We start from the raw sequence: 115,343 nt of genomic DNA, 5'->3' as shown, positions 1-115,343 counted from the left end.
TACGACAGGTCCCGCACCGGCGTGGTGCTCGGCATCACCGGCGCCAACCAGCTCACCCAGCCGCTGACCGCCCGCCTCCAGAGCGGTGTGCTCAAGGAGGTCGTACGGAGCTGCGGCCTCTCCCAGCGGGACGCCGAGGAGATCGTCGCCAAGTTCCGCCTCGCGTACGCCCCCTGGGAGGAGAACTCCTTCCCCGGCATGCTCGGCAACGTCGTCGCGGGGCGCGTCGCCAACCGCTTCGACCTCGGCGGCATCAACATGACGGTGGACGCCGCCTGCGCCAGCTCGCTCGGCGCCGTGCGCGCCGCGGCGAGCGAACTCGTCGAGCGCCGCGCCGACACCATGCTGGTGGGCGGCTGCGACGCCGAGAACACCATCTTCATGTACCTGTGCTTCAGCAAGACCCCGGCGCTGTCGAAGTCGGGCACCATCCGCCCCTTCGACAAGGACGCCGACGGCACCCTCATCGGCGAGGGCATCGGCATGCTGGCGCTGCGCCGCCTCGCCGACGCCGAGCGCGACGGCAACCAGATCTATGCGGTGCTGCGCGGCATCGGCACATCGAGCGACGGCCGCTTCAAGTCCATCTACGCCCCCCGCAAGGAGGGCCAGATGGTCGCGCTGCGCCGCGCCTACGAGGACGCCGACTGCTCACCCGCGAGCATCGAGCTGTTCGAGGCGCACGGCACCGGCACCGCCGTCGGCGACGCCACAGAGCTGAGCGCCCTGTCGGCCGTGGTGTCCGAGTCCACCGACGCCACCCGCTACGCCGCACTCGGCAGCGTCAAGTCGCAGATCGGGCACACCAAGGCCGCCGCGGGCGCCGCCAGCATGATCAAGCTGGCTTTGGCCCTGCACCACAAGGTGCTGCCGCCCACCATCAACGTGGACGAGCCCAACCCCGCCATCGACTTCAAGGGCGGCCCGGTGTACGTCAACACCGAGGCCAGGCCCTGGATACGCACCCCCGAGCGGCCCAAGCGGCGCGCGGCGCTCTCCTCCTTCGGCTTCGGCGGCACCAACTTCCACATGGTGCTCGAAGAGCACGGCGACGGCGACGACCTCCAGGTCTCCTTCCCCGTCGCCGAGGTCCACCTCTGGCACGCGCCCGACACCGCCGCCCTCACCGCGGCCCTCGCCTCCGGCGCACCCGCCACCGGCGGCCCCGCCCCCGCGGCCCACGCCCGCCTCGCCCTCGTCGCCCGCACCGAGCGGGAGCTGACGGAGCTTCGGGAACTCGCCCTCGGCGAGCTGCGCGCACGCCCCGACGCCGAGTCCTGGTCCCACCCCAAGGGCGTCCACTTCCGCCGCTCGGCCGCCGCGACCGGCAGGGTCGCCGCGCTCTTCGCGGGCCAGGGCAGCCAGTACGTCAACCCGGGCCGCGGCGCCGTCATGGCACTGCCGCCGCTGCGCGCCGCCTTCGACGCCGCCAACCGCACCTTCGAGGGCGCCGAGCCGCTCTCCCGGGTCGCCTTCCCGCCGCCCGCCTTCGGCCCCGAGGAGGCCGCGGAGCAGGAGGCCGCGCTGCGCGCCACCGCCTACGCACAGCCCGCCATCGGCGCGCTGTCCGCGGGCCAGTACCGCTACCTCACCGAACTCGGCTTCCACGCCGAGGGGTTCCTCGGCCACAGCTTCGGCGAACTCACCGCCCTGTGGGCCGCGGGCGCCCTCACAGACGACGCCTTCCACACCCTGGCCAGGGCCCGCGGCAGGGCGATGGCGCCGCCGCTCGACCCGGGCTTCGACGCGGGCGCCATGGCCGCCCTCACCGCCACCGAGGAGCGGGTCGCCGAACTCCTCGCCGCCCGCACCGACGTGGTGGTCTGCAACCGCAACGCGCCCGACCAGATCGTCGTCGGCGGCCCCACCGCCGAGGTCGACACCCTGGTCGCCGAGGCACAGGCCGCCGGGGTCCGCGCGAGCAGGCTGCCGGTCTCCGCCGCCTTCCACACCCCCTTCGTCGGCCACGCCGTCGAGGCGTTCCGCGCCGATGTCGAGCGCGTCGAGGTCGGCCGCCCGCACGGCACCGTCTTCGCCAACACCAGGGGCGCCAGCTACGGCGACGACACCGCCGCCAACCGCGCCGTACTCGCCGAGCAGCTCATCAACCCCGTCGACTTCTCCACCCGTATCGAGGAGATGTACGCGGCCGGGTACCGGGTGTTCGTCGAGTTCGGACCCAAGAGCGTGCTCACCCAGCTCGTGCGGCGGGTGCTCGGCGACCGCGAGCACACCGTGGTCGCCCTGGACGGCGGCCCGAAGAAGGACGCCGACACCACCCTCAAGCAGGCCGTCGCCGTCCTCGCCGTCCTCGGCCTCCCGCTGGCCACCGCCGACCGCTACGTACGGCCGCGGCCGGAGCAGGCCCCGGCCAAGGGCATGTCGATCCTGCTCAACGGCATCAACTACGTGTCCGCCGACCGCAGGGCCGCCTACCGCGACGCCATCGAGAACGGCTACCGCGTCGCCGTCCCCACCCTGCCGGGCGGCGGCACCGCCGAGCCCCCGCGCCCGCCCCGGGCCCCCGCGCCCGCCGCGCCTGTCGCGCCTGCCGCGCCGAGGGGCATCCCCGCGCCCGCCGCCCCCGCCCAGGCCCCGGCCCCCGCGCCCGCGCTGGCCTTCGCCGCGGCCCCCGTGGCCCCGGCCCCGGGCTCCGGTGGCGGCGCCACCGCCGCCGCGGCGGCCGCGGACACGGCGCACGCCCCGGCGGCCGCCGCGCCCGCGCCGGCCCCCGCACACGCTCCCGCTCCTGCTCCCACCGTCATGGAGACAGCTCACGTGGACAGTGACCGCCTGGCCGATCTCGTGGCCGACCATCTCGCCCTGCACGACGACTACCTGACCAGCCAGCTCCAGAGCGCGGAGCGGCTGACAGGACTCCTGGAGCGCGCCGCGGAGCAGGGCAGGCTCGGCCATGTCCTGCCCGGCATCAACGCCGTCAAGGAACACGGGCTCGACATCGGGCGCAGCCACCTGCGGGCCAACGAGATCCTGCGCGACCTGGCCGGGCTCGAAATGGGCGCAGCGGCCCCCGCCGCACCCCGCCAGGCCCCGGCGCCCGCGCCCGCCCCCATCACCGAGCAGCGCCCCACGCTCCCCGCCCAGGCCGCCCCTGCCCTCGCCCCCGCCCCCCAGGCACTCTCCGGCACCCCCGCGGCCCCGGCCCCCGCGCCCGCCGCCCAGCCGGTCATCACCGCGCCCGCGTCGGCCCCCGCCCCCGCCCCCGCGCCCGTCGCGCAGCCCGCCGTGGCACAGGACACCGTGGGCGTCGAGGCCCTGCTGCTCGAAGTCGTGGGAGAGAAGACCGGCTACCCGGCCGACATGCTTGAGCTGGACATGGACGTCGAGGCCGATCTGGGCATCGACTCGATCAAGCGTGTCGAGATCATGGGTGTGATGCAGGAGCGGTTCGGCGACGGTGTGGTGGCTGCCGGTCCTGAGGCGCTCGCCGAATTGCGTACGTTGCGGGACATCGTCGGGTTCATGGCGGGTCCTGACACGGGCGCGGCAGCAGCCAACTCCCCTGAGCCCGCCGTGGTTCCGGCTCCCGGTGTGGATGCGTCCGGCGTCGAGTCGGCGCTGCTCGAAGTGGTGGGCGAGAAGACCGGTTATCCGGCCGACATGCTTGAGCTGGACATGGACGTCGAGGCGGATTTGGGTATCGACTCGATCAAGCGTGTGGAGATCATGGGTGTGATGCAGGAGCGGTTCGGCGATGGTGTCGCTGCTGCTGGTCCTGAGGCGTTGGCCGAGTTGCGTACGTTGCGCAACATCGTCGACTTCATGTCCGGCGGCACCTCCGCCGGAACCACCGCCCCCTCCGCGCCGGCCGCGACCCCCGGTGTGGATGCGTCCGGCGTCGAGTCGGCGCTGCTCGAAGTGGTGGGCGAGAAGACCGGTTATCCGGCCGACATGCTTGAGCTGGACATGGACGTCGAGGCGGATTTGGGTATCGACTCGATCAAGCGTGTGGAGATCATGGGTGTGATGCAGGAGCGGTTCGGTGACGGTGTTGCCGCTGCTGGTCCTGAGGCGTTGGCCGAGTTGCGTACGTTGCGCAACATCGTCGACTTCATGTCCGGCGGCACCACCGCCGGAACCACCACCCCCTCCGCCCCCTCCTCCGACGCCGCCGCCCCCGCCGGGGCCGGCGCCGAGGCCGCCGACGAGCGGGAAGGCATCGGCCGCGCCCAAGCCGCGCTGGTCGAACTGCCCACCCCCGACCAGCTCGTGGAGGTCTACCCAAAAGGATCGGGGGCGCTGATCGTCGATGACGGTTCCGAGCTGGCCCCCGCCCTCGCCGCGCAGTTGACCGAGTCGGGACGCCCGGTGCACGTGCTGCGCCTGCCCGGGGTGCCCCAGCGCATCGCCGGGGTGAAGGACCACTCCCTCACCGGCTGGGGGGTGACCGAGCTGGCCGAGCGGATGGACGCCGCGTTCGCCGAGCGCATCAGCCTCGTCCTCGACCTCTCCGCCACCCACTACCAGGAGTTCACCGACGGCACCCGCCGTCTCGCGCACACCCTGCTCGTCGCCAAGCACTCCGTCACCGCGCTCACCGCGGCGGCCGAGACGGGCCGCGCCGCCTTCGTCGGCGTCACCCGCCTCGACGGCGCCTTCGGACTCGGCGGCGTCGACGAGGAGCTGACCCCGGCCGCCGGGGTCGCGGGACTCGTCAAGACGCTGGCCGTGGAGGCGCCCACGCTGCTGTGCAGGGCCGTCGACCTGGCCCCCGCGCTCACCGCGGAGGCGGGCGCCGCGCTGGTGCTCGCCGAGGCGCACGACGCCGTCGCCGGGATCACCCAGGCAGGACACGACGGCACCCGCCGCGTCGGCCTCTCGCTCACCGACGAGCCGAGCGGCCCCCCGTCCGCCGACGTCCCCGCCCTCACCCCCGACGACCTGATCGTGGTCACCGGCGGCGGCCGCGGCATCACCGCCGCCTGCGTCACGGAACTCGCCCGCCGCCACCGTCCGGGGCTGCTGCTGCTCGGCCGCACCCCCCTCGACGACGAGCCCGCCTGGGCGCACGGCGTCGAGGAGGGCGCGCTGAAGGCCGCGGCCGCCGCCCATGTGAAGGCGTCAGGCGAGAAGCCCACCCCCAAGCGTGTCGAGCAACTGTCGCGCGCGGTCATCGGCGCCCGGGAGATCCGCGGCACCCTCGCGGACCTGCACGCGGCGGGCAGCACCGCCGAGTACCTGGCCGTCGACATCACGGACCAGGCCGCCACCGCCGCCGCCCTCGCCCCGTACCGGAGCCGGATCACCGGCCTCGTACACGGCGCGGGGGTCCTCGCCGACCAACTCGTCGCCAACAAGAAGGCGTCCGAGATCGAGCGGGTCTTCGCCCCCAAGCTGACCGGCCTCCGGGTGGTGGCGGGCGCCCTCGACCCCGAGCGGCTGCGCCACCTGGTGCTGTTCTCCTCGGTCGCCGGATTCTTCGGCAACCGCGGCCAGTCCGACTACGCCATGGCCAACGAGGTCCTGAACGCCTGGGCCTCCTCCCACAAGCGGCGCCACCCGGCCGCCCGCGTCACCTCGCTCAACTGGGGCGCCTGGGACAGCGGCATGGTCTCCCCGGAGATCAAGGCCGTCTTCAAGGAGCGCGGCATCACCCTGATCCCGGTGGCGACCGGGGCCGGGATGTTCACCGAGCAGTTCGACGCGGGCCGCGCCGCCGACGTGGTGACCGTGCTCGGGCCGACGACCCCGCTGTCCGAGCCCGAACGCCCCGAGGCCACCGGGCCCGTCACCGTCGAGCACGCACTCGGCGCGCTGACCGGGCACCCCGTCCTCACCGACCACGTCATCGGCGGGGTCCCCGTGCTGCCCGCCGCGGTCGCCCTCGGCTGGGCCGTCGGCGCGGTCGAGCGCGGCGCCGACACCGCCGTCGGCCAGGTCCGCGACTTCGACGTGCACAAGGGCGTCGTCTTCGACGGCACCGAGCCCGACAGGCTCGCCCTGACGATGACCCCCGCGGACGGCGGCGCCTTCCAGGTCGCCATCAGGTCCGAGGGGCCCAAGGGCGCCCCGCGCCCCCACTACGGGGCGGTGGCCGTCCCGGGCGCCGCGCCCGCCGCGGCCGACCTGGGCGGGCTGCCCGCGCTCGGCGGCGGCCGGGACGCCGCGGACCTCTACACCGACGGCACCCTCTTCCACGGCCAGGCCCTGCGCGGGCTACGGCGGATACTCGCCGAGGACGAGTCACGGCTCGTGCTCCAGGCCGAGCTGCCCGAACTGCGGCCCGAGGGCGGCGCGTTCGCGGCCACCAGGTTCGCCCCCGGCACCGCCGACCTGCTGCTCCAGGCGGGGCTCGTATGGATGCGGCTGTTCCGGGGCAGCGCCTCGCTGCCGCTCGGGGTGGACCGGGCCGACCTGCACCACCCGCTGCCCGACGGCGCCCCCTTCCTGATCACCGTCGAGCCCGCGCAGGGCGGCACCTCCACCACCGCGTCGCTGACGATCACCGCGTGCACCCCCGAGGGACGGGTGCTGACCAGGTTCGACGGCGCCCGGGTGGTCTCGGCCCCGAAGCTGGCGGACAAGTTCATCAGCGGCTGATCCCGCCCCCGTAACCAGCGAGCGATCGCTTCGGCCCGGACGGCTCCCCGACACGCCGCCGTCCGGGCCCCGGCCGCCCCTCAGAAGGGACCCGACAGCTCTCATGAACAAGTACGCCATCATCGGCCTCTCCTGCCTGTTCCCGGGCGCGCAGACGCCCGCCGAGTTCTGGCAGAACCTCCGCACCGGCGTCGACAGCCGCCGGGAGGGGGGCGAGGAGGTCTTCGGCCCGACGCCGGAAGCCCGCGACCTCGACCCCCAGCACGAGATCTACTGCCGCAGGGGCGGCTTCGTCACCGGTTTCGAGTTCGACCCCGAGGGCTTCCACCTCGACCCCGCCCAACTGTCGGGCCTCGACCGGCTCTTCCACTGGTCGCTGCACGTGGCCAGGGAGGCGCTGCGCGACAGCGGGCACGACGGGCGCGCCGACGTCCTCGCCCGCACCGGACTCATCCTCGGCAACTACTCCTTCCCCACCCCCTCGTCCGCCCGCGTCAGTGTGCCGCTCGTCCAGGAGGCCGTGCTCGAAGGGCTGCGCAGGGCAGGACACCCCCCGCTCGGCGCTCTCGCGAGCGACGGCGAGCGCATCGACCCCGCCCGGCTGCACCCCGAGGACCTGCGGATCAGCGGCTCCCCCGCCACCCTCACCGCCGCCGCCCTCGGCCTCGGCGGCCCCCGCTACGCCCTCGACGCGGCCTGCTCGTCCGCGCTCTACGCCCTCAAGCTGGCCTGCGACCACCTCGCCGCGGGCCAGGCCGACCTGGTGCTCGCGGGCGGGGTGTGCGCGCCCGACCCCACCCTCATCCACCTCTCCTTCGGCGACCTCGGCGCCTACCCGCGCGACGGCTTCAGCCAGCCCTTCGACGGCCGCTCGGGCGGCATCCTCACCGGACAGGGCGCCGGGATGGTCGCCGTGAAGCGGCTCGCGGACGCGCTGCGCGACGGCGACCGCATCCACGCCGTCGTCGACGGCATCGGGCTCACCAACGACGGCAGCGGCCGCCACCTCCTCGTCCCGCAGGCCGCTGGCCAGCTCGGCTCCTACGAACTCGCCTACGAGCAGGCGGGCGTGGACCCCACCGCCATCGACTACCTGGAGTGCCACGCCACCGGCACCCCCGTCGGCGACGCCACCGAGGCCCAGTCGGTGGCCGACTTCTTCGGCGCCGCCGGGCGCGTCCCGCTGATCGGCTCCGTCAAGGGCAACATCGGCCATCTGCTCACCGTGGCCGGGCTCAGCAGCATGCTCAAGGTCATCCTGGCCATGGGCGAGGCCCACATCCCGCCCACCCCCGGCGTCGAGCGGGCCATCAGCTCCAAGGACGGCCGGGTCACCGGCGACACCCTGGTCCGCGCGGGCCGCGACTGGCCCGCGCACGACGGGCCGCGCCGCGCCGCCGTGTCCGCCTTCGGCTTCGGCGGCACCAACGCCCACGTCGTCCTCTCCCAGCCGGTCCCCGGCACCCAGGCGCAGCCCGCCGAGCCGACCCCGCCGCCCGCGCTCGACATCGCCGGGCTCGGCGCGCACTTCGGCGCCCTCGACTCCCTCGACGCCTACGAGCGCGCCGTCCACGCGGGCGACGACGCCCTGGTCCCGCTGCCCGAACGGCGCTGGCGCGGCCTCGACCAGACCAGGGGCGGCTCCCTGGAACACGCCACCGGGGCAGGACCCGACGCCCTGCCGCACGGCGCCTTCGTCGACGGCCTCGGCATCGACCCCATGGACCTCAAGATCCCGCCCGCCGACCTGCGCACGTACAACCTCCAGCACGCGCTGGCCATCAAGGTCGCGGACGAGGCCCTGCACGACGCCGGTTACAGCCGCGCCGTCGCCAAGGGCGAGAGCGCGCCCCCCGGGCGCCGTATCGCCGTCGTCGTCGGCATGGAGATCGAGCCCACCACTCACCTGCGGATCACCCGCTACGGCCTCGGCGCCTTCGTGCGCGAGGAGTTCGCGCGCGCCGGGGTCGAGGTCGACGAGGCGGAGCTTGCCAGGATCACCGCCGTCGGCCGGGACGCGGTGGTGGACCCGATCGTCGCCAACGAGGTGCTGAGCTACATCGGCAACGTGATGGCGAGCCGCATCTCCTCGCTGTGGAACCTCAACGGCCCCTCCTTCACGGTCTCCTCCGACGGCTCAGGCACCGCGGAGGCCCTCCAGGTTGCCAGGCTGCTGCTGCTCGACCCCGGCATCGAGGCCGTCCTCGTCGGCGCCGTCGACCTCACGGGCTCCGCCGAGAACCTGCTGCTGCGCCCCGACGCGGTCGCCGAGGCCGGGCTCACCTTCGCCGAGGGCGCCAGGGGCCGCAGGATCGGCGAGGGCGCGGGCGCCGTCGTCGTCACCAGGCCGGGGGAGGCGAAGGCGCCCGTGTACGCCCGCCTCGACGCCGTGGCGATACGGCACGCCGCGCCGGTCGCGGGCCGTACCCCCGAGGCCGACGCGGACACCTACGCGGCCGCCGCCGAGGAAGCGCTCGCCGCCGCGGGCGTCACCGCCGACGACATCGGCTATGTCGAGGCACACGCGGGTGGCACCGCCACCCAGGACCTCGCCGAGATCGCCGCGCTCGCCCGCGTCTACCCCGCGGGCCCCGACGGCACCCCCTCCGTCGCGCTCGGCAGCGCCAAGGCCCAGATCGGCGACGCGGGCTGCGCCGCCACCATGGCGGGGCTCATCAGGACGGTGCTCTGCCTGCACCACGGCTACGTCCCCGGCACCCGCGGCTGGACCCGCCCCGCCGCCGAACTCACCGACGCCTTCGACGCGTCGGCGCTCTACGTCCCCGGCGACTCCCGCCCCTGGCTGCGCCGCACCGCGGGCTCCCGCAGGCACGCCGCCGTCGGCTTCATCGGCGCCGCCGGCGCCCACGGCCACCTGGTGCTCTCCGCCGAGGCCACCCGGGGCACCGTCGTCCCGCACGACTGGCGGCGCGCGGGCGGCCCCGTCGTCCTGCCGCTGTCCGCCGACACCTTCGACGGGCTCCTCGCCGCCGTCGAGCGGCACCGCGCCCTCCTCGACGAAGGCGCCGACCCGTACGCACTCGCCCGCGAGGCCGCGGGACGGCTGCGCGGGCACACCGTGCGCGCGGTGCTCGTCGGCCGGCACACCTCGGAACTGAGGGCCCAACTCGACCTGGCCGCACGGGACCTGCCCGCCGCACACGCCTCAGGCGGGGAGTGGAGCACCCCCGCGGGCAGCCGCTACACCGCACACCCCATCGGCCCCGACGGCAAGGTGGCCCTGGTCTACCCGGGCGCGTTCAACTCCTACCCCGGCCTCGGCCAGGACCTGTTCCGCGCCTTCCCCGGGCTGCTCGAACGCTTCGAGTCCCAGGCCGAAGCGCCCGAGCGGCACCTGCGCGCCGCCAGCCTCTACCCCCGCGCCAGGGCCGCCCTCCAGCGCCGCGACCTGATGGGCCTCGAAGCCGCGCTCGGCGAGGACGTCCCGTTCATGCTCGCCACCGGCACCAGCTTCGCCATCCTCTACACCGACCTCGTACGCGACGTCCTCGGCGTGCGCGCACACGGCGGATTCGGCTACAGCCTCGGCGAGTCCAGCATGCTCTTCGCCACCGGCGGCTGGCTGCCCGAGGGCCGCGACGACGCCCTCATCAGCGACACCCCCGTCTTCAAGCACCGGCTGTGCGGCCCGCGCCGCACCGTGCGCGAGGCGTGGGGCCTGCCCGACGACGCGCCCGACTCCGCGGTGTGGGCCAGCCATGTGCTGCTCACCGACGCCGAGCGGGTGCGCGCCGCGCTGCCCCGCCACGAGCGGGTCTTCCTCACCCATGTGAACACCCCCGCCGAGCTGGTCATCGCGGGCGACCCCGACCAGTGCAAGGCCCTCATCGCCGAACTGGGCTGCCCCGCGGCCCGCTCGCCCGTCAGCGCCGTCATGCACTGCCCCGTGGTGGACGCCGAGCGGGACGGCCTCGCCGCCCTCAACGACTACCCCACCGGCTCCTTCGGCGACCTCGAACTTTTCAGTGCCTACGACTACCAGGCGCTGCCCGCCCTCGACCGCGCCGAGACCGCCCGCCGTATCGCGCACACCCTGCGCTCCCCGATCGACTTCCCGCGCCTGGTGCGCGGCGCGTACGAGCGCGGCTTCCGGTACTTCGTCGAGGTGGGGCCGAGCGCCACCTGCTCCCGCTGGGTCCGCGAGACCCTGGGCGACGCCGCGCACGTCGCGGCGCCCGTGGACCGCCGCGGGGTGCCCGCCACCAAGGCCGTCGCCCAACTCGCCGCCCATCTCACCGCGCACGGCCTCGACTTGGACCTGAGCGCCCTGGTGGGCCCGGCCGCCGAGCGCGTCGCGGCCCGCCCGGCGCGGCCCGCCAGGTTCCGTGTCGGCGGCGCGGAACCCGCCCCCGCCAGGATCGCGGGGGAACTCGCCGCCGTCGCCGCGGCGGGCGCCCCCGCGCCGCGGCCCGCCGCCGTCGCCGCCACCGGGCCCGCGGGCCCCGGCCGCGCCGCCGCGGTGGCCCCCGCGCCCGCCGTGGCCGCCCACGCGCCCGCCGCCCCCACGCCAGGGCCCGACCCCGCCTCGTCCGTACCGCCGGAGGACTCAGCTCTCATGCCCGCAGACCCGACCCTCGCCGACACCGAGGTCATCGCCTTCGACGGCACCCCCATCGCCCAGCTCGCCTGGGCCCAGCAGCCGCCCGCGCCCGCCCCCAGGGCCGAGGCCCCGGCCGCCCCCGCGGCCCCTGCCGCGCCCCCGGCCCCGGCAGGGCACGAGGGCGAACGGCCCCCGGCCGGTGTCGCGGCCGACCTGGTACGGGAAATGCGCAAGCAGATGGTGGCCACCCACTCGGTGGTGATGGAGACCCAGCACATCCTCCAGTCCGCCGGTCTGCACCGGATGGAACAGCTCCTCGGCATCCCCGGCACCCCCGCCGCTCCCGCCGCCCCTTCCGCTGCTGCCGCTCCCGGGGCCCCCGCCGTCGCCGCGCCCCGGGCACCGGCCGCCCCCGCCCTGCCGTCGGCGCCGCGCCCCGCGCTCCCGTCCGCCGTGGCCCCTTCCGCCGTGGCCCCGTCCGCAGGGGCCCCGCAGCCGCCCGCCGCACCGGCCGTGCCCGCCGCCCCCGTGCCCGCCGCACCCGCGGAAGCCCCCACCGCCGCGGAGCCCCCGCGCGCCGCGAAGGAGGGCGTCATCTGGGACGAGGCCGACCTGCTGGAGTTCGCCGTCGGCTCCGTCGCCAAGGTCTTCGGGCCCGAGTTCGGTGTCATCGACGGCTACGAGAAGCGGGTGCGGCTGCCCGCGCCGCCGTACCACTTCGTCTCCCGGGTCACCGCGATCGAGGGCACCACCGGGGAGTTCAGGCCCGCCACCATCACCACCGAGTACGACGTCCCGCAGGACGCCTGGTACGCCGTCGACGGCGGTGTGCCCCCGGCCGTCACCGTCGAGGCCGGCCAGTGCGACCTGCTGCTCGTCAGCTACCTCGGCATCGACTTCCGCAACAAGGGCGAGCGGGTCTACCGCCTCCTCGACAGCACCCTGGTCTTCCGCGGCAACCTGCCCGAGGCGGGCCAGACCCTGCGCTACGACATCTCCATCGACCGCTTCGTCCACCAGGGCGACACCACCCTCTTCTTCTTCAGCTACAAGTGCTACGCCGACGGCGAGCTGATCCTCGAACTCCACGACGCCTGCGCCGGGTTCTTCAGCAAGCAGGAGCTGGAGACCCCGCTCGGCGTGGTGATGACGGAGAAGGAGAAGGCGGAGCGCGCGGCCCTGCCCCGCGGCTACTTCAAGCCGCTCGCGTACACCGACAAGAACCACCTCACCGCCACCGACCTCGAACTGCTCGCCCAGGGCCGCCCCGGCGACGTCTTCGGCCCAGAACACGCCCAGGACCCGGGCGTCAACCCGGCCATCAGGCTGCCCGACGCCAAGCTGCGCATGGTCGACGAGGTGACCATCGACCGCAAGGGCGGCCCGCGCGGCCTCGGCACCCTCAGCGCCGTCAAGCACCTCACGCCCGACGCCTGGTACTTCACCTGCCACTTCCCCGACGACCACGTCCTCGCGGGCTCCCTGGTCGCCGAGGGCGCCGTGCAGCTCCTCCAGATCTACCTGATGCACCTGGGGATGCACCTGACGCTGCCCGACGCCCGCTTCCAGTGCGTCACCGACACCCCCATCGAGGTGCAGGTGCGCGGCCAGATCACCCAGGCCCACGAGCAGATCCGCTACGAGGTCGAGGTCATGGAGGTCACCCTGCTGCCGCGCGCCACGGTCATCGCGGACGTCCTCATCTACCTCGGCGACAAGCCGGTCATCCGGATGAAGAACCTGGGCCTCCAGGTCCGCGAGAAGGACGGCACCCCCTACCGTCCCGAGACCGGCGGCGTCCCGCGGTTCCTCGGCCGCCGCAACCGCTCGGGCGAGCCCGCCATGATCAACGAGATGCACCTCGCGCACGCCGCCAAGGGCCTCCTCGACGTCGCGATGGGCCCCGAGTTCGAGGTCTACCGGGACAGCCGCGCCCCCTACATCCCCAACGGCGACTTCCAGTTCGTCGACCGGGTCATGTCCCTCAAGGGCACCCGCGGCGACCTCGCGCCCGGCTCCGAGATGGTCACGGAGTACGACTCCCCGGCCGACGCCTGGTACTACGAGCAGAACGCCCACCCGCACATGCCGAACGCGGTCTACATGGAGAGCTCCCTCCAGGCGGCGATCTTCCTCGGCTACTACCTCGGCGCCACCCTGAAGAACACCGACGAGCAGTACTCCATCCGCAACCTCGACGGCCGCGCCACCCTCGTCAAGGACGTCGACCTGCGCGGCAAGACCATCCGCCACCACTCCAAGCTGCTGATGACAAGCGCCGTACAGGGCGCGGTACTCCAGAACTTCAGCTACGAACTGTCCGCGGACGGCGAGGTGTTCTACACCGGCGAGTCGCTGTTCGGCTACTTCAGCGCCGCCGCCCTCGCCAACCAGGTCGGCCTGGACAACGGCAGCTACGTCGCCCCCTGGATCGAGTCCGAGCAGCCCGACCCCTCCCGGGTGCGCCGTATCGAACTGCCCGCAGGGGCACCGGCGTTCACCGACCCGGACGGCGGCCACCTGCACCTGGCCGGCGACAAGTTCGCGCTGGTGGACCGGGTCGACCTGGTGGCCGACGGCGGCCGGCACGGCCGCGGCTATCTGCACGGCTACCGCGCCGTGCGCCCCGACGAGTGGTACTTCGACTGCCACTTCCACCGCGACCCCGTGATGCCGGGCTCGCTCGGCGTCGAGGCGATCCTCCAGGCGCTGCGGCTCTACGTCCTCGACCAGAACCTGGCCGAGGGCTTCGAGCGGCCACGCTTCGCCATGGCGACCGACATCGAGACGGCGTGGAAGTACCGCGGCCAGATCCTCAGGCACGACGGGGAACTCTTCTTCGACGCGCACATCAAGGAGGTACGCCGCGAGGAGGGCCGCCTGCTGGTGATCGCGGACGCGGACCTGTGGAAGCCGGGGCTGCGCATCTACGAACTGACCGACGTGGCCGTAGAGGTCCGCTCTGCCGAGGCGTGAAGGACCGCCCGTACCCGCCGCTCAGCCAAGGAGCTTCGTTTCGCATGGACATTCCCGACACCCCCCTGCGCTGGTACGGGGAGAGGTACCCGAGCACCGAGCCGGGCGAGATCTACCAGGCGCTCGCCGACCTCGCCCGCCCCTGTTTCATCGTCGTCACGCCCGAGCGGGGCATCGGCGCCGTCTCCGGCGGCTTCGCCGCCGCCGAGGGCGACGGGCTCCCGCTGCTCGCCGCCGCCCAGCCGCTGCTGCCCGAGCGGCTCGGCTCCGGCGACTTCCGGGTCGCCCACGGCGTCTCGCACGCCTACATGGCGGGCGCGATGGCCGGCGGCATCGCCTCCGCCGACATGGTGATCGCGCTGGCCCGCGAGGGCTTCCTCGCCTCCTTCGGCGCCGCGGGCCTGGTGCCCGACGTCATCGAGCGGACCCTCACCAGGTTCGCCGCCGAGATCCCCGGGCTGCCGTACGCCGTCAACCTGATCCACAGCCCCAGCGAGGACCGCCTGGAACGGGAGGCCGTCGAGCTGTTCCTGCGGCACGGGGTGCGCTGCGTGGAGGCGTCCGCCTACCTGGACCTCACCCCGCACGTGGTCCGCTACCGGCTCGCCGGGCTGCGCCGCGACCCGGGGGGCGGTGTGGTCGCCGACAACCGGCTGATCGCCAAGGTCTCCCGCGCGGAGACCGCCGAGCGGTTCATGCGGCCCGCCCCCGCCGCGCTGGTCAACGCGCTGCTCGAAGCGGGCCACGTCACCCCCGAGCAGGCCGCGCTCGCCCACCATGTCCCGCTGGCCGACGACATCACCGTGGAGGCCGACTCCGGCGGCCACACCGACCGCCGCCCGCTGCCCGCGCTGCTGCCGACCATCCTGCGGCTGCGCGACACCGTGCAGCGGGAGTTCCGCTACCCGGTGCCGGTACGGGTCGGCGCGGGGGGTGGCCTCGGCACCCCGGTCGCGGTGGCCGCCGCCTTCGCGATGGGCGCCGCCTACGTGGTGACCGGGTCCGTGAACCAGTCCTGCCTGGAGTCCGGCGCCTCCGCACGCTCCAAGGCGATGCTCGCCGAGGCGGGCATCGCGGACTGCGAGATGGCCCCGGCCGCCGACATGTTCGAGATGGGCGTGGAACTCCAGGTGCTCAAGAAGGGCACCCTGTTCCCGATGCGCGCCAAGCGCCTCTACGAGCTGTACCAGACCTATGACGGCCTTGAGTCCATCCCGGCCGCCGACCGCGCCCGGCTCGAACAGCAGCTCTTCCGCCGCTCCCTCGACGATATCTGGCAGGAGTGCGTCACCTACTTCGGCCGCCGCGACCCCGAGCAGATCGAGCGCGCCTCCGGCAACCCCAAGCGGCGGATGGCGCTGGTGTTCCGCTGGTACCTGGGCATGTCCTCGCGCTGGGCGGTCACCGGCGAGGAGGACCGCGCCATGGACTACCAGGTCTGGTGCGGCCCCGCGATGGGCAGCTTCAACGACTGGGTGACCGGCAGCTATCTGAAGACCCCGGGCAACCGCAGGGTCGCCGACGTCGCCCACCACCTGATGCGCGGCGCCGCCTTCCACACCCGCCTCGCCCAACTGCGCACCCTGGGCGTACAGGTCCCCTCCACCGCCGCCGACTACCGCCCCGTACCGCTTGAGTCCCCGGCGCTCGACTCCTCGGCGGGGGCACGATGAGCGCCCTCACCGCCGAGGACCTGGAGCGGCGCCTCGGCGACCCCGCCGACGACACCAACCCGTACGGCTTCGCCGCCGCCGTCGCCCGCGACGAGCGTGACGCGTTCCCCGAGGAGCTGTGCGCGGAGCTGGTGCGGGCCGGGTTCCACCTGAACTACCTGCCCAAGGAGTGGGGCGGCACCCTGGAGTCCTTCGACCGCAGCCTCACCCTGGTGCGCTCGGCCGCCCGCCGTGACGTCAACGTCATGCCCGCCACCATGTTCAGCATCATCGCGGCCACCTGCCTCCAGCTCCACGGCAGCGTCGCCCAGCAGCAGCGGGCCGCGGAGATCCTGCGCGGCGGCGGCGCGGTCGCCTTCGCGCTCACCGAGGCCGACCACGGCAGCGAACTCCTCGGCAACGAACTCCGTTACAACGACGGAGTGTTGAACGGCGAGAAGTGGATGGTCGGGCTCGGCGGGCGGTGCCAGGCGGTCTATGTCGTCGCCCGCACGGGCGAGCGCGGCCCCGGCGCCTTCACCGCCGTCCTGCTGGAGACCGCGGGGGTGCCCGCCGAGCGCCTGGAACGCCTCCCCGCGCCCCGCACCGACGGCATGCGCGGCATCGACCTCGCCACCCTGCGCTTCCACGACACCCCGGTACCCGAGGGCGCCCTGGTCGGCAGGGCGGGCGAAGGGCTCGAAGCCGCCGTCAAGGCGCAGCAGGCGGTACGGCTGATGAGCATGGCGGGCAGCCTCGGCATCGCCGACAGCGCCGTACGCCTCGCGCTCGACTTCGCCGCCCGGCGCCGGGTGGGACGCACCACGCTCGTCGAATCCCCGTACGCCCGCCGCGAGTTGGGTGTCGCCGCGGCCGCGCTGATCGCGGCGGACGCGGCGGCGCTCGGCGCGGCCCGCGGGGTGCACGTGGTGCCCGAGTCGTTCAGCGTGTGGGCGCTCGCCGCCAAGCACGTGGTCGCCGAGGCCGCCGACGACCTCATCCGCCGCTGCGGCACGGTCCTCGCCACCCGCTCGGTGCTGCGCGAGGGCGCCGGGGGAGCGGGCCTCTTCCAGAAGCTGCGCCGCGACAGCGCGGTGGTACGGGTCATCGACGCCAGCACCCTCGCCAACCTGCGCTCGTACGCGGGCCAGTTGCCCACCCTCACCGAGGGCGCCGCCCCCGCCGACCCGGCGGCGCTCGCCACCGTGTTCACCCTGGACGCCGCCCTGCCCGGCTACGACCCCGCCAGGCTCGACATGTTCGCGCGCGGCGCGGAACCGGTGCTCGCCGGGCTCCCCGAGGCCGCGGCCGACGCGGACGCCCTCGGCCCCGCCGCCCCCCTGGCCCGGCGCCTCGCCGACGAGGCGGCCGCGCTCGCCGGCCTCACCAGGGCCGCCAGGGAGCCGGGCGCCGACCCCAACGCCCTGGTCGACGCGGCCGAGCGGTACGCCTGGCTGCACGCGGGCGCCTGCTGCCTGCATCTGTGGCGCGGCAACAGGGACCGCTCCCTCTACGGCACCGAGCCGGGCTCCACCGGCTGGCTCGCCGCCGCCCTCGGCTACCTCCTCGCCCGCGCCGACGGCACCGACCCGCGCCGCCACGGGGAACTCCTCGCGCCCGCCCTCGACGCCGCGCTCGCACTCAGGGACGCCGGGCGGCTGTTCACCGCCCTGCCCGTACGGCTGGCCACCACCCCGATAGGAGCATGAGAGATGTCCACACTGTCGAGGTCCGACGTGGTCGAACTGGCCGCGCGCCTTGAGGAGTTCCTCGGCGACCCGCACGACGCGGACAGCCGTATGCCCTTCGCGCAGGTGCTGGCGCACGACGTCAGCGGCGAGTACCCGTACCAGTTCGTCGCCCTGCTGCGCCGCTGGGGCGTCCTCGACCACTGCCTGCCCGAGGCCCAGGGCGGCCGGGCGGGCAACGTCGAGACCGGTATCGCGCTGATGCGGCTCGTGGCCCGCCGCGATCCTTCGACCGCCGTCGGCCTTGCCCTCAACAGCCTCGGCTTCATGCCGCTGTGGACGCTCGGCACCGATACGCAGAAGCGGGAGCTGATCGCCGACATCAAGCGCGGCAGCACGGTCTCCTGGGGCCTGTCGGAGCGCGTCCACGGCAGCGACCTCGTCGCCAACGAGGTGGCCGCCGAGCGCACCGAGGGCGGCTGGCTGCTCACCGGCGAGAAGTGGCCCATCGGCAACGCCACCGTCGCCGACAAGATGGTCGTGTTCGCCCGCACCGGCAAGCGCCCCGGACCCGCCGCCTACTCCCTCTTCCTGCTCGACAAGTGGCGCGCCGCCGCCGACACCGTCGAGGACCTGCCCTTCGAGGACCTGTACGGCACCCGCGCCCTCGACCTCAGCGGCGTCCGCATGGACCGGGCGTTCGTACCCGACTCGGCGCTGATCGGGCGCGAGGGCCAGGGCCTGGAGATCGCCCTCAAGACCAGCCAGACCGCCCGCGTGGTGCTGATGCACCTGGCGCTCTCCGCCGTCGACACCAGCCTGCGCCTCGCCCTCGACTTCGCCGAGCGCCGGGTGCTCCTGGGCGACGCCATCTCCGACGTCCCCTACACCAGAAGGCAGTTGACCGAGGCGTTCGCCGACCTGATGATCGCCGACGCCATGGTCCTCGGCGGCGCCCGCGCCCTCCAGGCCGCGCCCGAGCAGATCAGCGTCTGGTCGTCGGTCGTCAAGTACCTGGTGCCCACGCTGCTCCAGAAGACCATGTCCCAGCTCACCGTGGTCCTCGGCGCCCGCACCTTCCTGCGCGGCCACCCCCACTACGGCATGCACCAGAAGATGGTCCGCGACATCCTCATCACCGACATCGCCGACGGCAACACGGTGGTGAACCTGCGCAACCTCGGCCACCAGCTCGCCGGGCTCCTCGACCGGGCGGCGGAGGCGGACGACGACGTCCGCGCGGCCGCCGCGGAGCGCGCCGCGACCCTCTTCGGCATGGACCGGGAGCTGCCCGTGTACGAGCCGGTCCGCCAGGAGCTGTTCAGCCGCGGCCTCGACGACGCGGTGCTCGCGGCGCCCGACGGGCTGCGGCGGCTGCGGGCGCTCGCCGACGCGGCGGAGGGCACCGACGCGGAGCGGCTGCGCGCCGCCGCCGACCTCGGCGCACGGCTGATCGGCCGGGCCGCCCCGCTGCGGGAGCGCGCCACGAGCCTCAAGTCGGCGCTCGGCAAGGACTATCCGCAGTCGCCCGAGCTGTTCGAACTGGCCAAGGAGTACTGCCTGGTGCACGCCGCCGCGGCCTGCGTCCTCACCCACGTCCACTCGGGCGACGTGCTCGAAGCGCCGCTGCCCAGCGCCTCCCTGCTGCTGCTCCAGCTCGAACGGCTGCACAGGCAGCTCCACCCGCACGAGCAGCTCACCTCCCAGGAGGTCGTCGACGAGGCGATGACCGCCCTGCGCCGACTCCACCAGGAGAACCGGCTGTTCTCGCACTGGCAGTTCCCGCTCGCCAAGCGCGTCACCGACGAGGCCGCGGCGCGCCGCTGACACCGCGCACGACCGGGAGGAGGCCGCGTGCACCACGCCGATCCAACGTATCTGTGGCTGCTGCCCGAGCGCGCCGTGGACGGTTTCGCCACCGCGCTCGGCGGCACCCGGCTGCTCACCGCAGAGGAGCGCGCCGGCCTCACGCGCCGCCGCACCCCGGGCGCCGCGCGCCGCTATCTCGGGGCGCGGCTGCTGTGCCGCTACGCGCTCACGGCGCGCACCGGGCGCCCGCTCGACGGCTGGCGCTTCACCCGGGGCGTCCACGGCCGCCCCGAGCCCGAACCGGCGGCCGACGGCGTCCGGTTCAACCTCTCGCACTGTGAGGGCCTGATCGTCTGCGTCGTCACCCGGGGCCGCGGCTGCGGGGTCGACGTTGGCCCCACCCCCGCCACCGGGGCCCTGAAGGACCGGCTCGCGGCGTTGCTCGGACCCGCCGAGCGGGCCAGGCTCGACGCGGCGGCGCCGGGCGCGCGGGCGGAGCTGGCCGCCGAGCTGTGGGCGCTGAAGGAGGCGTACCTCAAGGCGCTCGGCACCGGGCTCATGCGCGGCCCCGGCAGCTTCGGCTTCGTGCCGCGCCCCGGCGGGGGGTTCGCGGTGCGGGACCCCGAGCTGCCGGACTCCGGCGCCGCCTGGTGGTTCGACCTGCTGAAGCCCTCACCGCGGCATGTGCTCGCGATCGCGGGCGAGCGGGGCGGGCCCGGCCTGCTGCGCCGCACCGACCTGGCCGACCTCTCCCTCATCGACACCCATGAACCCGACGTCCCGGCCCACCGCCTCGTGGGACACCGACCCTAAGGACCTGACCATGACGCAACTCTCCACGCCCCGTGTCGCCATCGTCGGTGCCGGTGTCTCCGGCCTCTCCGCGGCCTACCACCTGCGCGACCGGGCCCGTATCACCGTCTACGAGCGGGAGGACAGGCTCGGCGGGCACGCCAACACCGTGGAGGTCGAGGACGCGGGACGCACTCTCGGCATCGACACCGCCTTCGTCGTCTTCAACCGCCCCGCCTACACCAACCTGTGCGAGTTCTTCGACGAGTTGGGCGTCGAGGCGGTCGAGCACAAGGGCGCCTTCAACTTCTTCGACCTGGACTCGGGCCTCGAATACGGCACCAGGGAACTCGGCCTGTCGGAGGAGGAGGTGGCGGCGCAGTACTCGGACGAGTTCCTGACCATCTGGCGCGACGCCCGCCGCTTCCACACCGAGGGCCGCAGGGACTTCGTCCGCAAGAAGGCCGACATCCCGCTCGGCGAGTACCTGGACCGCGGCGGCTACAGCCAGGCGTTCCGCACCTCCTACGTCATCCTGCTGTGCTCCGCGGTGTGGTCCATCCCGGCCGAGCTGATCTGGGAGATGCCCGCGAGCACCGCCATCGCCTTCTTCATGGGCCACGACGAGGGCGGCCTCGGCGGCCAGCACGTCGACTGGCGCACCGTCGGCGGCGGCTCCGTCTCGTACGTGCGCAAGGCACTGGCCGCGATCGGCCCCGAGGTCCGCGCGGGCGAGCCGGTCACCGCCGTCCACCAGGACGCCGACGGGGCCACCGTCACCACCGCGAGCGGCACCGAGCGCTACGACTACGTGGTTGTCGGCGCCCACGCGGACGAGGCGCTCGCGCTGCTCGACAACCCCGGGGAGCGCCAGCGCGAGGTGCTGTCCAAGGTGCGCTACAACTCCTCCGAGGTCATCCTGCACACCGACGCCTCCGTGATGCCCGCGGACCGGGAGCGCTGGCAGGCGTGGAACTACGGCAAGGTCGCGGTCGGCGGCGAGGACCGCACCTACGTCGCCTACTACATGAACAAGCTGCACGGATTCACCTCGGAGAAGGACTACTTCGTCACCCTCGACTACCCGCGCGCGGTCGACCCCGGAACGGTCATCGCCACCTTCCCGTACACCCACCCGGTCATCGACGTCCATGTGCGCGAGATGCAGAAGGACATCTACGACGTGAACGTCGGCACCCGGGTGAAGCTGTGCGGCTCCTACTTCCACGCCAAGCGGCACGGTGTGGACCAGATCGGCTCCCACGAGGCCGGCTACTCCTCGGGGATGGACGTGGCACGCCAGCTCGTCAGCGAGCTGTGACAAGGGCCGTCCCCGCGTGCGACGGAGCGCGCCCCGCATCTCGGTGCGGGGCGCGCTTCCCGTATGACGGCACCCGTACGCGGGCGAGTTGACGGAGCGTCAGGAAGCGAGCACCTGACCGCTGAGGAGGTCCGTCAGATAGCCCATGACGGAGCGCGGCGAGGGGTCGGCGGCCCGCTCCGCGAACGCCGCCGCGGGGGCGGGCGCGCCGACAGGACCCGGCGCCGCGGCCGGGTCGGTGAGCACCGGCGAGCAGACGCTGATCTGCTCAAGCCGGGCCGCGAGCAGCGGGGTGTGGCCGCCCGCGACCCCGGCGAGGTCACGGCGGGCGCGCTGGTAGACCCCGATGGCCTCGGCCGGGCGCCCGCAGCGGCACAGGGCCAGCATCAACTGGTCGTGGAAGCGCTCGCGCAGCGGCTGCGCCGCCACCGCTTCCCGCAGCTCGGGCAGCACCCGCTCGTGCAGCCCGGTGCGCAGCGCGCAGTCGAAGGCCAGCTCCATGGCGTCCGCACGGTCCCGTTCGAGGCCCGCGGCCAGGCGCGCGAAGGCAGGGCCGTACGGGGCGCCGCCGAGGACGGGGCCGCGCCACAGCGCGAGCGCCGCGCGCAGTGTGGCGTGCGCGCCCTCGGGGTCGTGTGCCGCGGTGCGGCGGGCGCGGGCCAGGCGCCGTCCGAAGAGCCCGTGGTCGGTCTCACCGGGCCGCACCCGCAGCGCGTAGCCCGACGCACGGGCGACGAGCCGGGGCGTGTCACGGCCCTGCGGCTCCAGCCGCAGCAGGGTCCTGCGCAGGAACGACACATGGGCGTTGAGCGAGTGGAACGCCCGCACCGGCGGCTCGGCCCCCCACATCTCCCGTACCAGGACCTCCCTGGGCACGGGGGAGTTCGGCCGGGTGAGCAGGGTGGCGAGCAGCAGCCGGGGCTTCGGGGCGCCCAGGGGCGCGCACCGGTCGCCGGTCTCCTCGTACAGCTCGGGCGTGCCCAGAATCCGGAACTGCATGCGGTACCTCCCCGTGGGCGGTGGGCGCGCGGCGTGCGCCGCACGGATCTCCGCATACGAGCAGACCACGGGGGAGTGGTGGGTGGCCTGAGTCGCGGCTACTCACCTTCGCAGCGCCCTGCGGTGCCCCGCCCCCGGCGGCGGTGGCGCGGGCGGCGGCGCAGATGAGTGGCGCTCACTCATGATCCGTTCCGTGTCCGGGGCCAGGGTGGGGCCCGGCGGGGTGCTCGTCGGCGCCGTAGCGCGTGATCGACTCGTCCTCCTGGGCGAGTCTGCGCAGCGCCATCAGCGCCGGTTCGAGGAGGAACGTCATGAGCACCGCGCGCTCGGCCTTCTCCAGCGGGTCGGTGAAGCGGTCGATGTGGTCCATGTCGAGCCGGGCGGTCTCGGCCGCGAGTCGCGCGTAGGGGAGGAAGTGGTGCCAGTCGATGTCCATGCCGAGCGAGCGCAGCGTGCCCACGGTCTGGTCGAAGACGCCCCTGGCCGGGTTGTACTCGGAGATCGACCAGCCCATCTCCTTGATGAGCGCGTCGGCCTCGGGCCGCGCGCCGTCGGGGCGCTCGGCGCCGGAGGCGGGGGGCTCCTGCCTGCCGGTCTCGGAGGGCCAGATGCCGAAGACGACCCCGAGCAGGTGGTGGGTGTCGCTGTGCAGGTCCCCGATGGTGTCGAGGACCTGTTTGCAGGCGGCGACCGAGAGCCCGCGCACCCCGGTCAGCGCGCGGATCAGCCGGAGCCGTTTGAGGTGGGACTCGTCGTACTCCGCCTGGGTGGCCGCGGTGGCGCGTCCCGGTGGCAGCAACCCTTCACGCAGGTAGTACTTGATGGTCGCGTTGGGGACACCACTGCGTCGGCTGAGTTCCGAGATTCTCACGCGCGTCCTCGCTCTTCCCCTGGCAATTGGGTAACTGTACTGTCTAATATAGATAGTGCCACTCACCAATCGTGGAGGCGAGACTATCGTGCCCACTCTTCCCTGGGTCAGGCCGAACCCGGCCACCCCCGACACCAGCGCCTACGTCATGGCCTCCAGGCTTGAGGTGCGCTCCCGCAGGGACGTCCCCCGCTTCTTCCGGCAGTCCCTCACGGCGTGGGGCCAGGTCCGCAAGGCGCCGGGGGCGCTCGGGGCCTCCCTGGAGGCCCAGTTGTTCAAGGGCGTGTTCTTCACGCTGTCGGCGTGGGAGAGCCGTGACGCGCTCTACACGTACGCGCGCACGGAGCCGCACAAGAGCATCATGACCGGGCTCAGGTCCACCATGCGGGGCTCCACCTTCACTTTCTGGGAGGTGCCCGTCGACCGGCTCCCGATCTCCTGGGAGGACGCGAAGCGGCGCATCGACGAGAAGGCGCACGCCGACGAGGCCGACGCCTCCCGCGCGACCCACTGAACGCCCGGCCCGAGGCCACCCCCGCCCTCGGGCCGGGTTTCCCGTGCGCTCGCAGGACCGGCTGCACGGGTCATCGCATGCGTGAGGCGCTGCCCGCTGTGTCCGGGCAGCGCCTCACATGTCGCTGCGTTCGCCCACCGTGTCGGCGGGCGGGTCCGGCCGCCCCACGGGAAGGCCGGGCCGCGTCACACGGACGCGCGCTCCACTACTTCCGGCGCCTCTTTTTCGGCCCGTCCTTCTGACTGGTCGCCGGCCCCTGGCCGTTGTCCCTGTGCCCCTGCTGGCGCCGGCGGTCCGACTCCCGCTGCTGCCGGGGGCGGGAGTTGCCCGCCGGGACGGCCAGGTGGCTCCCGCCCTGCTGAGAGCCCAACGTGGCGGCCCACGCGGTCTGTTGTGTCGCCTGCGTCTGCGCCTGCTCCTGGGCATTCGGGGGGGTCGCGGACTGCCTTGTGACGGACGGCGGGACCAGGTGCGGTTGGTAGTGGTAGTTATACGCCAGCCGGTACTGATCGTACATTTCGTTCATCTCGCGGTAGTTCCGCAGCGCCTGCGGATCGTTCTCCGCGAGGTTCACGTTGGCCATCTGGAGCGAGAGGTACGACTCCTCCATTCCCTTGAAGTTTTCGATGTCCCTGAGATCCATGTACTCGTCGTGCCAGAGGGGGTCGGGGGAAGCTGAAGGGGCGTCTGACATGTGCCGATCGGACATCTGGGCTCCTGGGCTGGGTACTTCTGCGGTGTTGCACCGCCACCCGGAGAGGTGCGCGGAACCGGTACGACGGCGCTCGGTCCTGTTGCAACGGGAGGGAACCGTCCGGTGGTTCAGCCCGGCCCTCTGCCCCGCGGGCCGGTCGCGCGATCAGCGACGGACTCGGCCCGTCGCCGCCACGGCGCGAAGGCCCCTGACGCGTCTCTTGGCCCGCGCAGTTGGCGGTGTCAGAATCCGGGGAGGCGTGGTTGGCCTTGTTCGGTATTGGTCATTCCTGGTACCCGGTTCCGGGTTTCCGGGGGTCTGACGCACGTCGACGAGAGGGGTCCGCTGTGCCGGTCCAACGTAGGTCGCTACTGATCGCGGGGGCGGCCGGGGCAGCCGCCCTGCCAGCGCTGCCCGCCGCCGCGAGTGCCGACACCGCGGGCGCCGACGTGCCCGGGGCGCGGCCCGGCACGGAAGGGGCCGCCGTGCCCAGGACCCTCGACCTCGGCGACGACTGGCGCTTCGCGCTGGTCAACCCGGGCGACATCACCGACCCGGGCGGCAACTACGCGGACGCGGCAGAGCCCGGCTACGACGACTCGCGCTGGCGCCGCGTCCATGTCCCGCACGACTGGAGCATCGAGCAGACGCCCACCACCGCGCACGGCACCGCGGGCGGCACCGGCTATCTGCCCGGCGGCCTCGGCTGGTACCGAAGATCGGTCACGCTGCCCGCCGCCGCGGCGGGCCGCCGGGTGTCGGTCGAGTTCGACGGTGTCTACATGGACAGCAACGTCTACTGCAACGGCAGGCTCGTCGGCAACCACCCCTACGGCTACACCGGGTTCGCGTACGACATCACCGACCTGGTGCACACCGACGGCCGCACGCCCGACGTCATCGCGGTGGAGGTGCGGCACAAACTGCCCAGCAGCCGCTGGTACTCGGGCAGCGGCATCTACCGCCGCGCCCGGCTCGTCCTCACCGACCCCGTCCATGTCGCCCGCCACGGCGTGTACGTGACCACCCCCGGTCTCGCCGAGGAACTGAAGTCGGGGCACGGCACCGTGGCCGTCCGCGTCGACGTCCTCAACGAGGGCCGGAAGAGCGTCACCGCCACCGTGGCGCACACCGTCAGGGACCGCCACGGCCGCCCGGTCGCGCGCAGGTCGGGCGAGGTCACGGTGCCCGCGGCGCGGGAGCCCGCCAGGGTCGACATGGAACTCCGGTTGGCGAAACCCGAGTTGTGGTCGCCATCCACCCCGGGGCACCGCTACACCCTGGAGACCGAGGTCCGGGTGGACGGCAGGGCGGTGGACACCGTCACCACGCCCTTCGGCCTGCGCCACATCACCCTCGACCCGGACCGCGGCCTGTTCGTCAACGGCGAGCACGCCAAGATCCAGGGCGTCAACCTCCACCACGACCAGGGCGCACTCGGCGCCGCGATCCACCGCGACGCGGTGCTGCGGCAGATGACCCTGATGAAATCCATGGGCGTCAACGCCCTGCGGACCTCGCACAACCCGCCGTCCCCCGAGATGATCCGGGTCTGCGAGGAACTGGGCGTCGTGATGATGGTGGAGGCGTTCGACTGCTGGCGCTCCGGCAAGAACACCTACGACTACGGGCGCTTCTTCGACGAGCACAGCGCCGCCGACATCGCCGAGATGGTCGCCGCGGCCCGCAACTCCCCGGCCGTCGTCATGTGGTCGATCGGCAACGAGATCCCCGACTCCACCAGCGCCGCGGGCCTCAAGATGGCCGAGGGCCTGATCGCGGCGGTGCGCGCGCAGGACCCGGGCCGCCCGGTCGTCATCGGCTCCGACAAGTACCGGGGCCTGCCCGAGCCCGGCTCGCCAGCCGACCTGATGCTCGCCCGGCTCGACGGGCTCGGCGTCAACTACAACAGCGCCGCCTCGGTGGACGCCCTCCACGAGCGCTACCCGCACCTCTTCCTCTTCGAGTCCGAGTCCTCCTCGGCCACCTCGACCCGGGGCACCTACCAGGAGCCCGAACACCTCAACACCGGCGAGAACCAGACCCCCGGCAGGCGCGCCACCTCCTCGTACGACAACAACCTCGCCTCCTGGACGATGAGTTGCGAGTACGGCCTGAAGAAGGACCGGGACCGCCCGTTCTTCGCGGGCCAGTTCCTCTGGTCGGGCACCGACTACATCGGCGAGCCCACCCCGTACGACGTCTTCCCGGTGAAGGCGTCCTTCTTCGGCGCGGTGGACACCGCGGGCTTCCCCAAGGACGTCTACCACCTCTTCCGCAGCCAGTGGACCGCGGAGCCGATGGTCCACCTGGTCCCCATGGACTGGACGGACCACGCCCACGGCGAGAAGGTCCAGGTGTGGGCGTACTCCAACGTGGCCACGGTCGAACTCTTCCTGAACGGCCGCTCGCTCGGGGTGCGGGGCTTCGACGCCAAGAAGACCGCGGACGGCCGCCGCTACCTGGAGACCACCGAGGCGACGGGCGACGACAAGACCGTCACCGACGGCCCCCACCCCGGCAGCTACACCAGCCCCAACGGCAGCGCGGGCAAGCTCCATCTGACCTGGGACGTGCCCTTCGCCCCCGGTGAGCTGAAGGCCGTGGCCCGCAGCGGCGGCAGGACGGTGGCCACCGACACCGTGCGCACCGCGGGCCGTCCGCACGCCCTCAGGCTCACCCCGGACCGCGGCACCGCCCCCGCCGACGGCGACAGCCTGGTCTACGTCACCGCCGAGGTCGTCGACGCCCGCGGAGTCGTGGTGCCGGGCGCCTGCCACCTGCTCACGTTCGACGTGGCGGGCGGCGCACTCGCCGGGCTCGACAACGGCCAGGAGGAGAACGCCGAGCGCTACCAGGCCACCACGAGGACCGCCTTCCACGGCATGGCACTCGCCGTCGTGCGCACCGGCACCCGCCCAGGGCGGCTCACCGTCACCGCGCGCGCCGCGGGGCTGCGCACCGCCACCGCCTCCGTCACCACCACCCGCGCGAGCGGGCCCGTGGTCACCACGCCCCCGGTGCGGCCCGCCCCGGGGCCCGCGCCCGAGGCGCCCGGGTACCCGCTGGCCGACGCCAGTTACTCGGGCTCGGGGGACTCGCTCCCCGCGGCGATGCTGGACGGGGAGCAGGGCACCGGCTGGTCCAACGCCTTCGAGAAGAGCGCCACCGCGCTGCTGCCCGCCTTCGACGGCGCCCGCGCCGCCGACTGGGTCTCCGTCACCTGGGAGGAGGCCAGGAGCGTCGACACCGTCACCGTCCACTTCACCGTGGACGACACCCACTCCCTGCCCGCCGCGCTCGACGTCTCCCACTGGGACGGCGACCGCTGGTCCCCGGTGCGGCATCCCACGCTCACCTGGGCGAAGGACAGCGACGCCGCCACCGTCGTCACCTTCTCCCGCGTCCACACCACGGCGCTGCGCCTCGACCTCACCAGCGCCGCGCCCGGCACCCGCGCGGGCGCCCAGCGCATCTCCCTCCTGGAGGCCGGGGAGGGCTGACGCGGCGGGCTTCCGGAATTCAACTTCCGCACCTTGGTCTGTACATACCACTTCAGCAACGCTTCGTGAGGGTGTTTTGCGGTGCGGTTGTTGTGTCGGTGCTGGTCACAGACCTGCAAGCGGTTGCTGTCGTGGGTAGGGGTGATCGCTCGAAGTCTTGACAGCCCCTCTTGGTGTTGGTGACATCTGTTGAGTCACATTCGTTTGTGTTCGTTTCGCACCCCCGCGGGAGGGGTCATGAAGCTTTTTTCGACTGATGGTCGGCGATCCTCATCTGACGGAGCGTCACCTGACATGTCGTCACTGTCGCGACGGAATCTGCTTCGTGGCGCCGCACTCGGCGCCGGGGTGCTGGCGACCACGCCCCTGCTGAGCGCCTGCGGGGACGGCGGCGGCAGCTCGGGCGGCGGCGGCAAGACGGTCACCTTCGGCTCCAACGCGGCGGTGCCGCAGCCCAAGGGCGCGTACGAGAAGCTGTTCACGGAGGCCAAGAAGGCCACCGGGATCACCGTCAAGCCCAACTGGGTGGACCACAACACCTTCCAGCAGAACATCTCCAGCTACCTCCAGGGCAACCCGGACGACGTGTTCAACTGGTTCGCCGGCGAGCGGATGCAGTTCTTCGCGGGACAGGGCCTGGCCAGCGACGTCGACGACGTGTGGAAGACGATCGGCGGCAACTACACCGCCGCCATGAAGACGCAGAGCAAGTCGGAGGACGGGCACTACTACCTGGTGCCGTTCGACTACTACCCCTGGGCCGTCTTCTACAGCAAGAGCGTCTTCAAGTCGAAGGGCTACACCGCGCCGACCAGTTGGGACGACTTCATAGCCCTGGCGAAGAAGATGAAGGGTGACGGACTCACCCCCATCGCCTTCGCCAACAAGGACGGCTGGCCCGCCATGGGCACGTTCGACTACCTCAACATGCGCATCAACGGCTTCGACTTCCACATCGACCTGATGCGCAAGGGCGACAAGTGGAACACCCCCCAGGTGAAGGCGGTGTTCGACCAGTGGCGGCAGCTCATCCCCTACTACTCGGCGGGCTTCGCGGGGCTCACCTGGCAGGAGGGCGCGCAGCAACTCCTCAACCAGAAGGCCGGGATGATGGTCCTCGGCCTCGACCAGATCGGCACCATCTTCACCGGTGACAAGGCCGCCGACCTCGGGCTCTTCGCGTTCCCGGAGATCGACTCCAAGAACGGCCAGGACGCGGTCGAGGCCCCGGTGGACGGCTTCATGGTCTCCAAGTCCCCAAAGAACAAGGACGGGGCGGTGAAGCTGCTGAAGTACCTCGGCACCGCCAAGGCGCAGCAGCTCTGGCTCGGCACCAACCCGGCGGACGTCGCGACCGCCAAGGGCGTCGACACCGCCAAGTACACCCAGCCGCAGAACGACGCGGTCAAGCTGATCACCGGCGCGAAGAGCCTGTCGCAGTTCATGGACCGCGACACCAGGCCCGACTTCGCCGACCCGGTGATGATCCCCGCCATCCAGAAGTTCCTCGGCAACCCGGGGGACGTCTCCTCGATCCTGTCCAACGTGGACAAGCAGGCCAAGACCATCTGGGCGAGCGGTAGCTGACACCCCCTCAGGACGCGGCTCCCCGCCAACGGGCGGGGCGCCGCGTCCGGTCCGGTGAGGTGTCGGCCGTACGAGACGGCGAGGAACGCATGACTGTTGTGGAAGGTGCGGCGGCGGCGCGGGCCACGCCACCCAGGGGCCGGCGGCGCAAGCTGCGACAACTCACGGTCCGCGACCGGGTCAGCCTCGCCCTGATGGCGGGCATACCCACCCTGATCACCGTGGCGTTCGTCTGGGTGCCCGCGCTGGCCTCCATCGTCCTGTCCTTCTCCAGTTGGACGGGGTTCGGTGACTTCTCGACCATCCAGTGGGTGGGCACCGAGAACTACCGGAACATCTTCTCGATCTATCCGCCCTTCGACCCGGCCATCCAGCACAACCTGATCTGGCTCGCGGTCTTCTTCTGCCTGCCGCTGCCGTTCGGGCTCTTCCTCGCGGTCCAGCTCGACAAGCAGATCCGGTTCTCGCGGGTGTACCAGAGCGTCATCTTCCTTCCCGTGGTGCTCTCCCTCGCGCTGATCGGCTTCATGACGGAGCTGATCTTCTCCCCGACCCAGGGCCTCATCAACAACCTGACGGGCCACGCGGAACACCACGTCGTCGACTGGATGGGCGACCCCCACCTGAACATCTGGGCCGTGCTGGTGATGGCCTGCTGGCGGCAGGCCGGGTATGTGATGGTGCTCTACCTCGCGGGGCTCAAGAGCGTCGACCCCTCGCAGAAGGAGGCCGCCGCGCTCGACGGCGCGGGCGGCTTCCAGGTCTTCCGGCACGTGGTGTGGCCCGCGCTGCGGCCCATCAACATCGTGGTCCTCGTGATCACCGTGATCGAGTCGCTGCGCGCGTTCGACATCGTCTACGTCATCAACAAGGGCACCAACGGCCTCGAACTGCTGTCCGTCCTCGTCACCGGCAACATCGTCGGCGAGGCGAGCAGGATCGGCTTCGGCTCCGCGCTGGCCAGCATCCTGCTGGTGATCTCGCTGGTGTTCATCGTGCCCTATCTGATCAGCATGTTCCGGAGGGACGAGCGCGAATGACCACGCTGACGACCGAGCGCACCGGGCAGCCCGCGGTCGTGCCCCCGGCGCCGCGCTCCCGGCCGCCGCGCACCGGCCGCATGTTCCTGCACGCCTTCCTGGTCATCACCTCCCTCCTCTGGCTCGCGCCGCTGCTGTACGCGTTCTACACCGCGCTGCGGCCGTACGAGGACACCCAGCGCGACGGCTATGTCTCGGTGGGAGGGCACTACAACTTCCACAACTTCACCGCCGCCTGGAGCCAGGCCGAACTCCCGCACTATTTCTGGAACTCGCTCGTCATCACGGTGCCCGCGCTGGTGGTCACCCTGCTGCTGTCGAGCATGGTGGCGTTCGTGGTGGCCCGCTTCAACTTCCGCCTCAACATCGCGCTGCTCATACTCTTCACCGCGGGCAATCTGCTGCCCCAACAGGCCATCATCACCCCGCTGTTCAAGATGTACCAGCTCATCGAGCTCCCGGAGTGGATGGCGGCGTCGGGCAAGCTCGACGACTCCTTCTTCGGGCTGATCCTGATCCATGTGGCGTTCCAGACCGGGTTCTGCGCGTTCGTCCTCTCCAACTACATGCGGACCATCCCGCGCGAGCTGGGCGAGGCGGCCCTCGTCGACGGGGCCTCGGCCTGGCGGCAGTACTGGCAGGTCGTGCTGCCGCTGTGCCGCCCGGTGCTCGCGGCGCTCGCCACCCTGGAGTTCACCTGGATCTACAACGACTTCTTCTGGGCCACGGTCCTCATGCAGACCGGCAGCAACCGCCCCATCACGGCCGCGCTGAACAACCTCACGGGCCAGTTCTTCGTGAACAACAACCTGATCGCGGCGGGCGCGCTGATCGTGGCGGTGCCCACCCTCGTGGTGTTCTTCGTCCTCCAGAAGCAGTTCATCTCGGGGCTCACCCTGGGGGCGAACAAGGGCTGAGCGCCGCCCCGCGGCGGGCGGTGAAGACCGGGGCCGAGGCCACCAGCGCCAGCGCGAGGGCGGCGGCGATCGCGTAGGCGAGCCGGAACCTGTCGCCCGAGCCGAGCGCCCCGCTCGCCGCCGAACCCACGATGAGGCCCACGTAGTTGAAGACGTTCAGCCGGGCGAGCACCGCCTCGGTGGCGCCCGGCTGAAGCCGCCCGCCCGCGGCGAGGCAGAGCGGGATCAGCACGGACAGGCCGAGCCCCGCCACCCCCGCGGCCGGGACGGCGTACGGCCAGCTCGGCGCCCCCGCCAGCAGCGCCACCGCGGCCGCGGTCAGCGGCGCCGCCCCCCGCACCACCGCCGCGGGCCCCGCGCGCCGCACCAGCCGGTCGGCCAGCGTCCTGCCGGCCACCGTGCCCGCCTGGTACGTCGCGTACGCCAGTGGGGCGGCGGAGAGGGAGGCGCCGAGGGACTGGCGGAGGTAGACGGTGCACCACGAGGAGATCGTGGAGTCCACCACGTACACCGCCATGAGGACCATGCCGAGCCGCACAAGACGTGCCCACACCCCGGCCCGCAGCCGGTCGGGGCCGCCCGCGCCGCGCCCGGCCGCGTCGGGCAGCCGGTGCGCGCGCAGGGCCGGAGCGAACGCGGCCACCACCACCGCCTGCGCGGTCAGCACGGACCCGGCCGACCAGCCGAGCCGGTTGGTGCCCGCCGTCACCAGCGCGGCCACGATGCCGCCCGCGCTCCAGGCCGCGTAGAACGACGCGAAGACGCTGCGCCCGTACGCCCGCTCCACCGAGGCGCCCCGGGTGTTCACACAGACGTCCATGCTGCCCACCGTGAGCCCGAAGAGCAGATAGGCGACGATCGCGACCGCGGTGCCCGGCGCCCGGCCGAGCAGCACGAGCGCCGCCGCCGACAGCAGGAGCGAGAAGCGCATCGCGACGACGGGCCCGAGCGCCCGCACCGCGGCCTGCCCCACGAAGCTGCCCGCGCCCGCCATCAGCGCCACCGCCACGATCATCACCGTGACCAGCGACTCCCCGATGCCGAGGTGCTGTTTGACGACCGGGATGGTGGTGAAGACGGCCGCGATGGCCGTGCCCTGCCCGGCGAACGCCGCGGTCGCCACCCGCCGCGCCGCCACCACATGCCGCGCGGGCCGCGGCCCCGCGAGCCCTCTGTCCCCCTTCGGCTCCGTCACGCCACCGCCCCCTCGCCTCGACACGCGCCCGGCGCAAGCGTCGGCGCTCCAGGGAATGGCTTCCCCGACCGGGAGCGGCTATCCGGGGTCCGTGGGACGGGTGGGGAGGGCGTGCCGCCACCGTGTCGTCATGGGGAGAGGCGGGCGGCGGCCCACCGGCCTCCCTCCCCCCTCGGGCGGGGGCCCCGCTCAGCCCTCCTCGAACACCACCACCTCGTGGTCGAGGACCTCGTCGAGCACCACGCCCGTGCCCCCGGCCACGGGTCCGACCGGCACGGGCCGCCCCGCGCACAGCAGGCGGGCGCGGTCCGGGGTGAAGCCCGGGACATGGACGGCGAGGCCCAGCGGGCCGACCCCGTACAGCTCCGTGACCGGGGCCCCGTACGCGCCCGGGTTGGTGAGGTTGAGCACGTGCGCCACCAGGCGGCCCGGCTGGCGGTAGAGGCGGCAGTCCAGGAGCCCGGGTCCCGTGACCTCCAGGGGCGCGGGGCCGCGGCAGGCCCAGCGGGCCAGGTTGCCCAGCAGCCTCGCGTGGTCGGGCTGGTGGTCGCGGGCAGTGCAGCGGTCGAGGTCGGCCGCCAGGTACGCCACCCGGCCGCCGGACGGCGCCTCGCGCACCAGCACCGCGGGCAGCCCGCTGTCCGGCTCGCGCATCCACGACGTCTCCGGCGGATAGATCGGGAACGGCTCGACGAACGTGGCGAGCACGGTGGTGTCCGCCGCCGCCTCCACGACCTCCAACCGCCCCGCGAAGCCCAGCAGATCGGTCTCGTCGAAGCCCGCGAGACCCGGGTGCCTCGTGGTGCCGTCCGCGGGCGGCTCGTGGCCGGTCAGCGGCCCGTACACCGCGCCCCGCCGCTCGGGGTGCAGCCTGAGATAGCTGTGCGAGCCGCCGCGCTCCCAGCTCTCCGGCGCCTCCGACTCGCCGCCGCGGTGGGCGCCGGTGGCGTGCGCCCCGAACACGTCGGCGAGCTGGAAGTCGTCGAGCCGCTCTCCCCACTCGTCGTGGAGGCTGGTCCTGCCGGTGGCGATGACGCTGCCGCCGTCGGCCACGAACCGGCGCACCTGCTCGCACTGTCCGGCCGACATGCCGCCGACGTCCGGCAGCATCAGCACGCCGAGGCGGCCCGACTGCGCCGCGATGTCGTCGGCGTGCACGGGCAGATAGCCGAGCCGCGCCGCGCGCAGCGCCCTGGTGGCCCCGGTGTACGGCGACTCGGTGCGCACCCGGGCCTCGTCGCGCCCGAAGAACACGGTGCTGCGCTGCGACCACACCACCCCGACCGCGGCCACGGGCTCCCGGTCCACGAGGTAGCGCTCGTTCTCCTCGTGCCAGGCGAACAGCGGCTCCGCGGTGCGGTATTGGCGGCGGTCGTCGTGGTAGGCGCCGATGTGGTGCCACCACGGCTGGATGCCGCCCGCGAAACCGGCGGCGGCCCACAGCCGCACCTCGGGCACCGGTTTGGAGCCCACCCGGAACGTGGGCCTCGCGTGCCCGTACAGGGCGGTGCTCTCCGGCACCAGCTTGTCCCACCCGGCCTGCTCGTGGATGAGCTGCCCGGCGTCCGCGTTCGCCGAGAACGTCTCGCCGTACGGGCGCGCCTGCGAGTCCAGCATCACGATCTCGCTGCGCCGGTAGATCTCCCTGGCGTCCCTGAACCGCTCGGCCTGGTCGGCGATGCGGCCCGCGTTCATGCCGAGCCAGAGGCAGTCGTCGCCGCCGGCCTCCCGGGTGACCTTGTTGTTGAGGTCCCACACCGCGAGCCTGGTGCGGTAGCCCCACTCGACCCACTCGCGGTAGCCGCGGTCCTCCCAGTCGGCGGTGTCGGGCAGCGCCCGCCCGGTGGCGGCGCGGAAGCCCTCCGCGCAGTGCGCGCAGTAGCAGATGTGCGCCCGGTCGAGGCCGCTCCAACTGTTGTCGGTGATGCCCTCGGGGGCGCTGCGCTCGATGATCTCGCGCAGCACGCCCGGCAGGTACTCGTGGTAGTACGGCCCGTTGACGCAGGTGGTGAAGCGCCCGCCCGAGCGGTACGGGGCGCCGTCGCGGTCCACCGCGAACCAGTCGGGGTGTGCGGCGTGGAAGCGCGCGTCGGTGCGGTTGGAGTCCATCCTGGCCAGCACCGCGAGCCCGTCCTCGTGCGCGGCGGCGGCGATCTCCCCGTAGAGGTCGCGCTCCCCGAGCCGCTCGGCCCGGTGCTGGAGCGGGAACGCGCTCGGGTAGTACGCGACGATGCCGCCCGCGTTGACGATGACACCGCCGATCCTGGTGCGCCGCCAGTGCTGGCGCCACCACGCGGAGTCGTAGCGCTCGGGGTCGGTCTCGGTGAGGTTGGTCTGGCCCCAGCGGCGCACCCGCCGGTACCACGGTGTCCCGTTCGCCTCCGTCACGCGCGTGCCGTCCCTTCCGCCGCCACCCGGCGCAGCGCGTCGCGCGCGCCCGCGAGGTGGTCGAGCCACATCTCGGAGTACTTGCGGCTGAGCACCACGCCCTGGGCGCCGCCCTCCAGCGCGGCGAGCACACCGTCGCGCACGCCCTCGCGGGTGGTGCGGGCGAGTTCGCCGGGGTCGAGTCCCGAGCCGCGCAGCCCCGTGCTGTTGCCGGGGTTGAGGTCGGTGGGCGGCTCCTTGCCCGGACCCACCGGGATGTCGATGTCGATGCCCGGGTAGATGGCGGACCTGCCCGCCACCCCCGCCACCGCCCGCGCGGTCTCGCGGCGCACGTACTCGGCGGAGAACCCGGTGGCGGCGATCTCGTCGAGCGGCGCCTCGTCGACCCCGAGCAGCCGGGTGACCAGCGGGTAGACGTCGGCGTCCGGGGCGTCCGCGAACAGGGCGCGGCCGATGTTGGCGATCCAGTTCCTGAAGCGCGGCCCGGCGCAGTTGTGGTACGTGACCACCTTGATGAAGTCGGAGAACTCGCTGAGCACCGCGTAGTCCTGGCCCGCCCGGTAGAAGGGGCTGAACGACAGGTTGTGGTAGATGTGCCAGCCCACCTGGAGTTCGGCGCGGCACGCCTTCGCGACGCCGTAGATGTCGCGGTAGAGCTGGTGCTGGGAGTCGGTCCAGAGCTGTTGCCAGGCGAGCAGCTCCGGATAGCGCAGCAGCAGCCGCCAGAACGTCACGAAGGCGCCGTCCGCCGGTATCTGACCCTCCGCCAACTGCCGGTTCCAGGCGAGTGCTTCGCGGTAGCCCTGCCGGGCGCGGGCGGCGTCGATGCCGCGGTCGGCGGCGATCCCGGCGCAGTGGCGGCAGAAGCAGGTGACGCTGTCGGGTGTGACGGGCGCCTCCATCAGCAGGTTGAGCGGTCCCGGGCGCTCCGAGCACCAGGCGAGGCCGTCCAGCTCGTAACTCTGCGCGTAGTCCTCGACGATGGACAGGTGCCAGGCCCGGTAGTCGGGGTTGTTGAAGCAGGGCCTGGGCGCGGGGCGCCCCCAGACGTCGACTTCGAGGCAGGTGGCGGGGAAGCCGGGGTAGCGGCGCAGCTCGGCGGCGTACCCGCTCTCCTCCATCCACGCGAACGCGCGCATCCCGCGTGCCTTCGCGGCGGGCAGGACCGCCTCGAACATGTCCCAGCCCGGGTGTTCGGGGGCGGCGCCCGCGGGTCCGAGCGCGCCCTTGCGGTAGTACTCGGGGTGCACGGTGGCGTAGTTGCCGCCGACCCAGGCGCGGTCGTACTCGCGCACCCCGTGGTCGGGCAGCGGGTGGCCGGGCAGTTGGCGGCCGCCGGTGCCGCGGGTCCAGGTCGGTGAGGCGAGGAAGAGCGCGTTCACACCGCCGCGCTCCGCGAGGCTGTCGAGCAGCGGTTCCACGCCCTCGTCCTGGAAGGAGACGGCGCCGATCTGGAGGGCGACGAGCGGGTCGGCGGCGGTGCGGTGGGCGGGTGGCCGGGGCGGCGGGTCCACCGGTCCGGGGGTTTCGGACGTCTCGGCGGGGGTCTCGGGAGTCTCGGGTGGTGTGGCCATGGGCGCTACCTCCGATGAGGGTCTGGCATGTCCCGCGGTACCAAGCCTTGTCCTGTCAGGGCCCTGTCAGTACGGTAGCCAAGTTCCCTCATGCTGAATAGGTTTCAAGGTTGTGAAAAATATGAGAACGTCACAACCCCATTCGCGCACTCTCTCCTCCAACGCCCGTCGCCATCTGACCGGTTGGCTCTTCATCGGGCCTGTGGTCCTCGGCGTCCTCGCGTTCCAGTTCGCACCCGTCGTGATCTCCGGATTCGCGTCGATGACCGACTGGAACGGCATGACGGCACCGCACTTCACCGGGCTCTCGAACTACGTCACGCTCTTCACGCAAGACCCGCTGTTCTACGTGACGTTGAGGAACACGATCGTGTTCACGGTCGGCAGCATCGTGCTCACCATCGCCCTGGGACTCGCCCTGGCCCTGCTGGCGAACCAGCCGGTGCGCGGCATCGGCATCTTCAGAGCGGCGTTCTTCACGCCCGTGGTCACCAACGTGGTGGCCGTCGGCTTCGTCTGGTTCTGGCTCTACCGGCCCGACGACGGCCTCTTCGACGGGCTGCTCTCCCTCGTCGGCATCGAGGGGCCCGCCTGGCTCGCCGACTCGCACTGGGCGCTGCTCGCGGTCATCCTGGTCGCGGTGTGGCAGGGCGTCGGCTATCCGATGGTGATCCTGCTCTCCGGGCTCCAGGCCATCCCGCCGAGCCTCTACGAGGCGGCCACCGTCGACGGCGCCTCGCCCTGGACCCGCTTCTGGCGGATCACCCTGCCGCTGCTCACCCCGCAGCTCTTCTTCCTCATGATCATGCAGTTCATCACGTCGTTCCAGGTCTTCGGGATCATCTACGTGATGACACATGGCGGGCCCGGCGACGCCACCAGCGTCTATATCTTCCAGGTCTACCAAGTCGCCTTCTCGCAGGGGAAGTTCGGCTACGCCTCGGCGATGGGCTGGGTGCTCTTCCTCATCGTCGGCCTCGTGACGTGGCTCCAGATGAAGCTGGAGCGGCGCTGGGTCTTCTACGGATAGGAGGTCGCCCATGACGGTCGACGTCGCCGCGTCCGCACCGGGACGCGGGCAACCGTCAGGACCGGCACACCCCCGGGCGCGCGAGCCCCGCGGACCCGGGGCGCGCAAGGGCGGGCGGGGCAGCAGGGCCCTGCTCTACACCGTGCTCGTGCTGCTCGCGCTGGCCTTCGTCGTGCCCCTGATCTGGATGATCTCCTCGTCGCTCAAGCCGGAGAACGAGATCATGCGGGTGCCGCCCAACCCGGTGCCCACCCACCCCCAGTGGGACACCTACGCCAAGGCGGGCCGCACGGTGTGGCCGTTCTTCGTCAACAGCATCAAGCTGGCCGCGATCAACGTGGTCCTGCTGCTGCTCTTCGCCTCGATGGCCGCCTACGGCTTCGCCCGGCTCAGGTTCGCGGGCAAGCGGCTCGCGTTCGCCGCGCTGCTGGCCACCGCGATGATCCCCAGCATGGTCTACCTGGTGCCGCAGTACATCCTCTACCGGCAGATCGGCTGGGTGGACACCCAGTACCCGCTGTGGATACCCCGCGTGCTGACCCCGGTGTTCGGCACCTTCCTGCTGCGGCAGGCGTTCCTCCAGGTGCCGGGGGAGCTGGAGGACGCGGCGCTGATCGACGGCGCGAACCGCTTCACCATCTACTGGCGGATCATGCTGCCGCAGGTGAAACCCGCGCTCGCGGCGGTGGGCGTGCTGACGTTCATGGAGTCGTGGAACGACCTCTTCGGACCGCTGATCTTCGTCAACTCGCCCAGTATCCAGACCCTTCCCGTCGCCCTCGCGATGTTCCAGGGCGAGTACTTCAGCCAGACCAACCTGATGATGGCGGCGGCGACCATCTCCGTCGTACCACCGCTCGTGCTCTTCCTCATGGCCCAGCGCTACTTCGTGCGCGGGGTGACCATGAGCGGCCTCAAGGGCTGAGCCGCGCCGCCCGCCGGGCCGCCGGAACACACCCAGTCGGAACGAGGAGGTACCGACGCCATGCCCCTGCCCCACCCACGGGACGTCAGCAGAAGGACCCTGTTGCGCTCGGCCGCCGCGGGCGCGGGACTCGCCGCCACCGCCGGGTGCATGACCCCGTCGGAGAGCGACGCCGTCACCCTGCTCGACTGGGAGACCGTGCCTGGCACCCCGCTCGGCGACGCCCTGGAGGCGTTCGAGCGCAAGACCGGCATCCACGTCGACGTGCAGCCCACCCCCACCTCCGACTACGACACCAAGCTGCGCACCGTGATGTCATCCGGCGTGCCCCCGGACGTCGTGCGGATGAACGACGACTTCGTGCGCGGCTACTCCGCGGGCGGCCAACTGCTCGACCTGAACCCGTACATCAAGCAGGACGGGCTCAGGCAGGAGGACTACTTCGAGCGCGCCTGGCGCTTCCCCGTGCAGCCGAACGGCGAGCACACCGCGCTGTGCGTCGGCACCCAGCCCTGCGTCATCTTCTACAACGTGGACGCCTTCAAGGAGGCGGGCGTCCCGCTGCCGCCCACCACCTGGACCGACAAGGGCTGGACATGGGACGACTTCCTCGCCACCGCGAAGAAGCTGACCGTGCCGGGCAAGCGCTGGGGCGTCCTCATGTACGACGACACCAGCGCCGAGACCACCTGCACCGTCAACAACGGCGACCCCACCGGCATCTACTCGGCCGACGGCAAGCGCTTCACCCTCGCGAGCCCGCAGGGCGTCGACGGCATCCAGTGGCTCGCCGACCTCACCAACAAGCACCACGTACAAGTCCCCTGGTCGCGTCTCCAGCCCGACAGCACCACCAACTTCGACGACTCGCTCTTCGTCCAGGGCAAGGTGGCGATGGTCTCGCGGGCGTACGGCATCGCCCCGTACTACTCGCAGAACGTCAAGGACTTCACCTGGGACATCGCCCCGATCCCCGGCAACCGGGGCCAGACCACCATCTCCACCATGATCGTGTGGGCGCTGCCCAAGCAGGGCCGCAACCATCACCAGGCGTGGCAACTGCTGAAGTTCCTCAGCGAGGGCCAGGGCGCCGAGATCCTGGCCCGCCAGCACAACTACGTACCCGCCAACCGCGAGGTCGCCAGGGGGCTGAAGAGCAACGGCCGCCCGCCCGCCCACCTCGGCCTGCTCTCCGAGGCCATCGAGCACGCCACCAACGAGAACGTGAGCCCCAACGTGGACCGGGCGCGCACCATCTACCGGCCCCAGCTCCAGCAGGTCTGGCTCGGCCAGAAGACCGCCGCCGAGGTGCTCGGCTCGGTCGAAAGCCGGGTCAACAAGGCACTCTCCGGCAAGTTCTGACCGCTCGCCCGCCAGCCCGACCGAGGGGAGAACCATGAAGATCACCAGGGTGGAGTCGATCGTCCTGCTCGACCAGTACCACCTGGTCAGGGTGTACACCGACGAGGGCGTCGACGGCGTGGGCGAGGTCAGCCCGATGAACGCGGCCGTCACCCACGCCATCGTCGAGAGCGCGCTCGCGCCGCTGCTCGTCGGCGAGAACCCCGCCGACATCGAGCGCCTGTGGCAGCGCATGTACTCCTGGCCCTACAAACTCGGCCCGATGGGCGCCCAGTTGGAGGCCATCGCCGGGGTCGACATCGCGCTGTGGGACATCGCGGGCAAGGTGGCGGGCCAGCCGCTGTATGAACTCCTCGGCGGCACCTACCGCAAGGCGCCCGAGGTGTACGCGAGTTCCATGAAGCGCGGGATGACGCCCGCCGAGGAGGCGGCACGCGCGGTGTCCTTCCAGGAGCAGGGCTACCGCGCGTACAAGATCCACTCGGCGACGCCCTGGATGGCCGACGACGGCTTCGACCAGACCCTCGACACCGTGCGGGAGATGCGGGCCGCGGTCGGCGACGACTTCGACATCCTCGTCGACGTCAACAACGCCTACTATCCGCACACCGCCGTGAAGACGGCCCGCGCCCTGGAGCAGTACGGCGTCTTCCACTTCGAGGAGCCGCTGCCGCCGCACGACCACGACGGCTACGCGGCGCTCGCCGACGCCGTCGACATCCCCATCGCCGGGGGTGAACAGGAGTACACCCGCTGGCAGTTCCGCGACCTCATCCTCCACGCCCGGCTCGACATCCTCCAGCCCGACGTCATCAAGTGCGGCGGCATCACCGAGTTCCGCAGGATCGCCGCGCTCGCCTCCACCTTCAACAAGCCGATCACCGTCCACAACACCCAGCCCACCATCGGCACCCTCGCCCATCTGCACCTGTGGATCTCCACGCCGAGCTGTGTGTACCCGCAGGAGTACAACATCGAGCCGAACCCGCTGCGCGACGAGACGCCCTTGTGGCGGCAGCCGGTGCTGCCCGAGGGCGGCCGGATGCGCGCGCCCGACGCACCGGGACTCGGCGTCGAGCTGGACGAGGACGTGCTGGCCCGGCTCCGCTCCACCTGACCGGCAGCACCGTGCCCCGGCGCGGTCCGGAGCCGGGACCGGCTTGGAGGTGCCCTCCGGTGGGCGGGAGGGGCGTGCCGGAGAGGACAATGACGTGTATGACGAGTGAATCCACGTTTCAGCCGGTCAAGTCGGCCGACCGGGCACTGGCCGTACTGGAACGCCTCGCCGCCACCCGCAGCCGGCGCACGCTGAGCGAGCTGAGCCGCGAACTGAACATCCCCATCAGCAGCCTGCACTCGATCCTGCGCACCCTGCAACGGCGTATGTGGGTCGAGGCCGACGAGACCGGGACCCGGTTCGGCATCGGTGTGCAGGCGCTGACGGTGGGCTCCGCGTATGTGCAGACCGACGACGTGGTGGCCCGCGCGCAGCCCGTGCTCGACTGGCTCAACGAGCAGACGGGCGAGACCGTCCACTACGGGCGCCTCGAAGGCTCCCACATCGTCTACCTGGCCAAACGGGAGTCGCACTACCAGCTCCGCATCTACTCGGCGGTCGGGCGCCGCATCCCCGCGCACGCGACGGCGCTCGGCAAGGCGATCCTCGCCGAGTACGGCGACGACGAGGTACGGGGGCTGCTGACCTGGCCGCTGCCCACCCTCACCAGCAAGACCCGCTCCGACGCCGCCGCGCTGCTGCGCGACCTGGCCACGGCGCGGCGGCTCGGCTACGCCACCGAGAAGGAGGAGAGCGACACCGGGCTCGGCTGCCTCGCGGTGGCCGTCCCCGACTGGCGCCGGGTCCGCGACGCGATCTCCCTCGCGGTGCCCACCGCCCGCCTCGGCCGCGAGCGCCGCGCGGAGCTGGCGGAGCTGCTGCTGACGGCGCGCAACACGCTGCGGGAGCGGATGACGGGACAGGCGCGGGAGGACGGGGGGTTCCTGCGGATTCTGGAGTAGGGCGGGAGGTTCCCGCGGTTGTCCGGGCGCGGCGGAGGAGCGGGGGCACCGTGGTGATGCCCGGGACCGGCAGTTTAGGAACGGTCGTTCTTGACTGATCGTTCCTCAACTGTCTATGGTGCTGTCCATGGGCAGACCGAGAGCGTTCGACGAGGACAAGGCGGTGCGCGCCGCCGTGGGCCTGTTCGGCGGACGGGCGTATGACGGTGTGTCCGTCGACGACCTCGTCGGCCACCTCGGCGTCCATCGCAACAGCCTGTACAAGACGTTCGGCAGCAAGCGCGGCCTCTACCTGGTCGCCCTGCGCCGTCACCTCGCCGACGACGTACGCCCGCTGCTCGACGACCTGGCAGGCGCGCCGGACGTCGCGGCCGTGCTGCGCCTTGTCACCTCGGCCGACCTCGGCCTGCTCCTCCTCGCGGCGGTGGAACGCGCGCCCGTCGACGCGGAGGTCGCCTCCGAGGTGCAGGCCGCCCTGGCCGCCGTCGACCAGGCCATTGTCGACGCGCTCGGCGTCCCCGCCGACCTCGCCGCCGCCCTCACCGCCGCGGCGCTCGGCATCCTCCTGCGCGGCAACCCCGACAACGCCGCCACCGCACTGACCCGGCACCTCGGCCCGCTCACCTGAAAAGGGAACCCGACATGGCACTGATACGTATCGACGGCGACGACCTCGTCGTCGTGATCGAGGGGCTCGACAAGCTCTGGGCCTTCAAGGGCAGTCTGACCATCCCCCTGGCCAACGTCCGCGGCGCGACCGCCGACCCCGGTATCGCCACCGAACCCAAGGGCATCCGCGCGCCGGGCTCCCGCGTGGCCGGTGTGATCACCGCGGGCACGTTCCACCAGGACGGCGAAAAGGTCTTCTGGGACGTCAGGGACCCGTCGAAGGCCGTCGTGGTCGAACTCGCCGACGAGCGGTACGCACGCCTGGTCCTCCAGGTCGACGACCCCCGCGCGGCGGTCGCCCTGGTCGAGAACGCCCTCGTCTGAGAGGAGGTGGTCCCATGTTTCGCCACTTGGCAGCGGCTCTGACGGCACTGACCATCGTCACCGCCGCCCCGGCCGGGGCGGCGTCGGGTCCCGTGCCCGCCACCGACCGCGAGGTCGTCTTCACGGCCGACGGTACGACCGTGTACGGCACCCTGCACATTCCCGTGCACCGCACCGGGCAACGGCTGCGGGCGGCACTGCTGCTGCCCGGCAGCGGACCCACCGACCGCGACGGCAACCAACCGCCCGGGTCCGTCCCCGACACCCTGGCCCAGGTGGCCGACGCGCTCGGCGGCGACGGGGTCGCCACGCTGCGGTTCGACAAGTACGGCACAGGACGCACCGGTCTCGGCGCCTACCAGGACCACCCGGAAGAACTCGACTACCCGGCGTTCGTCCGCCAGGCACGGGCCGCCTACGAGACGTTGCGCGATCAGCCGGAGACCGACCCGCACACGCTGCTGGTCGTCGGACACAGCGAGGGCGCGATGACGGCGCTGCTCCTGGGCGGCACCGTCCGCCCGCGCCCGGCCGGCCTCGCGCTCCTGCAACCGCAGGCGATCCGCCTGCTGGACCTGATCGCGCTCCAACTCAAGGCCCAGACCGCCGAGGCGGCCAGGGACGGCCACCTCACACCGGAGCAGCAACGCGCCATCGACGCCGCCGTCGACGCCGCAGTCACCTCCCTGCGCGCACACCGACCGGTCGACACCACCGGCCTGCCCACCGCGCTCGCCCAGCTCTTCGACGGGCTCCAGGGCTCCAACGCCCGGTTCGTGGAAAGCGACGACGCCGTCTACCCACCGGACGCCGCCGCCGCGCTCCGTCCTGGCACCAAGGTGCTGCTGACATGCGGCACGAACGACACCCAGGTCTCCTGTGCCACGACGAACGCCCTGACGAACGCGCTGCGTCACGCGCACACCGGGCGACCGGGCCGAGTGACGCTGCCGGGAGTGGACCACCTCCTGCACGACACCGGCCACCAGGACACCCTCGCGCCACCCGTGCTCGACACCCTGCGCGGGCTCACACGGCACTGACGCCGACCGCGGACACCCCCGCCCTCCGGCGCCCCGACCGCACGGGCCCGCCCGGCGCTCACACCCACCGGGAGGACGCCGGGCTCCCACCCACCGTCTGCCGCCGGTCCTTCACACCCACCGGTACACCAACTCGGGCCGCCCCACCTGCCCGTACTGCGGGCTTCTGGCCGCGCGGCCGACGGCGGCCAGATGCTCCAGATAGCGGCGGGCGGTGATCCTGGAGATACCGACCGACCGCGCGGCGGACGCCGCCGTCACCCCCTCGGGAGCCTCCCGCAGCACCCGCGTGACCTGTTCGAGGGTGGGCGCGCTCAGCCCCTTCGGCAGGGCGGCGGGCGCGGGGGAGCGCAGGGCGGCGAGCGCCCGGTCCACCTCGTCCTGGCCGCTGGCCTCGCCGCTGGCGGCGCGGTACCCGGCGTACCGTTCGAGGCGGTCGCGCAGGGTGCCGAAGCTGAAGGGCTTCAGCACGTACTGGACCACCCCGAGCGACACCCCCTCGCGCACCATCGCCAGATCGCGCGCCGAGGTGACCGCGATGACGTCGGTGTCGTGGCCCGCCGCGCGCAGCGCCCTGGTGAGCTGGAGGCCGTGCCCGTCCGGCAGGTTCAGATCGAGCAGCACCAGGTCGACGGGGGTGCGCTCCAGCTCCCGCAGGGCCGCGGCGGCGGTGTGCACCGTCGCCACCGCGGTGAAGCCGGGCACCCGGCCCACGTAGAGGGTGTGCGCGTCGGCCGCGATGGGGTCGTCCTCGACGACCAGCACCCGCAGCGCCCCTTCGCGCCGACCGCCGCCCGCACGCTCCCGGCGCCCCCCGCCACGCTCACGCCCCTCGGTCATCGGGCCCTCTCCTCCAGAGCGGAGCCGCCTTCCACACTGTCCCCCGTGGAGCGGCCCGGTGTCGTGATCGGCAGGGTGACGGTGAACCTGGCCCCGCCCTCCTGCGGCCTGTCGAGGCCGAGGGTGCCGCCGCCCCTGGTCACGGCCTGCCGTACCAGCGCGAGCCCGAGGCCGCGGCCCCGGGGCCCGGCCGGCTTGGTCGACCAGCCGCGCCTGAACACCGCGTCCGCGTGTGCGGGATCGACGCCGGGGCCCGTGTCCCGCACGGACAGGGTCACCGCGCCCGCACCGGTGCGCGCGGTGACGGTGACACGCGCGCCCGGGGTGCCACGGGCGGCGTCGATGGCGTTGTCGATCAGATTGCCGAGCACCGTCACCAGGTCCCTGGCCGACAGCGCCTGCGGCAGCACACCGTCGTCGAGCCGGGTGTCGTCGGAGACGACCAGCTCCACCCCGTGCTCCTTCGCCTGCGCCGCCTTGCCCAGCAGCAGCGCGGCGAGCACCGGTTCGCGCACCGCGCCCACCACCCGGTCGGTCAGCGTCTGCGCCAGTTCCAGCTCCGCGGTCGCGAACTCCACGGCCTCGTCCGCGCGGTCAAGCTCGATCAGCGAGACCACGGTGTGCAGCCGGTTGGCCGCCTCGTGAGCCTGGGAGCGCAGCGCCTGGGTGAAGTCGCGCTCGGAGTTCAGCTCGCCGGTGATCGCCTCTATCTCGGTGTGGTCGCGCAGGGTGACGACGGTGCCGCGGCGTGCGCCGCTGGCGACCGGGGAGGTGTTCACCACCAGCACCCGCTCCGCGGTCAGGTGCAGCTCGTCCACGCGCGGCTCGTCCGCGAGCAGCGCCCCGGTGAGCGAGGTCGGCAGCCCGAGGTCGGCGACCGGGCGGCCCACCGCGTCGGCGCCGAGGCCCAGCAGATCGCGGGCGCCGTCGTTGATCAGCGCGATCCTGCGCAGCTCGTCCAGCATCAGCAGGCCCTCCCGTACCGCGTGCAGCGCCGCCTGGTGGTAGGCGTGCATCCGGCCGAGGTCGGCGGCGTTCATCCCGTGGGTGTGGCGGCGCAGCCGGGCGTTGACGACGTATGTGCCGACGCCGCCGAGGGCCAGCGCGCCGAGCGCCACGCCCGCCACCGCCACGAGCTGCCCGCGGGCCCGCGCGCTGATCCGCTCGATGGTGATGCCCGCGCTCACCAGACCGACCACCCGCCGCCCGGGGCCGTACACCGGGGTGACGACGCGCACCGAGGGGCCGAGGGTGCCGGTGTAGGTCTCCGCGAAGGTGCGGCCCGCCACCGCGGGCGCGATGTGCCCGAGGAAGCGCCGGCCGATCTGCCGCTCGTCGGGGTGGGTCCAGCGGATGCCCGTCGGGCTCATGATCGTCACGAAGTCGACGCCGGTACGGCGCTGGACGTCGGTCGCGTACGGCTGGAGCGCGCGGGGCGGGTCGGCGCCGCCGATGGCGGTGCGGACCTCGGGGGCGGCGGCGACGGCGGTCGCGGCGGCCGTCGCCTGGCGGCGGGCCGCGCCCTCCGCCTGGTCGTGGTCGCTCAGGTACGTGAACAGGGCGCAGCCCGCCACCACGACGGTCACCACCGCGGCCTGCATCGCGAAGAGCTGTCCCGCAAGACTGCGGGGACGGAGCGGGCGCATGTCGGCCAGTGTGCCCGACCGGGCCGCCGCGAACTCAATGAACGTAAACGTGACACGTCTCACTGGCTGGGAGATGGTCACCGGGATCGATCCGCCGCCGGGACGTGAGCCGCACGTACCGCGCGTCACCGGAGTTCCGGTACGCCGCCGTCGTCACCAGGAGGAGCCGTGGCCGACCCCGAGACCGCCGCGAGGACCGCGCGGCGCGACCGCACCCACTATCTGTACATCGCCGTCGTCGTCGCGGTGCTGCTCGCCATCGCCGTCGGCTTCGCCGCCCCGGACTTCGCCACCGAGCTGAAGCCACTCGGGACCGGCTTCGTCAGCCTCATCACCATGATGATCTCGCCGATCATCTTCTGCACGATCGTGCTGGGCGTCGGCTCGGTGCGCAAGGCGGCCAGTATCGGCAAGGTCGGCGGGCTCGCGCTCGGCTACTTCATCGTGATGTCCGCGGTGGCGCTCGCGATCGGCCTCGTCGTCGGCAACCTGCTGCACCCCGGCGACGGCATGCACCTGACGGACGCGGTGCGCGACGTCGGCCACACCGCCGCCAAGGACGCCGACGAGGGCCCGGTCGACTTCGCGCTCGGCATCATCCCGAAGACCCTGGTGTCCGCGTTCACCGAGGGCGAGGTGCTCCAGACGCTGCTGGTGGCGCTGCTCGTCGGCTTCGCGCTCCAGGCCATGGGCAAGACGGGGCAGCCGGTGCTGCGCGGCGTGGAGCACATCCAGCGGCTGGTGTTCCGGGTGCTCGGCATGGTCATGTGGGCCGCCCCGATCGGTGCGTTCGGCGCCATGGCCGCGGTCGTCGGCGAGACCGGCGTGGACGCGCTCAAGGCGCTCGGCACGATCATGCTCGGCTTCTACGTGACCTGTCTGCTGTTCGTGATCGTGGTGCTCGGCACCGTGCTGCGGCTGGTCACCGGATACAACCTCTTCCAGCTTCTGCGCTACCTGGGCCGCGAGTTCCTGCTGATCCTCTCCACCTCCTCGTCCGAGTCGGCGCTGCCGCGGCTCATCGCGAAGATGGAGCACCTGGGCGTCAGCCGCCCGGTCGCCGGCATCACCGTGCCCACCGGCTACTCCTTCAACCTCGACGGCACCATGATCTACCTGACGATGGCCTCGCTGTTCATCGCGGACGCGCTCGACCGCCCGATGGGCATCGGCGAGCAGATCGGGCTGCTGCTGTTCATGATGGTGGCGTCCAAGGGCGCGGCGGGCGTGTCGGGTTCGGGCATCGCGGTGCTCGCGAGCGGCCTCCAGTCGCACAAGGCGGCGCTGGTGGACGGGGTCGGCCTCATCGTCGGCGTGGACCGCTTCATGAGCGAGGCCCGCGCCCTCACCAACTTCGCGGGCAACGCGGTGGCCACCCTGCTCATCGGCACCTGGACCGGCGAAGTCGACAGGGAGCGGGCCCGCCGGGTCCTCGCCGGAGAACTCCCCTTCGACGAACGCACGTTGCTGGACTCCGGAGAACAAGAGCCCCCGTCGACGACCACACCCCAGACCCCACCCCCCGAGCCCCCGACCTCCGAAGCGACCACCCCCACCCCCGCAAAAGCCTGACCCACCCCCAAACATCCCCTTCCACCCCCAAACGGCCCCACCCACCCCCGAACCCCCCGTGGGGGTGGGTGGGGCTTTGGGGGTTGTGTGTTGGGGGGGAGCGGTTCCGCTTTCTCCGTACGGTCGCGTCCCTCGCCGCGCGCACGAGCGAGAGTCGGCGTTTGACGGCGGGGTGGGCGCCGCCGAGTCAGCGCAGGACGAGGGCGAGCAGCACGAGCACTCCCACCCCCACAGCAAGCAGCCGCACGGCCTGCCGCCAGTAGTCGCTGCCCCGCAGTTCCCGCGCGGACTCGGACCGCCAGCTCCGAAGCGCGGACCGCAGCAGCGCCGTCACGGTTTCACCCATGGCCGCCTTCGCCTCGTCGAGCGGGCCGGGTACCGGGTCGATCCGGTCGTCCGGTCGGGCCTCCTCGTGCGTCCGAGCACGGTGCCGGGCACGGTCGGCACGGGCCCCGATCGTGTCACCGCGGTCGGGGAAAGTAAGGCGGCAGGCGTCGCATCTGTAGGCGTAGCGCACGAACGGGACGGTAGCGGGTACCGTCGGCGGGCGGGGTCCTTTCCATGGGATTGAGTGCATACGCGATGAGTGTGCGCCCTGCCGCGCCTGCACGGCATGCGCCGTTAGGTGCCGGACAACGGATATCTCCAAGATCGCCCGTATCGAGCCTTGGCCACCACAATTACGGCCTCTGGTGGCACGGCACGTCACCGCACCTCGTGCGGGCATGAACGACCGGGCACCGCGAGCGACGGGTTCGGGCACATCGCGGACGGCGTGGGTATCGTCTGCCTTTCACGGATCAGGGGGAGTGGACCATGGCAAAGGGCTGTCGGGACTGTAAGACGTGTACGAAGGCTGCGATTCCGCGGATGTTTCAGTCGCTTGCGGTGGGGCTGATGTACCTGTGCACGGTGGGGATCGCGTACGTGATCAAGAAGGGGCTGATGCGGCACTGCCCCCAGTGCGCCCACCTCCTGCGCCGCCACGCCCGCCGCCGCGACGGCTCGTTCGTCGACTGAAACCGGCAGCGGTCGGCCTGGCCTGTTGGATACGGGGCCATGTCGCGCGTGGGGGCCTCGATAACCCCTATAGGCCGGAGGGCTTCTGACGTACCGTTGTATCGAGGGCAAATGCCCCTACCGGCGGCGCGTCGCGGGTCTGTGGCGTGGGGAAAACGCCGTCAGGACATGCATGAGGGGATGTGGGCGGCGTGACTCAGCCCTGGGAAGCCGACCCATCTGCCGTGTTCGTCCGTCGCCTGGGCGAGTCGCCACAGGCACTCGGCACCACCTCGGGGAAGGACGGCTGTCCCGACCTCTGGGAGCTGAGCAATGGAGACGTCGCGGTGATCGGACGCGACCTCACCGACGTCCTCCGTGGCCGTCTGCCCGAGGAAGCGTCGGTGCGCGCCGACGAGCGGATAGTAGTGATTCCCGGAGAGACGCTTCGCTCGGCGAAGCCGGACATCGCCGATGCCTGAGTCGCACCCGCCGCGCCTTCCGGCGTCCGTCCTGGGGCAAAAGGCGTATCGAGAGGACTTCGCCGCACGCGACGCCCGGATCACCGATCGTTCCTCGTGGAAGTTGGAGCGCCGCCAGCATTTCCAGGAGCCCGGTGACGCCAGTTGGGAGGCTTTTCGCCGGGGCGACTGGGAGGAGTCCCTACGGCTCATGGGATCTCACCGTTCGGCGCTGCTCAAGGCCGTACAGGAGGAAGAGGGCCGGGGTAATCCGTTCCGCCGGGTACGCGTCGTCGAGGAACCGCTCACGCCCTATATGCAGTGGGAACTCAATGCCCTGCGCGTGCAGGCCGAATGCGGCCGTTCTGTACGGGTGGTGCACGCCGGCCGGCTCGCGGCCCTGGAGAGGGACCAGGTGCTGCCCGAGGTCGTCGTACTGGGCGGGCAGGTCCTCTACGAGGTCCGGTACGCGCACGCCGGGACGCTGGAAGGCGGAATCCGGTACCTGGACCCGGCATTGGCGCAGGAGTGGGAGAACTTCATTCGCGAGTTGCACGCGGAAGGCGAGGACGTGGAGGTGTACGTGGAACGAGCCGTCTCCGGGCTTCCGCCGCCCATGGCGGAAGGGTAGAAGATCAGCTCACCCCAGGAACCGGAGAACACCCCGGGAAGCACCCGCTCCACCATGTCGGGAACGTCCCGGGACGTCGTACAGGCCGGTGCCGTCAGCGGCGGCATCCACTTCCACGATCAGCACGACACCGTCACCCGCCCCAGGCAACTTCCCCGCGTGGCGAGAATATTCATCAACCGCTCCCACGAGCTGCGGCAACTCGACGCCCTCACGGAAGCGCAGGACGCGCAGAACGGCGCGGGGCTGTGTGTCGTCACCGGTACCGCGGGGGCGGGCAAGACCGCGCTTGCCCTGCGCTGGGCACACGGCGTCCAGGAGCGATTCGCCGACGGCACGCTGTACGTGAATCTGCGTGGATACGACCCCGGCCCCCCGATCGCCGCCTACGAAGCTCTGCGGCGCTTCCTGCTCGCGCTGGGTGCCCCCGCCGCCGCCATGCCCGACGACACGGAATCAGCGTCCGCGCTGTACCGCTCACTGCTGGCCGAGCGCCGCGTGCTCATCGTCCTGGACAACGCGGCAGGCGCCGCCCAGGTGCGCCCGTTGCTGCCCGGCGCCTTCGGATGCCTGGTGCTGATCACCAGCCGGGGGCACCTGTCCGGTCTCGTGGTGCGCGACGGCGCACGGCGGCTGTCTCTCGACACCTTCCCGGAGGACGAGGCGGTGGCCCTGCTGCGCGGCCTCATCGACGACTACCGCAGCGGCGATACCCTTGAACAACTGACTGAGCTGGCCCGACTGTGCGCGCGGCTGCCGCTGGCGCTGCGGGTCGCCGCCGAGCGGGCCGTGAGCAGTCCCCATCTGAGTCTTGAGGAGATGATCGAAGACCTGCGTGACGAATCGGCGTTGTGGGACGCGCTCAGCACCGGTGGCGGAGCGGACGACGAGGCGGTGCGCTCGGTTTTCGCCTGGTCATACCGTGCCCTGCCGCCGGACGCCGCGCGTCTGTTCCGGCTGCTCGGCCTCCACCCCGGCCCCGAGATCTCCCTGGAGGCGGCGGCCGCCCTGGCGGCGTCCTCCGCGCGTCGTACGCGGCAGCAGCTCGACCTCCTCGTCGGAGCCCATATGGTGCAGCAGAGCGGCCCCGGACGATACGAGTTCCACGATCTGCTGCGCGCCTATGCCGCCGACGAGGCGCAGACCGACGAGCCCGAGGCGGAGCGCCGGGCCGCGCTGGTCCGGGTGCTTGACTGGTACTTGCACAGCGCGGACGCGGCACAGACCCTGCTCGAACCGGCGGAGGAGCACCTGGCGCTCGACCCGGCGGCGCAGGGTGTCGCTCCGGTGAGCTTCACGGAGTACGACCAGGCCGTCGACTGGGCCGAGCGGGAGCAGCCCAACTTCCCTTCCGCGGTCCGGGCGGCCGCGAACGCGGGCATGGACCGCCATGCCTGGTTGCTCGCCGCCGTTCTCTGGAACGCGAAGTCCCCCTCCTCGACCGTGGGCGAATGGACGCCGCTCGGACGTGTCGGCCTGGAGGCGGCGCGGCGCATCGGCGAACCGGCAGGCGAGGCCCTGCTGCTCGACGATCTGGGCTTCGCGCACACCATGACCAACCAGTTGGACGAGGCAGCCGAATACCACACCGCGTCCTTCTCCGTGCGCAGGGCAACGGACGACAGAAGCGGGATGGCGACATCGCTCAACGCCCTGGGACTCGTCCACCGGCGCAGACGGCGACTCCGCGAGGCCGCGGCCGCCTTCCTCGAAGCCGAGGAGCAGTTCCGGGCGTGCGGGGAGACCCACTGGCAGGTCGTCTCCTCCACCAACCTCGCACTCGTCCGCTTCGACGAAGGGGACCTGGCGGATGCCGCGGCACGCGCCGAGCACGCACTCACCCTCCATCGAACACGCAACGACAAACGCAGCATGGGTAATGCCCTGTGGATTCTGAGCGGAGTCCGTCTCGACCAGGGCGAGACCGATGCCGCGCTGCAAGCCGCCCAGGAGGCCGTGGAGCTGGCCCTCGATCTGCGCAACCAGACCGCTGAAGCCGCCTGGCTGCTCGCTCTGGGAAACGCCCAACTGGCCGCCGGGACACTCCAGGAGGCGCTGGCGTCCTACCATCGGTCCGCTGTTCTGCACCGCAGGCTGGGGGAGCGCAGCCGAGAGGCGCAGGCATGGCGAGGAGCCGGGGAGACGTACCATCGGCTCGGCCGTGACCGGGAAGCCGCGGACTTCCTGAAGCAGGCGGCCGCCACGCATCGCGAACTTGGCGAGGACTGGCAACTGGCATGCACCCTGAGAGCGCACGCGGAAGCCGTGGTCGGGCACGCTCCCCAGGAGGCCCGTCGCTACTGCGGCGAAGCCCAGGAACTGACAAGCCAGTACACAGACGCACGCGCCCTGTCGCTGCGTCGGTACCTGGCTTCCCTGATGCGCGGGGCATAGGCGTACACGGGCGGTCAGTTGTGGGCGTGTGGCTGTGGGTGAGGCAAGCGGGGCTTCGGGCTTCGTGGTGGGATCGGGTGCCTTCACCATCTCAACACGTTGCTCCGGGGGTATCGATGACGCCCCGTCAGCTCGACTGATTGACCAGCTACTTCCGGTATCCCGCCACCCTCGCCCCCGTACAACCTGAACGCATCCCGTGGGAAAAGTGGTGGACGGGTGGGTTGAGGCGACAGGAGGTGGCGTTATGGTTCAGACCAGCCGTGCGTCGATGGGCACCCGGTCGGCGGGCGGTCACCCCCCACACCCGTGCACCGCGCGCCTCCCCGAGGGCCGGTGCGCACCGGCCTGAGGAGCGCTCATGAGCCATGGAAGAAAGCACCCACGCCGCACCGTCAGCCGCCGCACCCTCCTGACCGCGGCGCTCGGGGCGACCGCGGTCGCCGCCGGTGGCGGGGTGGCGGTGGGGGCCGGGCGGGGCGGCGCCGCGCGGGCCGCCGCCGCGCCCGATCTGGGACCGAACGTCTCGGTCTTCGACCCGTCGATGTCCGCGCAGGACATCCAGGCCAGGCTCGACGAGGTCTTCGCCTCCCAGGAGAAGAACCAGTTCGGCACCGAGCGCTTCGCCCTGCTGTTCCAGCCCGGCACCTACCAGGTCGACGCCAACATAGGCTTCTTCACCCAGATCGCGGGCCTCGGACTCAGCCCCGACGACGTCACCATCGAGGGCGCCGTGCACGCCGAGGCCGACTGGTTCGACGGCAACGCCACCCAGAACTTCTGGCGTTGCGCCGAGAACCTGTCGGTCACCCCGGCGGGCGGCTCCGACCGCTGGGCGGTCTCCCAGGCCGCGCCGTACCGCCGTATGCACCTGCGCGGCTCGCTCGCGCTCGACGACGGCGGCTGGTCGAGCGGCGGCTTCATCGCGGACAGCAGGATCGACGACACCGTGCTGCCCGGCGGCCAGCAGCAGTGGATGACCCGTAACTCCGCGCTGGGCGGCTGGGACGGCAACGGCAACTGGAACATGGTGTTCGTCGGCACCGGCAACCCGCCGGGCGGCGACTGGCCCGACGCCGCGTACACCCGCGTCGACCGCACCCCCGTCGTGCGCGAGAAGCCCTTCCTGTACGTGGACGGCGACGGCGCCTGGGCGGTGTTCGTGCCCGCGCTGCGCACCGACACCAGCGGCACCTCATGGGAGGGCGGCGACCCCGAGGGCGACTCGATCCCGCTCGACGACTTCCTCGTCGCACAGCCGGGCGCCACCGCCGCCGACCTCAACGCGGCGCTCGCCGACGGCAGGCACCTGCTGTTCACACCGGGCGTCCACCACCTCGACGACACCCTGAGGATCACCCGCCCCGACACCGTCGTCCTCGGCCTCGGGCTCGCCACCCTCACCCCCGACGACGGTGTCACCGCCCTCACGGCCGACGACGTCGACGGGGTGAAGATCGCGGGCATCCTCGTCGACGCGGGCACCACCGAGTCCGCGGCGCTCGCGGTCATCGGGACCGAGGGCGCCTCGGCCGACCACTCCGCCAACCCCACCTCGCTGCACGACGTGTTCTTCCGCGTCGGCGGCGGCAGCGCCGCGAAGGCGCGGCAGAGCCTGGTCGTCAACAGCCGCCACGTCATCGGCGACCACCTGTGGATCTGGCGCGCCGACCACGACAAGGACGGCGGCGGCCTCACCGGCTGGACCACCAACCCGGCCGCCGAGGGCCTGATCGTCAACGGCGACGACGTGACCATGTACGGCCTGTTCGTGGAGCACTACCAGCAGTACCAGGTGCGCTGGAACGGCGAGCGCGGACGCACCTACTTCTTCCAGAACGAGATGCCCTACGACCCGCCGGACCAGGCCGCCTGGATGAACGGCGACACCCTCGGCTACGCCGCGTACAAGGTGGCGGACGGGGTCGGCAGCCACGAGGCGTGGGGGCTCGGCAGCTACTGCTTCTTCAGCGCCAACCCCGACGTGGTGGCCGAGCGCTCCTTCGAGGTGCCCGACACCGCGGACGTCAGGCTGCACCACCTGGTGATCCTCACCCTCGGCGGCGCGGGCACCATCAACCACGTCGTCAACGACACCGGTGGCCCCGTGAACCCCGACTCGATGAGCGCCCGGGTCACGGACTACCCGGGCTGACCCGGCGGCCCCGCCCGCGCCGCGGCCCGTCCCGCCGGGCGGGGCTACTCCCGCAGGAACGCTACTCCCGCAGGAGCGCCGTGCACACACACGCCCTGTTGCCCTCCGGGTCGGCGAGCACGGTGAACGACGGGGCCCCGGCGTCGTCGACCACCGTGCCGCCTGCCGCGACGGCGGCGGCGATGCGCGCGTCGGCCACCTCGGGGGCGAGCCACACGTCGAGGTGCCAGCGCTGACGCGGGGCGGTGTGCGGGTCCGTGTCCTGGAACCACACCGGGGGCACGCGGTTCGCCGGGTCGAAGACGGTGTCGGTGACCAGGGGGCGCGCCTCGCCCGACAGCAGCGCGGACCAGAAGGGGGCGAGCGCGGGGGCCGCTGCCGCGTCGAGGGCCAGTTCCACCTGGGTCACCTCGCCCGGCACCGCCGCGAGGCCCCGCTCGCGGGCCAACGCGCTGACGGCACGGGCCAGTTCGAGATCGGCGGTGGTGACCCACCGGGCGCCCGTACCCTCGTCGACGGTGCACAGCGCCACGTCGACATGACCGCCGCCGAGCCGGATCTCGTGGACGGTGTGGTGCGCGGCTTCGGCCGCCGCGGTGACCGCCGCCGCGAACGCCGCGGCGGCCGGGGCGTCGGCGGCGCGATAGCGCGCGGCGAGCGGCTGCGCCAGCTTCCGCCAGTCGGCGAGCGTGCCGTCCGCGACCGCCGTGAGGATGTCCTGCGTGCCGATTCTCTCCATCCCCGCATGATGGCACCGCCCACTGACACCACCCCCTGACACCGGCACCCGGCACGGACCTGCGGCACCGACCCCGCCCGCCCCCGCCACCGCCGGGGCGCCGACCTGCGCGGCCCGGCGAGTATCTTGATGTCAAGGATTCTGTGCGGGCGACGAGGAAAGGTGCTGCGGCGGCGATGGTGAGAGGGCGCCCGCGGTGAGGGCGGGCAGGGAACGCAGCGACACCGCAGGCGACCGGGACACCGCCGCTGAACACGCTCAGACCCGCTACGCCTGGCGGGTCCTCTCGGTCACCAGCCTCGGGGTGCTGCTCTCCGGCACCAACACCTCGACGCTCGATGTGGCACTGCCCGTGGTCGCCCGGCACTTCTCCGCGAACGCCACCCAGGCGTCCTGGATCGTGCTGTCGTACATGCTGGTCAACACGGTCCTCATCCTCGTCTTCGGGCGGGTCGCCGACATCGTGGGCAGACGGCGTCTTTACTTCGTGGGGCTCGGCATCCTGACCGGCGCGAGCGTGCTGTGCGGCTTCGCGCCGAACGCCGTCACCCTCGCCGCCTTCCGGGCGCTCCAGGCGGTCGGCGCGGCGGCCATCATCACCAACACCACCGCGCTGCTCACGGACGCCTTCCCCGCCCGGCTGCTGAGCACCGGGCTCAGCTTCAACGTCACCGCCGCTGCGGCGGCCCAGGTCGCGGGCCCGCTGGTGGGCGGGGCGCTGGCGAGCACCCTCGGCTGGCGCGCCGTCTTCTGGTTCAACGTGCCCGTGGGGATCGTCGGCCTGCTGTGGGCCGCGCGCACGCTGCGGCCCGACCGGGGCGGGCGCCGCCGCGAGCCGTTCGACCAGGTCGGCGCGGTGCTCACGTTCACCCTCATCGGGGGCCTCGTCCTGGCGCTCTCCGAGGGCGGCGCGCTCGGCTGGTCGAGCCCCCCTGTGCTGGTCGGCGCCGGGCTCTGCGTGGTGTCGCTGCCGCTGTTCCTGTGGACCCAGCGGCGGCGCCCGTACCCCATGCTCGACCTGACGATGTTCGCCGACCGGGCGCGCTCGATGGCGTACGCGAGCACCCTGCTGATGTCGGTCGCGCGCTTCGCGGTGGTGCTGCTGATCGCGCTCTACCTCCAGGCGGCCACCGGCGCCGACCCCTTCCAGGCCGGGCTGCGGGTGATCCCGGTGGCCGCGGGCATGTCGCTGGCCTCGCCGCTGGCGGGGCGGCTCGCCGCGCGCTATCCGACCCGCTGGGTGTCGAGCGCGGGCATGGCCATCGCGGCGGCCGGGCTCGCCGTCCTCGCCGCGACGCTCTCGCCCACCCTCGGCTACCCCGTCATCGGCGGCTGTCTGCTCGCCGTCGGTGTCGGCTCTGCCGTCTTCCTCACCCCCAACACCAGCTCCATCATGGGCGGTGTCGAGCCCGGGCGGCGCGGGATCGCGAACGGGGTGCGGTCGATGTTGCAGAACACCGGGTACGTGGTCAGCACCGCGCTGTCGCTCGCCATCGTCACCAGCCCGCTGGCACCCCACGAGAAGCGCGCCGCCTACGCCGGCACCCTCTCCCGCCTCTCGGGCGCCGCGCTCGACGCCTTCACCACGGGCTACCGCGTCGCCCTCACGGTGCTGGCCGGCACCTGCCTCCTCGGCATGCTGCTCTCGCTGACCCGTAACGCGGGACGGAGGGTGGGCGTGCGGGGGTGAGCCGGTGGCCGGGAGTGAGCCGGGGGGCTCCGGGCGTGGGTGACCGCGTCGTGGGGTGGGTGGTATCCGCGCCGCGGGATGGCGACCGTGGTGGGTGGCGGTGTGCGTGCGTGGGTGGGTGTCGGCGTCCGCGGTACGGGGCCGTACTCGTGGCGCCGGTCAGTGCTCGTGCGGCCGGGGGCGGGTCTCCTCGAAGGAGCGCTCCCCGTGTACCGCCAACTCCGCGAGTGCGGCGGTGACATCGCCCGCGCGCACCAGGTCGAGGAGCCTGCCGTGGCGTGCCGCGTGCTCCCGCAGGTCCTCGTAGAACCGCTCGCGCGCGATCAGGTTCCGCGACATGCACAGCAGCAACTGCTGCTGGACCGAGGCGTAGATGGCCTCAAGGCGGCTGTGCCTGGCGATCCTGATGAGCCGGGAGTGGAACTCGTAGCCCGCCTGTACCAGGGCGCCGCGGTCGTCCGCCGCCGCGCACGCCTCCATCTTCTCGAACGCGGCCTGCGCCGGGTCGAGCAGCGCGGGGTCGGCGACCGGTATCCCGATCTCGAACGCCATGCGCTCCAGCGCGGACCGCAGCGTCAGGATCTCGAAGACGTCCTGGTCGGTGAGGGTGGCGACGAAGGCGCCGCGGCGCGGCTGCGAGGTCACCAGGCCCTCGTTCTCCAGGAGCCGCAGCGCCTCGCGGAGCGGGGGCCTGCTGATGGCGAGTTCCTCGGTCAGGCGCTCCTCGAAGAGCCGTTCCCCGGGCTGGAGTTCACCGGCGAGGATGCGTCCGCGGATGGACTCCACGGCCAGTGACACCAGGCTCGGGGCGCGCAGCACGCGGCCGTCCCTCCCGGCCCCGTCACTCCCGCCGATCGACGTCATGCCGCCCCTCCCGCCGCTGCCCGGCTGCTCACTTTATCCGCTGTCGAAGCCCTTGCCGCGCCCTCTTGTCTGCTGTAGACAATAGACGCGGTTCACTTGTAGACAATAGACGCAGCGGAGAGACGGTGCCGCGGAGCCGGTCGGAACGCGGCCTCGCCTCTCCGGAGTTCATCCAGATCCATCCAGTTCCATCCAGTGCAAGCCGGAATTCATCCAGCTCAAGGGCGAGGGAGGATGGCGCGTGGCGCGGACAACTGCGGGGCCCGCCGTCGGTCTTGTGGGACTCGGGAACCTGGGCCAGGCCATCGGGCTGCATCTGCTGGCGGCGCGGCGGCGCGTGTGCGTGCTGGACAGGTCCCCGGAGCGCACGGCCGTGCTGACGGAGGCGGGGGCGCGCGAAGCGTCGCCCGGTGAGCTTGCCGAGTGCGGTGTCGTGGCGTTCGCCGTCCCCGACGAGCGTGCGATCCAAGAGGTGTTGGGCGGCGGGCTCCTCGAAGGTCTCGGGCCCGGCCGCACCGTGGTGGTGCACAGCACCGTACTGCCGGAGCGCACAAGGGAGTTGGCGGCGCTCGTCACGGCGCGCGGCGCCTGCTACGTGGACGCGCCGGTCACCGGGGGCGCCGAGCGGGCGCGCCGCGGCAAACTCGCCGCCTTCGTCGGCGCCGAGGCGCCCGCGCTCGCCGCCGTGCGGCCCTACCTCGACACGGTGGCGGCCGAGGTGCACCACCTCGGCCCGGTCGGCGCGGGCGCCGCCGTCAAACTCGCCAACCAGCTCGTCATGTTCGCCGCGCTCGGCGGCGTCCTCGACGGCATCCGCCTCGGCGCCGCGTACGGCGTCGGCGAGGAGGCGCTGCTGGGGGCGCTGTCCACCGGCACCGCCGACACCTGGGTCGGGCGCAACTGGGGCTTCTTCGACCGTGTCGCGTGCGACTACGACGCGGCCGGGGTCCCGGCCGACGACCGGCCCTGGCGCAAGGACCTGCGCGAGATCGTGGCGGCGGCCGGTGCCGCGGGGACCCCGGCACAACTCGCCACGCTCCTCGCGGACACCGTCGCCACACCCCTCGAAGCCCATGCCGCGCAGGGCGCGGAGGCCGCGGAGCCTGTGGGTGCCGCAGAGTCCGAGGGGGCCGAGCAGGGAGAGGCGGGAGGCCGATGAGTGTCACCGGGGGGCTGGTCCCCGCCGTCAGCGGCACACCCGGCGCCACCACCGCCCACCGACGGCGCCGTACGACGCGCTCCCGGGATGGCCGCGCCGCCCTCGGCTTCCTCGCGCCCTGGCTGATCGGCATGGCCTGTCTGACGCTCGGCCCGATGGCGTACTCGCTCTACCTCTCCTTCACCCGCTACGACCTGCTGAGCAGCCCGCACTGGGTCGGAGCGCAGAACTTCACCCAGATGTTCTCCGACCCCCGCTTCCTCAGCGCCGCCCAGGTCACGGCCGTCTACGTCGTGGTGTCCGTGCCCGTGGTGCTCGTGGTGTCGATGCTGGTGGCGCTGCTGCTGAACAGCGGCATCCGTTTCATCACCGCGTACCGCGCGCTGATCTACCTGCCGTCGCTGCTCGGCGCGAGCGTCGCGATCGCCACCCTCTGGCGGCAGATCTTCGGCGCCGACGGACTGCTCAACAACGCCCTGCACTCGGCGGGCGTCGAGCACGGGAGCTGGATCGGCGACCCGCGCACCTCCCTGCTGGTGATCATCACGCTGAACGCCTGGGCGTTCGGCTCCACGATGATCATCTTCCTGGCGGGGCTGCGGCAGGTCCCGCGCGACCAGCACGAGGCGGCGATGGTCGACGGCGCGGGCCGGCTGCGGCGGTTTCGCAGCATCACCCTCCCGCACCTGAGCCCCCTCGTCTTCTTCAGCCTGCTGCTCGACACCGTCCACGCCTTCCAGGCGTTCACCAGCGCCTACGTGGTGAGCGGCGGCGACGGGGGACCGGCCGACTCGACGCTCTTCTACACCCTCTACGTCTACCAACAAGGCTTCACCCAGCTGAACATGGGCTACGCGTCCGCGATGGCGTGGCTGCTCGTCGTGGTGCTCGCCGTGTTCACCGGCCTGCTCTTCCTGACCGCGCGCTTCTGGGTGCACTACGGAGACCGATGATGGCGACGACGACCACCGGGCCCGCGCCCGCCCTCGCCCGCAGGCTGCGCCCCGTGCGCGGCGCGCTCGCCGTGGGGGTCATCCGCCACGCGCTGCTGATACTCGTGCTGTTCGCGCTGCTCTATCCCCTGCTGTGGATGGTCGCGGCGTCGTTCCGCCCCAACTCGGAGATCTTCTCCAGCCTCGGCCTCTTCTCCCGCCACTACACCCTGGGCAACTACGCGGCCGGCTGGTCGGGCGGATCGCTGCGGTTCTCCCGGTACTTCCTCAACTCCGCGGTGATCGCGGTGCTCACGGTGGCCGGGAACCTCCTGGCCTGCTCGCTGACGGCGTACGCCTTCGCCCGGCTCGAATTCCCCCTCAAACGCGTGCTGTTCGCGCTGCTGCTCGGGACCCTGCTGCTGCCGTACCACGTCACGCTCGTACCGCAGTACATCCTCTTCAACAAGCTGCACCTGGTGAACACCATCGCGCCGCTCGTCGCCCCGCACTTCCTCGCCACGGACGCCTTCTTCGTCTTCCTCATGGTGCAGTTCATCCGCGTACTGCCGCGTGAACTCGACGACGCGGCACGGATGGACGGCTGCGGGCACTGGGGCATCTTCCGACGGGTCGTCATACCGCTGTCGCTGCCCGCGATCGGGACCACCGCCCTCTTCAGCTTCATCAACTCCTGGAACGACTTCCTCGGCCCCCTGCTCTACCTCAACAACGCCGACCTGTGGACGGTCCCGCTCGGCCTCAACTCGTTCCTCGACTCCACCGGAGGACAGTCGTCGTACGGCGCGCTCTTCGCGATGGCGACGCTCTCCCTCGCCCCCCTCGTCGGGTTCTTCGTGGCCTTCCAGCGCCTGCTGATCGAGGGCATCGCCACCTCCGGAATGAAGTGAAGGGGGACACACCGCCATGCCGGTACCGAAACGGCTTCTCGTGGCCGCCGCGGTGGGCGCGCTGCTGGCCGGCTGCTCGGCCCCGCCGAGGAGCACCGCCGTGCCCCCGGCCGACGCCCCCGTCGCCGGGACCATCCAGCTCTCCTACTGGGGCTCGTCCTCCCGTGTCGCCAAGACCGACCGGATCGACCGGCTCTTCGAGAAGGCACACCCCAAGGTGTCCATCCAGACCCAGGTGGGCGACTTCAGCACCTACTTCGACAAACTCAACGTCCAGGCGGCGAGTTCCGCACTGCCCTGTGTCACCGGGCTCCAGACCCGCCAGCTCAACGACTACACGGGAAACGGCCTGCTCCAGCCGCTCGACCCGTTCGTCAGGTCCGGCCTCATCGACGTGGACTCCATCCCGCAGAACCTGCTCGACAGCGGGCGAGGACCCGACGGAAAGCTCTATATGGTCCCCTACGGCGCCGCCTGGAACGCCCTTATGATCAACCGCAGTATGGCGAAGAAAGCCGGTATCGCGCCGCTGCCGAAAACGTACACCTGGCGGCAGTTCGTCGGCTGGCTGAAGGAGGCGAAGGCGAAACTGCCCGCCGGAATCGCCCCGACCACATCCCAGGGCGGAAACGAACCGGTCTTCTCCGCCTATGTCATCGCCGGTGGCGAGCGGCTCTTCGACAGGAAAGGCAGGATCGCCTTCTCCAAGAAGACCCTCGCCGACTACTGGAAGCTCTGGGAGGAACTGCGCAAAGGCGGTCTGACGAACTCCGCAGAGGACACCGCCGACGAACCGGCCCAGCCCGAGCAGTTCTACGTCACCACCGGCAAGGTCCTCAGCGAACCCACCGCGGGAAACGCCCTCGTGGCCGCCGACGCCGCCGCCCCCGACGAGCGGCTGACCACCGTCCCCTTCCCCACCGGCCCCGCGGGACTCGGCAACGCCTTCTTCAACAGCGGCTGGGCCATCCCCGCGGGCTGCGACAACAAGGCGACGGCCGCCGCGTACATCGACTTCTTCACCAACGACGACGAGGCCGCCCGCGTCTACGACTCCGACAACGGCGCGGTGGCCAACGCGGACCAGCTCGCGCAGCAGATCGACAAGCCGTCCTCGCCCGTCCTCAAAGAGGAACTGGAAGTCTATGACTACATCCTCGCCAAGAAGGTGCCCCAGCCGTTTATCCCGTCCGGATACAACACGACCTTCGAGCAGGCTTTCACCCGTGGATACGAGAACATCGCATTCGGCAGGAAGAGCATTTCCCAGGCGGTCGACGACTTCTTCGCCGAGGCGAAAATCAATCTCGGCAACCGCTGAGGGCGCCGCGCACGACCAGCAGCGAGGAGGAGACGACCATGCCTGACCCCGCCGGCCGCACACCCCAAAACCACCGCACGACGGCGCTCGCGGGAATCCGGGTCCTCGATCTGACCCAGGTGATGTCGGGCCCGTTCTGCACGATGGTCCTGGCCGACCTGGGCGCCGACGTCATCAAGGTGGAGAACCCCGACCACGGCGACCAGACGAGAAAGTCCTGGGGCAGGTCCGTCGTCGGCGACGACAGCCGCGCCTTCCTCTCGCTCAACAGGAACAAGCGCAGCGTCGTCCTCGACCTGAAGAGCGACACCGGGCGCCGTACCTTCCTCGGCCTCGCCCGCACCGCCGACGTCGTCATCGAGAACTTCAGGCCCGGGGTCGCGAGCCGCCTCGGCGTGGACTACGACGCCGTACGTGCCGCGAACCCCGGCGTCGTCTACGCCAGCATCTCCGGCTTCGGCCAGACCGGCCCCTACGCCGCCTACCCGGGCTACGACCTCATCGCCCAGGCCATGACCGGCGTCATGAGCGTCATGGGCGAGCCGGGGCGCCCGCCCGTGAAGTCCGCGATACCGGTGGCCGACCTGGGCTCCGGGCTGTTCTGCGCGATCGGCGTGCTTGCCGCGCTGCGCGCCAGGGACGCGGACGGCGAGGGCCAGTACCTGGAAACGTCGCTCTTCGACGCCGCGCTGGCGCTGTCGGTGTGGGAGTCGACGGAGTTCTGGTCGACGGGGGAGCCGCCCGCGCCGCTCGGCTCCGCCAACCGCATGTCGGCCCCGTACCAGGCGCTCGCCACCCGCGACGGCCACCTCACCGTCGGCGCCAACAACGAACGGCTCTGGCAGCGGCTGTGCACGGTGCTCGACACCCCGCACCTGTTCACCGACCCCCGGTTCGCCGACAACGACCACCGGATGCTCAACCAGGCAGTGCTCGCCGAGGAGTTGGAGCGCACCCTCAGGACCCGCGACACCGACGACTGGGTCGCCGCGCTCCTCGGCGCCGGGGTGCCCGCGGGGCCCATCCGCGACTACCGGCAGGTACTCACCGAGGACGAGCACGTACGCGCCCGCGCCATGGTCACCGCCTTCCACCATCCCGTCGAGGGCGAGACCCCCGTACTCGGATCGCCCCTCAAGCTCTCCGGCACCCCCGTACGCCCACCGGCCCCGGCCCCGCTGCTCGGCCAGCACACCGCCGAGGTGCTGGAGGAGCTGGAGGACCGGCGGGAAGAGGAGCGGCGGTGAGCCCCGAAACCCGGGGCGACGGGGTCGACTTCGCTGTCGACGACGGCATCGCCCGGGTACGGCTGCGCAACCCGGGCCGCCGCAACGCCCTCACCTGGGCCATGTACGACCGGCTCAGGGACATCGCCGCCGAGGTCGGCGGGCGCGACGACGTGCGCGCGGTCACGCTGCGCGGCGACCCGGCCGACGGGTTCGCGGCGGGCACCGATATCGCCCAGTTCACGGACTTCGCGGACGGCCGCGACGGCGTCGCCTACGAGCGGCGCGTGGGCGCCGTCGTCGCCGACCTGCTCGCGGTCCCGGTGCCGGTCGTGGCGCTCGTCGAGGGCGCCGCCGTCGGCGCGGGGCTCGTGCTGGCCGCCTGCTGCGACCTGGTGATCGCCGAACGCGACGCGCGCTTCGGCGCCCCGGTCGCCCGCACCCTCGGCAACTGCCTCCCGGCCGCGGTGGTCGCCAGGCTGCGCGCCAGGGCCGGTGCCGCGCGGGCCGACGCGATGCTGCTGGGCGCGACGCTGCTGCCCGCGCCCTCGCTCGCCGAGGCCGGGTTCGTCACCGCGCTCGCGGAGTCCGGGCGGCTGGCCGAGACCGCGGAGCCGTATCTGCGCAGGCTGCGCGAGGGCGCGCCGCTGACCGTGCGCGCCCTCAAGGAGACCGGCAGGCGCCTCGACGCGGCGGCGCTCCCCGACGACGAGGACCTGCTCGCCCGCTGCTACGGCAGCGCCGACTTCCGCGAGGGCGTACGGGCGTTCCTCGACCACCGGCGTCCCGTGTGGACGGGGAGGTGAACGCCATGGCCCCGAACACGCCTGACACCCCGAATACCCCCAACGCCCCTGCCCCTCCCGGCATTCAGGGCACCCCGTACGGCCCGCGGATCGACAGCCACCAGCACTTCTGGCGCACGGCCGCGCAGGAGCAGCCCTGGCGGCACGCCGAACACACCGCGCTGGCCCGCGACTTCACCCCCGCCGACCTCGTCACCGAACTCGACGCCTCGGGCGTCGGCGCGAGCGTGCTGGTGCAGTCGGTGGACGAGCCCGAGGAGAACACCAGGCTCGCCGGGTACGGCGCCCACCCCAGAGTGGCGGGGGTGGTCGCGTGGCTTCCGCTGAAGGACCCCGCCGCCGCCCGTACCGCGCTCGACCAGCTCGCGGTGCCCAAGCTCGCCGGGGTGCGCTGCCTCGTCGCGGACGACCCGCTCGGCCGGCTCACCGGACGCGAATCGCTCGCGCTCTTCGCCGAGTTGGCGCGGCGCTCGCTCGTCTGGGACGTCGTCCCCGTCACGGCCGAACAGACCAGGCAGGTGGTACGGCTCGCCGAGGCGGTCCCCGGACTGCGCGTCACCGTCGACCACTTGGGGCGCCCACCCGTCGAGTCCGGGGCCTGGGAGCCATGGGCCTCGCACATGCGGAGGCTCGCCGCGTGCCCGAACGTGGCGGTGAAGGTCTCGGTCGGCATCGACGCGCTGAGCGCGTGGGACGCATGGGACGCGGGCGCCCTTGAGCGCTATGTGCGCTTCACCGCCGAGCACTTCGGCCCCGACCGGATGATGCTCGCGAGCAACTGGCCCGTGGTGCTGCTGCGCGCCGGGTACGGCAGGGCCTGGGGCGACCTCGCCGCGCTGGTGGCGGCGGTGTGCCCGGACGAGGCCGCCCGCGCGGCCGTCCTCGGCGGCACCGCCTCCCGGTGGTACGGGCTCGACCGCCACGCGCCCGGCGGCACGGCGCATCCCACACCACCCGCACCACCCACGCACCCGGCGCCGACCACGCCACCCACCGGACCGTCGGAAACCCCGTAACCCACCCGGCCACCAGCACCGACAGGCCGCTCCGGGCCCACGGACCCCGTACATCCCCTACACCACGTACCCCCGTACGACCGACAGCGAGGACGGATCACCGTGACACCCTCTGACACCACACCCCACCAGTTCGAGAAGGCGTCCGCGGACAGCCTCGGCAGCCTGTACCAGCCCCTGCGCGTGTGCGACGTCGCCGACGCGCTCGACGGCATCGGCTACTTCAACATCGGCCTCATGGACCGCGAGGTGCGCCCGCTCTGGCTCGGCATGCGGTTCTGGGGCGAGGCCGCCACCATCCGCGCCGTACCGTCCAACAGGCCGATGTGGAAGCTCGACTCCACCCAGGACATCGTCGAGGCACACCGCATCTGGTTCGAGCGCAACAGCCCCGCGCGGCTGCCCGACGACCTGGCGCCGGGTCATGTCGTCGTGATGGACGCGGGCGGCGGGCCCGAGGTCGGCTTCTGGGGCAGCGAGAACGCCATGGGCGCGGTGCTCGGCGGCGCCGTCGGCATCGTCACCGACGGGTACTGCCGCGACACCGCGGAGGTGGCGGCGCAGCACACCCCCGTCGTGGCCCGCCACCGGGGGCGCACCATCATCCCCGGCCGCATCATGGCGATCGAGACACAGGTGACGATCGCCTGCGGCGGTGTGCAGGTCAACCCGGGCGACATCGTCGGCGCCGACGACGACGGGGTGGTCGTCGTGCCGCGCGAGGTCGCCGAGGAGGTCGCCCGGCACGCGCGCGCCATCCTGCTCGCCGACATGCGCGCCCGCCGCGCCAAGTACGCGCGCCTCGGCCTGCCGGAGGACCGCACCGTCGAGGTCGAGGCGATCGAGTCCTACTACGCGGAGGTGTGAGCCGTACGGTCCCGGCGCCCCGCATGGCCGCGGCGCGGCGGGGGAGGCTCACCCCGTCACCACCACGCCGGGACCGGCACACCCGCCGCACCGGCACCCGCCACTCCACACGGGGGAACACTGATGCAGCGCGCAACCACCGTCCCGCTCGGCCCCGGCCGCGCACCCTCCGTCGCGCCCGGCGCGTTCACCGCCCCCGGCGCCACCCTCGTCGGGGCGGTCCGTGTCGCCGAGGGGGCCAGTGTGTGGTTCGGGGCGGTGCTGCGCGCCGAGTTCGCCACGATCACCGTGGGGGAGGGGGCCAATATCCAGGACAACGCCGTCGTCCACGTCGACGAGGGCTTCCCCGCCGACATCGGGCGCGACGTCTCCGTCGGACACAACGCCGTCGTGCACGGCGCCACCGTAGGGGAGGGCTCCCTCGTCGGCATGAACGCGACCGTGCTGAACGGCTCCGTCATCGGCCCAGGATGCCTCGTCGCCGCCGGCACCGTGGTACTCGCCGGGACCGTCGTACCGGAGGGCAGCCTCGTCGCGGGCGTGCCGGGCCGCGTTCGCCGCCCGCTGACCGACGAGGAGCGCGCGGGACTGCGCGCCAACGCGGAGTCCTACCGGAGCACCGCGGCCATCTACCACGCGCCCACGGGGAGTTAGCCCCGGTGGGCGCGCCGCGTCCGGCGTCCTGACCAGGAACCGCCTGTGGCCGATGTGGCGTCCATTCCGCGACAGGGGGTAGGCATGGAGTCGTCCGAGCAGGGAAGGTGGGATGGCGGTGTGGGGTGCGCTGGCAATTCTGGGGGGTCTCCTCGGGTTCGGGGCGAGCATCCGGGAGGCCGTGGTGCAGTACCGCCTACAGCGCGACGGGGTCCGTGTCGGGGGCCTGGTGGTACGCCACCATATGAGGTCGGGAAAGGACGGACCCACCTACTTCGCGGTGGTCGAGTTCGTCGACTCGCAGGGCGGTCGGCACACGTTCCAGTCCCTGTCGTCCGGGGTCAGGGGCCTTCCCGTGGGTGGTGGGGTCCCGGTGCGCTACTCTCCCGCCTCCCCCGAGGGCGCGCGCATCGACCTCACCAGGAGGCGGGTCTGGGATGTCGCGTTCCCCGCCGCGGTCGGCGCCGTGCTCGCGGGCGCCGGGATCTGGGTGTTCGCCACCGGCCGCTGAGCGCTTCTCCGGCCCGCCGGGCCCGGGGGTCCCACTCCCGTCGGGTTTCAGACCTCCCGCTCGTCGCCGTCTTCCGGGCCGGTGTCCCCGGCCGGGGCGACGAGGCCCGCGCGTTGGGCGAGCACCGCGGCCTGGACGCGGTTGTCGCAGTCGAGCTTGGCGAGGACCGCGCGCACGGTGGCCTTGACGGTCCCCTCGCTGGTGTCGAGCAGCGCGGCGATCTCGGAGTTCGCCAGGCCCTCGGCGAGGCGGGCGAGCACCTCCCGCTCCCTGGCGGTGAGCCCCGCCGTCCTCGCCCTCGCGTCGGCGCCCGCGGCGTCGTGCTCCACATAGCGCTCGAAGAGGCGCCGGGTCAGTTGGGGTGACGCCACCGCGTGACCGCGGGCGGCCGAGCGGACCCCGGCGATCAGCTCGGCCGGGGGGATGTCCTTCAGGAGGAACCCGGACACACCCTTGCGGAGCGCCCGGGAGAAGTACGGCTCCTCGCCGAAGGTCGTCAGGATCAGACACGCCGTGCGGGGCGCGAGCGACGCGATGCGCGCGGCCGCGGTGATGCCGTCGGTGCCCGGCATACGGATGTCGAGGAGGGCCACGTCCACCCGCCGCCGCACGGCGAGTTCGACCGCCTCGCTGCCGTCCGCCGCCTCCGCGACGACCTCGATGCCGTCCGCGTGAGCGAGGATCAGCCGGATACCGGTCCGTACGAGCGCCTCGTCATCGGCGATGAGGACCCGCACGGGCCCCGGGGTGGTCGCATCCTTCACGGTCGCATCATCCCACCGCCCGCACCGCCACGGGCCGCGCGACGGCCGCCCACGGCGCGACCGCCCCAGGGCGGCCCCGCACCGCCGGCCGACCGGACAGGGGGTGTGTCCGGTCGGCCAACGGCGCGTGCCGTGGGAGGTGTCCGCTGCGTGCGGGCCGGTTCGCCAGGGGTGCGGGCGCGGTGGGACGGCCCGCGTTCCGGGGTCCGGCCGCCCGGTGGGGGCGGCGTCGTACGGCGGCGCGGTCCGGCCGGACAGCCGACGACCCCCGTACGCGGTAGGCGCACGCGCCGGGGCGGCACCTCAGACGGATTCCCCGGACGCGGGCATTCCGCAAGGCTCGCCGGACGACCACCGAGGCCGGAGCGCGCCCATGCAACAGGAGGCCGAGCCGGTCGCACACGAGCGGAAGGCGACGCATGGGCACCCCACGGACGAGACGGACCAGCGGCAAAGCGGCAACCGGCGGGCCGGGTACGGCGGACCGCGGCGACCGGGGGCACGCACCGGGGGAGGGGCGCCGCGGCCGGTCGGGCAGGCTGCGGACGGGGGCCGTGCTCACCGCGGGACTCGTCCTCGCGATGTCGGGCACCGCCACCGCCGCGTCCCTCCACGACCACCGGCTCGGCCGCTACACCGACCAGCAACTCACCTGGGGCGACTGCGCGTTCACGCCCGCCAAGGGCTCCGCCGACGCGCAGTGCGCGCTGGTGACCGTGCCACGCGACTGGGCCGACCCCGGCGCAGGTCCCGACATCAAGGTGTCCGTCAGCCGGGTCGCCGCGACCGGCGAGCGCAAGGGCGCCATCCTGGTGAATCCCGGCGGCCCCGGCGGTCAGGGCACCTCGCTCGCCGGGGACATAGCCGGGCTGCGGCCCGAACTCTCCGCGGGCTACGACCTGGTGGGCATGGACCCGCGCGGCACCGGGCAGGAGGGCGCGGACCAGGGCCTCGTCTGCCACATCCCCGACTCCCAACTCCCGCAGGACACCCTCCTCGACGCCCGCGACCGCTCGCCCCGCAGCCTCGCGGAGCACGCGCTGACCCCGAAGGCGGTCGCCGACACCTGCGGCGCGGACGACCTCACCCCCTATGTGACGACGTGGCAGACCGCGCACGACATGGACCTCATACGCGCCCTGCTCGGCGAGGACAAGCTGAACTACCTCGGCTACTCCTACGGCAGTTGGCTCGGCGCCAAGTACACCTCCCTCTTCCCCGGCCACGCGGGACGCGTCGTGCTCGACTCCAGCGTCAACTGGCAGGGCAGGCTCCAGGCCGACTTCGAGGACTTCCCCCGCATCGACCAGCGGCAGTTCGACGAGACCTATCTGCCGTGGGTGGTCCGCAACCTCCCCGAGCACATCGGCGGCACCGTCTCCGCGGCCCGCGCCACCTGGGAGAAAGTGCGCGCCTACTACACCGACAACGGTGTGTCCCCCGACAGCTTCGACGCGGTCTTCGTGGGGATGGGCAGCGAACTCCAGTGGCTGCTCGCCTCCGCGATCTTCGAGGCCGGTGCGCAGGGCCTCGCCGAGGACCAGGGGGCCGGTGAACCCGGCGGGGGAGCGGCCGCGGCCGCGGTGTCGGCGCGGCTCGACGACCGGGCCCGCGAGGTGTTCGGGGTGCCCGTGGCGAAGGTGACACCCGCCGACGTACGCGGTGCCCTGAACGGCCGGGGCGCGGCCGCGGGCGACGAGCCCGCCACGACCGACGTCGCAGGCACCCGCTACGCGGTGGCCTGCGGCGACCAGCCCGCCCCCACGGCGGACTGGTACCGGCACCTCAGCGACCGCCAGGGCCCCCGCTACCCCGTCTACGGCTGGGCCTACGGACTCAGCGAACCGTGCGGCTACTGGAAAAGAGAACAGCGCGAGCGGCTGCCCCGGCTGCCCCTGTCCATGGCCTCCCATGTACTCGTCGTGCAGGGCGAGTTCGACCCGCAGACGGCGTACGAACAGGCGCGGGAAGCCGTGCGCGAGGCGCCTGGCACCGGGATGCTCTCGGTCGACGACTCCGCGTTCCACGGCCAGTACGCGCTGGCGGGCAACACCTGTGTGGACGCGGCCGTCGAGGGCTTCCTGCTCGGCGGCGACCGGCCGTACCGGCAGACCTGCCCCGGCACCCCGCTGCCCGGCGAGACGGTCGTCTACCCGACGACGGGACCGGTGACACCGCAGCACTCCCACACCCCGCGGCTGCGCGCCGAGGGGACGACGGCCGACACCCTGCGGGAGTCCCTGCGGCAGAGCGTGAGCGAGGTCAACCACCCGGCCCCCTGACCCCCTGGCCCCGGTCGCGTGGCCGCCCCGGTCGCGCGGCCGTCAGCCGGTCCTGCCCGACCCCGCCGTCGGGTAGGTGTCCTTGCGCAGCAGGCGGTCCCCCGAGAAGCAGTAGCGGTACGCCACCGGGGAGCGGTCCGCGATGCCGAGGGCGTAGGAGCAGTCGGCGGCGCGGGGGCGCGGCGGTTCCCCGGTCCTGAGTTCGTCGGCCTCACGGCCCTCGGCGAAGGCACCGGTGATCCGCCGCACCTCCGCGCGCGTCATCCCCGTGCGCACCCGGGCGTACCGGTCGCCGTTCGCGGCGGCCTCGTGCGAGGCGGAGGAGATCCACACCCAGAGCGAGGCGCAGCCCGCGACCGCCACCGCGAGCGCCGCCGTACAGCCCAGGGCGCCGCGCAGCCGCCCCGGTGCCGTCGCGGGCGGCTCCCCCGCCGCCGCCAGGGGCGGCACCGCGTCGAGGCCGCCGCCGGGGGAGGTGCCCACCGGCGAGAGGGCCACCGGTGCGGGAGCGACCGGCAGGGCGTCGCTCCCGGGCTCGGGTGAAGTCCCGGGTACGGAGGCGGCGTTGGGGGAGGGGGCGGCCACCGGAGCGGGGTCGGGCGCCGGGGCCTTGCCCGGCCCGGTGGCGGGCAGTTCCGCCTCGACGAGGAAGCCCCCCGAGGGGTCGCGCCCGTGCCGCAGCGTGCCGCCGAGCAGCCGCACCCGCTCTTCGAGCCCGATCAGCCCGCTGCCGGTGCCGGGCAGCGCCGCGCCGCCCCGTCCGCCGGGCGCGGCGCCGTTGCCGACCGCCACCCGGACCGCGCCCTCCCCGACCTCCACCGTCACCCACACCCCGGGCGCGGTGGGCGCGTGCTTGTGCACGTTGGTCAGGGACTCCCGTATCACCCGGTGCACGGCCCTGCGCACCACGGGCACCGGCTCTGCGTCCGCCGCCCGGTGCCACCGCAGCTCCACCGGGAGACCGGCGCGCCGGGAGCCCGCCACCAGGTCGCGTACCTCCTCCTCGAAGCCGGGCCCGCCGTCCGGCGCCCCGGCCTCCGGCGGCGCCGCGGCGGGGTCCGAGGGGGAGTCCTGCGCCTGCCGCAGCACACCGAGCACCTCGCGCAGCTCGTCCATCGCGGCGCGCGCGGTGCCCGCGAGGACGCCGACCTCCTCGTTCAGGTCCGGCGCCCGGTGCTCGGTCGCCAATTCGAGTGCCCCCGCGTACAGGGTGATCAGGGTCAGCCGGTGCCCCAGCAGGTCGTGCATCTCCTGGGCGATACGGGCGCGTTCCCGAAGGCGGCCACGGGCCTCGGTCAGCAGCCTGGCGTGCTCCAGGTACCGGTTGCGCTCCCGCAGCGTGCGTACGAGCAACTGGCGCTGGCCCACCAGCGTGCCGGACACCGCGGGGGCCACCAGGAACAGCAGCGCCATCCCGACCGGGTAGGCGAGCGCGTAGGGGGTGGCGGCGACGGCGCTCGGGGGCAGCCTCGGCAGCGTGATCGCGAGCGTGACCAGTGCCGCGGCGGACACCAGCACCAGGGGGCCGCGCGGCAGGGAGCGGCGGCCCGCCGCGCTGAGGTGGCGCACCGCGCCGTACGCCAGCACCGGTACCGCGAACGTCAGCGTCGCCGTCCCGAGCAGCGCCCCCGAGGCGAGCAGCAGCAGGCCGGGGAGCACCCGCCGCAGCGGCACGAGGACGGCCGTCGCCGCGCCCTGCGCGGCCAGCGCCGCGGGCGGGTGGGACGCCCAGCCCGTCGCCACGACCAGCGCGACGACCGCCGCCGCGAGCGCCCCCTCGCCCGCCCGGGCCCGTACCGGTGTCGCCGCGACGCGCCGCCCGAACTCCGTGCACCTCCCGCGCAACAGCGCCGCGGCCGCCGCGGGGGTCCTCGGCAGGGGGGTCGACGAGCGCGGGGACGTACGGGCGCGAGGGCGCATGGGCGGTGCTCCTGCCGGAGGGGTCCGCTCCGTACCGGAGGGCGGAGTTCGTCGTGGCCGTCAGGTGCGGACCCTACCCGGGTTCACCGGTTCCGCACTCCGCCCGTCGGGAGGCGGCCGACGCACACCCAGGATCTTGACGTGAGCATGAATAAATGGTGGTTTAGACCAACTGGCATACGCATGTGGTGGCCAACCCAAGTGGAGGTGCCGTGCCCCGCTCGTCCAGCAGCCGCCCGTCCCGTCTCAGCAGAGGCCCGTCCCGCCGCGGGCGCCGCCCGTCGTGGCTCGCCCTCGTCGGCGCCGCCGCGCTCACCCTCGGCGCCCTCTCCGCCGCCCCGGCCGCGGCGTCCGCCCCCGCAGCGCCGGTCGCCGCACCGACAGGCGCGTCCGCCGCGCTGCCCGTCGTCACCCCCACCCCCCAGCACATGGCCTCCGCCGGGCGCGCGCTCCACGTGCCAGAGCGGGTGCGCCTCGCCGTCGCCGACGGGGTCGACGACGCCACCGTCGACGTGATCACCGCCGCCCTCACCGCCGCGGGCGCCCACCGGGTGGACCGGGCCGCGGCGGCCGACGCCGCGGCAGGCGGGCACGGCGCGGGCCTCACCGTCGTCGTCGGCACCGTCGACGACCGGGCCGTGGCCGACGCGCTGCGCGCCGCGGGCGGCGAGATCCCCGAACACCCCGTCGCGGAGGGGTACTCGCTCGTCTCCACCACCGCCCGCACCCCCGGCGGCACCGTCGTCCTCGCGGGCAACGACGGGGACGGCGCCTACTACGCGGCCCAGACGCTGCGGCAGTTGGTGACCGGAAGGCACACCCTCGCCGCCGTGTCGGTCACCGACCACCCGAGCATGCCGCTGCGCGGCAGCATCGAGGGCTTCTACGGCGCCCCCTGGTCGCACGCCGACCGCATGGACCAACTCGCCTTCTACGGCGACATCAAGGCCAACACGTACGTCTACACGCCGAAGGACGACACCTACCTGCGGGAGGACTGGCGCGAGCCCTACCCGGCGGACAAGCTCGCCGACCTGCGCGAGCTGATCGGGCAGGCCACCACCCACCACGTCGACTTCACCTACGCCCTCTCGCCAGGACTCTCCATCTGCTACAGCGACCCCGACGACCTGACCGCCCTGGAGGACAAGCTCGGCAGCCTCTACGACCAGGGCGCCCGCGGCTTCTACGTGGCGCTCGACGACATCAGCTACACCAAGTGGAACTGCGACGCGGACGAGGACAAGTACGGCGCCCCGGGGCAGGCCGCCGCCGGGCAGGCGCAGGCCGACCTGCTCAACGCGGTACAGCGCGACTTCATCGGGACGCACCCCGGCGCGGGCCCCCTCCAGACGGTGCCCACCGAGTACTCCGACACCGCCGACTCCCCGTACAAGAAGGTGCTGAGGGAGCAGTTGGACCCGCAGGTCGTGGTGCAGTGGACGGGCACCGCGGTGATCCCGCCGTCGATCAGCGTGGCGCAGGCGCACGCGGCCTCCGAGGCATGGGGCCGTAAGGTCTACCTGTGGGACAACTACCCGGTCAACGACTACGGGAACACCACGGGCCGGCTGCTGATGGCCCCGTACGACAAGCGTGAGGCCGGGCTCCACGACGAGTTGACCGGCATCGTGCTCAACCCGATGAACCAGGCGGCGGCGAGCAAGGTCGCGCTCTTCGGCGGGGCGTCCTTCGCCTGGAACGACGAGCACTACGACGCCGCGCGCACCTGGCGGGCCGCCGCCGACTACCTCGCGGGCGGCGACCCCGGGACCGCGCGGGCGCTGCTCGCGTTCTTCGACACCGAGCACCTGGCCCCCACCTCGGGCGAGGAGAACTGGCAGCCGCAGGCACCCGCCCTCAAGGCCCGGCTCGACGCGTTCACCGAGGACTTCGGCAGCGGCTCCGTCCTCCACCGGCAGGCCGCCCTGCTGAAGCTGCGCGGCTACGCGCTCCAACTCGCGGGCGCGCCCGAGCAGATCCGCAAGGGGGTGGCGGACCCCGCCTTCCTGGCCCAGACGAAGCCGTGGCTCGACGCCCTCGACCTCTGGGGCGACGCGCTGAACGCCACCCTCGACGGGCTGCGCGCACGGCTCTACGGGGGCAGCGGCCAGGCGTCCTTCGACAGGGCCGCCGACCTGGCGCGGCGGGCCTCCGCGATCACCACCATCCCCGGCACCACCCGCCCCCAGGGCCCGGTCAAGGTCGCGGACGGCGTCCTCGACACCTTCATCGCGCAGGCACCGGGGCTGACCGGCTAGCCCCACGGGGCCCCGCGTCGGCCCCCTGCCACGTCAGCCCCGCCCCGCGGCGAACGCCGGGCGGGGCTGACGCATGGAAGGACCCGTCTCACGCCACCTGAACAGCGACGACCATGGTCGTAACGACCGTGGTCGTGCTACGGTGGCGAACACGAGCCCGTACGAAGAACCGTCCGCCCGCGCCCCCAGGGAAGGGCGGCAACGGCACAGGAGGCGACCACCCATGGCCCCGCAGTCGATCGCGATCGTGGGGGCGGGCCTGTCCGGCCTCGTCCTCGCCCGCGTGCTCCAGAACCACGGCATCCCGTCCACCGTCCACGAGCGCGACACCGCCGCCGACACCCGCAGGCAGGGCGGGTCGCTCGACATCCACGAGGAGTCCGGGCAGCTCGCGCTGCGCGAGGCGGGCCTGTACGACGCGTTCCGCCGCCGCACCCACCCCCAGGGCGAGCGCGTACGCGTCCTCGACAAGCACGCCCACGTCCATGTCGACGCCGGTCCCGAGGGCGGCGAGGGGGGCAGGCCCGAGATCGACAGGACGGTGCTGCGCGACCTGCTCGTCGACTCCCTCGAACCGGGCCGCATCGCCTGGGGCCGCAAGGTGACGGGCGTCCGCCCGCTCGGCGACGGCGCCCACGAGCTGGCCTTCGCGGACGGCGGGCACACCACCGCGGACCTGCTGGTCGGCGCCGACGGCACCTGGTCGCGCGTGCGCCCGCTGCTGTCGCCCGCGGTGCCCGAGTACGCGGGGATCACCCACGTCGAGATCCGCGTCGGCGACGCCGCCGCCCGCCACCCGGAACTGGCCCGACTCGTCGGCCCCGGCATGCTCTTCGCCCTCTCGGAGAACAAGGGCCTCCTGGGACACGGCGGCGCGGATCTGGAGATCGGCGCCTCGCTCCGCGTCCCCCGGGACTGGCTCGACGCGAGCGGCGTCGACTGGTCGGACCCGGCGGCCGCCCGCGCCGCGCTCCTCAAGGAGTTCGCCGACTGGTCGCCCGCCCTGACCGACCTCATCCGCCACTGCGACGCCGCCATCACCCCGCGCCGCATCCACGCCCTGCCCGTCGGGCACCGCTGGCCCCGCGTCCCCGGTGTCACCCTCGTCGGCGACGCCGCCCACGTCATGTCCCCGTACGCGGGCGAGGGCGCGAACCTCGCCATGCTCGACGCGGCGGAACTCGCCCTCGCCCTCGTCGCGCACCCGGACGACCCCGAGACCGCCCTGGCCCGCTACGAGAGCGCGATGTTCCCCCGCGCCGAGGAGGCGGCCACGATGTCCGCGCGCGGCCTCGACATGTGCTTCAACGCCCAGGCGCCCCGGGACACGGTCGCCTTCTTCCGAAGCATGGCCGAACCGCCTGCCGCCGACGGCAGTTGACGCGCCGTCAGCCGCCCGACAGCCAAACGCTGACTCTGCGGGGCCACCGCCTCAGGGCACCCTCAGGTCCACCTGGTGGTGTCCCCGCAGACCGGACGGGACGCGGCCGACGCGGTGGCCGTCCAGCGCCATGGTGGCGGAGTGGCCGTGGCCACCGCGGGCGAGGGTGATGTCCAGGGTCGCGTCGCGCCACCTCAGGCCGGTCAGACGTACCGTGCCCCAGCCGCGCGGCAGCCGGGGGGTGAACGCGAGGCCGTCGGGGCGGGGGGTGAGGCCGAACAGGCCCCGGTGGACCAGGCGCAGATAGCCGGTCGCCGACCAGGTCTGGTCCGGCTGGGAGGGCCAGTGGGTGCCGGTCTGCCAGCCGCCGTCCTCCTCCCCGGTGCGCGCGTGGTAGATCTCCCAGAAGTGCCCGTCACGACCGGCCAGTTCCGCCAGGTCCTCCAGCGCGCGGCCGAGCAGGTCGGTACGGCCGCCGACGGCGGCGGCGTGGCCCCACATGCCGACCGTCATCGGCCACACGACCGCGTTGTGGCGGCCCGGGTGCGCGTCGTCGAAGCGGGCGAAGTGCGGCCACACGTTGACGACGCCGTGCGGCTCGTGGTGGGTGGTGTCGAGCACCGACCGCGCCCGGCGCCCCGAGGCGATCCCGAACAGCACCGCGAACGCGAGGCCGTTGCCCTCCTGGTAGTGCTCAAGGCGTCCCGCGCGCTCCCCCGTGCCGTGGACGAAGTAGCCGTACGTCCCCGCCTCCGGCCGCCACAAGTGCCTGCCCACGGCCGTGCGCAGCCGGGCGGCGCGGGCAAGCCAGCCGGCCGCCTCCGCATGCCTGCCGAGCGCCCCTGCCATCCGGGCCGCCGCCAACTGCGCCCCGTACACGACACAGTTGGTGGACAGCGACATCATCCGGTCGCTGCCCGGGTGGTCGAGGACGAACGAGGAGCCGTTGTCCGGGTCGTAGGGCGGGCTCGGGTAACCGGCGATGCCGTCCTGCATGAACGCCGGGCCCTCGTACAGGCCGTAGCGGTCGTTGAAGTGCGCGGCGCGGTCCGCGTCCAGCGTGTTGGCCGCCGCCTCGTACGCCAGGCGGAGGAAGTCCCGGTCGGCGGTGAGCGCGTAGTGGTCCCAGGCGGCGACGGCCCACACGGCCTGGTCCCACCACTGGTCGTCCTGCTGCACGACGAGACCGCCGTCCGCGCGGCGCTCGCACACCGCCCACAGGGTGTTGCGCGCCTCTGCGGGCATCAACAGGCTCGCCGCGTTCCAGGAGTTGACGGAGGCGTCACGCGTCCAGGGCTGCTCGTAGCCGCCCCCGGCCCTGACGAAGGTCCCCGGCGGGTCGCTGAGCAGACCGGTGCGGTCGTACGTGCCGGGGTCGTACGGCACCGTGTTGGTCTCGGTGAGGTTCGTCACCGCGGCGCGGTAGGCGGCGCCGAGCGCGGGTCCTCCGGGACCGCCGAACTCGGCCGTCGGGAAGCCCGTACGGGCCGCCCCTGCGGTGGCCGCCGGGGGGCGGGGACCGGCCATGGCGGGGGAGGCGCCGAGACCGGCCGCCGTGGCGCCCGCGAGCGCGGAAGCACGCAGCAGACCTCTGCGGGAAAGCCCATGGTGCTGAAGCTCCGGGGACACGAAACCTCCAGGGAAACGTTGTCACAGGCACCCTCGATGCTTCTGGGAATCGACGGTGCTTGTCAATGGCGCGTACGCCCGCACGGGCCTGCTGCCGGGCCCCGATGCCCGTACCCACGCCGCCGTGTCCCACGGGGAACTGGCCTTTCGCTGCCGGAAGTTGCCTCTCCGCCCATGGAACGAGGGCCTTCGGCCGCCTAGTGTGGGAGCGCTTTCGCACCACCCCCTCGTGCGCGCTCGTCGGCCTCGCCAAGGCGGTCGGCCGCGAGTACCCCTACATGGCCGTCCGGCTGCTCGACATCGACGACGAGGTGCCCGCCGAGCTGCTGGGTGCCGAGATACTGGCCGGTCTGTCGGGCGTGCATGCGCTGCGCGGCACCGCCAAGTACCGTGAGTCCTTTGCCGAGTTGCCCGAGATCCCCGCGGTGCGGGAGAGCGCGCTGGGCCCCGGCGGGGCCTATCTGATCACCGGCGGGCTCGGCGGCATCGGCCTGGAGACCGCCAGGCACTTCGCGGCCGCCGCCCCCGGCATCCACCGCTACCTCGTCGGCCGCACGGGGCTGCCGCCGCGCGCGGAGTGGGACAGGGTGGCCGCCGACCCGCGCCACCCCGCGGCATCGCCGAACTCGGCGCCACCGTGCACCCGTTGCTGACGGGGGTGACGGGGGAGGTGGCGGCCCAGGCGCGCACCTTCGTGGTGACGCTGTGCGCGGGGATGGCCGCCATCTACGCGCTCGGCGCGGTGTGCGCGGTCCTCGCCGGGCGCGGCGACGCCCGCCGCGCGACCCGGCTGCTGATCGTCGTCGGCGTGCTGAACGCCGTGCTCGCCTGGCTGTTCGTGGCCGTCCTCGGGCTGGGGATCGCGGGCGCCGCGCTCGCGGTGCCGGCCGCCGACGCCGTCGCCGCCGCCGTCGGGCTCGCCCGTCTCGTGCGCGAGCGGCGCGCGGGGCCCCGTACGGCCGCGGCGGTCACCCCCGCCGCGCTCCGCGCCGAGGTGCGGCGCGGCCTCGCGGTCGGGGCCCCGATGTCGGTGCAGTACCTGCTGATCGGCGTCGGCGTCCTGGCGCTGGTGTGGATCGTCACACCGTTCGGCGAGGCGGCGCTCGCGGCCCTGACCGTCGTCGCCCGCCTCGAACTCCTCACCACCGTGCTCTTCCTCAACCTGTCGGGCGCCCTGATGGTGTTCACCGCGCAGAACACCGGCGCGGGGCACACCGACCGCATCCGCCGCGGGGTACGGGACACCGTGCTCCTCGGCACCGGGCTCGCCGCGGCGGTGTCCCTGCTGCTGCTCGTGGAGCGCGGCCCCATCGCCGCGCTGTTCTCCACCGGGCCCGGGACGAGGGCCGTGGTCGAGCGCTACCTGCTCATCACGGCGCCGTTCTTCCTGTGCTACACGCTGACGGTCGTGCTGCACGGCTGGTTCAACGGCATCGCCCGCGCCGTCGTGCCGCTGGTCTGCACGGCCGCGTCCCTGGGCGCGGTGCGGCTGCCGCTCTCGTACTGGCTCGGCCACGCCCGGGGCGTCGACGGCGTCATGTGGGCCACCGTGTCCGGCTGGGCCGTCGGCCTCGGCTACACCCTCCTCGCCACCCGGCACACCGCGGGCGCGCCACCGCCGCCCCGGATGCGCGGGGGCCGCCCGCGCCCCGTCGTACCCTGTTCCCCGTGCCGGTCCCCCGTCTGCGACGTGTCGCCGTCCTCGTGCTCGAAGGCGCCAAGCCGCTCGACGTCGGCATCCCCGCGCAGGTGTTCACGACCCGCGCGAGCATGCCCTACGAGGTACGGGTGTGCGGCGCCGCCCCCGGGCTCGTGACCGGCGGCGACGGCCTCGCCTACCACGTCGCCCACGGCCTCGGCGCACTCGACTGGGCCGAGACCGTGTTCATCCCCGGCTACCGCCACCCGGACCGCGAGGAGCCACCCGCCGCCGTCGTCGGCGCGCTGCACGCCGCGCACGCGCGCGGCGCCCGGCTCGCCGCCATCTCCACGGGCGCCTTCGCGCTCGCCGCCACGGGACTGCTCGACGGCAGGCGCGCCACCACCCACTGGCACTACACCCGCGCCCTCGCCGCGAAGCACCCGCGGGTGCGGGTCGACGAGAACGTCCTCTTCGTCGACGAGGGCGGCGTCCTCACCTCCGCGGGCGCCGCCTCCGGTATCGACCTGTGCCTGCACATCCTCCGCGGCGACCTCGGCGTGGCCGCGTCCAACCACGCGGCGCGGCGCCTGGTGGCGGCCCCGTACCGCAGCGGCGGCCAGGCGCAGTACGTGCCGCGCAGCGTCCCGGAACCGCTCGGCGAGCGCTTCGCCGCCACCCGCGAGTGGGCGCTCGGCAGGCTCGGCGAGCCGCTGACCCTCCAGGCGCTCGCCCGGCACGCGGCGGTGTCGCCGCGCACCTTCTCGCGGCGCTTCGCCGAGGACACCGGGTACACGCCCATGCAGTGGGTGATGCGGGCCCGTATCGACGTGGCCAGGGAGCTGCTGGAGCGCTCGCAGCTCAGCGTGGAGCAGATCGCCGCCGACGTGGGCCTCGGCACCGGGGCGAACCTGCGGCTGCGCTTCCAGCGCGTCCTCGGCACCACCCCCAGCGAGTACCGGCGCACCTTCACCCGCGGCGAGTAACCCCGGGACCTGCGGCGATCCCCCTCCCGGAGGGGGTGGCACGATCCTTGCGAACCATGGCGATCCCGCCGTGGCCGCCGCCCGGCCGCGCACGCGACGCTGGTGGTGAGCCGGAGGGAGGCCCACCCATGACCCGCATCGCCATCAACGGATTCGGCCGCATCGGACGCAATGTCCTGCGCGCCCTGCTCGAACGCGACACCGACCTCGACGTCGTCGCCGTGAACGACCTCACGGACCCCGCCACACTCGCGCGCCTGCTCGCCTACGACACGACCGCGGGCAGGCTCGGCCGCCCGGTGACCGCCGACGGCGACAGCCTCGTGGTGGACGGCCGCCGCATCCGGGTGCTCGCCGAGCGTGAGCCCGCCAAGCTGCCCTGGGCCGAGCTGGGCGTCGACGTCGCGCTGGAGTCCACGGGACGCTTCACCTCGGCCGACGCCGCCCGCGGCCACCTCACAGCCGGTGCCCGCAAGGTGCTGGTCAGCGCCCCCTCGGCGGGCGCCGACGCCACCATTGCGTACGGCGTCAACACCGGCGTGTACGACCCGGCGGCGCACACGGTCGTCTCGAACGCCTCCTGCACCACCAACGCGCTCGCGCCGCTGGCCTCGGTGCTCGACGACCTCGCGGGCATCGAGCACGGCTTCATGACGACCGTGCACGCCTACACCCAGGAGCAGAACCTCCAGGACGGCCCGCACCGCGACGCCAGGCGCGCCCGCGCCGCCGCCGTCAACATCGTGCCGACGACCACGGGCGCCGCCAAGGCGATCGGTCTCGTGCTGCCGAGCCTCGACGGCAAGCTGTCGGGCGACTCGATCCGGGTGCCGGTCCCGGTGGGCTCGATCGTCGAACTCAACACCGCCGTCGCCCGCGACGTGACCCGCGACGACGTGCTCGCCGCGTACCGGGCCGCGGCAGCGGGGCCGCTCGCGGGCGTTCTTGAATACTCGGAGGACCCCCTGGTCTCCTCCGACATCACCGGCAACCCGGCCTCGGCGGTCTTCGACTCGGCCCTCACCCGCGTCGACGGCCGCCATGTCAAGGTGGTCGCCTGGTACGACAACGAGTGGGGCTTCTCGCACCGCGTCGTCGACACCCTGGGCCTGCTGGCGGCCGGCTGACCGCCCCCGTACCCACCGCGCGGCCGGGAGGGAGCCCGGCCGCGCCCGTGCGTGCGGGCGCCGCTACCGCCCGAAGATGTGCTGGCCGGGCGCGAGCAGCCCGCGCGGGTCGTAGCGCTCCCGCGCGGCGGCGAAGCGGTCCCACTCTTCGCCGTACTGGGCGCGCCAGTCGGCGGCGGCCATCGGGACCGAGCCCACCGGGTACTGGGTGCCGCCGCCCGCCCTGACCCGCTCGTACGCGGCCCGGTTGGCGGCGGTCCTGGCGCTCACCGCTGCGGTGTCCAGCGGGTCGAGCGTCCACAGCACGGCCAGCAGATACGGCACCGGATCGGCGGGGACGCGCAGCAGCGGGGCGCCGAGGCGGGCGCGCACCAGCGGGTAGAGCAGCACCACACCGCCGGGTCCGACGTCGGCACCCGCGATGCCGTCCAGGAAGGCGCGCGCCAGTTCCGCGGCGCGTGCGCCCGGCAGCAGCAGGTTCAGCCAGGGGTGCGCCCAGGACCAGTAGCCGCTGTCCTTGAGGTCGGCGACGCCCTCGGCGAGCCGGTTCAGGAAGTCGAAGTAGCCCAGCGTCTCGGCGGCGACGGGCTCCGAGCGGTCGAAGCGAAGACCGCGCAGCAACTCGGCGTCGCCGCGCGGCGGCCCCGCGGGCGGCCCGTAGGCGACGGCCTCCAACTCGTAGGCCGTGTACCGGCCGTGGTCGTCGGCGTCGGCGGTGCCCTCGACATAGGCGAAGCGGTCGTCCCCGGCCAGCAGCCGCTGGTCGTCGAGGAACGTCTCCAGGTCGTCGTACGGCAGCAGGAAGCGCCGTACCGTCTCGGGCGCCGGGACCAGGCGCAGCGTCGCCGAGACGATGACCGCGCACTGGCCGAGCCCGGCGAGCACCGCGTGGAACAGGTCGGGGCGGCGGCCGGGCGAGCAGACGGCGACGTCGCCCGCGCCGGTGACGACCTCCAGTTCGAGGACGTTGTCCACCTGGGCGCCGAACCGGTGGGCCTGCCCGCCGAGTCCGCCCACCGACAGGGTGCCGCCCACCGATAGCTCCAGGTAGTCGGTGAACACCGGCGGGGCAAGACCGTGCGGCAGGGTCGCCAGCGCCACCGCGCTCCACACCGCCCCCGCGCCCACCGTGACCCGGCCGTCCGCCACGGCGCCGATGTGGTCGAGGGGTTCGGTCTCGACCACCAGGCCCCCGGCCACCTGGGCCTGCCCGTGGGTCGCGTGGCCCTGGCCGCGGGCCGCCACCTCGATGCCGTACGCGTTGCAGAACGTCACCATGGCGGCCACGTCGCGCACCGACCCGGGGCGCAGCACCCCCGCCGGCTCCTCGTGCACGATGTGCCCGAAGTCGTCGGCGTCCTGCGGCAGTTCGCCCAGGCGCAGGGCGCCGTCAAGCTTTGGCACCGCTACCAGGCCCGTACGGCCCGCCGCCCGCGTCACCCACGCGCGCTCCCGCGGATCGAACGCCACCACGGTGCCGCCCGACCCTGGCCCGCCCGGCTCCGGCATCTCCACCACGCCTCCCCCTCCCCGCCCGCGCCCGCGGGCCGCGAACCCCTGTCCGAGCCAGCGCGATCGTAGCGCCGGGGGGCCGCCCCGAGGAGGGCGCCGTGTCGGCCAGTGGCCGGGAGTGTGCCGGTGCCACCCCTCCCACCTGCGAGAACTGTCGCGCCTACGTGGTTCCGTAGTGCGCCGGGCGCCGCACCCTCCGTACCGTCGAAGACGTCCGGGGTGCCCGGAAGGCACCCGGCACGAGACCACCCGGCAAGCGGATTCCGGGGGCTCGCATACCCACCACCCACCACCCCTCGCAGTTCGACGGAAGGGAACACCATGCCTGCTACCGCCGAGAAGGCCGCGGTCTGCCTCGTCTGCGACAGCGGTCTCGACATCGACGAGGGCTCGGCTTCCAGGTCTCCCTGGCGCCCGAGGCCGAGGAGGACTGGGGCGAATGACCACGGCTGCCACCGACGTCCTGCTGTCGGTGACGGTGCTGCGCCCCGACGAGCGTCGGCTCCTGGGGGCGCTGGTGGCCGCCGTGCGCCGGCACCGCGGCAGGGCCGCGGAAGCCCTCGAACTCCACACGGAGGCGTACCGGGTGGCGTCCACGGTCGGCTACCGCATCGAGGTCCGCCGCGCCCGGGAGGGCATGGACCGGGCGCGGGGGTGAGAGGGCGCCGGGCGCCGCGGGCCGCAGCGCCGCGGGTCCTGGGAGCGTCACGCGGGGCCCTCGCCCGAGGCGAGGACGTGCTGCCCGGTGGGCGCGTGGCCACCCGTGGTGCCGTGGTGACCCCACGCGGCGGCGGCTCCCGTCACGGCGACGAGGCCGGCCGTCGCGAGGAGGATTCCGGCCCGTGCGATCAGCGTCCTGCGCATCAGTGATCCCGTCCCTGTCTGTCGAGGCATGGCACAGCCTGTCGAAGCGTGTCGAGTCCGTTCCGGGGGACGTCTTTCGCAGCCCGTCTCCCGATGACACCGATGCTGTCGGTGGCCGTTCCCGATCGGTGTCGGGCCCGTTACCGCCGCGGTCCCCCGCTCACCGGGGGCTCGTCAGCCCGAGCGCCGACTCCGCGTCGCCGTCCTGCCCCGGCTCGCGGTCGCGTACCACCACGGTCACGTCCTGCGGGGCACACCCCGCCCCCCTGGACACGACCTGCGCCAACTCGGACACCAGCAGGGCACGCAGGTCCCTGTCGTTGCCCTTCCACCACTCGACGGTGACCACAGGCGTCTGGAAGCTCCCTAGCGGGGGCGGTACGGACAGGACCACCCCGTGCCCGGCCGCCCCGGGGGACGGCGGACACCAGGTATGGGCCAGGCATCGTCCATCGCGCGGTTACCGTTCGCTTCCCGGCCGGTTCCCGGCACCGCCGCCCGCCCCCGCACCCGGCATACCATGCGATGTCGGGCGGGGCGCGGGCGGCGGTGGTCGAAGTGGGGCGCCGGTGCGAGGCATGATCGGGGCATGGTTGAACGAGTCATCGTCGCGTGCGACGGAGCGTCGAAGGGAAACCCGGGCCCCGCGGCCTGGGCATGGGTGATCGCCGACGCGGGGGAGACCCCGGTGCGCTGGGAGGCGGGACCGCTCGGCCGCGCCACCAACAACGTAGCCGAACTGACCGCCCTGGAGAGACTGTTGGCGGCCGTCGACCCGGCGGTGCCGCTGGAGGTCCGGATGGACTCGCAGTACGCGATAAAGGCGGTCACCACCTGGCTGCCCGGCTGGCGGCGCAAGGGCTGGAAGACCTCCGCGGGCAAACCGGTCGCCAACCGCGAACTCGTCGTCCACATCGACGAACTGCTCGCGGGCCGGACGGTGGAGTTCCGCTACGTCCCCGCGCACCAGGTCGACGGCGACCCCCTCAACGACCTCGCCGACCGCGCCGCCAGCCAGTGCGCCGTACTCCAGCAGCCCCTCGGCACCGAGTACGGCTCCCCGCTCCCGCCGCTCTCGCCCGACACCCCCCGCGGCGGTTCCGCTTCCGGCAAACCGTCCGCCGCGCAGGGCGCCACCGCGACACGGCGACGCGCCCCGGCCCGCTCCTCGCGGACGCTGAAGGCCAGGTTCCCCGGGCGCTGCCGCTGCGGCCGCACCTACGAAGCGGGCGAGTCGATCACGAAGAACCCCGACGGCTGGGGACACCCGGAGTGCGCCAAGGACACACCCTGAGAGCCGGCCCGCACCCGACAGCCGCGCCCGGCGCGGGCGTTCCGGTTGTCAGCCCCGGGTGACACCTGCTCGGGCACCGGCTCCGCCGGGGGCGGTGGCAGATGGCGCTTGGGTGACGTCCGCACGGCGCCGGGATGGCCCACGGACTGCCCCGAGGGGGGTGCCGACGGCCCGTGGTGTCCGCACCCCGGGGTGTCTACGATGCCATCGGCTGCCGCCCGCGCGACCGGCCCGGCGCGGCCGCCGGTGATCGAAGCTGGGGCGCGGAGCCGAGGGAGGGCCGAGCAGACTCGCCCATGTCGACGTTCACCGAGTCGCGACTGCGGCGATTGCGGCTCTGGGGACAGCCGACAGGTGGGGAGGCGGTACGGGGGTGTCGCGCGCGTAGGAAGCACGTCAGCCCGAGCCGGCGAGTGAGGGCGGGGCCCGCTGTCCACTGCATCGGGGCGCCCCTGGCGAGGCTTGAGTGCAAGGCCGTCCTCGACGTGCTCCTCAACCGGCTCTCCGGCTTCTCGGCCACCGACACGGAGGTCCACGACGCCCGCTCCTCGTTCGCGCCGAAGCGGCTGCCGCTCGACGTGACCTGGAGGCCATGACCGCCGGCCACCGCGCACCCAGGGGCCCGCCCGGCCGCCACCCCCGGGCGGGCCCCTGGTGCGCACGCACCAGGACACCCCCCGGGCCTCGTCCTGACGCACCGGACCGGAACGGTACCCGGGTACGACGCCGGGGGCGGGCCCCGCCCCCTACCGTGGGGCGCGTGCTGCGGAACGCGGATGTCGAAGGGCGGGCGCCGGGCGGACACGCCGCCCCCGCCGGGGCAGGACGGGACGCGGGGGCGCCACCGCCCGCCGCGGGACGGCGCTGAGCCGCCATGGCGAACACCCTTGGCACCGGCCCCCGTTGGCGCCGCGCCCGGTGGCGGGAGGCGGCTGTCACCGCGGCGGCGTTCGCGCTCTGCCTGCTCGGCGGCGTCGTCCAGGCCGACGGCACCCCCGCACCACCGCCCCCCGCCGCCTACCTCGTCGCCGCGGTCTCCTGCGCCGCACTGCCTCTGCGGCACCGGGCGCCGCTCGCCGCCCTGGCCGTCACCACCGCGAGCGGCGTCCTCGCCTCGCCCCTCGGCCTCCTGCTGAGCCCGCTCGTCGTGGCCCCCGCCGTCATCACCGCCTACTCCCTCACCGCACGCACGGAACGGCACGCCGCGAGCGCGGTGTCCCTCACCTCCGCGGCGCTCCTCGTCGCCTCCACGCCGCTGCTCGGCGCCCTCTCCTGGCAGGACGCCAGCAGACTGGCAGCGGTCGGCGCCTTCCCGCTCGCGGCCGGGGTGCTCGGGCACGCGGTGCAGAACCGGCGGGCCTATCTGGCCGCCGTCGAGGAGCGCGCCCTGCGGGCCGAGCGCGGCAGGGAGAGCGAGGCACGCCGCCGCGTCACCGAGGAACGCCTCCGTATCGCAAGGGAGTTGCACGACCTCGTGGCTCACCAGATCACCCTCGCCAACGCCCAGGCCACCGTCGCCGCCCACCTCTTCGACACCCGCCCCGAGCAGACCCGTAGGAGCCTGCGGGAGCTGGTCGGGACGACCGGCGACGCGCTCGACGAACTACGCGCCACCGTCGGCCTGTTGCGCCAGTCGGGGGACACCGCCGCGCCCGCGGAGCCGGTACCGGGACTCTCCCGGCTCCCCCCGCTTGTCGCGTCCTTCCGCCGCGCGGGCCTCGATGTGACGGTACGTCAGGACGGCATCCCCAGGGCCCTGCCGCCCGGAGTGGACCTCACCGCCTACCGTATCGTCCAGGAGGCCCTGACCAACGTGACCAAGCACGCGGCCACCGGCAGCGCCCGGGTGCGCCTCGCCTGGAACCGCGACCGCGTCACCCTCACCGTCACCGACGACGGCGGGAGCAGCGGTAGGCGGCCGACCGCGCCCGCAAGCGCCGACGCGACCACAGCACCGGACGCGCCAGGACGCGCGAGCGCCCACCCGGCGGCGGAACGCCCGCCCGGCTACGGCCTCATCGGCATGCGGGAGCGTGCCACCGCGGTCGGCGGACACCTCCGCGCGGGCAGCCGCCCCGAGGGCGGCTTCCTCGTCACCGCGGAACTCCCCCTCCCACCCGCCAGGGACACCCCGCCGAGCGCCGACACCACGGCGGCCACCGACGGGCGGACGCCCGCCACCGGGGCCGGGGGCGCGCCATGACGCTGAGGGTGCTCCTCGCCGACGACCAGGCCCTGCTGCGCGGCGCCTTCCGGCTCCTCCTCGACAGCGCCGACGACATCACCGTGGTCGGCGAGGCCGCCGACGGCGGGGAAGCGGTGGCGCTCACCCGGACGCTGCGCCCCGACGTCGTGGTCATGGACATCCGCATGCCCGACGTGGACGGCCTCACCGCCACCGCCCGGATCTGTGCCGACCCCCGGCTGCGCGCCAGCCGCATCCTCGTCCTCACCACCTACGAGACCGACGAGTACGTCGCCCGCGCCCTGCGCGCCGGTGCGGGCGGCTTCATCGGCAAGGGCATCGGGGCCGGGGAACTGCTGGACGCCGTCCGTACGATCGCCGCAGGTGACACCCTGCTGTCGCCCGCCGCGACCCGCTCCCTCGTCGCCCGCTTCCTCGCCACACCGGACCACACCGCCCCGCCGCACCACCCCGGCCGGCTCGCCGCGCTCACCCCGCGCGAACGCGAGATGGTGGCGCTGGTCGCCACCGGACTCTCCAACCAGGAGATCGCCGGGCGGATGTCCCTCAGCCCCTTCACCGTCCGCGCCCACGTACAGCGCGCCATGACGAAGCTGGAGGCCCGCGACCGGGCCCAACTCGTCGTCATCGCCTACCGGACGGGCCTCGCCAGGGCCGACCCCGCCCCCGGCGGCGGGACTTCGCGAGCGGCCCCGGGCCCCTGACACCGCACGGGCCCGGACAAGCGGGCTCACGGCGCCGGGGCGAACTCCGGCAGTGTCAGGGCCGAGTGGGCGGGGCGCGGCGGTGCGGACGGCATGGTGACGAGGCGGCGCAGCCTGGCGTTGCGCCGGTCGAGGGCGTCTGCCGTGGTGGGGAAGAGCGTGGCGGCGCCGTTGTCGACCAGCGATTGGTTGGCGGCCACGAACTCCCGCGCCCCGTGCTCGTACGCGGCGAAGGCGGCGGTGTGGTCACGGTGCGCGGCCAGCGCGCAGGCGAGCACATAGGCACCGGCCAGCGCGAGGCTCGAACCCTGCCCGGTGAGGAACGAGGGCGCGTACGCGGCGTCGCCGACGAGCGCGACCCGGCCGCTCGACCAGCGGGGCATACGGATCTGGCCCGCCGTGTCGAAGAACAGGTCGTCCGCGTCGCGCAGGGCCGCCACCATGCCGGGCACCTCCCAGCCTGCGCCCCTGAACGCCGCCGCCACCAGGTCGCGTTGGACGCCCGGGTCGCGCAGGGCACGCGAGGGCCGCTGCGGGTGGTGGAAGGTGAGGAAGGCGTGCAGCGTGTCGTCGTCCCCGACGGCGTAGAGGGCCGCGGCCCGCCCCGGTGCGTTCCACATCGTCACCTCGTGGGAGAGCCCGAAGGTGTTCGGCATGGTGAAGAGGGCGAAGCAGTAGCCGAGATGGCGGTGGAAGCGCTCCTCGGGGCCGAACACGGCCGCACGCGTCCCCGAGTGCATCCCGTCCGCGCCGACGACCAGGTCGAACGTGCGCTGCCGCCCACTGCGGAACGTGACGTCGACGCCCCCTCCCGACTGGTCGAGGGTGTCGGCGCGGTCGCCGAACAGGAACTCCGCGTCGTCGCGGACGAGCGCGTGCAGGCTCGCCGCCAGGTCCCCCCTGCGCACCTCAAGATCCCGCCCCTCGACACCACCGGCGACCGAGTGCGGGGGCACGGAGGCCACCGTGCCGCCCTCGGCGTCGAGGAAGGTGCAGCGCCGCGACTCGATGTGCGCGTCCCGCAGCCGTGGCAGTATCCCCATCCGCCGGACCACCTCCGTCGCGGTGCCGCGGATGTCGATCGGATACCCGCCGTGGCGCGGCGAGTCGGCTGTCTCCACCACGGTGACCGCACAGCCCGCCCGGGTCAGCCAGTACGCGAGCGCGGGCCCCGCGATACTGGCCCCGGAGATGAGGACCGTGCGCCGCACGGCCGTACGTACGTCCTTCGACAGCCCTGTGGGTGTCATACCCGGGCTCCTTTCCTGGTGATGCGGACAACGGGGAGCGACAGCGCGGCGACGAGCCCGGCGACGGCGAAGCCCAGGGCGAAGGCCGACTCGGCGGGCGGGCCGCCGGGGCCCGAGCCACCGGCGAGGATCGCGCCGCCGAGCTGGGCGCCGAGGGCGGAGCCGATCACCCGTGTCACCACGAGCAGACCGGTGGCGATGCCGGTGTCCCCGGCGTCGACGGCGGTGGCGGCGCCTGCGAGCAGCGCCGTGGTGCCGACGCCCGCGGCGAACGAGACCAGCACCTTCGCGAGGACGAGCTGCCACGCCGCGGTGTGCAGCGACGTCAGGGCGACCGCCGTGGCCGCCATGACGACGGCGGTCGCGACGACCACGGCACGCGCCCCGAAACGCCGCGCGGCGACCCCGCCGACCGAGTCGCTGACCGCCCCCGCGACGGCGCCGGGCATCAGGAAAAGACCGATGTCGGTGGTGTCGGCGCCGAACCCGTATCCGTCGGCCGACAGCGCGAACAACTGCGGCAGCAGGAAGAGCACCATCCCGAGGCCGGTGGTGACGACGAGGGTGAGCACGCACGCGTGCCACATCGCGGGCCTCGCCAGCATCCGCAGATCGACCATCGGCGAGGCCGCCCGCCGCTCGACGGCCACCCACGCGGTCGCGAGCGCGGCTACCGCGGCCACCGTGACCGCGCCGGCCGCGAGCGGCGGCAGGCCGCCGCTCGTCAGCGTCACGAGGCCGAGCATGAACGCGAGGAGCGTGCCGCTCAGCAGGGCCACGCCCGGCCAGTCGATCCGACCGTCCGAGGGGACCGGCGGGTCGTGCGGCATCAGCCGGGCCACCGCGGACGCCGTCGCGACGACCGCGAGCGTCGGCAGCGCGAACATCCAGTGCCACGACAGGTGTTCCGCGATCGGCCCCGCGACCAGCGTGCCCACCATGCCGCCGCCGGTGAACAGCGCGACGACCACCCCGATCGCCACCTGCGACGTCCCCGCCGGCAGATGCCCGCGCACCAGGATGAAGGAGAGCGGGAGCGCGCCGACCATGACGCCCTGCAACACCTGGCCGAGCAGCAGCACCGGCAGGTTCGGCGCGAGAGCGGCCAGCAGGCCGCCCGCCGAGACCACGCCCATCAGACCGAGCAGCACCCGCTTCCCGCCGTAGCGGTCGCCGAGCTTGCCCGCGACGGGGGTGACGACCGCGCCCGTGACGAGCAACGTGTTGGCGACCAGCGCCCCTTCGGCCGGACTGACCCCCAACTCCCGCTGGAGCAGCGGCAGCGCGGGCTCCACCACCGACTGCAAGGTGCCGAGGACGAGCGCCAGGACGCCGAGGGCGCCCACCGCCGGTCTCCCGATGCGGGCCGGGGGAACCACAGCTTCGGACATGGATGCCCTTCTCGTCGTCCGGGTGAGGGTGGAGAGCGCGGAAACCACGCGTTTTCCACCCTCGCCCCGGACGCCCCGTCAGACATCGTCCCCCGGCGCCGACTTGGCCTGGTGCGTACGGACCAGACGGCAGGGCCCCCTGGTGCCCCCGCACGCCGCCCGCACCGCGGCGGCCACCACCCGGCCGTCGGCCCTCACCGCCCCGGGGCCCGCCCCCGCCTCACGACACGCCGCCCCACGCCACCCGTACCGCCGTGCTCCCCATCCTGGGCACCTCCACGGTGACGGTGCCGTCGTCCACGGCGACGGGGCCCAGCGGATCGCCGAGGTAGGTGGCGCGCTCGGCGCCCACGACGGGGAAACCGCAGCGCAGCCGGACCGTGCACGGCCCCGTGGCGTACGACTGGAGACGTATCAGCAGGTCCGCGCCGCGGCCGGGACCGGACGCGGGGACCGGGGCCGCGTCCACGACCCGCACCCGCGGATCGTCCAGGGAGAACAGGGCGAGCCCGGCCGGATGGCCCGGGTCGGGCGCGCCGTGCGCGGGCACCGCGACCAGCGGGTGGTCGATCTCGTACGCGGTGCGCAGCGCCAGCGCCTCGGCACCGATCGTCTCACCCGCGCGACGCACCCCCACCGCGTAGCGGAACGTGGTGTCGAACGCCTGCTGGGAGGGGAAGTTGGTGTCCCACAGGTTGTTGTGGACCCAGGAGTAGACGGTGCCAGGACGGCGGGGCGCGGTCGAGTCGGGGAACGGGGCGTAGGGCAGCGCGATCGTCTCCGGCTCCACCAGCGGCGCGTCCCTCGTGACCCAGGCGACGGGACCGCCCGCGTCTTCAAGCGACACGAACGACCGTACGGCCCGCATGTGTTGGGGCGCCCCCGGTACGTGCTCAAGTCCGTCGCCCGTCAGCGCGCCGCTGATCTCGTAGTGCACCACGGGGTCCGTGAGCGCGAACGGGAACGCCAGGTAGGCGCTCTCCTTCGTCATGGTGGCGGGCTTGTCGAAGCGGTTGTCGAGGACGACGTGCGCGTCGTCGCGGCCGAGGCTCACCGTGGTACGGGCCCGGTGGACGCCGTCCGCCGCGTACTCGTAGGTGAGACGGCTGCCGAGGGCGTCGTCGACGCGTTCGAGGAGCACGGCGGGGCGTGCCAGGGTGCGTGAGCCCAGCAGTTCCAGCTCCTCGCTGACGGTGGTCTTGTTGGCCTGGTGGTTGTAGCCGCCCGCGGTGGTGTACGTGTCGTAGACGTAGCCGTTGAAGCCGACGACGGCCTCGCGGTCCACCAGCTCCCTGCCGGTGGCCTTCTCCACGATGCCGGACACACACGCCGCCCGCAGGTCCACCGTGACCCGCAGATGGTCGTTCTCCAGCACCAGGTCCCCGGCGACCGGCAGCACCACCGCGGCGCCGTCCGCGGCGTCGCCCGAGCCGACCCGGCCCTCGGTGGAGCGGGCGCGCTCCTCCTCGTCGACGGCGGGCCGCTCGGCCGCCACCGCCAGGGCGGCCAGGTCCGCCTCGTCGACGACCGTCACGTCCAGCCGCACGAGGCCGAGCGGCGGCACGTCGGGCACCGCGACGCGCAGCCACCGGCCCGCGTCCCGGTGGACGTGGTTGACCTGGGGCCGCTCCACCGCGGGCAGCGCGGCGCCGGTGCGCCCGTCGGCGACCGCGAGCCGCCGCGCCAGCGGCACCCTGCTCTCCCGTACGAACAGCGTCACCACCGAAGTGCGGGGCGCCGCCGTGGTGTTGACCGCCCAGTACGTGACGTCGGCGGCGGGTGCGATCGGCAGGACGGCGCCGAGCGCGGCCGCGGCGTGGTCGAGATGGGTGTCGGCGTCGTTGTCGCCGTGCAGCGCGTAGCCGTACTTCCAGTGCCACTGCTGCTCGCCCGACTGGCCGCCCGCGTCGCCGTGGGTCCAGGGGTCGGCCGCGCCCCAGGTGTGCTCGTTGAAGAGCGACACGGACCGGTACACCGCCCGGGCGCCCGCCCCCGCGTCGGCCGCCAGGCCCGCCGCGGCGTCCGCGGGGCCGCGCAGCGCGGCCATGCCGTACAGGGTGCCGGCGTGGGTGACGGTGGCCTGGGCGTGGCGCACCATCGCCTGGGGCCTGGCGCCCGAGCCGACGCCCTCGACCCACCAGTCGCCCCAGTCGCCCTCGAAGGTGGGGATCGAGGGGCCGAGCCGGGACTCGGCGTCGTCGAAGAAGTCGGTGTTCGTCGACAGCCGCAGCCGGGGGCTCTCCCAGGTCTCGTTCCACCGCCGCACCGTCTCCGCCATGATCAGCCGGGGCGGCGCGTTGTCCCCGAAGTGGCCCTGCACCCGCAGGTGCAGGATGTCCCAGGGGTAGGGGTCGCGGTCCTCGGCGCCGGGCCCCCGCCAGCCGAGGAGTTCCACCGGGAACGGGTACGGGTTGGTCGCCAGCGACGTCAGATACGCCGGGAGCAGGTCGTCGACCATCGCGTACGAGGTGGCGAAGCCCAGCATGGGCCCCTCCATATAGGCGAGGCCGTGGGGGCTGTCGGTCATCCACACCAGGACCTCGCTGCCCGAGGGCGCCCGCCAGCGGAACAGCCGCGGCAGCCGCGCACCGCCGTTGGCGTTCGGCACCGAGCGGCCCGCCCAGTTGTGCGCCACCGCCAGGTTGCGCACGCCGAGCCCGGCGAGCGCGTCGGGCAGCCCCGCGACGGTCCCCGGCACGTCGGTCTGCATCGCCGAGTGGAACGCGACGCCGTGCTCGTCGCGCACCGACCGTGCCAGGCGCAGCAGTTCGTGCAGTTCGTCGGTGGAGCAGGTGTCGGTGTGCAGGTTGTACGGCAGCGCGGTCAGCTCGATCTGCCCGGCCCGCACCCGCTCCACGAACTCCCTGACCCGCTCGGGGGGCCGTACGGCCGCCCACTGCTCGAACGACCACAGCGACTCCACCGCCCAGCGGAACCTGGCGTCGTCGGGCCAGCCGTCGGTGGCGCGGGTCAGGTCGAGGCAGGAGTCGAGGAACGCGACGTGCTCGCCGAGCACGGGGCCCTGCGGGTCGGTGTAGCCGATGTCGAGGTGGGAGTGGTGCACCAGGTGGATGGTCCAGTCGCGCGGCGGCTCCAGGGTGAACGCGAGCACGGCCGTGTCCGCGCCGTGCCGCGCCTCGATCCTGATGTCGCGCGCCCCCGGCTCCCGCGGCAGCAGCAGCCGGACACCGCCGGGCGCGGGCAGCACCTCCACCGGGGTGCCGCCGCGGCCCGCCGTGGTCACCTCGAAGGCCCAACCAGTGGTGTCGACGGGGGTGTTGGCGACCGTGGTGTTGGCGACAGTGGTGCCAGATACGGGGGTGCCGGAGACGGGGTTGTCGGAGAGGAGTATCCGCACACTGCGCAGGGCGCCATCTGGGCCGCGCCGTACGAGGTGTTCCGGCATGGCCCGCAGTTCCGTGCCGCCGAGGCGCGCGGTGGCGGCGACGGCGAGGCCGACCATTCCGGCCCTGACCTTGTCGTTCGACCACCTGCGGTCGCGTACGAGCGCGCGAGTCGTCATGAGTTTCCTGTCTCCCAGGGTGGTTCCGTCAGGACGTGAGACGAAGGCTGTTGACGAAGAAGCGTTGGAACACGAAGAACAGCACCACCGTCGGCACCGAGGCGACGAGCGCCCCGGCCAGCACCACGGGCGGGCCCACCGTCGAGTAGTTGCCGTTCAGGTCGGCGAGCGTCGCCATCACGGGACGCACGTTCGGGCTCAGCGAGAGCGTGATGCCGAACAGCAGGTCGTTCCAGATCCAGGTGAACTGGAAGATGAACGCGGCCAGCAACGCGCTTCTGGCGAGCGGGAGATGGATGCGCCAGAACATCCGCGGCCAGTTCACCCCGTCGAGCTGCGCGGCCTCGGCGATCTCCCTCGGGACCGTCATCATGAAGTTGCGGTTGACGAAGAACGCGAAGGGGATCGTCAGCGCCACATAGATCAGCACCATCCCGTACCGGGTGTCGTAGAGACCGGTCTTCGCGTACCCGGTGAACAGCGGCGAGACGAACGTCTGCAACGGCAGCACGGTCCCGATGAAGATCCCCCAGAACCACACCCCCGGGCGGCGCACCGGCATCACCACCACGGCGAACGAGGCGAGCGCCGCGATCAGCACCGCCACCGCCGCCCCCACCGCCGCGTACAGCAGGGTGTTGAGGAGGCCCCGGCCCACATCGGCGCTGGTGAACGCGGCGCGTACGTTGTCGAGGAGCCCCGGCGACGCGAACCACCAGCGCGGTGCGCCCGTGTACGTGCCCGCCGGGGTGAACGCGTTCACCACGACAAGCCACGTCGGCACCAGCCACAGCACCGACACCAGCGCCACCAGCACACCGCGTACCGTCCTGCCGCTCATCCCGCCTCCCCCCGCCGCGGCTGCGACTGCCTGCGCAGATAGAGCCAGGACGCGGCGACCACTACGGCCGTGAGCACCACGGAGACGGCCGCGCCGTAGCCGTACCTGTTGAGGGTGAAGGTCTGCCGGTACATCGTCAGCGCCAGCGTCTCGGACGCGGTGCCCGGGCCGCCCTGCGTGAGCAGCCATACGATGTCGAAGGTCTTCAGGCTGTTCACGATGGACATCCCCACGACCACCACCGTCATCGGCCGCAACTGCGGCACGATCACCCGCAGGAAGAGCTGGAGGCCCTGCGCGCCGTCGATGCGGGCGGCCTCGATCGTGTCCACCGGGATGGTCTGGAGGCCGATCAGGAACAGGATCAGCGACGCCCCCGTCGCCTGCCAGGTGGTGGCCAGGATCATCACGACCGTGTTCAACGGCCAGTGCAGCAGCCACTCGTGCTGCCAGCCGCCGAGCCCCACCGCGTCGAGGGTCTGGTTGACGGCGCCGTCGCTCTTCAGCAGGAACGTCCACAGCAGCGCCGTCGCCGAGCCGGAGAGCGCGTACGGGATGACCACCGCGGTGCGTGCCACCGCGCCCCAGCGCACCGAGTGGGTCAGCACCGCGAGCAGCAGCCCCAGCAGCACGGGCAGCACCAGGGTGCCCACCACCCAGCACACCGTGTTCAGCAGCGACCTGCCGAAGTCGGGGTCGGTGAAAAGCGCGGTGTAGTTGTCGAGTCCCACGAAGCGCGCGGTGACGCCGTTGTCGTCGAACAGGCTGCGATAGGCGGTCACCGCGAACGGCACCACGAGCAGCGCCGCGATCAGCGCCACGGCCGGGAGCAGGAACACCCCCACCCAGGCGGCGCGCCGCAGCCCGACCGACCGCGCAGTGCCCGCAGGAAGTGCCGAAGGACCGGCCGACACCCCTGGCGCGGTCTTGCCGACGGTGCTCACGAGGCCGCCACCCCCTTCCACACGCCCCACTCCTTGTCCGCCCTGCGCTGCATGTTCGCCAGGGTCTTCGTCGCGCGCCCCGGGGTGGGGTCGATCATGAAGGCGCTCAGGTCCTGCACGTTCCCCTCGATCAGCACGGGCGGCGACGCCTCCCAGTACCTGACGGCCTGGGTGGGCCGCTCCCGCGCCACCTGCGCGGCGACCTGGCGCACCGCCCCCACGTCCGGCACCACACCGGGATCGGCAGAGGTGTCCCGCAGGAAACCGGTCCACGCCCGCTGCACGGCCGGGTTCAGCCAGGAGCGCGCCACCGCGAGCGCCGCGTCCCGCTTGTGCGCGTGCGCCGACACCGCGAGCGCGCCGCTCTCCACCAGCACCGAGCGGTCACCGCCCGGGGGCGGCGGCAGCAGGAACGCGCCAAGCTCGTCGTCCTTCAGCCCCCCGGCCAGGAACGTCCCGGTGTTCCAGGTCCCGTACAGGCACATCGCCGTACGGTCCCCGGCGAACTGGCCCGGCACGTCGGTGCTGTTGGCGTCCGGCGAGGAGAACGCGCCGCGCCGGTACAGGTCGCTCCACAGGGCCATCGCCGTGCGGCACACCGGGTCGGTGTACGACGCGCGGCCCGCGGCGAGGTCGAGGTAGAAGCGGTGGTCGAGCCCGTTGACGAGCTGCTGGAACCAGATCGACGACTCCCACGTGGTGGCGCCGCCCGAGGAGACCGGGGTGATGTGCTTCGCGCGCGCCCGGTCCACCACGTCCAGGAAGTGCTCCCAGGTGGTGGGGACGCCGACACCCAGCCGCTCGAACGTCCGCTTGCTGTAGAAGACCGCGTAGTACGACTTGTAGAGGGGGACGGCGAACTGCCGCCCCCGGTAGCCGAAGGTGTCGCGCAGCGTGGCGTCGTCGCACCAGCCGCGCCGCGCCGCCTCGTCCCAGGCGTCCGTGACGTCCGCGAGCACCCCGGCGCGGACGATGTCCTGGAGCCGGTAGCCGTTCCACCACTTGACCAGGTCGGAGGTGGCGTCGGTCTGCGCCGACATCCGCACGATCTGCTGGTAGTTGCTGACGTTCGGCACCGCGCGCGGCGCCAGCCGGTACCCGGCGAGCCGGTGCAGCTCGGCGCCCGCGGCCGCGTACCCCGGCGCCCAGGTGGAGTTGTCGTTGAAGAGCGACACCTCGTCCGCGGGGGAGGGCCTGGTCAGGTCGCCCCGGCCGCATCCGCCGAGCGCGAGTCCCGCGGCACCGGCGAGCGCCGCGGCCAACACCCCGCGCCGGCCCACCGCCTGTGGTGTGACGATCGACTCCACTGGACCACCTCGTCACGGAATCGTCGACCTGCTAAGTTATCGGTAACGTACACACCTGCTGGTGGTTTGAAAAGAAGAAGCGTTGACGTTATCGCAACAGGGTGGGTGACATGGCGGACCGTCCACAGGCCGCGACGCACGCGAGGCAGTACGAACCGGCACCCTGCTACCCGCTCGGCAGCGGCACCGTCGCGGTCGGCTGGGACGCCGCGGCGGACACGCTCCCCGGCGACGTACGCGTCCTCGCGGTCGACGGCCCGGCCGTGCTCGACTGGGAGGCGGTCGCCGGTGAACTGTGCACGGCGTTCGCGCGCGCCCGCGCACGGGTCGAGATCGCGGACGCCAGGACCGCGGCCCTCGACTGGGCCGAGGTGCGCCGCCGCACGGAGTCCGAGGCGCTGCGCGACGACCCCGACTTCGCCAGGCTCGCCGGCGGCACCCTCGCCGACCTGCTCGACCCCGCGGCCCTCGCGGAACTCTCCGCCGATCCGGGCGACTTGGGTGACGCCGATGGCGCTGATGGCGCTGATGGCGCTGACGGGGCTGACGGCGCGGCGGGCCAGGACGGCGCGCGGGCGCTGCGTATCGTCGTCGGGCCCGGCGCCGCCCTCGGGCGGGCCGACGCGCTGTGGTGGGCCGATCTGCCGAAGCGGCACGCGGAGTACGCCGTCCGCCGCGGGCGCGGCCGCAACCTCGCGGCCCCGGCAGGCGAACCCCCGACCCTGCGCAGGCTCCTCTACATCGACTGGCCGCTGCTCGACCGCCACCGCGACGCGTCGGTGGGGCGCGTCGACCGCTGGCTCGACGTTACCGATACCGCGAATCCGGCCTCCCTCAGCGGCACCGCGTTGCGCGACACCTGCCGCACCCTCGCCACCCGCCCCTTCCGCACCAGGCCCACCTTCAACTCCACGCCCTGGGGCGGCCACTGGGGCCAGGAGGAGCTGGGCCACAACCCCGGGGCGGAGAACACCGCCCTCGGCTACGAGCTGATCGCCCCCGAGAGCGGCGTCCTGCTCGGCGACGCCCGGGACCGCTGCGTCGAGGTGCCCTTCCAGCTCGTCGTGGCACTCTCCCCCGAGGACCTGCTCGGCGCCCATGTCCACCGGACGTTCGGCACCTCGTTCCCGATCCGCTTCGACTACCTCGACACCGTCGGCGGCGGCAACCTCTCCGTCCACTGCCACCCGCGCCCCGACGACATGCGCACCGTCTTCGGCTGGCCCTACACCCAGCACGAGAGCTACTACCTGATGCGCGCCGGCACCCCTGGCAAGGTCTTCCTCGGGCTGCGCGACGGCGTCGACGTCGACGCGTTCCACCGCCACGCGCACGCGGCCGACACCGAGGGCACCCCCTTCGACATCGAGCGGTACGTGGGCACGTTCCCCGCCGAGCAGGGGCAGCTCTACCTCGTCCCCGCGGGCACCCCGCACGGCAGCGGCGAGGGCAACGTCGTCCTGGAGGTCAGCGCCACGCCCTACCTGTACTCGCTGCGGTTCTACGACTGGCTGCGCCGCGACGCGGCCGACGAGCAGCGCCCCGTCCACGTCGAACACGCCTTCCGCAACCTCGACCCGGAGCGCTCCGGCACCCGCGTCCCCGACCAACTCATCCAGCGGCCGAGGACGTTGACCACGGGCGACGGCTGGTACGAGGAACTGCTCGGCGCGCTGCCCGACATGTTCTTCGAGGTGCGCAGGATCGCCGTCGAGCCCGGCGGGACGGCACCCCAGCACACCGGGGGCCGCTTCCACGTGCTGACCGTCGTCGAAGGACAGGGCGCCCTGGTCACCACCGCCGCGGGGCACCACCACTTCGTACACTATGCGGAGACTCTTGCCGTCCCGGCGTCCGTCGCCGCCTACCAGGTGCGCGGCGAGGGTCCTGAACCGGTCCGGCTGGTGAAGGCGCAGGTGGTATGAGCACGCACTCGGACTCCGAACCGACGTACACCATGCGGGACGTGGCGCAGCGGCTCGGGGTGAGCCCGATGACGGTGTCGCGCGCGCTGCGCGGCCAGCGCGGCATAGGGGAGGACACCAGGAAGCGGGTGCTCGCCGAGGTGGCCGCGCTCGGCTACCGCCCCAACAAGGCGGCCCGCGGCCTGCGTTCGGGCGGCCCCAACGAACTGGTCGGACTGGTCGTCACCAACCTCGCGAACCCCTTCTACTCCCAACTCGCCGTCGGCGTCGAACAGATCAGCGTCGGCTACGGGGCCCGGGTGATGCTCGGCAGCACGGGCGAGGACCCGGCGGTGGAGCGCGAGGTCGTCACCGACATGGTGGAGCGCGGCGTGGACGGCCTCGTGGTGGTCTCCGCCGGGCACGACCACAGCCACCTCGGCGGCGGACCGCTGCGGGACACACCCGTCGTACTCGCCGCGAGCCCGCCGATCGGCATCGACGTCGACTGCGTCCTCGTCGACGACTTCGGCGGCACCCGCCAGGCGTGCCGCGAACTCATCGCACGCGGCCACCGCCGCATCGGCTTCCTCGGCCTGCCGCCGTCGCTGTGGACCGGCTCGGAGCGCTTGCGCGGCTACGCGCTCGCGCTGGAGGAGGCCGGGCTGCCGATGGACGAGCGGTACGTCAGCCAGGGCCGCGGGGACAGCGCGCTCGCCGAGGAGGCGGCGCGCACGATGCTCGCACTCGACGACCCGCCGACGGCGCTGCTCGCCGCGAACAACCGCAACACCGTCGGCGCCCTGCGCGCCCTGCGCGACCGCCGCGACGGCGGCGCCGCGGTCACCGTCGCGGGCTTCGACGACATCGAACTCGCCGACATGCTGCACCTCCCGCTCACCCTCGTCTCCTACGACCCGGTCGAGGTCGGCAGGGCCGCCGCGCGACTGCTCTTCGAACGGCAGGCGAGCCCGGCGCCCCCGCCGCCGAGGCGGGTCACCATCGCGACCACCCTCGTCGACCACCCGGCCCCCAGGTAGCGGGCGGTGGCGGCCCCCGCGCGCCCGCGCGCCGTCCCCGTCGTCGAGGTGGGCGGCTCGCACGCCACCGCCGCGGCCGTCGACCTCGCGGGCTCCCGCATCGTGCCGGGCACCAGGCACCGCAGGCCCCTCGCCGCCGACACCGACGCGGACACCTTCCTCGCCACCCTCGCCGAGGTCGCCGACGGGGTCCTCACCGCGGGGACACCGCTCCACGACGTCTGGGGCGCCGCCGTGCCGGGACCGTTCGACTACGGGCGCGGGGTGGCCCGCTACCGGGGCGTCGGCAAGTTCGCCGCGCTCGACGGAGTCCCGGTCGGCGACCGCCTCGCGCCCCTGCTGCGCCGCCGCCCGGCCGGTATCCGGTTCCTCAACGACGCCGCCGCGTTCGGGCTCGGGGTGTGGCAGACCTGGCGCGGCCCCGGCAGCCGGCTCGTCGCGGTCACCCTGGGGACGGGCGTGGGCTCCGCGTTCCTCGCGGACGGCGCCGTGGTCGAGGACGGCCCGCGGGTGCCGCCGCAGGGCCGCGCCGACCTGCTCACCATCGACGGCGGCCCGCTGGAGGACACCGTGTCCACCCGGGCGCTGACCGCCCGCTACCTGGACCGCACCGGCCGGCACGTCGACGGCCTGCGCGAGCTGACCGGCCTTGCCGCGCGCGGCGACACCACCGCCCGTGACGTGGTGGACCGCGCGCTGCGCGCCCTCGGCGGCGCGCTGGCCCCCTGGCTCGCCGCCTTCGACGCCGACGCGGTGGTCTTCGGCGGCGCCGCCACCGCCGCGTGGCACCGCATCGGACCGCCCCTGACCGACGCCCTCACCGCACACGAACCCCGCCTCGCCCGAATGGGAGTGACGGTGTGTCAGGACACCGAGAGGGCGGCGCTGCTCGGCGCCGCCGCGCACGCGCTCGCCTGACACCCCCTCAGGAACCGTCGTCGTCGCGCACCGGGTACGGCACGAAGGTGCTCGTGTGCTGGTCGATCCGCAGCTCGCGGCCGAGCGGGGGAGCCGCGCGCTGCGGGCAGTCGAGGCGCTCGCAGACGCGGCAGCCCATGCCGATCGGGGTGGCGGCCGAGGCGCTGGTCAGGTCGAGACCGTCGGAGTAGACGAGGCGGTGGGCGTGCCGGATCTCGCAGCCGAGCCCGACGGCGAAGGTCTTGCCGGGCTCGCCCCAGCCGCCGCGGTGCCTGGCGACCGCGCGCGCCGTCCACAAGTACCGCTGCCCGTCCGGCATTTCGGCGATCTGGACCTGGATACGGCCGGGCGAGCCGAACGACTCGTACACGTTCCACAGCGGACACGTGCCCCCGGCCCTGGAGAAGTGGAAGCCGGTGGCGGACTGCCGCTTGGACATGTTCCCCGCCCGGTCCACCCGTACGAACGAGAAGGGCACCCCGCGCAGCCGCGGCCGCTGCAACGTGCTCAGCCGGTGGCAGACCGTCTCGTAGCCGAGGCCGTGCCGGTCGGCGAGGAGTTCGATGTCGTAGCGGACCTCCTCGGCCGCCGCGTGGAAGTCCCGGTACGGCATGATCAGCGCGGCCGCGAAGTAGTGCGCGATGCCGATCCTGGCCAGCGCGTGGGTGGGGGTACCCGCCGGGAAATCCTCCGCGGCCTGCCGGTCGAGTTCACCGCCGTACTCCAGCAGGGCGAGCTGGGTGGCCATGCGGAACGCGCGCTGCCCCGGGCGCAGCCGGGTGGAGAGACGCAGGGTGCGGCTCGCCTCGTCGTAGTGGTGCAGATCGGCGCCGGGCTCCCCGGCGAGCCGGACGCCGTGACGGTCCGCGAGCCTGGCGGTGAGCACCCGCAGCACGTCACCGGGGCGTATCGCGATCTCCCGGGCCAGTTCCTCCGCCGCGAGGTCGGTGTCGTGGAGGTAGTTCCGGCGGCGGTAGAAGAACTCGCGTATCTCCTCGTGCGGTGACCCCGGCGCCCCGGGGCCGGTGTCCCTGGAGTCGGCGGCCCCGGCGAGCCGCTGCGCCAACTGCTGGTTCCTGCGGCCGAGTTCGAGCAGGACCCGGGCCACGTCCGGCATCCGCGAGGCCAGCTCCGCGAGGTCGGACGGGGTCACCCCGGCCGCCGTGATCTCCCCGGCCAGGGTCTCCCGCAGGTCCGCCACCAGACGGCTGGTGTCGCGCTCGGAGAAGAAGCCCGGGTCGACGCCGAACGCCTCCGTAAGACGCAGCAGCACGGCGACCGTGAGCGGCCGTGAGTCGTGCTCCATCTGGTTCAGATAGCTGGGCGAGATCGCCAGCACACGTGCCAGCTCGGCCTGGCTCAGCCCGCGCTCCTCGCGCAGCCGCCGCATCCGCGCCCCCGCATACGTCCTGCCCACCGTGCCCCTCCGATCCCGTCGGGCGAAGCGTGCGTGACCCGACCTCCGCCGCACCCTTCGCAAACTTGGCAAACCGGCCCGCGAAGATTCGCAGAAGTTGACAGCCATCCACGCTTGATGGCACTCAGTGCCAGTGTCACAGTTTTCCGTGCGGCCCGCGGTCCCCGGCGAACACCGCCCGGAACCGGGGCGCGATAAACGCCCTGGCATCGGAGATCCCGGCGAGGGCGGGTTCCCCACGGCAGCATTGCTCACCGACGCCGCACCGAGAGACCACGGGCCGCACCTCCACCATACGACACCGAGTGCCACACCGGTCCTTCCGGGCGGCGAGGCTTGGCAGAAGCAACAGACCCGAGGAGAAGGTGACAGTCATGGCAGAAGCGAGGACACGGGCGGCCGCTGAACTGGCACGGCGCTGGAGCACGGAGCCCCGCTGGCAGGGCGTCGAGCGCGTCCACAGCGCCGAGGACGTCGTCCGCCTCTCGGGCAGCGTCCGCGAGGAGCACACCCTCGCCAGGCGCGGCGCCGAACGGCTCTGGCGGCAACTGCACGACCTGGACTACGTCCACGCCCTTGGCGCCCTCACGGGAGGCCAGGCCGTCCAGCAGGTCAGGGCCGGGCTCCAGGCCATCTACCTGTCGGGCTGGCAGGTCGCGGCCGACGCCAACCAGGCCGGGCACACCTACCCCGACCAGAGTCTCTACCCCGCCAACTCGGTGCCCCAGGTCGTGCGCCGCATCAACAACGCGCTGCTGCGCGCCGACCAGATCGCCACCGCCGAGGGCGAGGGCGACACCACCGACTGGCTCGCGCCGGTCGTCGCCGACGCCGAGGCCGGCTTCGGCGGCCCGCTCAACGCGTTCGAGCTGACGAAGGCGATGATCGCGGCGGGCGCGGCCGGCATCCACTACGAGGACCAGTTGGCCTCCGAGAAGAAGTGCGGCCACCTCGGCGGCAAGGTCCTCGTCCCGACCTCCCAGCACATCCGCACCCTGGGCGCCGCCAGGCTCGCCGCCGACATCGCCGACGTGCCCACCCTGGTCATCGCCCGCACCGACGCCCTCGCCGCGAACCTCCTCACCAGCGACGTCGACGAGCGCGACGCAGAGTTCACGACCGGCGAACGCACCGCGGAGGGCTTCTACCGGGTCCGAGGCGGCCAGGCCGCCGCCATCGCCCGCGGCCTCGCCTACGCCCCGTACGCCGACCTGCTCTGGGTGGAGACCGGCACCCCGGACCTGGCGCAGGCGCGCGACTTCGCCGAGGCGATCCACGCCCGCTACCCGGACCAGATGCTGGCCTACAACTGCTCGCCCTCCTTCAACTGGAAGGCGGCCCTCGACGACGACCAGATCGCCAAGTTCCAGCGGGAGTTGGCCGCCATGGGCTACCGCTTCCAGTTCATCACCCTGGCCGGCTTCCACTCCCTCAACCACGGCATGTTCGACCTGGCCCGCGGCTACGCCGAGAGCGGCATGACCGCCTATGTCGACCTCCAGGAGCGCGAGTTCGCCGCCCAGGCCCAGGGCTTCACCGCGGTCAAACACCAACGCGAGGTCGGCACCGGCTACTTCGACCTGGTCTCCACCGCCGTCAACCCCACCTCCACCACCACGGCCCTCGCGGGGTCCACGGAGGCGGAGCAGTTCCACTAGAAATGGCGGTCGTTCCGGCGCGGCCGGGGCCTCGTGGAGCCCCCGGCCGCGGCCCCGGTACGGCTCGTCGAGCAGCCCGGCGGACGGAAGCCTGCTTCCTGCCTCAGCCGTGTGGTGGCCGGGTGGCCGCGCGGTGGCCGGCGATGCGGCCGAAGACCATGCCGCGCAGCACGGACGTGCCACCCGGGTATTTGTCGTGGTAAATGCCGGTGCACTCGCCGGCCGCGTAGAGGCCGGGTATGGGCTCGCCCGCCTCGCCGACGACCTCGGCCCCCGCGGTGGTCTCCAGGCCGCCGAAGGTGAACACGATGGCGCAGGCCACCGGGTAGGCCAGGTACGGCGGCCTGTCGAGTGGCAGCGCCCAGTTGCTCTTGGGCGGAGTGAGGCCCTCGGTGCGTTTGCCGTCCGGGCGGCGCCAGTCGAAGTCGCCCTCGCCCACCGCCCCGTTGTACTCCGCCACCGTGGCTGCCAGCGCGTCCGCGGGCAGTCCGAGCGCGGTCGCCAACTCCTCCAGGGTGTCGGCGACGACCGGTTTGACGCCGGTGAGGATGCCGCGTTCGCGTGCGGTCACCGCCTCGAAACCACGGTCGGTGACGAAGTACGCGGTACCGCCCGGCTGGGCCCACACGGCGCGTGCGGTGGACTCGTATGTCTCGTCGACGGTGCCGCGCCCCTCGTCGAGGAAGCGCTCACCGGCCGCGTTCACCAGGATTCCGTACGGGAAGACCATGACCAGGGCCTCGGGCGCGTCGCTGCGCGGATCGACCGGCTCGGCGTGGAACCCGTCCCACTGGCCGCCGCGGCGGGCGCCGAGGTCGAGCGCCATCCGGATGCCCTCACCCTTGTTGAACCGCACGCCTGGCGCGATGGGCAGCAGCCGGTCGGCGTCGCCGTCGAGCGCGTCGGCCAGTGACCTCCGGTCCCCCTCGAAACCGCCGGAGGCGATGATCACCGCGTCCGCGTGCAGGGTGCGCTCCCCGGTGTCGTCGGTGACCAGGACCCCGTTCAGCCGGCCCGAGGCGTCGGTGACCAGGCGCTGCGCGGTGGTCCTGTAGTGGAAGCGCACACCGAGCCGTTCGGCCGCCGGCCGCAGCGCGGCCAGCAGTGCCTCGCCGCCGCCGACCGGTTGCAGACGGCGTCTGCTGCTGTTGACGAAGTAGGTGGGCAGCCGGCGGAATCGCACGCCGTGGCCCTGTATCCACTCCATGGTCTCCGGCAGCCGGTCGAGCAGCGCCTCGACGTAGGCCGACGGGGTGCGCCCTCCGGAGAAGGCGAGGATGTCCTCGGTGAAGGTCTCGCCCGGCTCGTACACGTCGTCGAGCCGCAGGTAGGCGGAGGTCCACCGGGTGTTGCCGCCGGCCTCGCGCGGGTCGGCGCGTTCGACCAGGACGACGGAGGCGTCAGGGGTGTCGGCCAGTTCCTCGGCCGCGGACACCGCCGCGGACAGGCCGGCGATGCCGGAGCCGATCACGACGACGGTACGGGGCGCGGGGGCGGGCGCGGGCGGGATCGGGGATGCTGCCGGTTCTGCCATGGAGAGTCCCTGGGGTGTGGTGGTCGTGGCGGGGGAGCGGCGGTCAGGCCCGGGGGTTGAAGGGGTCCTTGACGCCCTGGCCCGTGTCGACCCACACGCTCTTCTCCTCGGTGTACTCGCGCAGCGCGTCGGCGCCGTTCTCCCGGCCGAGGCCGCTCTGCCGATAGCCGCCGAACGGGGTCGCGTAGGAGGTCTTGCGGTAGTTGTTGATCCACACCGTGCCCGCGCGCAGCCGCCCGGCGACGCGGTGGGCGCGCTGGACGCTGCCGGTCCACACACCCGCGGCGAGGCCGAACTCCGTGTCGTTGGCGATGCGTACGGCGTCCTCCTCGTCCCGGAACCGGATCACCGCGGCGATCGGTCCGAAGACCTCCTCGCGGGCGATCCGCATCCCGTTGGTGACGTCCGCGAACACCGTCGGGCGCACGAACAGGCCGTCCGGCAGGCCCTCGACGGCAGCCGGGGCACCGCCCGCGACCAGGCGTGCGCCCTCATCGGTGGCGACGTCCACGTAGTGCAGCACCTTGTCGCGCTGCGCGGGCGAGGCGATGGTGCCCATCTCGCTGGCCGGGTCGTGCGGGTCGCCCACCCGCACGGCCTCGGCGCGCTCGGCGAGCCGCGCGACCACCTCGTCATAGACGGTGTCCTGGACGAGGATGCGCGACCCGGCCATACAGGTCTGGCCGCTGGCCCCGAAGATGCCGGCGACCAGGCCGTTGACCGCGCTGGGCAGGTCGGCGTCGTCGAACACGATGTTGGGCGACTTGCCGCCCAGCTCAAGCGACACACGCTTGAGCGAGCGGCCCGCCTGCGCGGCGATGGCCTGCCCGGTAGCGGTCGAGCCGGTGAAGGCGATCTTGTCGACCTCGGGGTGGCCGGTCAGCGCGGTACCTGCCGGTGTGCCGAGGCCGGTGACGACGTTGAAGACGCCCGGCGGCAGGCCGCACTCGGCGGCCAGTTCGGCGAACCGGATCGCGGAGACCGGGGTGACCTCCGACGGCTTGGCGACCACGGTGCATCCCGCGGCGAGGGCGGGGCCGAGCTTCCATACCAGCAGCAGCAGCGGTGAGTTCCACGGTGTGATCGCGGCAACCACGCCGATCGGCTCGCGCACCGTGTAGTTGAGCATGTCGGAGACGTGCAGCGGGTTGGTGGTGCCGGTGGGCATCTGGGCCAGACCGGCGTAGTAGGAGAAGTACTCGGGCATGAGCTTGGCCTGGCCGACCATCTCGCGGATGAGCTTGCCGTTCTCGTCGACCTGGAGCCCGGCCAACTCCTCGGCGTGGTCCGCGACCGCCTCGCCGAAGCGGATCAGGAACTTCGCGCGGTCCGCCGCCCGGTACCGCGGCCAGTCGCCCTCGGTGAACGCGCGCCGCGCGGAGCGCACCGCCCTGTCCACGTCCGCCTCCGAGGCGTTGGGCACCCGGGCCCACACCTCCCCGGTGGCCGGGTTGGCGATGTCCAGGTACCGGTCGCCGTCCGGGGCGACCTGCTGGTTGTCGATGTAGAGGCCGTAGCGGCGCGGCGGCCCGGCCGTGGCGGCACCGGTGGGGAGCGGGGTGCCGTCCGACAGGGCGGTGCTGGTGGGTGAGGGGGTGCTGGCTGAAGACATATGTGCCCTCCCGAGTGTGAAGGGGGAGTCCGGTTCGACGGTGCCGGGGCTCAGGGGGTGTTGCGAAAGTCCCGTCTGCCGGGCGACGCCCGGCACGCACGCTCGGCCCTGAGCCTTCCGCCGCTCGGCCCCGGAAACGAACGAGCGCCTGACCGGGTATTGCTAAACCGTATCATGAATGGGATGTTAAGTGTGGTCCAGCCCACACCGAAGAGGAGCTGACTCGGATGCGTCCGCAGGCTCTGCCGCAGGTCAGCGGCGATCCGGTCGCCGTACCCGACCGACCGGACCCGTCAGGCCCCGACCGCCCGCACATCACGGAACCGACGCCGGTCCGCCCCGTGAACCGCCACCACTGCACCGTCTTCACCTGCGAGGTGACGCTCGCATGCTGCGGCGAGCCCGAGACCCCGTTCCCCGTGGTCGAGCGATGGCTGCGGGACCTGGAGCGGCGGTTCTCCCGATTCCGCCAGGACAGCGAGATCTCCCGGCTGAACCGCAGCCGCGGCCGGTGGTGCGAGATCTCCCCCGAGATGTACCTGCTCCTCGCGCACGCGCTGAACGCGGCCGTGCTCAGCGAGGGGCTGGTCAACATCGCGGTGCTGCCGCGGCTGTTGGCCGCCGGCTATGTCGGGTCCTGGCCGTTCCCGTTGCCGACGGGCGGGCCGCTCCCGGTCCTGCCGCCCGAGGAACCGGTGCTCCCGCTGACCACCGTGCTCGAACTCACCCGTACCAGGGCCCGACTGCTTCCCGGCCAGACCCTCGACATCGGAGCCCTGGCCAAGGGAGTGTGGGCGGACGACGCCATCCACCGCCTCGGCCCCGACTCGGCCGCCGAACTCGGCGGGGACGTCTCCTGCCGCGGGCCAGGACCGACAGGCGAAGGGTGGCCGATCGCCCTCCCCGACGCCGAGGTCCTGCTGGTCCGCGACGGAGCGGTCGCCACGAGCGGTACCGCGAAGCGGCGTTGGGGCACCGGTCTGCACCATCTGATCGACCCGCGCACCGGCCGGCCCTCCCGATCCGACATCGCACGGGCGACGGTGGTCGCCACGTCGGGCTCGTGCGCCGAGTGGGTCAGCACCGCGCTGGTCGTGGGCGGCAGCCCGGTCATCGGCCGCCTTGCCGACCGCGGCGACGTACGCGGCCTACGGCTGACCAGAACCGAGGAGTCCGATGGCTGACAGCACCTTTCCCTCCCTCCCCTCTTCACCCTCTTCACCCTCCCCTCCCTCTTTCCCGGTCGCCCCCGCCGAGCCGCCCCCGCAGGTGCCCGTCGACGACCGCCCGGTGGAGCAGGCCAGGTTCCGGCACGCCTTCCGGCAGGTCGCGGGCCCGGTCGCGGTGGTCCTCGTGCATACGCCCTCCGGCGGCGTCAGCGGTCTGACCTGCACCTCGGCGGCCTCACTCTCCGGTGACCCGCCGATGGTCATGGTCGCGGTCGACGACAGGACAGGGGTGGCCGCGCTGGTGCGCGAGGCCCGCCGGTTCAGCGTCAACTACCTGGCGGCCGACCGCGCCTACTTGGCCCGTGCGTTCTCCACCGGCGGCCGGGACCTCACCGGCCTCGCCGGGACGGTCAGGGCCGGCCGTACCCGGGTGCCGACCCTTGCGTCGGGCACCACGGCGGTATTGGAGTGCCGTATCGCCGACATCCACCGCGGAGGCGACCACTGGATTCTGAGCGCGACCGTGCTGCACGCCCGGTTCCAGGCCGACGCGAAACCCCTGCTCTACGCGGCAGGGCGCTACGGAACATTCGAACCCGCAGGGAATCCACCATGAAGAATCGCCCATGGCGGCTCGCCGCCCTCCTCTTGGCCTGCGCCGTGCTGGCGGCCTGCGGGAACTCCGCGACCCGTTCGGCGGGCAGTGGCGGCAAAGACGCGAACGGCCTGTCCGTGGTCAAGATCGGCTCGGAGAAGGTGACATCCGACGCGGGCATCTTCCTTGCCGACCAGATCGGCTACTTCAAGAAGGCCGGCATCAAGGTCGAGTACCAGCGGCTGAGCGACGCACCGACGATCACGAACGCGCTGGCCACAGGACACCTGGATGTCGCCGGCGCCTCGCTCGCGCCCGGGGTGTTCACCGCGGCCAACCAGCACCTCGACATCAAGATCGTCGGCGACAAGCAGAGCATCAGGCCCGGCGTCTCCGCGACCCGCTTCGCGGTGCGGCCCCAGTACAGCCGTGGCGGCATCGGGCAGACGCTCAAAGCGCTGCGCGGCAAGAAGATCGCCGTCCACAGCAAGCTGTCCGTGCAGCTCTACATGCTGAGCAACCTGCTGCACCGGTACGGCATGAAGCTCGACGACTTCGACATCGTCCCGGTGGCCTCGCCCGACCAGGTGGGGGCGCTCAAGAGCGGCTCGGTCGACGCGGCCGTCATGCTGGAGCCCTTCTACACCCAGGGCGTCGAGGCCGGGATCGTCAAGCCGGCCTCCGACCTCACCGAGGGCACGCCCCGTTCGGGCCAAGTCCTCACCGGGCTGCTGTACGGCAAGCGGTTCATCGACGACCACAAGCTCGGCAACGCCTTCATGACCGCCTACATGCAGGGTGTACGCACCTACAACGACGCGATGTTCCATGGCGGGGACACCGCGCAGGCCGAGGACACCGCGCAGGCCAAGAACACCACGGCCGCCGGGCCCGCCGAGAGCAAGGACAAGGTCGTCGGGATCATCGCGAAGCAGGCCGACGTCCCGGTGGACCTCGTCAGGAAGACGAAGCCAAGCGGCCTCGACCCGGACCAGCGCCTCGACACGGCGTACCTGGACCGGTTGCAGCACTTCTACGTCAGCCAGCACGTCCTGGACAAGACGACGAATGTGCGCGACCTCGCCGACACCTCGTTCGCCGACGCCGCGCGAAAGAAGTTGGGCGTCTACCGGGCGCCCTGACCGCCCACCGCGGTCGCACATCCCGGTCGCAGCCATCAGAGTCGCACTTCCAGGAGGGGCAATGAAGCCACCCGAAGGCTCCGCCGTCCGCATCGAGGAGCTGACCAAGATATTTCTCACCCGCAGCGGAAAGGCCGTCCAGGCCCTGCACTCCGTCGACCTTGAGGTCGGCCGCGGGGAGGTGGTGGCGATCATCGGGCCCAGCGGTTGCGGCAAAAGCTCGCTGCTGCGCATCCTCGCGGGACTCGACAAGGTCTACGAGGGCCGGGTGCACTGGAACATGCCGGGCGGCTCGGGCAAGTCGGCGCGGTCCGGGCGGCTGACCAGCGCCACGGTGTTCCAGTCCGACTCGACGCTGCCGTGGATGACCGTGGAGCGCAACGTCCGTATGGGCCTGTGCCGGCTGTCCCTCGACCGGGCAGAGGCCGACAGCCGGGTCGAGGAGGTGTTGCGCCTCGTCGGCCTCGGTGGGTTCCCCAAGGCGTACCCACACGAGCTGTCCGGCGGCATGCGGCAGCGGGTGGCCATCGCCCGCGCGCTTGCGACCCGCCCGCAACTCCTGCTGATGGACGAGCCGCTGGCCGCGCTCGACGCCCAGACGAGGGTGGTCATGCAGCAGGAACTGGTGAACATCTGGCGCCAGACCCACTCCTCCGTGGTCTACGTCACCCACGACATCGAGGAGGCCGTCACCGTCGCCGACCGGGTGGTGGTGCTGTCCGCCCGCCCCGGCCGGGTCCGCATGGTGCGCGAGGTGGGCACGAGCAGCGGCAGCGTCACCGAGCTGCGCCGCGAGTCCGCCTTCGGCGACCTGGTGGTGGAGCTGTGGAAGGTGATCGCCTCCGAGGTCGGCGCCTCGCTGTCCGCGGAAGTGGCCTCCGCCCCGAATCGGGTGGGGGCGGCGTGATGGCCGACACCGAGGTACGCGACGCGCCGGCCTCCGCCCCAGGACCGGGTCTCTCGGAGAGTGTGGCGAGGCTGCGGCGGAGCCGGGTGCGCGAGCAGCGCAGGCACCGTGCGTGGGCGGTCCTGACCCCGCTCGTCCTGCTCGGCGTCTGGGAGACCGCGAGCAGGACCGGGATGCTGGACAAACGGTTCTTCCCCTCGCCGACCAACATCGTGGCCAGCGCGTACACGTTCGTCTCGGAACCGGAGACCCGCGCGCAACTGCTGACCAGCCTCGGCGACTCCGGGACCCGGCTGGTGATCGGCTTCCTGCTGGGCACCGTCGCCGGGCTCGTGGTGGGCCTGGCCATGGGCCTGAATCCGGTGACAAGGCACGCGCTGAGCGCGCTGATCAACGCCATCTATCCGCTGCCCAAGCTCACCCTCTTCCCGCTGATGCTCATCTTCTTCGGGGTCGGAAACACCAGCATGATCGCGCTGATCGCGCTCGGTACGTTCTTCATGGTGTGCATCAACACCGCCTCAGGAGTGCTGTACAGCAACCCGGTGTACGGGGACGTGGCCACCGCGTTCGAACTGCCCGCCCTGGTCCGGATAAGGACCATCACCATCCCTGCCGCCATCCCGTCCATCGTCGACGGCGTCAGGCTCGGCTTCGGCCAGGCGCTGATCATCCTCGTGTCCACCGAGTTCGTCGCCGGGGGCGGCGGCATCGGCTACCTCATCTGGAACTCGTGGCAGGTGCTCAACGTGCCGGTGATGTTCGTCGGGCTGGCGGTGGTGGGCCTCACCGGCTGGCTGGTCTCGGTCGGCATCACCCGGCTCGGCAGGCTCCTGGCGCCCTGGCAGAACGACTGACCCGGCCGCGCCACCACGATCACGACGGAGGAAGGAACATGCACCGACTGCACGAGAACACCGTCGACGCCGACGGGTTCTGCACGCACTACTGGGAGGCCGTTCCTGACGGAACACCCCGCGGCACGGTGGTGCTCGTCCACGACGGGGCGTTCGGCTCGGACGCAGCGACCAGTTGGGGCGAGGTGATCCGGCTGCTCGGCGACGACCACCGGGTACTCGCGCCCGACCTGATCGGTTTCGGAGACAGCGACAAGGCCGTCTATCTGGACCGCTCCCCGTACGTCTACCGTGCGGCCCACCTCGCCGCCTTCTGCACGGCGGTCGGCGTGGGGACCGGGGAGACAGGGGGGTCCGGGGGCCCGGGGAACGCAGGCAGCGCGGGGGGCGCCGGGGGCGCGCACTTCGTGGGCCACTCCTTCGGCGGCTCGCTGGTGCTGCGCGCCCTGGCGTCGGCCACCCCCTCGCTGCCGGCCCGCAGCGGAGTCAGCATCTCGGGCAGCGGTGGCCCCTGGCGCTCACCGCCCGCCGTGGCGGAACTCGGCCGCTTCGACGGCACCGAGAAGGACATGCGGCGACTGCTCGACCTGATGGTGGACGACTACCCAGGGCTCGACCGGGCCGTACAGGCACGCTACGCCAACACCCGCAAGCCGGGGCATGTGGAGACCTGTCTGTCCGGGCGGCTGAAACACCCCGACCCGCCGGTGGCGCCACCGGCCGCGGGCGCCCCGTGGCCCGAGGCCCTGCGGGAGTGCCCGGTGCCGCTGCTCGTGGTGGCCGGCGACCGGGACCCCCTGATGGAACCTGGCTGGACCGACCACTTCGCGGACCTCTCGCCCCGGGTCTCAGTACGGCACCTGGACGCCAAACACGCCCCGAACATGGACCGTCCCGACGAGATCGCCGCACTGCTGCTCGACTTCTTCGCCGCCCAGCCGTCCGCCGCCCCGGCCGCTCGATGACCGCCGCCCGCACCCCGTCGACCGGAGGAGCCCCGATGAGCAGCAGGACCCAGGACGGGGCCGCCCCGCCGCCGCGCCTGCCACGGCTGGCCCCCGGCGGGCTGACCCGGGAGCAGGAGCGCCTGTACCGCACCATCACCGAGGGCCCGCGCCGACAGCACGCCGGGTTCTTCCCGGTGGCGGACGGCGACGGCGTGCTGAGCGGCCCCTACCGGGCCATGCTGCTGAGCCCGGACGTCGGCACCGCGCTGGAGGCGGTCGGTGTGGCGGTGCGCTACCACAGCGCACTGCCCGCCAGGGAGCGGGAGCTGGCCATCCTGATGGTGTCCTGCCACTGCCGCTGCCCCGTGGAGTGGCGGGCCCACGAGGAGTTGGCGCGCGCCGCCGGGGTGCCAGGGGAGACCGTGGACACCCTGCGCTCCGGCGCGCCGACCCTGCCCGACAGGCCCGCGCAGGTGCTGTACGCCTTCGTCGGCGGGCTGCTCGGCGACAACCGGGTTCCCGACGAGACCTTCAGGGAGGCCGAGTCGCTGTGGTCGACCGCGGGCGTCTTCGAACTGGTGGTGACGGTCGGCTACTACCAGATCATCGCCGGGATCAACAACGCCTTCGACGTGTCGAGTGAGCGGAAGGGGCCGGCATGAGGTGGCGTGAGGGGACATGGAGGGAAGGAGGGTGACCGCGATGGGATGCCTCAGCGGGCGCGCGGTGCTGGTGACCGGCGCCGGGCGCGGCCTCGGCCGGGCCTACGCGCTGCACGCCGCGCGCTCCGGCGCGGCGGTGGCGGTCAACGACGTCGACGCGGCGGCGGCCGAGCGGGTGGCCGAGCGGATACGGGAGCTGGGCGGCGAGGGCACGGCCGCCCCCGGCTCCGTCGCCGACCCGGCCGCCGCGGCGGGCCTCGTCGACCAGTGCGTCGCACGGTTCGGCGCGATCGACGGCCTGGTCAACAACGCCGGGCTCTTCCACCGCGCCGAGCCATGGCGGGAGGACCACGCCAGAATCCGCGCTCTGGTCGAGGTCAACGTGCTGGGCACGGTGCACTGCGGTCTCGCCGCGATCACCTGGATGCGCGAGCACAGGCGCTCGGGGTCGATCGTCAATGTGACGTCCGGCACCCATCTGGGCCACCCCGCCACGGCGGTCTACGGCGCCACCAAGGGCGCGGTGGCCTCGCTGACCTACGGCTGGGCGCTCGACCTGGCGGACGAGGGCATCCGGGTCAACGCCCTGTCGCCGCTCGCGGTCACCGACATGAAGCTGCCGCCTTACGACGGCCACGCCACGCCTGAACAGGTCGCCGCGGTGGCGACGTTCCTGCTCAGCGACGCGGCAGCGGGGATCACCGGGCAGGTGGTGCGCCGGGCGAGGCGCGGTCTCGGGCTGCTCGCGCACCCGGCCATCGGCGACATGGTGGAGGCCGACTCCTGGGAACTGCCCGACATCGACCGGGCGTTCCGGGAGACGCTCGGCCCACTGGAGCCGATCGGCTACGGGGACCACAAGGTGTGTCCTGACGGACCGCGGTAGGCAACGCGCGTACTCGGGCGGGGGTGCACCCTTGCCCAGAAACTAGCATCATATTTATCATCGTTATGCGGGAGGGTCCCGCGGGTCCACCGCCCGGAAGGAGAGGACGAGCGTGACTGAGTCCCACACCAGCAGCCGGGAGCGCCTGCTGTTCCTGCATGACGCGGACGTGGTCCCCGGGCCCGTCGGCGGCCTGGCCGTACTGGCCGAGACATTCGACGTCGAGGTTCCGCGCCACCCGGGGTTCGGCACCCCGCTGGACGACACCGCAGCCGAGTGGGACTGTGTGGCCGACCTCGCGCAATACCACCTGGCCAGGCTCGACGGCACCGGCGGGGCGCGGCCGCTGCACCTGGCCGGCGCCGGTTTCGGCGGATGGGTGGCGCTGGAGATGGCGGTAAGGGCGCAGCACCGGTTCGCGTCGCTGGTGCTGGTCTCGCCTTACGGGGTGAAGCTTTACGGCCCCACCGAGCGGGAGTTCGCCGACATCCTGCTGCTCGACCCGGACGAGACCGTCCGCCTCGGCTGGGCCGCCCCGGACGCCTGCCGTGACATGCGGATGCCCGGCTTCCCCGCGGGACTCGGCGACGCCGAGTACGAGGCCGCGTTCAGCGAGCGCGCCGCGCTGGCCCGCTTCGGATGGAAGCCGTTCATGCACGATCCCCGGCTGCGCCGCTGGCTGCACCTGCTCACGCTGCCGACCCTGGTGCTCTCCGGCGGCCAGGACCGGCTGGTGGCACCCGACCACAGCAGGGCGCTGGCCGACCTGATCCCCTCGGCGCGCTACACGCAGATCCCGGAATGCGGCCACTACCCCTATCTGGAGGCCCAGGACAGGTTCGTGGCGGCGGTCACCTCCTTC

The 115,343-nt window shown here is 72.9% G+C and carries 87 protein-coding genes and 1 pseudogene (2 of these 88 only partly in view); 62 read left to right on the top strand and 26 right to left on the bottom strand.

The window, feature by feature from the left end; all coding sequences use genetic code 11:
* The 7 genes from ACIBIW_RS01915 to ACIBIW_RS01885 form a co-directional block, all read left to right on the top strand.
* On the top strand, positions 1 to 6,561 hold the 3' portion of the coding sequence (locus tag ACIBIW_RS01915) for an SDR family NAD(P)-dependent oxidoreductase (protein ID WP_399330845.1). The gene continues 369 nt to the left of window position 1, outside the view; 6,561 of the gene's 6,930 nt are visible here — the last part of the coding sequence; its start codon lies off the left edge, out of view; the stop codon is at positions 6,559 to 6,561.
* A gap of 103 nt (positions 6,562 to 6,664) precedes the next feature.
* On the top strand, positions 6,665 to 14,098 hold the full coding sequence (locus ACIBIW_RS01910; protein WP_399330842.1) for a beta-ketoacyl synthase N-terminal-like domain-containing protein: 7,434 nt from the start codon (positions 6,665 to 6,667) through the stop codon (positions 14,096 to 14,098).
* A 44-nt stretch (positions 14,099 to 14,142) separates the two neighbouring features.
* Complete coding sequence (locus ACIBIW_RS01905) at positions 14,143 to 15,771, top strand: PfaD family polyunsaturated fatty acid/polyketide biosynthesis protein (protein WP_399330840.1); 1,629 nt, start codon at positions 14,143 to 14,145, stop codon at positions 15,769 to 15,771.
* Positions 15,768 to 17,459, top strand: a complete 1,692-nt coding sequence (locus ACIBIW_RS01900) for an acyl-CoA dehydrogenase family protein (protein ID WP_399330838.1) — start codon at positions 15,768 to 15,770, stop codon at positions 17,457 to 17,459. Before ACIBIW_RS01905 ends, ACIBIW_RS01900 begins: the two co-directional genes overlap by 4 nt.
* Before the next feature lie 3 nt (positions 17,460 to 17,462).
* Positions 17,463 to 19,265, top strand: coding sequence for an acyl-CoA dehydrogenase family protein (locus ACIBIW_RS01895; protein WP_399330836.1), 1,803 nt, complete (start codon positions 17,463 to 17,465; stop codon positions 19,263 to 19,265).
* Between the two features lie 27 nt (positions 19,266 to 19,292).
* Complete coding sequence (locus tag ACIBIW_RS01890; RefSeq protein ID WP_399330834.1) at positions 19,293 to 20,060, top strand: 4'-phosphopantetheinyl transferase family protein; 768 nt, start codon at positions 19,293 to 19,295, stop codon at positions 20,058 to 20,060.
* A gap of 10 nt (positions 20,061 to 20,070) precedes the next feature.
* Complete coding sequence (locus ACIBIW_RS01885; protein ID WP_399330832.1) at positions 20,071 to 21,360, top strand: NAD(P)/FAD-dependent oxidoreductase; 1,290 nt, start codon at positions 20,071 to 20,073, stop codon at positions 21,358 to 21,360.
* Positions 21,361 to 21,459: 99 nt separating this feature from the next.
* Here ACIBIW_RS01885 and ACIBIW_RS01880 read toward each other — a convergent pair whose 3' ends face one another.
* Both ACIBIW_RS01880 and ACIBIW_RS01875 read right to left on the bottom strand, forming a co-directional pair.
* Entirely contained in the window at positions 21,460 to 22,359 is a 900-nt protein-coding gene (locus ACIBIW_RS01880) for a BTAD domain-containing putative transcriptional regulator (protein ID WP_399330830.1), read from the bottom strand.
* A gap of 175 nt (positions 22,360 to 22,534) precedes the next feature.
* Positions 22,535 to 23,230 (bottom strand): MerR family transcriptional regulator, encoded by a 696-nt coding sequence (locus ACIBIW_RS01875; RefSeq protein WP_399330828.1) that lies wholly within the window; start codon positions 23,228 to 23,230, stop codon positions 22,535 to 22,537.
* 88 nt (positions 23,231 to 23,318) lie between these two features.
* On the opposite strand from ACIBIW_RS01875, the gene ACIBIW_RS01870 reads away from it, so the two are divergent.
* Positions 23,319 to 23,744: a DUF3291 domain-containing protein gene (locus tag ACIBIW_RS01870; RefSeq protein WP_399330826.1), complete on the top strand. Its 426-nt coding sequence runs from the start codon at positions 23,319 to 23,321 to the stop codon at positions 23,742 to 23,744.
* Positions 23,745 to 23,949: 205 nt separating this feature from the next.
* On the opposite strand, the gene ACIBIW_RS01865 is transcribed toward ACIBIW_RS01870, so the two are convergent.
* Positions 23,950 to 24,387, bottom strand: a complete 438-nt coding sequence (locus ACIBIW_RS01865) for a hypothetical protein (protein ID WP_399330824.1) — start codon at positions 24,385 to 24,387, stop codon at positions 23,950 to 23,952.
* A gap of 398 nt (positions 24,388 to 24,785) precedes the next feature.
* On the opposite strand from ACIBIW_RS01865, the gene ACIBIW_RS01860 reads away from it, so the two are divergent.
* The 4 genes from ACIBIW_RS01860 to ACIBIW_RS01845 all read left to right on the top strand — a co-directional run bounded on the left by ACIBIW_RS01860 (position 24,786) and on the right by ACIBIW_RS01845 (position 31,485).
* Positions 24,786 to 27,941, top strand: coding sequence for a glycoside hydrolase family 2 TIM barrel-domain containing protein (locus tag ACIBIW_RS01860; RefSeq protein WP_399330822.1), 3,156 nt, complete (start codon positions 24,786 to 24,788; stop codon positions 27,939 to 27,941).
* A 294-nt stretch (positions 27,942 to 28,235) separates the two neighbouring features.
* Positions 28,236 to 29,528 carry an ABC transporter substrate-binding protein gene (locus tag ACIBIW_RS01855; RefSeq protein WP_399330820.1) on the top strand — a complete coding sequence of 431 codons (1,293 nt, stop codon included), beginning with the start codon at positions 28,236 to 28,238 and terminating at the stop codon, positions 29,526 to 29,528.
* Positions 29,529 to 29,617: 89 nt separating this feature from the next.
* On the top strand, positions 29,618 to 30,568 hold the full coding sequence (locus tag ACIBIW_RS01850) for a carbohydrate ABC transporter permease (protein ID WP_399330818.1): 951 nt from the start codon (positions 29,618 to 29,620) through the stop codon (positions 30,566 to 30,568).
* Positions 30,565 to 31,485, top strand: a complete 921-nt coding sequence (locus ACIBIW_RS01845; protein ID WP_399330816.1) for a carbohydrate ABC transporter permease — start codon at positions 30,565 to 30,567, stop codon at positions 31,483 to 31,485. Before ACIBIW_RS01850 ends, ACIBIW_RS01845 begins: the two co-directional genes overlap by 4 nt.
* On the opposite strand, the gene ACIBIW_RS01840 is transcribed toward ACIBIW_RS01845, so the two are convergent.
* The 3 genes from ACIBIW_RS01840 to ACIBIW_RS01830 form a co-directional block, all read right to left on the bottom strand.
* A complete protein-coding gene (locus ACIBIW_RS01840; protein ID WP_399330814.1) occupies positions 31,460 to 32,680 on the bottom strand; it encodes an MFS transporter in 1,221 nt (406 codons plus the stop codon). The genes ACIBIW_RS01845 and ACIBIW_RS01840 overlap by 26 nt on opposite strands.
* 189 nt (positions 32,681 to 32,869) lie before the next feature.
* Complete coding sequence (locus ACIBIW_RS01835; RefSeq protein WP_399330812.1) at positions 32,870 to 35,068, bottom strand: alpha-amylase family protein; 2,199 nt, start codon at positions 35,066 to 35,068, stop codon at positions 32,870 to 32,872.
* Positions 35,065 to 36,642, bottom strand: coding sequence for a hypothetical protein (locus ACIBIW_RS01830; RefSeq protein WP_399330810.1), 1,578 nt, complete (start codon positions 36,640 to 36,642; stop codon positions 35,065 to 35,067). Before ACIBIW_RS01830 ends, ACIBIW_RS01835 begins: the two co-directional genes overlap by 4 nt.
* Before the next feature lie 121 nt (positions 36,643 to 36,763).
* Here ACIBIW_RS01830 and ACIBIW_RS01825 point away from each other — a divergent pair, with 121 nt between their 5' ends.
* From ACIBIW_RS01825 to ACIBIW_RS01790, 8 genes are all read left to right on the top strand, one after another.
* Positions 36,764 to 37,672, top strand: coding sequence for a carbohydrate ABC transporter permease (locus ACIBIW_RS01825; protein ID WP_399330808.1), 909 nt, complete (start codon positions 36,764 to 36,766; stop codon positions 37,670 to 37,672).
* A 10-nt stretch (positions 37,673 to 37,682) separates the two neighbouring features.
* Positions 37,683 to 38,597 carry a carbohydrate ABC transporter permease gene (locus ACIBIW_RS01820; RefSeq protein WP_399330806.1) on the top strand — a complete coding sequence of 305 codons (915 nt, stop codon included), beginning with the start codon at positions 37,683 to 37,685 and terminating at the stop codon, positions 38,595 to 38,597.
* Between the two features lie 60 nt (positions 38,598 to 38,657).
* Positions 38,658 to 39,959 carry an ABC transporter substrate-binding protein gene (locus tag ACIBIW_RS01815; protein WP_399330804.1) on the top strand — a complete coding sequence of 434 codons (1,302 nt, stop codon included), beginning with the start codon at positions 38,658 to 38,660 and terminating at the stop codon, positions 39,957 to 39,959.
* Positions 39,960 to 39,993: 34 nt separating this feature from the next.
* Positions 39,994 to 41,076, top strand: a complete 1,083-nt coding sequence (locus ACIBIW_RS01810) for a mandelate racemase/muconate lactonizing enzyme family protein (RefSeq protein ID WP_399330801.1) — start codon at positions 39,994 to 39,996, stop codon at positions 41,074 to 41,076.
* A gap of 98 nt (positions 41,077 to 41,174) precedes the next feature.
* Positions 41,175 to 41,978, top strand: a complete 804-nt coding sequence (locus ACIBIW_RS01805) for an IclR family transcriptional regulator (protein ID WP_399330799.1) — start codon at positions 41,175 to 41,177, stop codon at positions 41,976 to 41,978.
* Between the two features lie 127 nt (positions 41,979 to 42,105).
* Positions 42,106 to 42,606, top strand: a complete 501-nt coding sequence (locus ACIBIW_RS01800; RefSeq protein WP_399330797.1) for a TetR/AcrR family transcriptional regulator — start codon at positions 42,106 to 42,108, stop codon at positions 42,604 to 42,606.
* A gap of 14 nt (positions 42,607 to 42,620) precedes the next feature.
* On the top strand, positions 42,621 to 42,971 hold the full coding sequence (locus tag ACIBIW_RS01795; RefSeq protein ID WP_399330795.1) for a hypothetical protein: 351 nt from the start codon (positions 42,621 to 42,623) through the stop codon (positions 42,969 to 42,971).
* Positions 42,972 to 42,985: 14 nt separating this feature from the next.
* Positions 42,986 to 44,014, top strand: coding sequence for an alpha/beta hydrolase (locus ACIBIW_RS01790; protein ID WP_399330793.1), 1,029 nt, complete (start codon positions 42,986 to 42,988; stop codon positions 44,012 to 44,014).
* A gap of 111 nt (positions 44,015 to 44,125) precedes the next feature.
* Here the strand turns inward: ACIBIW_RS01790 and ACIBIW_RS01785 are convergent, their stop codons facing one another.
* Both ACIBIW_RS01785 and ACIBIW_RS01780 read right to left on the bottom strand, forming a co-directional pair.
* Entirely contained in the window at positions 44,126 to 44,854 is a 729-nt protein-coding gene (locus ACIBIW_RS01785; RefSeq protein WP_399330791.1) for a response regulator, read from the bottom strand.
* Entirely contained in the window at positions 44,851 to 46,500 is a 1,650-nt protein-coding gene (locus ACIBIW_RS01780) for an ATP-binding protein (protein ID WP_399330789.1), read from the bottom strand. Before ACIBIW_RS01780 ends, ACIBIW_RS01785 begins: the two co-directional genes overlap by 4 nt.
* A gap of 168 nt (positions 46,501 to 46,668) precedes the next feature.
* Here ACIBIW_RS01780 and ACIBIW_RS01775 point away from each other — a divergent pair, with 168 nt between their 5' ends.
* Entirely contained in the window at positions 46,669 to 48,072 is a 1,404-nt protein-coding gene (locus ACIBIW_RS01775; RefSeq protein WP_399330787.1) for a cation:dicarboxylate symporter family transporter, read from the top strand.
* A gap of 187 nt (positions 48,073 to 48,259) precedes the next feature.
* Here the strand turns inward: ACIBIW_RS01775 and ACIBIW_RS01770 are convergent, their stop codons facing one another.
* Complete coding sequence (locus ACIBIW_RS01770; RefSeq protein WP_399330785.1) at positions 48,260 to 48,418, bottom strand: hypothetical protein; 159 nt, start codon at positions 48,416 to 48,418, stop codon at positions 48,260 to 48,262.
* Between the two features lie 524 nt (positions 48,419 to 48,942).
* Here ACIBIW_RS01770 and ACIBIW_RS01765 point away from each other — a divergent pair.
* The 5 genes from ACIBIW_RS01765 (at position 48,943) to ACIBIW_RS01745 (ending at position 54,712) form a co-directional block, all read left to right on the top strand.
* Positions 48,943 to 49,092: a hypothetical protein gene (locus ACIBIW_RS01765; protein ID WP_399330783.1), complete on the top strand. Its 150-nt coding sequence runs from the start codon at positions 48,943 to 48,945 to the stop codon at positions 49,090 to 49,092.
* Positions 49,093 to 49,283: 191 nt separating this feature from the next.
* Positions 49,284 to 49,553, top strand: coding sequence for a hypothetical protein (locus tag ACIBIW_RS01760; RefSeq protein WP_399330781.1), 270 nt, complete (start codon positions 49,284 to 49,286; stop codon positions 49,551 to 49,553).
* Entirely contained in the window at positions 49,546 to 50,163 is a 618-nt protein-coding gene (locus tag ACIBIW_RS01755; protein WP_399330779.1) for a DUF6879 family protein, read from the top strand. The genes ACIBIW_RS01760 and ACIBIW_RS01755 overlap by 8 nt, the downstream gene beginning before the upstream one ends.
* 54 nt (positions 50,164 to 50,217) lie before the next feature.
* On the top strand, positions 50,218 to 52,557 hold the full coding sequence (locus tag ACIBIW_RS01750) for an ATP-binding protein (protein ID WP_399330777.1): 2,340 nt from the start codon (positions 50,218 to 50,220) through the stop codon (positions 52,555 to 52,557).
* Between the two features lie 361 nt (positions 52,558 to 52,918).
* The gene (locus ACIBIW_RS01745; RefSeq protein ID WP_399330775.1) at positions 52,919 to 54,712 is read left to right on the top strand and encodes a coagulation factor 5/8 type domain-containing protein; all 1,794 of its coding nucleotides are present in this window, start codon (positions 52,919 to 52,921) and stop codon (positions 54,710 to 54,712) included.
* Between the two features lie 61 nt (positions 54,713 to 54,773).
* Here the strand turns inward: ACIBIW_RS01745 and ACIBIW_RS01740 are convergent, their stop codons facing one another.
* Positions 54,774 to 55,451 carry a VOC family protein gene (locus ACIBIW_RS01740; RefSeq protein ID WP_399330773.1) on the bottom strand — a complete coding sequence of 226 codons (678 nt, stop codon included), beginning with the start codon at positions 55,449 to 55,451 and terminating at the stop codon, positions 54,774 to 54,776.
* Positions 55,452 to 55,647: 196 nt separating this feature from the next.
* Between ACIBIW_RS01740 and ACIBIW_RS01735 the strand changes: the two genes are divergently transcribed.
* The gene (locus ACIBIW_RS01735; RefSeq protein ID WP_399330771.1) at positions 55,648 to 57,141 is read left to right on the top strand and encodes an MFS transporter; all 1,494 of its coding nucleotides are present in this window, start codon (positions 55,648 to 55,650) and stop codon (positions 57,139 to 57,141) included.
* 159 nt (positions 57,142 to 57,300) lie between these two features.
* On the opposite strand, the gene ACIBIW_RS01730 is transcribed toward ACIBIW_RS01735, so the two are convergent.
* Positions 57,301 to 58,005, bottom strand: coding sequence for a GntR family transcriptional regulator (locus ACIBIW_RS01730; RefSeq protein ID WP_399330769.1), 705 nt, complete (start codon positions 58,003 to 58,005; stop codon positions 57,301 to 57,303).
* 241 nt (positions 58,006 to 58,246) lie between these two features.
* On the opposite strand from ACIBIW_RS01730, the gene ACIBIW_RS01725 reads away from it, so the two are divergent.
* The 10 genes from ACIBIW_RS01725 to ACIBIW_RS01680 all read left to right on the top strand — a co-directional run bounded on the left by ACIBIW_RS01725 (position 58,247) and on the right by ACIBIW_RS01680 (position 67,408).
* A complete protein-coding gene (locus tag ACIBIW_RS01725) occupies positions 58,247 to 59,164 on the top strand; it encodes an NAD(P)-dependent oxidoreductase (RefSeq protein ID WP_399330767.1) in 918 nt (305 codons plus the stop codon).
* Positions 59,161 to 60,117 carry a carbohydrate ABC transporter permease gene (locus tag ACIBIW_RS01720; protein WP_399330765.1) on the top strand — a complete coding sequence of 319 codons (957 nt, stop codon included), beginning with the start codon at positions 59,161 to 59,163 and terminating at the stop codon, positions 60,115 to 60,117. Before ACIBIW_RS01725 ends, ACIBIW_RS01720 begins: the two co-directional genes overlap by 4 nt.
* Complete coding sequence (locus ACIBIW_RS01715; RefSeq protein WP_399330763.1) at positions 60,117 to 61,007, top strand: carbohydrate ABC transporter permease; 891 nt, start codon at positions 60,117 to 60,119, stop codon at positions 61,005 to 61,007. The genes ACIBIW_RS01720 and ACIBIW_RS01715 overlap by 1 nt, the downstream gene beginning before the upstream one ends.
* A 16-nt stretch (positions 61,008 to 61,023) precedes the next feature.
* The gene (locus ACIBIW_RS01710; protein ID WP_399330761.1) at positions 61,024 to 62,328 is read left to right on the top strand and encodes an ABC transporter substrate-binding protein; all 1,305 of its coding nucleotides are present in this window, start codon (positions 61,024 to 61,026) and stop codon (positions 62,326 to 62,328) included.
* Between the two features lie 38 nt (positions 62,329 to 62,366).
* Positions 62,367 to 63,575 carry a CaiB/BaiF CoA transferase family protein gene (locus ACIBIW_RS01705; protein ID WP_399330759.1) on the top strand — a complete coding sequence of 403 codons (1,209 nt, stop codon included), beginning with the start codon at positions 62,367 to 62,369 and terminating at the stop codon, positions 63,573 to 63,575.
* Positions 63,572 to 64,360: an enoyl-CoA hydratase gene (locus ACIBIW_RS01700; protein WP_399330758.1), complete on the top strand. Its 789-nt coding sequence runs from the start codon at positions 63,572 to 63,574 to the stop codon at positions 64,358 to 64,360. Before ACIBIW_RS01705 ends, ACIBIW_RS01700 begins: the two co-directional genes overlap by 4 nt.
* Positions 64,361 to 64,365: 5 nt before the next feature.
* Complete coding sequence (locus ACIBIW_RS01695) at positions 64,366 to 65,376, top strand: amidohydrolase family protein (protein WP_399330756.1); 1,011 nt, start codon at positions 64,366 to 64,368, stop codon at positions 65,374 to 65,376.
* Between the two features lie 102 nt (positions 65,377 to 65,478).
* On the top strand, positions 65,479 to 66,243 hold the full coding sequence (locus tag ACIBIW_RS01690) for an RraA family protein (RefSeq protein WP_399330754.1): 765 nt from the start codon (positions 65,479 to 65,481) through the stop codon (positions 66,241 to 66,243).
* Positions 66,244 to 66,366: 123 nt separating this feature from the next.
* Positions 66,367 to 66,897 carry a gamma carbonic anhydrase family protein gene (locus tag ACIBIW_RS01685; protein ID WP_399330752.1) on the top strand — a complete coding sequence of 177 codons (531 nt, stop codon included), beginning with the start codon at positions 66,367 to 66,369 and terminating at the stop codon, positions 66,895 to 66,897.
* Positions 66,898 to 67,009: 112 nt separating this feature from the next.
* Positions 67,010 to 67,408, top strand: coding sequence for a DUF3592 domain-containing protein (locus ACIBIW_RS01680; RefSeq protein ID WP_399330750.1), 399 nt, complete (start codon positions 67,010 to 67,012; stop codon positions 67,406 to 67,408).
* A gap of 47 nt (positions 67,409 to 67,455) precedes the next feature.
* On the opposite strand, the gene ACIBIW_RS01675 is transcribed toward ACIBIW_RS01680, so the two are convergent.
* Entirely contained in the window at positions 67,456 to 68,172 is a 717-nt protein-coding gene (locus ACIBIW_RS01675) for a response regulator (protein ID WP_399330748.1), read from the bottom strand.
* 554 nt (positions 68,173 to 68,726) lie between these two features.
* On the opposite strand from ACIBIW_RS01675, the gene ACIBIW_RS01670 reads away from it, so the two are divergent.
* Positions 68,727 to 70,454 carry an alpha/beta hydrolase gene (locus ACIBIW_RS01670; protein ID WP_399330746.1) on the top strand — a complete coding sequence of 576 codons (1,728 nt, stop codon included), beginning with the start codon at positions 68,727 to 68,729 and terminating at the stop codon, positions 70,452 to 70,454.
* 42 nt (positions 70,455 to 70,496) lie between these two features.
* Here ACIBIW_RS01670 and ACIBIW_RS01665 read toward each other — a convergent pair whose 3' ends face one another.
* On the bottom strand, positions 70,497 to 72,374 hold the full coding sequence (locus ACIBIW_RS01665; RefSeq protein WP_399330744.1) for a histidine kinase: 1,878 nt from the start codon (positions 72,372 to 72,374) through the stop codon (positions 70,497 to 70,499).
* Positions 72,375 to 72,586: 212 nt separating this feature from the next.
* On the opposite strand from ACIBIW_RS01665, the gene ACIBIW_RS01660 reads away from it, so the two are divergent.
* Positions 72,587 to 74,635 (top strand): beta-N-acetylglucosaminidase domain-containing protein, encoded by a 2,049-nt coding sequence (locus tag ACIBIW_RS01660; RefSeq protein WP_399330742.1) that lies wholly within the window; start codon positions 72,587 to 72,589, stop codon positions 74,633 to 74,635.
* A 223-nt stretch (positions 74,636 to 74,858) separates the two neighbouring features.
* The gene (locus ACIBIW_RS01655; protein ID WP_399330740.1) at positions 74,859 to 76,016 is read left to right on the top strand and encodes an FAD-dependent oxidoreductase; all 1,158 of its coding nucleotides are present in this window, start codon (positions 74,859 to 74,861) and stop codon (positions 76,014 to 76,016) included.
* A 51-nt stretch (positions 76,017 to 76,067) separates the two neighbouring features.
* Here the strand turns inward: ACIBIW_RS01655 and ACIBIW_RS01650 are convergent, their stop codons facing one another.
* Positions 76,068 to 77,645, bottom strand: a complete 1,578-nt coding sequence (locus ACIBIW_RS01650; RefSeq protein WP_399330738.1) for an MGH1-like glycoside hydrolase domain-containing protein — start codon at positions 77,643 to 77,645, stop codon at positions 76,068 to 76,070.
* A 200-nt stretch (positions 77,646 to 77,845) separates the two neighbouring features.
* Between ACIBIW_RS01650 and ACIBIW_RS01645 the strand changes: the two genes are divergently transcribed.
* From ACIBIW_RS01645 to gap, 4 genes are all read left to right on the top strand, one after another.
* Positions 77,846 to 78,298: a hypothetical protein gene (locus ACIBIW_RS01645; protein ID WP_399330736.1), complete on the top strand. Its 453-nt coding sequence runs from the start codon at positions 77,846 to 77,848 to the stop codon at positions 78,296 to 78,298.
* Positions 78,292 to 79,461, top strand: coding sequence for an MATE family efflux transporter (locus tag ACIBIW_RS01640; RefSeq protein ID WP_399330734.1), 1,170 nt, complete (start codon positions 78,292 to 78,294; stop codon positions 79,459 to 79,461). The genes ACIBIW_RS01645 and ACIBIW_RS01640 overlap by 7 nt, the downstream gene beginning before the upstream one ends.
* Entirely contained in the window at positions 79,350 to 80,270 is a 921-nt protein-coding gene (locus tag ACIBIW_RS01635; protein ID WP_399331871.1) for a GlxA family transcriptional regulator, read from the top strand. The genes ACIBIW_RS01640 and ACIBIW_RS01635 overlap by 112 nt, the downstream gene beginning before the upstream one ends.
* Before the next feature lie 128 nt (positions 80,271 to 80,398).
* Entirely contained in the window at positions 80,399 to 81,397 is a 999-nt protein-coding gene (gap, locus tag ACIBIW_RS01630; RefSeq protein ID WP_399330732.1) for a type I glyceraldehyde-3-phosphate dehydrogenase, read from the top strand.
* Positions 81,398 to 81,460: 63 nt separating this feature from the next.
* Here the strand turns inward: gap and ACIBIW_RS01625 are convergent, their stop codons facing one another.
* The gene (locus tag ACIBIW_RS01625; RefSeq protein WP_399331869.1) at positions 81,461 to 82,906 is read right to left on the bottom strand and encodes an FAD-binding protein; all 1,446 of its coding nucleotides are present in this window, start codon (positions 82,904 to 82,906) and stop codon (positions 81,461 to 81,463) included.
* Positions 82,907 to 83,348: 442 nt separating this feature from the next.
* Here ACIBIW_RS01625 and ACIBIW_RS01620 point away from each other — a divergent pair, with 442 nt between their 5' ends.
* Complete coding sequence (locus ACIBIW_RS01620; protein ID WP_399330730.1) at positions 83,349 to 83,567, top strand: hypothetical protein; 219 nt, start codon at positions 83,349 to 83,351, stop codon at positions 83,565 to 83,567.
* A gap of 47 nt (positions 83,568 to 83,614) precedes the next feature.
* Here ACIBIW_RS01620 and ACIBIW_RS01615 read toward each other — a convergent pair whose 3' ends face one another.
* Both ACIBIW_RS01615 and ACIBIW_RS01610 read right to left on the bottom strand, forming a co-directional pair.
* Complete coding sequence (locus ACIBIW_RS01615) at positions 83,615 to 83,773, bottom strand: hypothetical protein (RefSeq protein WP_399330728.1); 159 nt, start codon at positions 83,771 to 83,773, stop codon at positions 83,615 to 83,617.
* Between the two features lie 160 nt (positions 83,774 to 83,933).
* Positions 83,934 to 84,122, bottom strand: a complete 189-nt coding sequence (locus ACIBIW_RS01610) for a 4-oxalocrotonate tautomerase family protein (protein WP_399330726.1) — start codon at positions 84,120 to 84,122, stop codon at positions 83,934 to 83,936.
* A gap of 240 nt (positions 84,123 to 84,362) precedes the next feature.
* Between ACIBIW_RS01610 and ACIBIW_RS01605 the strand changes: the two genes are divergently transcribed.
* The 4 genes from ACIBIW_RS01605 to ACIBIW_RS01590 all read left to right on the top strand — a co-directional run bounded on the left by ACIBIW_RS01605 (position 84,363) and on the right by ACIBIW_RS01590 (position 87,977).
* Positions 84,363 to 85,067, top strand: coding sequence for a ribonuclease H (locus ACIBIW_RS01605; protein WP_399330724.1), 705 nt, complete (start codon positions 84,363 to 84,365; stop codon positions 85,065 to 85,067).
* A gap of 413 nt (positions 85,068 to 85,480) precedes the next feature.
* Positions 85,481 to 85,663, top strand: coding sequence for a hypothetical protein (locus ACIBIW_RS01600; protein ID WP_399330722.1), 183 nt, complete (start codon positions 85,481 to 85,483; stop codon positions 85,661 to 85,663).
* Between the two features lie 278 nt (positions 85,664 to 85,941).
* Positions 85,942 to 87,270, top strand: coding sequence for a sensor histidine kinase (locus tag ACIBIW_RS01595; protein WP_399330720.1), 1,329 nt, complete (start codon positions 85,942 to 85,944; stop codon positions 87,268 to 87,270).
* Positions 87,267 to 87,977 carry a response regulator gene (locus ACIBIW_RS01590; RefSeq protein WP_399330717.1) on the top strand — a complete coding sequence of 237 codons (711 nt, stop codon included), beginning with the start codon at positions 87,267 to 87,269 and terminating at the stop codon, positions 87,975 to 87,977. The genes ACIBIW_RS01595 and ACIBIW_RS01590 overlap by 4 nt, the downstream gene beginning before the upstream one ends.
* A 26-nt stretch (positions 87,978 to 88,003) precedes the next feature.
* On the opposite strand, the gene ACIBIW_RS01585 is transcribed toward ACIBIW_RS01590, so the two are convergent.
* From ACIBIW_RS01585 to ACIBIW_RS01560, 6 genes are all read right to left on the bottom strand, one after another.
* The gene (locus ACIBIW_RS01585) at positions 88,004 to 89,227 is read right to left on the bottom strand and encodes an FAD-dependent monooxygenase (RefSeq protein WP_399330715.1); all 1,224 of its coding nucleotides are present in this window, start codon (positions 89,225 to 89,227) and stop codon (positions 88,004 to 88,006) included.
* Positions 89,224 to 90,618, bottom strand: a complete 1,395-nt coding sequence (locus ACIBIW_RS01580) for an MFS transporter (protein WP_399330713.1) — start codon at positions 90,616 to 90,618, stop codon at positions 89,224 to 89,226. Before ACIBIW_RS01580 ends, ACIBIW_RS01585 begins: the two co-directional genes overlap by 4 nt.
* A 220-nt stretch (positions 90,619 to 90,838) precedes the next feature.
* A complete protein-coding gene (locus ACIBIW_RS01575) occupies positions 90,839 to 94,141 on the bottom strand; it encodes an alpha-mannosidase (RefSeq protein ID WP_399330711.1) in 3,303 nt (1,100 codons plus the stop codon).
* A 28-nt stretch (positions 94,142 to 94,169) separates the two neighbouring features.
* Positions 94,170 to 94,982 (bottom strand): carbohydrate ABC transporter permease, encoded by an 813-nt coding sequence (locus tag ACIBIW_RS01570; RefSeq protein ID WP_399330709.1) that lies wholly within the window; start codon positions 94,980 to 94,982, stop codon positions 94,170 to 94,172.
* Entirely contained in the window at positions 94,979 to 95,947 is a 969-nt protein-coding gene (locus ACIBIW_RS01565; protein WP_399330707.1) for a carbohydrate ABC transporter permease, read from the bottom strand. Before ACIBIW_RS01565 ends, ACIBIW_RS01570 begins: the two co-directional genes overlap by 4 nt.
* The gene (locus ACIBIW_RS01560) at positions 95,923 to 97,233 is read right to left on the bottom strand and encodes an ABC transporter substrate-binding protein (RefSeq protein ID WP_399330705.1); all 1,311 of its coding nucleotides are present in this window, start codon (positions 97,231 to 97,233) and stop codon (positions 95,923 to 95,925) included. Before ACIBIW_RS01560 ends, ACIBIW_RS01565 begins: the two co-directional genes overlap by 25 nt.
* A 110-nt stretch (positions 97,234 to 97,343) precedes the next feature.
* On the opposite strand from ACIBIW_RS01560, the gene ACIBIW_RS01555 reads away from it, so the two are divergent.
* From ACIBIW_RS01555 to ACIBIW_RS01545, 3 genes are read left to right on the top strand one after another with little or no spacing between them, the layout of a single operon-like run.
* Positions 97,344 to 99,158 (top strand): class I mannose-6-phosphate isomerase, encoded by a 1,815-nt coding sequence (locus tag ACIBIW_RS01555; protein WP_399330703.1) that lies wholly within the window; start codon positions 97,344 to 97,346, stop codon positions 99,156 to 99,158.
* Complete coding sequence (locus ACIBIW_RS01550) at positions 99,155 to 100,177, top strand: LacI family DNA-binding transcriptional regulator (RefSeq protein ID WP_399330701.1); 1,023 nt, start codon at positions 99,155 to 99,157, stop codon at positions 100,175 to 100,177. The genes ACIBIW_RS01555 and ACIBIW_RS01550 overlap by 4 nt, the downstream gene beginning before the upstream one ends.
* 6 nt (positions 100,178 to 100,183) lie before the next feature.
* Complete coding sequence (locus tag ACIBIW_RS01545) at positions 100,184 to 101,095, top strand: ROK family protein (RefSeq protein ID WP_399330699.1); 912 nt, start codon at positions 100,184 to 100,186, stop codon at positions 101,093 to 101,095.
* 7 nt (positions 101,096 to 101,102) lie between these two features.
* Here the strand turns inward: ACIBIW_RS01545 and ACIBIW_RS01540 are convergent, their stop codons facing one another.
* Entirely contained in the window at positions 101,103 to 102,512 is a 1,410-nt protein-coding gene (locus tag ACIBIW_RS01540) for a short-chain fatty acyl-CoA regulator family protein (protein WP_399330697.1), read from the bottom strand.
* Positions 102,513 to 102,886: 374 nt separating this feature from the next.
* Here ACIBIW_RS01540 and aceA point away from each other — a divergent pair, with 374 nt between their 5' ends.
* Entirely contained in the window at positions 102,887 to 104,170 is a 1,284-nt protein-coding gene (gene aceA, locus ACIBIW_RS01535; RefSeq protein ID WP_399330695.1) for an isocitrate lyase, read from the top strand.
* A gap of 184 nt (positions 104,171 to 104,354) precedes the next feature.
* Here the strand turns inward: aceA and ACIBIW_RS01530 are convergent.
* Both ACIBIW_RS01530 and ACIBIW_RS01525 read right to left on the bottom strand, forming a co-directional pair.
* A pseudogene (locus ACIBIW_RS01530) lies at positions 104,355 to 105,704 on the bottom strand (FAD-dependent oxidoreductase); the annotation flags it as partial.
* 43 nt (positions 105,705 to 105,747) lie between these two features.
* On the bottom strand, positions 105,748 to 107,316 hold the full coding sequence (locus ACIBIW_RS01525; RefSeq protein ID WP_399330693.1) for an aldehyde dehydrogenase: 1,569 nt from the start codon (positions 107,314 to 107,316) through the stop codon (positions 105,748 to 105,750).
* Positions 107,317 to 107,543: 227 nt separating this feature from the next.
* On the opposite strand from ACIBIW_RS01525, the gene ACIBIW_RS01520 reads away from it, so the two are divergent.
* The 9 genes from ACIBIW_RS01520 to ACIBIW_RS01480 form a co-directional block, all read left to right on the top strand.
* Entirely contained in the window at positions 107,544 to 108,500 is a 957-nt protein-coding gene (locus ACIBIW_RS01520; protein WP_399330691.1) for an FAD:protein FMN transferase, read from the top strand.
* Positions 108,493 to 109,101 carry a flavin reductase family protein gene (locus ACIBIW_RS01515; protein ID WP_399330689.1) on the top strand — a complete coding sequence of 203 codons (609 nt, stop codon included), beginning with the start codon at positions 108,493 to 108,495 and terminating at the stop codon, positions 109,099 to 109,101. Before ACIBIW_RS01520 ends, ACIBIW_RS01515 begins: the two co-directional genes overlap by 8 nt.
* Positions 109,098 to 110,222, top strand: a complete 1,125-nt coding sequence (locus tag ACIBIW_RS01510) for an ABC transporter substrate-binding protein (RefSeq protein WP_399330687.1) — start codon at positions 109,098 to 109,100, stop codon at positions 110,220 to 110,222. Before ACIBIW_RS01515 ends, ACIBIW_RS01510 begins: the two co-directional genes overlap by 4 nt.
* 61 nt (positions 110,223 to 110,283) lie before the next feature.
* Positions 110,284 to 111,129 (top strand): ABC transporter ATP-binding protein, encoded by an 846-nt coding sequence (locus tag ACIBIW_RS01505; RefSeq protein WP_399330685.1) that lies wholly within the window; start codon positions 110,284 to 110,286, stop codon positions 111,127 to 111,129.
* A complete protein-coding gene (locus ACIBIW_RS01500; RefSeq protein ID WP_399330683.1) occupies positions 111,129 to 111,986 on the top strand; it encodes an ABC transporter permease in 858 nt (285 codons plus the stop codon). The genes ACIBIW_RS01505 and ACIBIW_RS01500 overlap by 1 nt, the downstream gene beginning before the upstream one ends.
* A gap of 38 nt (positions 111,987 to 112,024) precedes the next feature.
* On the top strand, positions 112,025 to 112,951 hold the full coding sequence (locus ACIBIW_RS01495; protein WP_399330681.1) for an alpha/beta fold hydrolase: 927 nt from the start codon (positions 112,025 to 112,027) through the stop codon (positions 112,949 to 112,951).
* A gap of 35 nt (positions 112,952 to 112,986) precedes the next feature.
* Positions 112,987 to 113,595 carry a carboxymuconolactone decarboxylase family protein gene (locus tag ACIBIW_RS01490; protein ID WP_399330679.1) on the top strand — a complete coding sequence of 203 codons (609 nt, stop codon included), beginning with the start codon at positions 112,987 to 112,989 and terminating at the stop codon, positions 113,593 to 113,595.
* A 40-nt stretch (positions 113,596 to 113,635) separates the two neighbouring features.
* Positions 113,636 to 114,481: an SDR family NAD(P)-dependent oxidoreductase gene (locus ACIBIW_RS01485; RefSeq protein WP_399330677.1), complete on the top strand. Its 846-nt coding sequence runs from the start codon at positions 113,636 to 113,638 to the stop codon at positions 114,479 to 114,481.
* A gap of 112 nt (positions 114,482 to 114,593) precedes the next feature.
* Positions 114,594 to 115,343: the 5' portion of an alpha/beta fold hydrolase gene (locus ACIBIW_RS01480; RefSeq protein ID WP_399330675.1), read on the top strand. 36 nt of this gene lie beyond the right edge of the window; the window shows 750 of its 786 coding nt (coding positions 1-750); the start codon lies at positions 114,594 to 114,596; its stop codon lies off the right edge, out of view.

The organism is Streptomyces sp. NPDC050560 (genome assembly GCF_044457285.1).
In the GTDB taxonomy this organism is placed as follows: domain Bacteria; phylum Actinomycetota; class Actinomycetes; order Streptomycetales; family Streptomycetaceae; genus Streptomyces.
This window is presented reverse-complemented; position numbering and strand designations above follow the sequence as displayed.

Coding starts and splice junctions, on each gene's coding strand:
- ACIBIW_RS01620 (WP_399330730.1), top strand. CDS start 83,349: ATGACCACGGCTGCCACCGACGTCCTGCTGTCGGTGACGGTGCTGCGC.
- aceA (WP_399330695.1), top strand. CDS start 102,887: ATGGCAGAAGCGAGGACACGGGCGGCCGCTGAACTGGCACGGCGCTGG.
- ACIBIW_RS01780 (WP_399330789.1), bottom strand. CDS start 46,500: ATGCGCCCGCTCCGTCCCCGCAGTCTTGCGGGACAGCTCTTCGCGATG.
- ACIBIW_RS01715 (WP_399330763.1), top strand. CDS start 60,117: ATGGCGACGACGACCACCGGGCCCGCGCCCGCCCTCGCCCGCAGGCTG.
- ACIBIW_RS01885 (WP_399330832.1), top strand. CDS start 20,071: ATGACGCAACTCTCCACGCCCCGTGTCGCCATCGTCGGTGCCGGTGTC.
- ACIBIW_RS01730 (WP_399330769.1), bottom strand. CDS start 58,005: ATGACGTCGATCGGCGGGAGTGACGGGGCCGGGAGGGACGGCCGCGTG.
- ACIBIW_RS01625 (WP_399331869.1), bottom strand. CDS start 82,906: ATGCCGGAGCCGGGCGGGCCAGGGTCGGGCGGCACCGTGGTGGCGTTC.
- ACIBIW_RS01685 (WP_399330752.1), top strand. CDS start 66,367: ATGCAGCGCGCAACCACCGTCCCGCTCGGCCCCGGCCGCGCACCCTCC.
- gap (WP_399330732.1), top strand. CDS start 80,399: ATGACCCGCATCGCCATCAACGGATTCGGCCGCATCGGACGCAATGTC.
- ACIBIW_RS01755 (WP_399330779.1), top strand. CDS start 49,546: ATGCCTGAGTCGCACCCGCCGCGCCTTCCGGCGTCCGTCCTGGGGCAA.
- ACIBIW_RS01800 (WP_399330797.1), top strand. CDS start 42,106: ATGGGCAGACCGAGAGCGTTCGACGAGGACAAGGCGGTGCGCGCCGCC.
- ACIBIW_RS01705 (WP_399330759.1), top strand. CDS start 62,367: ATGCCTGACCCCGCCGGCCGCACACCCCAAAACCACCGCACGACGGCG.
- ACIBIW_RS01505 (WP_399330685.1), top strand. CDS start 110,284: ATGAAGCCACCCGAAGGCTCCGCCGTCCGCATCGAGGAGCTGACCAAG.
- ACIBIW_RS01720 (WP_399330765.1), top strand. CDS start 59,161: ATGAGTGTCACCGGGGGGCTGGTCCCCGCCGTCAGCGGCACACCCGGC.
- ACIBIW_RS01895 (WP_399330836.1), top strand. CDS start 17,463: ATGTCCACACTGTCGAGGTCCGACGTGGTCGAACTGGCCGCGCGCCTT.
- ACIBIW_RS01490 (WP_399330679.1), top strand. CDS start 112,987: ATGAGCAGCAGGACCCAGGACGGGGCCGCCCCGCCGCCGCGCCTGCCA.
- ACIBIW_RS01850 (WP_399330818.1), top strand. CDS start 29,618: ATGACTGTTGTGGAAGGTGCGGCGGCGGCGCGGGCCACGCCACCCAGG.
- ACIBIW_RS01905 (WP_399330840.1), top strand. CDS start 14,143: ATGGACATTCCCGACACCCCCCTGCGCTGGTACGGGGAGAGGTACCCG.
- ACIBIW_RS01680 (WP_399330750.1), top strand. CDS start 67,010: ATGGCGGTGTGGGGTGCGCTGGCAATTCTGGGGGGTCTCCTCGGGTTC.
- ACIBIW_RS01570 (WP_399330709.1), bottom strand. CDS start 94,982: ATGAGCGGCAGGACGGTACGCGGTGTGCTGGTGGCGCTGGTGTCGGTG.
- ACIBIW_RS01785 (WP_399330791.1), bottom strand. CDS start 44,854: ATGACCGAGGGGCGTGAGCGTGGCGGGGGGCGCCGGGAGCGTGCGGGC.
- ACIBIW_RS01815 (WP_399330804.1), top strand. CDS start 38,658: ATGCCCCTGCCCCACCCACGGGACGTCAGCAGAAGGACCCTGTTGCGC.
- ACIBIW_RS01855 (WP_399330820.1), top strand. CDS start 28,236: ATGTCGTCACTGTCGCGACGGAATCTGCTTCGTGGCGCCGCACTCGGC.
- ACIBIW_RS01900 (WP_399330838.1), top strand. CDS start 15,768: ATGAGCGCCCTCACCGCCGAGGACCTGGAGCGGCGCCTCGGCGACCCC.
- ACIBIW_RS01710 (WP_399330761.1), top strand. CDS start 61,024: ATGCCGGTACCGAAACGGCTTCTCGTGGCCGCCGCGGTGGGCGCGCTG.
- ACIBIW_RS01590 (WP_399330717.1), top strand. CDS start 87,267: ATGACGCTGAGGGTGCTCCTCGCCGACGACCAGGCCCTGCTGCGCGGC.
- ACIBIW_RS01515 (WP_399330689.1), top strand. CDS start 108,493: ATGGCTGACAGCACCTTTCCCTCCCTCCCCTCTTCACCCTCTTCACCC.
- ACIBIW_RS01495 (WP_399330681.1), top strand. CDS start 112,025: ATGCACCGACTGCACGAGAACACCGTCGACGCCGACGGGTTCTGCACG.
- ACIBIW_RS01845 (WP_399330816.1), top strand. CDS start 30,565: ATGACCACGCTGACGACCGAGCGCACCGGGCAGCCCGCGGTCGTGCCC.
- ACIBIW_RS01500 (WP_399330683.1), top strand. CDS start 111,129: ATGGCCGACACCGAGGTACGCGACGCGCCGGCCTCCGCCCCAGGACCG.
- ACIBIW_RS01825 (WP_399330808.1), top strand. CDS start 36,764: ATGAGAACGTCACAACCCCATTCGCGCACTCTCTCCTCCAACGCCCGT.
- ACIBIW_RS01695 (WP_399330756.1), top strand. CDS start 64,366: ATGGCCCCGAACACGCCTGACACCCCGAATACCCCCAACGCCCCTGCC.
- ACIBIW_RS01820 (WP_399330806.1), top strand. CDS start 37,683: ATGACGGTCGACGTCGCCGCGTCCGCACCGGGACGCGGGCAACCGTCA.
- ACIBIW_RS01575 (WP_399330711.1), bottom strand. CDS start 94,141: ATGACGACTCGCGCGCTCGTACGCGACCGCAGGTGGTCGAACGACAAG.
- ACIBIW_RS01655 (WP_399330740.1), top strand. CDS start 74,859: ATGGCCCCGCAGTCGATCGCGATCGTGGGGGCGGGCCTGTCCGGCCTC.
- ACIBIW_RS01525 (WP_399330693.1), bottom strand. CDS start 107,316: ATGTCTTCAGCCAGCACCCCCTCACCCACCAGCACCGCCCTGTCGGAC.
- ACIBIW_RS01805 (WP_399330799.1), top strand. CDS start 41,175: ATGACGAGTGAATCCACGTTTCAGCCGGTCAAGTCGGCCGACCGGGCA.
- ACIBIW_RS01585 (WP_399330715.1), bottom strand. CDS start 89,227: ATGACACCCACAGGGCTGTCGAAGGACGTACGTACGGCCGTGCGGCGC.
- ACIBIW_RS01790 (WP_399330793.1), top strand. CDS start 42,986: ATGTTTCGCCACTTGGCAGCGGCTCTGACGGCACTGACCATCGTCACC.
- ACIBIW_RS01520 (WP_399330691.1), top strand. CDS start 107,544: ATGCGTCCGCAGGCTCTGCCGCAGGTCAGCGGCGATCCGGTCGCCGTA.
- ACIBIW_RS01810 (WP_399330801.1), top strand. CDS start 39,994: ATGAAGATCACCAGGGTGGAGTCGATCGTCCTGCTCGACCAGTACCAC.
- ACIBIW_RS01750 (WP_399330777.1), top strand. CDS start 50,218: ATGTCGGGAACGTCCCGGGACGTCGTACAGGCCGGTGCCGTCAGCGGC.
- ACIBIW_RS01765 (WP_399330783.1), top strand. CDS start 48,943: ATGTTTCAGTCGCTTGCGGTGGGGCTGATGTACCTGTGCACGGTGGGG.
- ACIBIW_RS01485 (WP_399330677.1), top strand. CDS start 113,636: ATGGGATGCCTCAGCGGGCGCGCGGTGCTGGTGACCGGCGCCGGGCGC.
- ACIBIW_RS01665 (WP_399330744.1), bottom strand. CDS start 72,374: ATGCGCCCTCGCGCCCGTACGTCCCCGCGCTCGTCGACCCCCCTGCCG.
- ACIBIW_RS01745 (WP_399330775.1), top strand. CDS start 52,919: ATGAGCCATGGAAGAAAGCACCCACGCCGCACCGTCAGCCGCCGCACC.
- ACIBIW_RS01555 (WP_399330703.1), top strand. CDS start 97,344: ATGGCGGACCGTCCACAGGCCGCGACGCACGCGAGGCAGTACGAACCG.
- ACIBIW_RS01740 (WP_399330773.1), bottom strand. CDS start 55,451: ATGGAGAGAATCGGCACGCAGGACATCCTCACGGCGGTCGCGGACGGC.
- ACIBIW_RS01770 (WP_399330785.1), bottom strand. CDS start 48,418: ATGGGTGAAACCGTGACGGCGCTGCTGCGGTCCGCGCTTCGGAGCTGG.
- ACIBIW_RS01880 (WP_399330830.1), bottom strand. CDS start 22,359: ATGCAGTTCCGGATTCTGGGCACGCCCGAGCTGTACGAGGAGACCGGC.
- ACIBIW_RS01910 (WP_399330842.1), top strand. CDS start 6,665: ATGAACAAGTACGCCATCATCGGCCTCTCCTGCCTGTTCCCGGGCGCG.
- ACIBIW_RS01580 (WP_399330713.1), bottom strand. CDS start 90,618: ATGTCCGAAGCTGTGGTTCCCCCGGCCCGCATCGGGAGACCGGCGGTG.
- ACIBIW_RS01830 (WP_399330810.1), bottom strand. CDS start 36,642: ATGGCCACACCACCCGAGACTCCCGAGACCCCCGCCGAGACGTCCGAA.
- ACIBIW_RS01595 (WP_399330720.1), top strand. CDS start 85,942: ATGGCGAACACCCTTGGCACCGGCCCCCGTTGGCGCCGCGCCCGGTGG.
- ACIBIW_RS01615 (WP_399330728.1), bottom strand. CDS start 83,773: ATGCGCAGGACGCTGATCGCACGGGCCGGAATCCTCCTCGCGACGGCC.
- ACIBIW_RS01550 (WP_399330701.1), top strand. CDS start 99,155: ATGAGCACGCACTCGGACTCCGAACCGACGTACACCATGCGGGACGTG.
- ACIBIW_RS01605 (WP_399330724.1), top strand. CDS start 84,363: ATGGTTGAACGAGTCATCGTCGCGTGCGACGGAGCGTCGAAGGGAAAC.
- ACIBIW_RS01795 (WP_399330795.1), top strand. CDS start 42,621: ATGGCACTGATACGTATCGACGGCGACGACCTCGTCGTCGTGATCGAG.
- ACIBIW_RS01865 (WP_399330824.1), bottom strand. CDS start 24,387: ATGGATCTCAGGGACATCGAAAACTTCAAGGGAATGGAGGAGTCGTAC.
- ACIBIW_RS01510 (WP_399330687.1), top strand. CDS start 109,098: ATGAAGAATCGCCCATGGCGGCTCGCCGCCCTCCTCTTGGCCTGCGCC.